This is a genomic window from Kribbella sp. NPDC049227, assembly GCF_043197265.1.
In the GTDB taxonomy this organism is placed as follows: domain Bacteria; phylum Actinomycetota; class Actinomycetes; order Propionibacteriales; family Kribbellaceae; genus Kribbella.
The window spans coordinates 506014-618268 of record NZ_JBICST010000002.1 but is presented as its reverse complement, the minus strand read 5'-3'; the positions used below and the strand labels follow the sequence as shown (position 1 = coordinate 618268).

Genomic DNA, 112255 nt, shown 5'->3' with positions numbered 1-112255 from the left:
CCACACCGTCGGCCCGCCGATCGATCTCGATTCAGCCCGACGTCCACATCAACCTCGGCCCGCTCACCGCCACGGAGCGAACCACCGCCGCGAAGAACTGTGTGGACGAGATGGAGAATCACAACACCGCGACCGAGATCGGGCACGGCCTGAAGGTGATGAGCTGGGGCGGCGGCAAGCCGAGCACGACGATCGCGTTCACCGCGGATCCGGAGGGGCTGCGCTTCGGCTGTGAGGGCACCGGCAAGCAGATGACCCAGGCCCTCGTGGGAGGCGACCCGGCGGTCGCGGCCAGAAACAAGAACGTGATCACCCACCCGGACGCGACCCACCCCGCCGCGCCCGCCGAAGGCCAGGCCTGGTTCTGCTTCGTCGACCTCGACACGAAGCCGGATGTGCTGGCCGGAGAGGGCTGGTACAGCGTCGACGAGCGGGTCGCGAGCATGCGGCAGCGCTGGGTCGTCCGCGGCAGGCCCGGTCCGTGGTACGTCGCCGAGCCCGCCGACGGACTGGTCTTCCTCCGCTCCTGGGACAAGTCGGCGGCGTTGAAGCTCGGCGAAGAGGTCCGGGTCGAGACCCAGGTCCTCGACCACAGCGGCGGGTTGCTCGACGCTCCCGGCTCCATCAAGGGCGGCGGCGGCCTGACCCCCAGCCCCGGCACCACTCGCGTCGACCGCGGCAAGGTCATCCGCCTCAACGCCTCAGGACCAGCTGAACTCGACTTCCGCTAGGTGGTGGAGCTCCAGGGTGCGCCCGGCCCGCCCATGCGGCTGGCATACGGCGTGCCCTGGAGCAGTTCACCGCGATGGACCGGCTTGTCGGTGAAGGACGAGGCGTAGATGGCGGCCGCGAGCTCGAGGGTGTTGCGGGCCTCGGTCAGGGTGACGGGCGTCGGGGCGCCGGAAGTCAGTGCGTCCAGGACGGCGGCGTACTGGGCGGCGTGGCCGCTCGGTACGTCGACGGCATCCGCGGACCAGGCGGTGGCGACCGCGTCCTGGCCGGGCGCCGGGGTCACGGTCCAGTTCTCGTCCTTGTAGCCGTAGAGGTGCTCGAGCTCGACCGTCGCGTTCTCGTAGTCGAAGCGCAGTTGCGAGGTCTGCCGCGCCGACACCAACGAGTTCACGACCGACGCGACAGCGCCGTTCTCGAAGGTCACCAAGGCCATCGAGACGTCCTCGGTCTGCGTCGGCCGCGCCTGCCGGGCCGCCAGAGCCGTCACCTTCTGCCAGGGCCCGAGGATCGACAGCAGCAGATCGAACTGGTGGATCCCGTGCCCCATCGTCGGGCCGCCGCCCTCGACGTCGAACGTCCCGCGCCACGGTACGGCGAAGTACGCGTCGTCGCGGTACCACACGGTGTTGCACAAGGCAACCAACGGCCGGCCGAGGACACCCTCGTCCGCCAGCCGCCGCAGCCGCACCGCGCCGGACCCGAACCGGTGCTGGAAGACACAGGCGACCTGGGCGGACGACTTGGCCTCCGCGTCGATCAACTCGTCGAGCTCGTCAAGCGACAGCGTCGGCGGCTTCTCCATGAAGACGTCGACGCCCGCCGCCAGGCTCTGCACGGCCAGCGGCACGTGCGAGTTGGGCGGCGTACACAGGTGGACGAGGTCGACTCCCCCGACCGCGAGCAACTCGGTCAGGCTCGGATACACCTCGGGGATGTCCCAGGTGGTCGCGAACTCCTTGGCCCGATCCAGGTCGACATCGACGGCCGCGACCAGCTCGGCGCGGTCCGGGTGGGAGGTGACGGCCCTGACGTGGGAGCGGGCGATCCCGCCGGTCCCGACGATCGCGATCCGGTGCTTGCGGTCAGACATAGAGTGCCCTTCAGGAAGCTGGAAAGCCTTTTCCAAAATCCTCGACCGGAATGCACCGATGTACAACCCCAGTCCGCGAGTTGACCGCTTCCGGCCACTCTCCGTGCTCGGCTGACTGCGGGTGCTCAGTTGACTTCGGGCTCAGCAGACCTCGGGTCCTCAGCTGACTTCGGCGTACGCGGCGATCAGCAGGCTGGGGTCGGGGGCCTCGAGGATCGCCGGCCGGGCGAGTGCGTCCAGGACGACGAAGCGGAGCCGGTCGGCCCGGGTCTTCTTGTCGAGCTTCATCGCGTCCTGCAGGTGCGGCCAGGCGTCGGCGCGGTACGTCACCGGCAGCCCGAGCGACTCGAGTATGGCGCGGTGCCGGTCGGCCGTGGCGTCGTCGAGGCGACCGGCGGCTCGGGCCAGCTCGGCGACGAACACCATGCCGATGCTGATCGCGGCGCCGTGCCGCCACTTGTACCGCTCGACGCGCTCGATCGCGTGGCCGAGCGTGTGGCCGTAGTTCAGCGCCTCCCGGCCGATCGCTCCCCCGGCCGTCGTGGTTCGCTCACGCAGATCCGCGCCGACCGTGTCCGCCTTCACCTGGATCGACCGCGCGATGAGCTCCTCGGTCGCGTCGTACGACGGGCTCGCGGCGCCGGCCGGATCCTTCTCCACCAGGTCGAGGATCACCGGGTCCGCGATGAACCCGCACTTCACCACCTCGGCGAGACCACTGACGTAGTCGTTGCGCGGCAGCGTCTCCAGCGCGGCCAGGTCGCACAGCACGCCGGCCGGCTCCCAGAACGCACCGACCAGATTCTTGCCCTCGGCGGTGTTGATGCCGGTCTTGCCGCCCACGGCCGCGTCGACCATGCCGAGCAGGGTGGTGGGGATGTGCACGACCTTCACCCCACGCAGCCAGGTCGCCGCGACGAAGCCGGCCAGGTCGGTCGTCGTCCCGCCACCGATGCTGACGATCGCGTCGGAGCGGGTGAATCCTGCTTGCCCGAGCACCGACCAGCAGTAGGCCAGCACCTCCGCGGTCTTGGCGTCCTCGGCGTCCGGGATCTCGATCGCGTGCGCGGTGTACCCGGAGCCGGTCAGGTCGTCACGGATCGCGTCACCACTGGTCCGCAGCGCACGCGGGTGGATCACCGCGACCCGCTGCACACCCTCGCACAGCAGCCCCGGCAGCTCACCGAGCAGATTGTTGCCGATGACAACGTCGTACGGCGCTGCGGCTTCGACCCGGATCCTGGTCGGCTCAGCGGTCATCCGAGCTGCTCCTGGATCTCGTCGGCGATCTGCTCCGGGGTCTTGTCGTCGGTCTGCACGGTCAGCTTGGCCACCTCGCCGTACAGCGGGCGGCGCGCCTCCATCAGGTTGCGCAACTGGGTGCGGACGTTGCCGAGCAGCAGCGGACGGGCGACGCCGAGGCCGACCCGCTTGGCGGCCTCGCCGACGCTGACGTCCAGGAAGACGACGTTGTGGCCGGCCAGGTCGGCGCGAGTGTCGGCGTCGAGGATCGCACCGCCACCGAGCGACAGCACCTCGCCGTCGTCCTGCAGCGCGGCGACGATCGCGGCCCGCTCGAGCGCCCGGAAGTGCGGCTCGCCCTCGTCGACGAAGATGTCCGAGATCGGCTTGCCCGCGCCGGCCTCGACATCGGTGTCGGTGTCGCGATGGGTGGTCTTCAGCCGCTCGGCGAGCAGCGCGGCGATGGTCGACTTGCCCGAACCAGGCGGGCCGACGAGAACGACAACCGGACTCACTGCTCTGCCCACTCCCGCGGCGTGATGGTCGACGGCAGGCTCGCCAGGTACGACTTGTGGTTGCGCGAGGACTCGGCCACCGAGTCGCCGCCGAACTTCTCCAGCGCGACCTCGGCCAGGACCAGCGCCACCATCGCCTCCGCCACGATGCCTGCAGCCGGTACGGCGCAGACGTCGGAGCGTTGGTGATGCGCGGCCGCGGCCTCACCGGTGCTGGTGTCGATCGTGCGCAATGCCCGCGGAACGGTCGCGATCGGCTTCATCGCGGCCCGCACCCGCAGCGTCTCGCCGGTGCTCATGCCGCCCTCGGTGCCGCCCGAGCGGCCGCTGGTCCGGCGGACCATGCCGTCCTCCGCGACGATCTCGTCGTGGGCCTGCGAACCCGGTGTCCGGGCCAGCTCGAAGCCGTCGCCGAGCTCAACGCCCTTGATCGCCTGGATGCCCATCAGCGCACCGGCCAGCTTGGAGTCCAGCCGGCGGTCCCAGTGCACGTAGCTGCCGAGGCCCGGCGGGAGACCGTCCACGACCACCTCGACCACGCCGCCGAGTGTGTCGCCGGCCTTCTGCGCGGCGTCGATCTCGGCCACCATCGCCTTGCTCGCGTCCGCGTCCAGGCAGCGCACCGGGTCCGCGTCCAGCTTCGCGACATCGTCGTACGCCGGGATCACGCCGTACGGCGCCTTGACGGTGCCGAGCTCGACGACGTGGCTGACGATCGTCACGCCGTACGCCTGCCGGAGGAACCGGGCCGCGACCTCGCCGAGCGCGACCCGGGCGGCGGTCTCGCGGGCGCTGGCCCGCTCGAGCACCGGGCGCGCCTCGTCGAAGCCGTACTTCTGCATGCCGGCCAGGTCCGCGTGACCGGGGCGCGGGCGGGTCAGCGGCGCGTTCCGGGCCAGGTCCGCCAGCGTCTCCGGGTCGACCGGGTCCGGGCTCATCACCTGCTCCCACTTCGGCCACTCGGTGTTGCCGACCTGGATCGCGACCGGGCTGCCCAGGCTCAGACCGTGCCGGAACCCGCCGACGAACGTCACCTCGTCCCGCTCGAACTTCATCCGCGCGCCGCGGCCGTACCCCAGCCGACGACGAGCCAAGGCGTCGGCCACGTCATCAGTCGTGACCTGAACACCAGCGGGAAGACCTTCGAGTACGGCGACGAGCGCTTGTCCGTGCGACTCGCCGGCGGTAAGCCAGCGCAGCATGCCGCAATCCTCCCACGCCCATCCCACTCCCCAGACCCCGGTCTCATCCGCTCAGTCGTCGAACGGATTGAGCACGCGCACGCCCGTTCGCTCGACGTCGCGGACATTGCGCGTGACCAGGGTCCAGTCGTGCACGAGCGCCGTGGCGGCGAGCAGCCCGTCGACCACCGGCAACGGCGAGCCGGCGTTCAGCCGCCCCCAGGTCTCGGCGACGTCCAGCGACACCGGGACGATCCGGTCGCCGTACCCGTTCACCAAGCGCTGCCGCCAGTCCTCGATCGCGGCCGCCTGCTGCGGATCCCGCTCCGCCAACCGCTCGATGCCCTGCTTGATCTCACCGACGACCAGGACGCTCAGGAACAGCTGACTCGAGCGCACCGACCCGAACCAGGTCGACGCCGCGGTGTGCGGCGCCGACCGCCGGAACTCCGACACCACGTTCGTGTCCAGCAGGTAGCTCACTCGAAGTCGACCTCGCGCGCCGATGCCGTCGACCGCTCGATCTCGAGAACACTCAGATCGGGCGCCGAGGCCAGAAAGTCCTTGAAGTCCACGAGTTCCTCCCCACGCATCCGCCGGTAGTCGAGGATGTCCAGCACCACCGCGACCTGCTCGCCGTGCTTGGTCACGAACTGCGGACCGTCCGCCTGGACCGCCCGGATCAACTCACTGAAGTGCTGCTTGGCCTCCTGCAGCTGCCACTGTCCCGCGATCGTCATCGCCATCACCTCGGAAACAGTCTAGACAGACTGGACAGAATCCTCAACTCAGCGGCAGGATGGGGTTTCCTGGGTCAGGCCGTCGCGGACGGAGAGGACGAGGTCGAAGGTTTTGACTACGGGTGAGGTGTCGCAGGAGGTGGAGGTGGTGGCTGCTTGAGCGCCGGCGAGCGCGGCGGCGGTGAGGGCGGTGGTGGCGAGGGCGGCCATGGCCAGGCGCCCGGCGGTGCGGCGGAATGCGGGGGTCATGATGCGCTCCTCGGCGATCGTTGTGTCCTACCAACGACCGTAGGAGCCGCACGGCCGCGGCGAACGGGCCTTGGAACCCGTGTTGGGGGTAGCGCTGACACCACCATCGATAGGGTTCTGGCATGACTCGGGCGGCGGAGGAGACGTGGCGGGCGCGGGTCCGTGGATGCCTGCTGGGCGGGGCGATCGGGGACGCGCTCGGTGGTCCGGTCGAGTTCCAGGACAGCGCGACGATCCTGGCCGAGCACCCGGACGGCGTACGTTCCTTCGTTGCCGGAGGCGACGCCGGCTGGCCGCCGGGGACGATCACCGACGACACCCAGATGACCCTGTTCACCGTCGAGGGACTGATCCGGGCCAGTGTGCGCACCGACCGCGGCCTCGGCTTCACGGTCGCCGTGCTGCACCATGCGTACGACCGCTGGCTCGACACCCAGACCCTGCCCGGACCGAGCGGTGAGCGCGACGGCTGGCTGCAGGCCGAGCAATGGCTCTACGTGCGACGTGCGCCCGGTACGACGTGCCTCAACGCGCTGATGTCGGCCCGCAACGGCCAGCCGAAGATCCCGCAGTTCGGCGACCAGGCCGTCAACGACTCCAAGGGCTGCGGCGGCGTGATGCGAGTCGCGCCGTTCGGTCTGATTCCCGCGATCTACGGCACCCAATGGGTCTTCGACTCCGCCGCGACCGCGGCCGGCTACACCCACGGCCATCCGACCGGCAAGCTCGCATCGGGTGCCCTGGCCGCGATCATCCACGAGGTGTGCAACGGGGCCGACCTCGATGCGGCGCTCGACACCACGATGACGATGCTCGCCCAGCACGAAGGCCACGAAGAGACCAGTAAGGCGCTCGCCGCGGCGCGACGTACCGCGGCCGTCGGCAACCACGGACCGACGATCATCGAACAGCAACTGGGCGGCGGCTGGGTCGCCGAGGAGGCACTGGCCATCGCTGTCTACGCGGCACTCGCCTACCCGGAGCCCGAGCAGTTCCTCGACGCCCTCGCACTCGCGGTGACCCACACCGGCGACAGCGACTCCACCGGCGCGATATGCGGCAACATCCTGGGCGCCCTCCACGGTGAGACGGCCCTGCCCGCAGAGCTCGTCTTCACCGTCGAGGGCCGTTCGGTCATGCTGCAGCTGGCCGACGACTTCGCCCTGGAGTTCATCAGCAATCGCCGCCTGCACGGCGACTACGGACCGGAGACGCCCTGGCGATTCCGCTACCCGGGCTGGTGAGTCAACGCGCTTCGATCGACAGCTTGTGGTGGAACACGTTGCGCGGGTCCCACTTCGCCTTGAGCTGCTGCAGCCGCGGGTAGTTCCCGAGGTAGTACAGGTCGTGCCAGGGCACACCGGACTTGTTGTACGCCGGATCGGCGAGATCCGTGTCCGGGTAGTTGATGTACGACCCGGCGTTGGTGCCGTTCGGCACCGGCACGCCACCGGTGTCGCGGTAGAGGTCGGCGTACAGCTTCCGCACCCAGGCGAGCTGCTTGGCGTCCTCGGCCGGGTCGCTCCACGTCGCGGTCGCCACCATCTTGCACATCACGTTGCGCTGGGCCGTCGCGGTCGCATCGGACGGCACGGTGTTCACCTTCCCGCCGTACGGCACGAACAGCACCGACGAGTCGGGCCCGTTGTACGACGGATCCGTCAGGCCCTTGTACAGCGTGATGAGCTGCGCGTCGGTGAAGCCCTTCCGCAGGTAGCCCGCCTTGTACTTGCCGCGCGTCGGTGCCGGCGTCTCCGCGATCGACCGCTGCATCGTGGTGTGCAGGAAAGGCCCTTCGCCGGCCTCGATGATCTGCGGCTTCGGGTCCACGCCCTCGACCATCGCCGCGTTGAACGCCTTCATCAGTCCCGCGGCGTTCGGCGCCGCCGCGTCGAGCTGCGTCGACAGCAGGAAGTTCCCGGCGGCCGACGTGGTCAGGATGAGCGGGCTGTAGAGCGTCGCGTACGGCGAGTCGGCGGTGTTGTTCTTCTCGTAGAAGTCGAAGAAGTTGCGCAGCGTCCGGACGAATCCGGCCTGTCCGATCGTCTTCCAGTCGTACACGATCAGGCTGGACAGCAGCGCTGCCGGTGCCTTGGGCAACGACTCGGACGGCTCCCGCCCGGACGCACCGTTGCTGCGCATCAAGTAGCGGGTGACGACACCGAAGTTCCCGCCGCCACCGCCGGTGTGCGCCCACCAGAGGTCCTTGTAGGCGTTGTCGCGCGTCGCCACCACGGAGCGGGACCGGCCGTGCGCGTCCACGACCACGACCTCCACGCCGTACAGGTGGTCCACGACGGACCCGTACTTGCGCGACAGCGGCCCGTACCCGCCGCCACTGAAGTGGCCGCCGACCCCGACGCCGAGGCAGCCACCGCCGGGCACGGTCACACCCCAGCCGTAGAACAGTTCCTTGTAGACGGTCTCGAGCGTCGCGCCCGCGCCGATCGAGAAGGCCCGGTAGCGGTTGTCGAACGTGACCTCGTCGTACGTCGACATGTCCAGCAGCACCTCGATGTCGCTGCTGTCCACGAAGTCCTCGAAGCAGTGCCCGCCGCCGCGGACCGCGATCCGCTTGCCGGACCGGACGGCCTCCTGCACAGCGTCGACGGCGTCCTCGGTCGACCGGATCACCCGCGCGTACTCGGGCTTGCCGACGAACCGCCGGTTCGTGCCGCGCTGCACCAGGTCCTGGTACCGCGCGTCGGCCGGCCGGATCTTCTCACCGCTGCCGACGGCACCGCTCGCGACACCACCGGCGGCGGCGGACGCGGTCCCCGGAACGGCGAGTGCGGCGCCGGCGACGGCGGTCCCGGCCAACAGGCCTCGGCGAGTGACTGGCATGTGTTTCCTCCCCAGAGATCGATTGCTTCGACCCTAGAAAGGCGCGCACTGGCACCGCATCAGCCATCTGGCGGACCCGGCGACTCAGCTATCCGACGTACAACCGCTCCAGCGGACCGCCGAGCAGTACGCCGCCCAGCGCGCCAATGAGCATGAACGGCCCGAACGGAACCATCTGCTTGCGCTTCATCCCCCGTGCCACGATCAACACGATCCCGACCAGCGCACCGATGAAGAACCCGCCGTACAACCCGCTGACGAACTCTCCCCAGCCGAGCCAGCCGAGCGCCAGTCCGAGCAGCCCGGACAACCGGACGTCGCCGAATCCGACCCCGCTCGGGAAGACGAACCACAGCACGTAGAACACCACGAACCCGATCACGCCCGCGATCGCGGCCCGGCGCAACGCACCCCAGTCCCCCGACCCGGCCGAGGCACCCACCAGCGCGACGCCGACCGCGGCGTACGTCGGCCAGATGATCGCCGACGGCAGGAACCGCGTCCTAGCGTCGATGTAGCCGAGGACCGCGCCGGAGATCGCGAGCAACAACCAGGCCGGCAACACCGCGGAGGTCCCGAGCATCCACCCGAGCAGCCCACCGGACACGGCCGCCAATGCACCACACCAGTACGCCGCCCGCGGCCCGGCCAGGTCGGCGTACGGAGTCTTGGTATCGCCCTCCTCGAGCAACGGCTCGGGGATCCGGCGCAGCAACCAGGGACCGAGCACGAACGCGGCAGGTCCGCAGAGGACCACACCGGCCCCTGCGGCGAGCAACGCGTTGTCAGCCGGCACGATCCAGGAGCCTAGACGATATCGGTCGGTCGCCCCGGACGGCCTGTGGACGACCGCCGGACCAGCACCCGCGCGACCACCGCCGCACCGCCGCCGATCAGCAGTACGCCGCCCAACAGGACGCCGATCGTGCTCAGCAAACCGTCGTTGCGGGTCACGTACTCGATCCGCTGGAACTCGTCATCGGTCGTCGCCCGGCCGAAGGTGAAGTCGCTGGTGATCTTGCTCGGGTCGCGGTAGGTGACTGTGTACGCCGTCAGGAAGTCGGTCGGCGCCGTCATCGCGTCGTCCTGGACCCGGCCCGCGTACAGCAGCTCCGGCTGCACGCCCGCGTCCGGCAGGGTCGTCGCGTCCACGCGATGCGCCGACGCGACGTACACCGTGACCGTCTGCGCGGTCGACGCGCCCTTGCTCAACCGCATCGGGTAGACGATCCGGTCCGACGCGAACGTCAACCGCAGCGGCGGCGTCGCACCACTCATCGTCTCGCCGTCGGTCCGCGGTGCGAGCTTCACGGCAACGATCTCCCAGTTCTCACTGAGGTACGGCGTCAGGTTCGCCGCCAGCCCAGCCGGTACGACGTACCCGTTCGTGCGCAGCCAGTCGGTCACCGCGGAACCGGTCGATCCGCCGAGCCGCGCGACCTGGAACGGGCCGAGCACCATCTGCTCGCGCACGTTCACCCCGGATCCGGGTGCGGCGGCACCGGCCGTATCGCCCGCGCCCGCCATGATTCCGAGGTCGCGGAACGGCCAGTAGGTCTTGCGGACCACCACCTTCGGCCGGGTCAGGTGGTCCAGGCGGTTGAACAGCGCGGTGTCGCCGAGTTCGACCTTCGCCGCGGCGGGCACCGGCATGATCCAGGCGGCCTTCTTCGACGACCCGTTGATCGCCATCGACAACGTGATCTGCTCGGTGCCGGCGTCGTGCCGGACCAATGCGTTCTCGCCGTACGCACGGGCACGCGACTGGGCGTCGGGCAGGTAGCCGCCGCAGGCGCACGCCCAGGCGGGGGTCACGCCGGCCGCGACGAATCCGGCCGCCAGCATTCCTGCGAGAACCCGCCACAATCTCATGGCGGGAGAGTAGCTAGCCGAGGGTGTAAGCAGTGTGGAAGAAGTTCGCCGGGTCGTATTTCTTCTTGACCGTCTGCAGCCGGGCCAGGCTCGCGCCGTAGTACGTGCTCACGGAGCGGCCTGTCTCGACGTAGTTCACATAGCCACCGGCCGAGTACTTCTGGACCGCGCGATGCCCGTTGCTGACGAAGGTCTGCGCGACCCGCAACTGCGCCGTACTCGGGTGCGCCGCCGTCCCGGAGTACCACTGGATCACGCCGAGCGCGGACCGCCACGGCCAGGACGCGCCACCGGCCGGCTGCTTGGCCGCCTGCCCACCGAGCGGGTCGATGATCGCCGACGCCGGCGTCCTGGCCCGCGCGGCTGCCTTCATCGCACCGAGCAGCGCGGCGATCGTCGCCGCATCCATCGGCCCTTTGAGTACGTCGGACCCGGCGAGGAACCCCGAGCGCGGGCTCGTCGTCCCGCCACCGAGGTACTTGACCGCCTCCAGGTGCGTCTTCACGGTGATCGACCGGACCGTTGCCGTCGACCCGACGAACGACTCGAGCTGTGCCGCGGCGGCCGACGCGTTGCCGGTGGTGGAGATCCCGAGCACGTGGATCGACAGGGTTCCGTTGCTCCGGGCATCGATGTGCAGATTCCCCCAGGAGGTGACCGGCGCGGTCTGGGCGAACCTCTGCCAGCCGCGGACCACAGCCGCCGCCGCCGACTCCGGCCAGGTCAGCCGGAAGAATCCGATCTTGGCGGCCGGGATCGTGGCCATCCGGAACGACGTGACCACCCCGAGGTTCCCGCCACCGCTCCCCCGCAGCGCCCAGAACAGGTCCGGATCGACGGTCGCGCTGACGTTGTGGGTCGTGCCGTCGGCCGTGATCACGACCATCGAGACGATCCGGTCACACGTCAGCCCGAAGGTCCGCGTGTGGATCCCCATCCCGCCACCGAGGGCCAGCCCCGCGACCCCGACGGTCGGACAGGTCCCGGTCGGCAGCGAGCGTCCGTACTTGTCGAGGAACGCGTGCACGTCGTACAGCCGTGCCCCTGCGCCGACGGTGAGAACGCCGTTCGCGTAGCTCATCCCGCGCATGGCGCCGAGGTCGAGCATCAGGCCTTTGCTGATCGTGGACGCACCGACGTACGAGTGGCCGCCGCCCTTCGGGACCAGGGCGAGCCTGTTGTCGCGGGCGAACAGGATCGACTTCTGCACGTCCGTGGCGTTCGCGGCCTTGACCACACCGGCGGGCTGGACGGAGTCCCAGCGCGGGTTGAAGAGTTGGTGCGAGGCGGCGTACCCGGACGACGTGGGAAGGTACACGCGGCCCGTCAGTGAATGGGCGAGGCTGTTCCAGTTCGGGGCGGCCGCGGTCAGGCCGTTCGAGGCGCCGGCAGTGGCGTCCTTGGTGTCGGTGCAGCTGGTCAGCGCGGCGGCAGCGGCGAGAACGCCGCCTGCCTTCAGTACGGTCCGGCGGTCAAGCTGGCTCACGATCGTCGAGCTCCTCACGGGCGGCCGACCTCATGGCCGCCAGTGGTGCGGGCGACCTACCGGTCATCATCTCCACCTGGAGGACCGCCTGATGCACGAGGAGATCAAGGCCGTTCAACAGCTCTGTACCGATCCGGTGCGCCGCGATCGCGAGCTGCGTCGGCCACGGGTGGTACGCCACGTCGAACACCACCGGCGCGACTCCCGCGAAGTGGTAGGCCCACGGATCGACGGCGCCTCCGGGCAGCGTCGAGACGCACAGGTCGAACCCGCCGATCTGCTCGACCTGGGAGAAGTCCGCGACCGAGGTCTTCAGCCCGAGCTCGGCTGCCAGGTCCAGCAGCCGCTCGGCCTTCGAGAGGTCGCGGACGACGAGTGTCACCTCGCTGACCTTCAGTCCGCGCAACGCGGCCAGCGTGGACGCGGCGGTCGCGCCACCGCCGAGCACGACGGCCGAATCCGCGGCGGTGATCCCGTGCTCGGCGAACGCGTTCACCAGCCCGGGGACGTCGGTGTTGTGCGCCGAGCGGGATCCGTCCGGCTCGAACAGCATCGTGTTCGCCGCGCCGATCAGCTCGGCGACCGGGTCGACGGTGTCGACGAGGTCCAGCGCGACGCGCTTCAGCGGCATCGTCAGCGACAGTCCCCGGACGTCGTCCCCGACTGACGCGACGAAGCCGCGCAACTCGTCTTCCCCGACCTCGAAGGCGTCGTACCCCCAGTCCAGGCCGAGTCCGGCGTACGCGGCCCGGTGCATCGCCGGCGACAGCGAGTGCGCGATCGGCGAACCGAGCACCGCACAACGGGTCATCAGCACCGGCCCTTGTGGGCGGCGCACCAGGTCTGCAGCTTCTTCACGTTCTGCAGGTGTTCGTCCGCCGTACTCGCGAACGCGGTCTCGCCCGTGTCCAGGTTGACCAGCGTGAAGTACATCCACGAACCCGCGGCCGGGTTGAGCGCCGCCCGCAGGGTGTCCTTGGTCGGCGAGTTGATCGGCGTCGGCGGCAGCCCCTTCACCTTGTAGGTGTTGTACGGCGAGTCGATGTCGCGCTGCTCGGACGACGTGAACACCCCGCCGTCGCGGCCGACCACGTAGTGGATGGTCGAGTCCATCTGCAGCATCTTCCCGGCCTGCAGCCGGTTGTAGATCACCCGCGCGACCTTGGCGTAGTCCTGCGGCCGATTGGTCTCCGCACCGATGATGCTGGCCACGATGACCGCCTGGTACGGATCCAGCTTCTTGCGCTGCGCGGTCTTCACCAGGTCCAGGGCGGCCGCGTTCTTCGCGTACTGCGCCGTCATCAGCTTGAGGATCGTGTACGCCGTCGCACCCTTCGGGATGTCGTACGTGCCCGGGTAGAGGAAGCCCTCGGGGTTGTTCTTCGCGTACGCCGGCAGGCCGAGCGCGGCGGGCTTGGCCAGCGCTGCCGCGGCGGCGCCGGCCGGCAGCTTGAGCTTCGACTTCTGCAGGATGTCGCTGACCTCGGCCTTGGTCTGGCCGGAGCGGAAGCTGATCCGGGTGATCAGGATCGACTTGGCCGGGTTCAGCATCAGTTCGAGTGCGGCCTTGGCCGACATCTCCTTGCGCAGGGTGTACGTCCCGGCCTGCACCTGACGCGACCGCGGATCGTCGCGGGCGGCCCGCTCGAAGGCGCGGGCACTCTTCACCACGCCCTTCTTCTCCAGCGTGTCCGCGATCGACTGCGAACTCTGGCCCTGGGTGATCTCGACGACCACGGAACCGGTGCCTTCGCCGGTGTAGTCCGGCGCGGCGAACATCTGCTCGAGCGCGTCCTTGCCCTTGCCGAAACCGATCACAGCGCCGGCGACCAGCGAGCCGACGACCAGCAGCGAGATCAGTCCGGCGAAGCAGCCGAACCCGCGCCGGGCGCGGGCCTTGCGGCGGTTCGCCCGGCGCTCGACCCGGCTCTCCGGCCGCAGTCCGAGGCCGGCGCCCAGGTCTTCGCTCTCGTTCAGCTCTTCGTCCAGCGATGGTCTGTTCACAGGGGCCTCCCGGGTGGGTTGCCGGACTCGCGCTCGAGGTCGAGCGCGTGTTGCAGAATCACGACCGCCGCGGCCTGGTCGACCACCGCGCGCCGCTTGGAACCCTTCTTGCCCCGTTCGCGCAGCATCCGCTCGGCCGTCACCGTGGTGAACCGCTCGTCCACCAGCCGCACCTCCGGCCCCGAGTTCCCCTCCCGCACCTTGTCTCGCACCTGTTCCGCCGTCTCCCGGATCTTCACCGCCGCCGGCCCCTCGCCCCCGGACAGGGAGCGGGGCAGACCGACCACGATCTCGAACGCCTCCAGTTGGAGGGCGAGTGCCGCGATCCTATCCAGATCACCGGGACCGCGGCGGACTGTCTCCACCGGAGTGGCCAGGATTCCGTGCGGATCGCTGCTGGCGACGCCGATCCTGACGTCGCCGATATCCAGCGCGAGCCGCACGCCCCGGCGCATCAGCGTGCCCCCGGGTGTGCCGATCGGTCCATCAGGGTCAGCCCGTGACCAGCTGGCCGACGGTGTGTTCCACCGCGCTCAGCGCGTCGTCGGCACCCGCCGGATCGGTGCCGCCACCCTGCGCGACGTCGTCCTTGCCGCCTCCGCGACCACCCAGCTTCTCGGCCGCGACCCGGACCAGGTCCCCCGCCTTCAGCCGCCACTCGCGAGCCGTGTCGTTGAGCGCGATCACCACGCCGGGCTTGCCGTCGTTCACGCTGAGTACCGCGATGACCGCCGGCTTGTCGGCCGGCATCCGGCCGCGCACGTCCAGCGCCAGCTTGCGCAGGTCGCCGCCGTTCACGCCGTCCGGCGCGCGGTGGCCGACGTACTGGACGCCGAAGACGTCCTTCGGGTTCGCGGCGAGCTCGGCGCCGGCGGCCAGGACCTGGCCGGCCCGGACCCGCTCGAGCTCCTTCTCCGCGGCCCGCAGCCGCTCGGACAGGTCCGCCACCTTCGCGGGCAGCTCCTCCGGGCGGGTCTTCAGGTTCTCGCTGAGCAGCCGGATCAGCGCGCGTTCGCGGCCGAGGTAGTGCAGCGCCTCCATGCCGACGAACGCCTCCAGCCGGCGCACACCGGCACCGACCGACGCCTCGCTGGTGATGGTCAGCGCACCGACCTGCGACGAGTGCTTGACGTGCGTGCCACCGCAGAGCTCACGCGACCAGGGCCCGCCGATCTCGACGACGCGGACCGACTCGTCGTACGTCTCGCCGAACAGTGCCAGCGCGCCCCAGTCCCTCGCCTCTGGCAGCGACATGTACTGCGCCGAGACCGGGAGGTCCTGGCGGACGGCGAGGTTCGCGACCTCTTCGATCTCGGACCGGGTGGACTGGTCCAGCGCCGACGACCAGGCGAAGTCGAGCCGCAGGTAGCCGGGCTTGTTGTAGGAACCGCTCTGCAGCGCGTTCGGGCCGAGCACCTGGCGCAGCGCCGCGTGCACGACGTGCGTGCCGGAGTGTGCCTGGCAGGCGGAGACGCGCCACTCGTGGTCGACCTCGGCGTGCACGTCCAGGCCGGGCCGCAGTACTCCCTCGACCACCTCGACCTTGTGCACGATCAGACCCTTGACCGGCCGCTGGACGTCCAGCACTTTCAGCTTCACGCCGTCGGCCACGATCAGGCCCTCGTCGGCGATCTGGCCACCGGACTCGGCATAGAACGGCGTCTTCTCCAGCACGACCTCGACGGTCTCGCCCTGCTCGGCGGCGTCGGAGACGACGCCCTCACGCAGCAGGCCGCGGACCTGGGAGTCGGTGGAGAGCTCCTGGTACCCGGTGAACTCGGTGACGCCCTTCTCACGCAGCTCCCGGTAGCCGGAGGTGTCCGCGTGACCCGCCTTCTTCGCGCGCGCGTCCGCCTTGGCCCGCTCGCGCTGCTCCTTCATCAGGGACTTGAAGCCCTCGGTGTCGACCTGCAGGCCCTGCTCGGCGGCCATCTCGATGGTCAGATCGATCGGGAAGCCGTAGGTGTCGTGCAGCTGGAACGCCTTCGAGCCCTCGAGCTGGTGCGCACCGCCGGCCTTGGTCTCGCGCACGGCGACGTCGAAGATGCTCGTCCCGGCCGTGAGGGTACGGCGGAACGCCTCCTCCTCGGCGTACGCGACCTGGCTGATCCGGCCGAAGTCGGGCTCCAGCTCGGGGTACGACTTCTTCATCTGCTCGAGGCTGACCGGCAGCAGCTCGACCAGGCTCGGGTCCTCGTAGCCGAGCAGGCGCATCGAGCGGATCGCGCGGCGGAGCAGCCGGCGCAGCACGTAGCCGCCCTGCTCGTTGCCGGGGTTCACGCCGTCGCCGATCAGCATCAGCGCGCTGCGGACGTGGTCGGCGACCACCCGGAACCGCACGTCGTCGACGTGGTCGGCGCCGTACTTGCGGCCGCTCAGGTCGGCGGCCCGCTCGATCACCGGGTAGATCTCGTCGATCTCGTACATGTTGTCGACGCCCTGCAGCAGGTACGCGACGCGTTCGAGGCCGAGACCGGTGTCGATGTTCTTCTTCGGCAGCTCGCCGAGGATCTCGTAGCCGTCCTTGCCGCCGCCCTCGCCGCGGATGTTCTGCATGAAGACCAGGTTCCAGAACTCCAGGTAGCGGTCGCCCGCCTCCCAGTCCCGGTCGGCGCCGAACTCCGGGCCGCGGTCGATCAGGATCTCCGAGCACGGGCCGCACGGGCCGGGGATGCCCATCGACCAGAAGTTGTCCTTCATGCCGAGGCGGACGATCCGGTCGTCGGGCAGACCGGCGATCCGCTTCCACAGGTCGATCGCCTCGTCGTCGTCGTAGTACACCGACGCGTACAGGACCGACTCGTCGAAGCCGTAGCCGCCGTCGTTCTGGGACCGGGTGACCAGGTCCCAGGCGTACTCGATCGCCTTCTCCTTGAAGTAGTCGCCGAAGGAGAAGTTGCCGTTCATCTGGAAGAACGTGCCGTGCCGCGTGGTCTTGCCGACCTCGTCGATGTCGAGGGTGCGGACACACTTCTGCACACTGGTCGCCCGCGGGTACGGCGGCGTCTGCTGGCCGACGAAGTACGGGACGAACTGGGCCATGCCGGCCACGTTGAACAGCAGGTTCGGGTCCGGCGACGGCAGTGGCGCACTGGGCACCACGGTGTGGCCCCGGTCCTCGAAGTACTTCAGGAACCGCCGCCTGATCTCACTGGTTTCCATGGGTGTTACCGGTAGTCCTCACGCTGCGTCGTGTCAGTTGGGTTGGGTGCGGTGTCGATGCCCAGCGCGTCACGCAGCTCCGTCTCGCGCTCGGCCATGCCCTCGCGGACCTGGTCGCCGAAGTGCCGGACCGCCGCCGCGAGCTTGGCCGCGGACTCCTGCAGGCCCTCCGGCGCCAGCACCTGGGCCCGCTTCTTCAGCCGGGTCACCGCATAGACACCAACGGCGATGCCGATGATCAACCAGAAGATCCGCTTCACCGGACGTCACCTCGCTTGCGCGCCTTGCGCTCCGCTTTCATCTCTTCCTTCACCCGCCGGGACACGTCCCGGCGCTGGCTCTCGCCCAGGGCGCGGCGCACGCCGTACGTGAACGCGGCCGCCTTCACCAGCGGGCCGCCGGCGGTGGCCGAGAACAGCGACATCAGTGCGGCCGCGTTCGTGGTCACGGTGGTCGCGTTGTCGGTGATGGTGTCGACCTTGGCCAGCTGAGCGTTGGTGGTCGACACGGTGGTGGTCACCTCACCGAGCAGCGGGACGGTCTCGTCGGAGACGCCCTTCACCAGGATCCGGGTCTCGTCGAAGACCTTGCCCAGCTTCAGGATCGGATAGGCCAGCAGGCCCACCAGGATGAGCAGCGCGCAGGCGGCTATCAACCCGGCGACTTCACCGACGCTCATGGAAACGATCCACCTTCCCGTTGCGACCACGTGGACCGCCCGACCTTATCGCGCGGCGTAGTCGCACTCCGCTCCAGGACACCATCCCTCACATCACAGTCGCCCACCAAACCGCGTTGTCCGGGGGGGTCGGTGAGCGTGGGCGCTGTCAGGGGCTCGGCGTCGGGTCCGCCGGGGTGTTGCTCGGCTCCGGCGTACTGGGGCTCGGCTCCGTTGGGGTGGTGCTCGGGTCGGTCGGCGTTGTGCTTGGCTCCGTCGGAGTGGTGCCGGGAGCGGTCGGGGACGGCGTACTCGGGGGGCTTGGTGTGGTCGGCTGGGTCGGTGTGCTCGGCTGGGTCGAGGACGGCTTCGACGGTGCAGGGCTGGCCGGCCGGCCTGGCGGCTGGGTCGAGGAGGGCTTCGTCGGCGCGGGCGACGTCGACCGCGGCGACGCTGATGGTGACCACGGCGGCTTCGGTGCGCTCGGAGTCGCCGCGACCTGCGTCGGGGTGAACCAACCCGCCGCGGGGGTGGCGAGTTTCTCCTTGTGTGCCGTGGGTTGCTGCGTGGGACTCGCCGGCCCGTAGTGCGGCCGGTATCCCGTGAAGTCGCTGTACGGCGACTCGGGCGCCGTCTGCGTCGAGGTGCTCGGCGACGACGCCGCGATCGGCGGTGTGCTGCTGGTCGAGTCGGGTGACTTGAACGGCACGAAGATCAGCAGGCCGGCCAGCACCAGCACGATCGCCGCGAGTCCGGCGATCTTGAGTGCGGGCGGTCTTGCGGTTTTTCGGTGACGGGCGAAGGGAGGGTTGTACTGCCTCAAAACGACGAGCCTTTCACCCCCAGGTCGTCTGGAAGCCTACCGACCTGGTTCATCCGCTTGAGCAGGCCCCCGCCGTACCTCAGTCGAAGCTGACGGTGAGTGTCTGCACGGTTCCTTCGGGTGCCCAGGTGAGGTCCATCGTGCCGGTGTCGCCGCCGGCCCAACGGAACTTCACCGTGTCGCCGTCCGCTCCTTCGAGAGTCATCGTCTCGGTCGGCGGGTTCTCCCGGTACGCCGCGGCGATCGCCGTACGGCCCTCGAACGGTCCGGCCGGGACACCCACGAAGGACATCCGGGCGTCGGCGGCGAAACGCTGGGCGAACGTGTCCCAGTCACCGCTGGTGACGGCGTGGTTGAAGGCGTCCACATGCTCGGTGGTCCGGCTCATTTGCGATCCCTCAGGATCTTGCGGATGTTGGCGACCCGGTCCGCGTACGCCGCTTCGCCGCCACGACGGGTGGGTTTGTAGTAGTCGGTGCCGTCGATCACGTCCGGCGCGTACTGCTGCGGGACGATGCCGCGCGGGTCGTCGTGGGAGTACTGGTACGAACTGCCGTGGCCGATCTTCTTCGCGCCCGCGTAGTGGGCATCGCGCAGATGCGGAGGGACCGGGCCGACCTTCCCCGCCTTCACGTCCGCGATGGCGGCGTCGACGGCCATGATGACCGCGTTGGACTTGGGCGCCAGCGCGAGCGCGACCACTGCCTGGGCGAGGTTGATCCGCGCCTCGGGCATACCGATCAACTGCACCGCGTCGGCCGCGGCCACCGCGACACCGAGCGCGGTCGGGTCACCCATGCCGATGTCCTCACTGGCCGAGATCACCAGCCGGCGCGCGATGAATCGCGGGTCCTCCCCGGCCTCGATCATCCGGGCCAGGTAGTGCATCGCCGCGTCCACATCCGAACCACGAATCGACTTGATCAACGCCGACGCCACGTCGTAGTGCTGATCCCCGGCCCGGTCGTACCGCACCGCGGCCCGATCGACCGCCGTCTCCAGCGTCTTCAGGTCGATGATCTTGGCGTCCTTGGCCCGTGCACCACCGGCGGCAGCTTCCAGGTAGGTCAGCGCCCGGCGCGCATCTCCCCCGGCCATCCGGAGCAGGTGCGCCCGCGAGTCCTCGGCCAACTCGAACTCGGCATTCAGCCCGCGCTCGTCGGTCAGCGCCCGATCCAGCAGTACGGCGATGTCGTCGTCGGTGAGCGACTCGAGGGTGAGAAGCAGCGACCTCGACAACAGCGGGGAGATGACCGAGAAGAACGGGTTCTCCGTGGTCGCGGCGACGAGCGTCACCCAGCGGTTCTCGACACCTGGCAGCAGCGCGTCCTGCTGCGCCTTCGTGAAGCGGTGCACCTCGTCGATGAACAGCACCGTCTCCACCGCACCCGAGGGTTTGGAGAGTTCACGGCGCGCGCCGTCGATCACCTGCCGGACGTCCTTCACGCCCGCCGTGACAGCCGACAGCTCGACGAACTTCCGGTTGGTCTGATGCGACACCACCGCCGCGATCGTCGTCTTGCCTGTGCCCGGAGGACCCCAGAGCAGCAGCGACATTGGCTGGTCACCCTCGACCAGCCGCCTCAGCGGTGACCCTGGCGCCAGCAGGTGCTGCTGCCCCACCAGTTCGTCCAGACTCCGCGGCCGCATCCGCACCGCCAACGGAGCGGCAGTGTGGTCGACGTCGGCGAGGCTGCCACCCCCACGAGCAGGGGCAGGCGCACCTGGCAGATCGAACAGACCGTCACTCACGCCCTGAGCCTAACGAACTGCACCGACACTCGGATCCGTCGAGGTCAGGAGCGCTCCGCCTGGTCCATGTATCGCCGCGGACCGAAGACCAGGTGGATGGTCCCGCTGCGCCGGAGCAGCACGTGGGTCGGGATCTGCAGAGCCACGATGGTGGCCACCGTGATCACCGGCTCCAGCGCCGGCACGACGGACAGCGGCAGCGTGTACGTGAGCACGACCCGGATCACCGCGTCGATGATCGAGAAGATCCCCCAGAGCACCGTGATCCGGCGCCAGGCGAGCCGGAAGCGCGGGTCCTCGTCGTACAGGCGATCCATGATGGCGGCCCGCCTCGGCATGATCGCCCGGGTGAAGGTGTAGCAGAGCGGCTGAGGATGCCTGAGCGACCACAGCGTCACACCTGCGAACGGGAGACTGATCCAGGCTCCGCGCACGAGCAGGACGCGAGCATCCCCACCCAACCACGCCACGACCGCGCTCCCGACCAGACTGAAGATCACCGCCGTGCCCACCAGGTCGGCACGGCGCTGGCGTACGAACGAGGCGATCGAGCTGACCAACGCTGGCACGGTGCTGATCAGCAGCGCGGTCACGTTGCTCACGCCGGCGGCTCGCAGACCGTAGAACAGCGCAACGGGGATCGCGATATCGAGAACGAGGAGCCACGGGCGGCCGGACCGGGAGGACATGACCCGAGACTCGCCCAGGCGGCCACCACCCGGCATCGGGCCGACGGCTGCCCGGACCGAGCCCTTCGGACCACCCCCTAGACCAAAGTCGGAGGTCCAGAGGGGCGACCGCTACTTCTTGCTGTCCTTGGGGTCTTCCTCGTCGTCGGCGTCCCGCAGTTCCTCGGGCAGCTCGTCGTCCTCGGCCTCGTCGTCCGCGTCCCGCAACTCCTCCGGCAGTTCGTCCTCGTCGAACTCCTCCGGAAGGATCTCCTCGGCCTCGGCCACGGACTCGGGCTTGATCGCGTTCCGAAGCCGCCCGAGGATCCGGTCCGCCTCGGTGCCGAACGGGTTGTCGTTGATCAGATACGTCCACGTCGCCGTAGGCCGCGGCACGCCCGACGCCGCCTCGTCCAGCCCCTCCGAGGTGATCTCGGCCGTCTTGAACGTCTCGGCCGCGTCGGTCCACGAGTCCGCGATCAGCGTGTCGAACGACGCGATCGCCGACTTGTTGAACTCGTCGATCGGCTTCAGGTGCACGATGCCGCCGGCCAGCGACCGTAGGTGGATGCCTTCGCGCAGGTCGGCCAGGTACGCCAGGTGGTCGGTCCAGCGCCGGTCCAGGTGGTGCAGCGCGATCCGCCGGGCCGCGTCCTTAACCGTGTCCTCGCCGACCTCTTCGACCAGTTCGTCGTACCGCTCCTTGGCCTTCTCGGCCAGCTCGGTGGCGGCGAGGTCCTCGGTGAGCACCTTCTCGCGGGTGTCGAGCAGGATGGCGCGCTGCTGCCCGGTGAGCCGGTGGTACGACCAGGTGGTCCGGTGCAGCTCCGCATTGGCTCCGTCCGCGACGCGCTGCGCGTGCTCCAGGACGCCGAGCGACTTGCGGTCGGTGAGCCGGCCGGTGTCGTCGGGGTGCGGCCGCAGGCCGGACGAAACGGAGTACCGGGTGACGAGCTCGTCGGCGAGGCTGGCGAAGAACAGCGATCCGCCCGGGTCGCCCTGGCGTCCGGCGCGGCCACGGAGCTGGTCGTCCAGCCGTCGCGACGCGTGCAGGCCGGTGCCGATGACATAGAGGCCGCCGAGCTCGATGGCCTTGTCCTTGTCGTGCGACTCGTCCCGGCCGCCGAGCCGGATGTCGGTTCCGCGACCCGCCATCTGGGTGGACACGGTCACCGTCCCGGGTACGCCGGCCTCGGCGATGATCGCCGCTTCCTCGGCGTCGTTCTTCGCGTTCAGTACGACGTGCGGGATCTCGGCCGCCTCGAGCCGGTCGCTGAGCTGCTCGGACTCCTCCACGCTGTGGGTGCCGATCAGGATCGGCCGGCCGGCCTCGTGGACCTCGGCGATGTGCTCGACCAGCGCCACGTTCTTCTGCTCGACCGTCAGATACAGCCGGTCCGGATCGTCGACCCGGATGTTCGGCTTGTTCGGCGGTACGACGGCCACGTCGACCTCGTAGAACTCCTGCAGCGACTCCCCGACGACAACCGCCGTACCGGTCATGCCGCACAGCGTCTTGTAGCCCTTGACCAGCGCCTGCACGGTGATGCTGTCGAGCACCTCACCGGAGTCGCTGACCGGCACGGCCTCCTTGGCCTCGACCGCGGCCTGCAGACCGTCGGGCCAGCGCTGCAGCTTGGCGATCCGGCCGCGGTTGTTGTTGATCAGGCTGACCTTGCCGTCGCGGACCAGGTAGTCGACGTCCTTGCGCAACAGCACCTCGGCGTGCAGCGCGACGTTGATCTGGGTCAGCCGGTCGAGGTTGTCGTCCTCGTACAGGTTGATTCCCTCGAGCGCAGCCTCGACCTTGTCGGTGCCCTTGTCCGTCAGCGCTACCGTCCGGCCGTCGCCGTCGATCTCGTAGTCGACCCCGGCGCGCAGCGTCCGGACCAACTGGACGACGTCCTCGTCGAGCTCCTCGGTCCGGGTCGCACCGGCCAGCACCAGCGGCACCCGGGCCTCGTCGATCAGCACCGAGTCGGCCTCGTCCACGAGCGCCACGTCCAGCTCGGCCGTGACCCGGTCGGCGACATCGGTCACGAGGCGGTCCCGCAGTACGTCGAACCCGATCTCGCTCACCGGGACGTAGCAGACCTCCGCCTCGTACGCCGTACGCCGTTCGTCCGGCGTGGACGCCTGGCCGATGTGCGACACGGTGACCCCGAGCAGCTCGTACACCGGGCCCATCCACTCGGCGTCGCGGCGGGCCAGGTAGTCGTTCACCGCGAGGATCTGGACCTTGCGGCCGCCGATCGCGTATCCGGCCGCGGCGATCGCACCGGCGAGCGTCTTGCCCTCACCGGTGGCCATCTCCACCACGCGGCCCTGCAGCATCGCCAGCGCGCCGACGACCTGCCCGTCGAACGCCCGCTCACCGATCGCCCGGTTGCCCGCGTCCCGGGCCAGCGCGAGGAACTCGATCTGCTCGTCCTCGTGCAGGCCACCGGTCGTCCGCAGTTCGCCGACCGCCTCGGTGAGCTCCTCGTCGGTCAGAGCCAGGACGGACTCCTCCGCCTCACCAACCAGCTGGGTGAGCCGCTCGTACGGGCCGAGATCGATCGAACCGGGGCGCTGCAGCAGCCGGCGGAAGCGTGACGCGATTTTCAGTGCCATGATGACCGCAACGTACAGCGTCGCGCCGTCGTTCCGTAGCACACCCCCACGTGTCAGCTCCCGGCGCCGTCAGCTACCTGGTTCCCACTCGTACGGCGTGGTGGTCGTGACGCCGTACAGGCCCAGCTTCTGCAGGATCGGGCGGGAGTCCTCGGACGCGTCCACCCGCAGGAACTCGTAGCCGCGGTCCTTCGCCAGCCGCGCCCGGTGCGCGAGGACCGCGCTGTACAGCCCCTGCCGACGCCACTCCGGCAACGTCCCGCCGCCCCAGAGGCTGGCGAACTCGGTGCCCGGATGGAACCGAACCCACGCTGCGGTCAGCGCCGGCCCGTCCGGTCCCTTCAGGGCGTCCTCGACCAGGAACACCGACAACCGATCCGGGAACATCCGCGCCTCGGCCGCGAGCCGCTCCTCGATCCGCTCGAGCCCGTTGTGCCAGAGCGTGTCCATCAGAACCGCGATCCGGTGGTAGTCGCCCGGGCCGTCGGCCTCCCGCAACCGCACCTTCGACGGCAGCGCGGACGGCCGCTGCAGGACCCGGTCGACCTCGCCGAGGATGAGCGTCTCCGGCTCGCCTTTGACGAACCCCGCCCGGGCCAGCCGGTCACCGAGGTCGGCCGGCTCGTCGTACGCGTAGGTCTTCCACTCGAACGGCAGCCCGCGGTCGCGGAAGAATTCCAGCTGGCCGGCGATCACCGTGTCCGGGTCGTCGCCCAGGCCGCGCGGCGTCTCGACGAACCCGGCGCCGTCCGGCCCCTCGACGTACGAGCGGTGCACCAGACCGTCGTGTTCCTGCTTCCAGCCGGGGATCGTGTCGGCGTCCGGCAGGCGGATCCGGCGGTGGAACACGTCGAGCAACTCGTCAGGGGTCATCTGCACATCGTGCCCGATCGACTACCTGAAATCACGAGGCTCGAAAGCCAACCAGTTGGCCACTGGTCTCGTCCAAGTAAGTGTCCTCAAAGGGGGGAACACATCATGAACATCCATCGCATCACTCGCAAGACGATCCTTGCCGCAGTCGCCCTCATGGCGATCCCCGCGGCCGCGATCGCCGCACCCGCCGTCATCAACGCGGCCTCCGCCCCCCGCACCACCTCGGCCGCACCCGTCGCGCTCACCTCCTGCCCGCGCGGCTGGGGATCGTTGCCCGAGGCCAACAGCAGGATGACGCAGGCACCTGTCACCGCCGTCCGCACCGGACGGCACGCCTGCTACGACCGGCTCGTCGTCGACATCCGCGGCCGCGTGGCCGGGTACGACGTCCGCTACGTCCCGAACGTCTACACCGACGGCGAGGGCGCCCTCGTCCCGCTGCGCGGTGGCGCGAAGCTGCAGTTCGTCGTCCGCGCTCCGGCGTACGACGCAGCCGGTCGTCCGACGTACAGCCCGGCCAAGCCGCGCGAGCTGTCCAACGTGGCGGGCTACAGCACGTTGCGCCAGGTCGCGATCGCCGGCAGCTTCGAGGGTCAGACCACGATCGGCGTCGGCGTCCGCGCCAGGCTCCCGTTCCGCGTCTTCACGCTGGCCGGTCCTGGGTCGAGCACCCGAGTCGTGCTCGACGTCGCACACCACTGGTAACAGACCCCCACCCCCAGCGGTCGCCCGGATCCTCCTCCCGGGCGACCGCGTCGCGTTCGGCTACACCAGCACGCGGTTGAGCAGGTCGAAGAAGGCGTTCGCCAGGACCAGTTCGTACGGGTCGCCGAGCAGAGCGGCCAGTTCCGCGATGTCCGACGGGGTCCACGACCACGCGTTGATCCCGCCGGAGATGAACAGCGGACTCGCGCCGTCCCACTGCGCGACCCGGGCGTCCAGTGCGGCCTTGTACTCCCCTGCCTTGCCAGGTGCACCCCACTGCCCGACGATCGGCAGACCGCCCTGACGGACCGCCAGCAGATCGCCGTCCCAGGTCTGCATGATCCCCTTCAGCGGGGTGTACTTCGCGAATCCACTGGCGAGCTCCTCCGAGAGCAGGATCCACTTGTCGTTCTCGCGGCTGCTGTACGAGTACACCAGGTCCATCCCGGTGGTCCGCAGCATCGAGCCGGTCAGCTGCAGGTACTGCGGGAACTGATCTGCCGCCCATGATCCCGGGTAGGTGTAGCCCGCACCCGACGGGCCGCAGACCAGCAGGTCGTTGGCGGTCGCGGTCCGCTGGAAGTGGCTGAACAACCCCGGCCCGGTCTCGGCGAGCAAAGGGCTGATCGTCCAGTTGGCCGGCGCCTCGCCCCGCTTCGGGTCGTCCCACAGGTCGCGCATGTGGCGCTGGCAGTACTGGATGTTGTCGCCCTCGCCGAACGTCAGGGTCAGGTAGACCTTGTTCTTCGGTTTGCTGATCCGCCGCACCGGCCGGACCTTGTCCGAGATCGGCGCGGTGAACCCGGAGTGCACGGTGCCGTTCATGTAGAAGTCCGCGGCGATGACGGGCGAACCACCTTGCGAGGCGAGGTCGACACCGTCCCACTCACCGGCCACGTCGTTGGCGAACCAGCCCATGTACGGCGCGAGCGTCGGCCACTTGGCGAAGTGCTCGATGAGCAGTTCGCCGGTCTCACCGGCCGGTGGCAGCCAGCTCACCAGGGCTTTGGTGGCCACCACGTAGTCGCGGAAGTACGGGAACGGCTCGATGCGGGTGGGCGAGGTATCGGTGGCCGTGACCAGGTACTGGTTCCACATCGTCACGGTCACCACCAGGGACGTCGTACCGGCCGGTGGTTCGAACCGGTAGATGAAGTAGCCACCGCCGTCGCTGAAGCGGTTGGCGTCCCCACCGATCGACGAGTTGACCCCGTCGAACAGGTACGGCTCCTCCTCCGGCGTACCGGGCAGGAAGTGCGCGATCTCGGTGCCGTTCGCCTTGACCGTGACCTCGGAGACCGACGGGCCCCAGCCGTCATCGGTGAACGAGTCCTGGAACCGGACGAACACGGCCTCCTGGCCGAGCTTGGCCGAGACGTCGAGGTCGTAGTTGCCCTTGTTCGACGAGTCCCGGATCTGCTCGGTCTCGCGGGCGATCTCCGTCCACTGGACGTTCTCGACCGGGACCACCCTGGTCGGTGGCAGGCCGGCGAGCAGCTTGTGGGTGACCCGCGGGAACAGGTTGTCGAGCTGCCACCGGTAGGTCTTCACCCGGTCGGCGTCGAACATCCCGCGCAGGTCCTTCACGATCCGCAGCCCGTGCGCCTTGACCTGGTCCGCGTCGGCGACGACGGCATTCTCCAAGCCGGCCAGGGTTGTGGCGACGTTCAGCGAGTCGGGTACGGCGGGGTCGTACACGATCGCACCCCGGACGCGGTTGCGGTACTTGGCGACCAGGTCCAGCGGGTTCTTGTACAGCTTGGTGGGCAGATGCATGTCGGCCAGCCATTTGGCGTCCGGCGTGCTCATGGTGCCCGTGTCGTAAAGGAAGTACAGCTCGGGCTCGGTACGGTTGACGACGCCTTGCAACGTTGTCAGCAATGTCTGGTCACCACCGCTGAGTTTGCTGACGTCGCCGTAATCCAGGTGTTTCGGGCGGCTGAACACCGGCAGCAGCCGAGCGGGGCTGCCGGACGTCGATGAAACCGCAGCCTGTGCGCTGGAAGCGAAGCCCGGAACCAGTCCGAACCCACCCGCCGTCACCGCACCGCTGCCCGCCAGGAACGTTCGTCTCGACACCATCGTGACCACTCCCTGTCGTTGACATCGATGTCAAATCAGCCGGACAGTAGCAACCCGACGACACCGTGTACAGACCTCACCACCAGAATCTGGAATCGTTTCCGAGGGACCGTGGTCTCTCCCACGCGTGCTACCGCGGTCGCTCCTCCGTCGCGCCCGCTACGCGCGCTCCCACCCGCCCCCGGCTCATCGCCGGTACTCACTTGCCGGCTACCGCCGGCACCCTGCGGGCTTACCGCCCGCACCTCGCGGCCTACCGCCCGACCCTGGCGCCCGCCCGACAATCCGACCACCCGTACAAGACGATCGCTCGTCCTCGAGTGTCCCAAGCATCGCATGGCGACGACTGGCATCCGCCCGCCACGGCATTCTCACCACGCAAGCACGACCCCGCAGCCACCTGCACCACTTCGTTCGCCCACTGGTCGGCTGTGATCCCTGGGAAACCAATGGCAGGGGTGAGGTTGCCCAACACGACGAGTCAGGGTTCGGGGGTGATGGGGATGGTGCCGGCGTTTACTGCGGCGGCGAGGCGGTTGTGGTCGCGGGCGTTGATGTCGGCGTAGGTGAGGGCGAAGTCGGCGATGGCGTCGTCGAAGACCTCGGACTTGCCGAGGTAGCCGGCGATGGCGATCTCGTCGCCTCCCCGGCCGTGGGCGCGGGCGAGGGTCCAGCCGCACATCCCGCCGTACACGCCGAGGCCGCCGGGGGTGAGCTTGGCAGGGTCGATCGAGCCTTTCATGTCCCACAGTTGGCGGACGTAGTAGTCGAAGCCCCGCGGTCCGGTCGTCCAGCCCAGGAAGATGTCGGGCAGGGACTGCAGGAGCCGTTGTCCGGCGACCACGCGCCGGCCGTGGTGCGGGAACTCGCTGGCGCCGACGTACGGCTCCAGGACGCTGGCCTCGGCTTGCTTGACCTGCAGGAACAGCACGTCATGGGCGCCCTTGCCGCGGAGTAGTACGACGTAGCAGCGGGTGCCGACGCTACCGACGCCGACAACCTTGCGCGCCATGTCGACGACCTCGAACTGGTCGAACAGCGCTCGGCGGCTGTCGGGGAGACTGTGCCGGTAGCTGTCGACAGCCTCCCGAAGGCCGGAGGCGACTCGGTCTGCGTCTGCCGCGGCGAACAACTGGCGGATCGGGACGAGTAGCGGCGGGTGGCTGGCCAGCTGTACCCCGGTGCCGCTGCGCACGCAGAGCTTGGCGAACGCGCGCAGGTTGTCGTGCGACTTCGCCCTGGCGAACACCTTGTCCAGCCTGGCGCGGGTCAACTTCGGTGCTGTGGTCCCGAACTCCGTTTCGAGACGGCCGATGATGTCGATCAGCTGCGCCGACGACAGGTGCAGGTACCACAGGTCGAGCGTCGCCAGCTCGGCGAACGTCATCATGGCTTCGCGGTACTCGCGGACCGTGTCGCGAGCCGCTTGACGCTGCTGCTTCAGCGTGAAGCCGTTCTGCCGCGCGGCGACCACGACGCTGGTCGCAAGGCGTTTCATGTCCCATTCCCATGGGCCGGGCAGGGTTTCGTCGAAGTCGTTGACGTCGAAGACCAGGTCGCGCTCCGGTGTTCCGAACAACCCGAAGTTGACCAGGTGGGCGTCGCCGCACACCTGGACGGTGATGCCGCTGCTCGGCGTACCGGCCAGGTCGTTCGCCATGATCGCCGGGCCGCCGCGGAAGAACGCGAACGGCGAGGCCAGCATCCTGCCGTAACGCACCGGAACCAGCACCGGATCCCGGGTGGCGGCCTGGGCCTGAAGAATGTCGAGCGGATCCGGTCGATCAGGCGCCGGTTCCCATTCACCGTGCGAACGACGCGACACCCGCCGACGGGCGGCCCGGCCAAAGGCCTTCCGCTCCTGCACTCCGGGAACCGAGGTACCCAGAGCGTCCAGCTCACCCCCACCCATAACTCCACACTGCCACACCCACCGCCACCACGGCAGTGCAGCATTTCTGCCCAAACCGCGCGGCGTACGCGGAGCAGCACGCGGCAGTCCTGGCCGCCAATCGGTGAACGCCTGGTACATCCCGGCTCGGGTCACTATCCGACGGAAACAAACCGGTCGGGCCGGCCGCCTGGGGTGATGGTCACTTCGTGGACCGCGCCGCCCTCCGTGGTCATGCGAATCCGGTCGGGAGCCGTCCACGCGGTCTCGCTGAGTTCGTTGTCCTCGGCGTCGCCGTTGAAGTAGCCGACGCTCCAGCGGCGTTCCAGCGGCGCGTTCCCCTGGTAGACGTAGACGCACCACACCGGGTCAAGAGAGCTGCTCGTCTCGACCACGACCAGCCGGCGGTCGTCGCGGCCGGGCGCCGACTCGGTCTTCACCTTCTCGCCCGAGCCACCGAAGATCGCCCAGACCCAGCTACCGAGAAGCAACGTCGGGATGCCGACGACGAGCAGTACGGCGACCAGGGGCACGCGCAGCGAGGAGTCCTTCAGCCCCACGAGGACCGCTCCAGTCAGCGCGGCCAGCGCGAGCCATGCCAGCACAAGCACGCACTCGCGCAGCCCGAGCACCAGGACGAGCGCACCCTCGCCTCCCGACTCGAGTCCGACCACGATCGCGGCGACGAGCACGACCGCCGTCGTCAGCAGCAGAAGGGCCGACGGTCTGCGATAGCGCGTGAAGTTCATGATGCCCCGATCGATCTGAATCACGCAGACTAATGCTCCCGCGGGGTCGCGACCCGGCGATACAGCAGCCCCAGACGCAGTGGAGTGGGAGAACGACGAGGTCTGCGGTCGACGCGCGCGCAGCACGTGGGGCTGGGCCCGGGTGGCTTACCAGGCTCGGTGGAGGATCTCGGTGGCTTCGGCTTGGCTGAGGCCGGCTCGGTGGGCGGCTCGGGCGAAGACGGTGGCGGCGGCGCGGGTTTCTTCGTCGTCGACTCGGCTGCGGGAGGCGAGGACGAACGTCCCGTTCCGCCCGCGGGTCTCGACCAGACGATCGGCCTCGAGTTCCTTGTACGCCCGCGCCACCGTGTTCACCGCCAGCCCGAGATCCCCCGCCAACTGCCGGACCGTCGGCAAGCGCGTGCCCTGCGCCAGCTGACCGGCCCGGATCAGCCCGTCGATCTGGTCCTTCACCTGTTCGTACGGCGGTTTGGCCGCGCCCGGGTCGACCGTGATGATCATCCGACGACCCGTTGCACTCGTCGTAGGCCGCGGCGGCTGGCGGCTACCGTCCACATCACACACAAGAGCCCCACGGCCACCACGAATAGCACCACGGACAGCGGTTCGGCAAAGGCGGGGGCGTCCGACGGCCACTGGAACGACATCGGGATCGACGCTCCGAGCAGCCAGCTCACCGTGATCATCGCGGAACCGAGATCGCGCAGGGTTGTCGCCCGGAGCGCCTCCTGCCAGCGCAACTCGGCCTCTCGCCCGGACGGCTGGTTGACCCGGAGGGCCGCCCGCTGCAGCAGCACTCCGGTCCCCCACAGCGGTACGGCGGCCAGTCCGCTGCCGATCAGGATCCAGCCGCGCGCAGGATGGTCGTTGCTGCCGAGAACGATGATCCCCAGAGCAATAGCGACCAGCGGCAGCACGATGGCGCCGTAGTGGATCGCGATCTCGACCGGACTCAGGTAGTCACTCAGCCGACGCGGTCGCAGTGCGGCCGTCCGGGGTCCGCCGGTCCGGGACGCGCGGACGGTCCGGTAGCTGAGTCCAAGCGTCGCGATGCCGCCCGCGGCCGCCGCCGCCGCGAGCATCCAGGTCAGCAGCCTGACATCCAGCACCGCACCGGTCTCGAAGCCGAGGCCCAGGCCCAGATAGGCCAGCACGACGATCACACCAGCCGCGAGTACGCCGGCCAGCAGTCCGAGCAGGAGAACCTCCTGGCGACGCAGATACCACTGCAGAGCCGCCTCCACGAGATCGGGCTCGGGCGGCAGACCGCCTCGGCCGACCAGCCGGTTGACCTCGGTCCGCGCCGCCTTCCGGCGCTGCGTCCACATCAGACCTGTGGCCATCACCATCATCGCCACCAGCCACAACACATCCATCTGCATCTCCCTCGAGTCTTTGTACCAAATGTATTGATACAAAGACTCGAGGTCAAGTGAAGTCCGCCGCGGTGTACGGCCTCTGCTCGACCAGGACCAGCCAGTTGCCGGAGTTGTCGCGCAGTACCGCCTCCACGCCGTACGGGCGGTCGGACGGCTCCTGGATGTACTCGACGCCGTTGGCGACCAGCTCGGCGAAGGTCTTGTGACAGTCGTCGGTGGCCATGCCGAACCCGTGCATGGAGCCCTTGGCCATGATCCGGCGGATCGAATCCGCGGACTCGGAGTCCATCGGCGGCCCGGGCAGCATCAGCGCCAGCTCGAGCTCGGGGTGGTCGGCCTGGTGCACCGTGCACCACCGGAAGTCCTCGCTGAGCGTGATGTCGTCGCCCACCACGAACCCGAGCCTGTCGGTGTAGAACGCCTTCGCCTCGTCGATGTCGTTGACGTAGACCGTGACCAAACTGACGTTGGTGATCACTGTTCCTCCTCGTCGTTGGTACGACGGTAGGCCTCGGCAGCCCCGGCGTGCTTCTCCGGAATTGCGGAGTTCAGTCCGAGCATGAACACGAAGCAGCCCGGGATCCGCGCCCCCGGCTGGGTCCGCTGGTACTGCGTCGGCGTCATCCCGACCAGCTCGGTGAACCGCTGCGAGAACGACCCCAGGCTGCTGTACCCGACCAGGCCGCACACCTCGGTCACGGTCAGGTTGGTCGCCCGCAACAGATCGGTGGCCCGCTCGATCCGCCGGCGGGTGACGTACTGCATCGGCGTCTCGCCGTACTCGGCCGCGAAGCACCGCAGGAAGTGGTACTTCGACACGCCTGCGGCGGCCGCCAGCCCAGCCAGGTCGAGCGGCTCGGCATAGTTGCGATCGGCAACATCCCGGGCACGGCGCAGATGCGCCAGCAGCTCCACCGGTACGACGGGCCGCATCGCTCCCCCTTCTTTCGGTGTGGACCGAAGGTTTGGAGACCACCGGCCGATTCGTGAAGCTGGCTTGCATGAGAGTCGGACAAGGCGGGACCGGACCTGGGCCGCACACACCGGACGGCAGTGCAATCGAACTCTACGAGGTCACACCGGCGCACGGTGAGGACCAGCTGATCAACGCCGCGATCGAACCGGGCAGCAGCATCCTCGAGCTCGGCTGCGGCACCGGGCGGATCACCCGGCCGCTGCTCGCCCTCGGGCACCAGGTGGTCGCGGTCGACGAATCACCGGACATGGTCGCGCGCGTCACCGAGACCGAGACGATCTGCTCGACGATCGGCGACCTCCGGCTGGATCGCCACTTCGACGTGGTCCTGATGATGTCCTATCTGATCAACGTCGCCGACGACGAGGAACGCCTGCGTCTGCTGCGCACCTGCGCCCACCACGTCCGCCCCGGCGGTGCCGTTCTGCTCCAGCAACAGATCCCCGGGATGCTCCGTGGTCCCACCGTGATGGTGAACGACCACCGCCGCCTGGTCGTCTCCGACGTCGAGGAACTCCCCGGCGGCCGCCAGGCGGCGACGCTGACCCACACGATCGGCGATCGCGCGTGGTCGCAGCGGATCCTGACCCAGAACCTCAGTGACGACCAGCTGTCAGCCCAGCTGACCGAAGCTGGGCTGACACTGGCCGACTACCTGACCCCCGACAGGAACTGGGTCCGAGCGCGCCGTTAGCCGAGGCCGCCGCCGTTCTCGGCGAGGGCGTCGAACTGCGTGCGGGTCAGCTTGCCGGCGGATGTTGTACTCCAGCCGCGACTCGTGCACCAGCGTGGCCAGGAACGCGGCCTTGCGGTACGGCGTGTTGATGTTCGCGTCCCGCATCGCCCGGCAACTTCACGCCGGTGCCGTAGGTCTCGAAGACGGTCGCGTACGCCGGTGACGCGGCGACCAACGCGGTCGAGCTCAAGCCTCTCGAGTCAGTCCCGGCCGCGCAGGAAGGACTCGACCATCGAGACGTACCGGCTGTGCTCCTCGATGTGCGGCATGTGGCTGGAGTACTCGAACACTTCCCAGCGGACGTCCGGGATCAGCTTCGCGTACGGAATCACGGTGACCGGTGCCGCCTCGTCGTACACCCCTGAGATCACCAGCGTCGGCACGTCGATGTTCGCCAGCCGGTCCACGATGCTCCAGTCACGCAGACTGCCGACCACGTGGAACTCACTCGGCCCGTTCATCGTGTGGTAGACCGTCGGGTCCTCCTCCAGTGCCGCGAACGCCGCGCGCACCTCGGGCGGGTTCGGCACCACCCGGCAGACGTGCCGGTCGTAGAACGTCGTCATCGCGGCCTCGTACTCCGGGGAGTCCGTGGTCCCGGCCTCCTCGTGCGACCGGAGGGTCTGGTCGATCACCGGGGGGAGTCCGGCCCGCAATGAGGCGGCCGCCTCCAGCCACAACGGCATCGACGCCGGCGAGTTCGCGATGACGAGCCGTCTCAGCCCGGCAGGACGCCGTACGGCGTGTTCCGCGGCGAGCATGCCGCCCCACGACTGGCCCAGCAAGTGGTAGTTGTCGGCGATCCCGAGCAGCGCGACCAGGTTCTCCAGCTCGGTCAGAAACAGTTCGACGGTCCAGTACGACGGGTCGGCGTCGGGCAAGTGCGTCGAGTTCCCGCAGCCCAACTGGTCGTAGTGCACGACCGGCCGCGCAGGCCCATCCGGATCCGCAAATGCGGTCAGCGACAGCAGATACTGGTGCGTGGCGCCGGGACCGCCGTGCGCGACGACCAGCGGCGTAACGCCACTGGACAGGTCACCGGTGACGCGGAACCAGGTCTCACCGTCGGCGAACGGGATCCGCCCGTCCAGCGTGGGCGGCAGGATGCGGTAAGACGAGTCGGCGATGCTCATGGTGGTCCTTTCAGTCGGCGAGCCAGCCGCGTACGTGCCGGCGGAGGAAGGCGAGGTCGTCCGGGATGTCGCGCGGTGATCCGGCCCGGTGACCCCACACGCTCGGGATCTCGGCCAGCTCCGCCTTGCGCAACGCGGCCAGCTCCAGCTCGTTGTCCGCCGTCCGGAAGTAGAGATCGGTTGCCGAAGGCATCAGCAGGACCCGGGCGGTGATCGCCGCCAGCGCGGCGTCCAGGTCACTGTCGTACGGTGTGCTGATGTCGGCCGCCAGCCAGGTCAGGGCCTGGGCGTACTGATCGGCCGCGCGTCCCTCCGCGAACTGGTCGACCCAGTCAACCTGCAGGAAGGTGTCCAGGTCGGCGAAGCCGAGGGTCTCGAACAGCCGGGCGCGATAGAAGTCCTGGCTCAGCCCCCAGCCGGCGTACACGTGCGCGAAGGCCCTCTTCGCCGCGACCGGCTCCGCGCCGAACCGCCCGTCGCCGAGGTGTTCCGGCGCCGCCTCCAGGATGCGGAGCAGCCCGGACAAGAAGACCCGGTTGTGCAGCGACGTACGTGCGCTGCCGCACACGACGATCGCCCGCTGGACGAAGTCCGGGTAGAGCGCCGCCCAGTGGTAGGCCTGGCCGGCGCCCATCGAGAACCCGTACACCGTGTGCGCCTGGGTGATGCCGAACGCCTCGGTGAGCAGCCGGTACTGCGCGTGCACGTTGTCCGCCATCGTCACCAGCGAGGGGTAGTCCGGGTCGGTGGACGGGCTCGACGACAACCCGTTGCCGAACATGTCCGGGATCACCACGAACCAGCGCTCCGGGTCGAGCACCCCGTCGGGCCCGATCAGCCAGTCCTGCGTCTCGTGCGTCGCACCGTAGCTGCAGGGATAGACGATCACGTTGTCCCGGCTCGGCGCCAGCGTGCCGTGCGTCTGCCAGGCCAGCCCGGCGTCGCGGATGACGCCGCCGCGTTCCACCGGCAGGTCCCCCAGCGCGAACACCCCGGTCTCCACCGGCCAGGCCATCACACCAGTACTCCGGTCGGCAGCACGGCGTGCACGCCCCAAGTCTGGTTCGCGACCTGAGTGATCCTGAGATCGACGGCGGTGCTGGCAAGGGCCAGGGCGGTGCTCTTGTCCACGTCGAGGATCACCTCCAGCCAGCACACCATCGCGTCCAGCGCGTCGCCCATCGCGACGTCGAGGTCGGGGTCGAGTCCGAAGGTGATCCGTCCCGCCGGGGTTTCCGCGTGGATCGACCGCAGCGGCGGCGGCTCGCGGACCAGGTCCAGCGCCAAGGTGGTGGTCATCGGGCACTCGATAGCGGTCCCGCCGACCTCGCCGTCGCCCTGGGCCGCGTGCCCGTCGCCGAGGCTGAGCATCGCCTCGGCGACGGCGAGCGGCAGGTAGAGCGTCGACCCGGCGACGAGTTCCTTGCAGTCGATGTTGCCGCCACCGACCGCGCGGGGCGGGATGGTCGAGTGCTCGCCGGTGGCCCGCGGAGCAACACCGATCACGCCCAGAAAGGGCGCCAGTTGCCGGCTGAAGCCGGCGTTGCAGGTCCCCGTGCCGGCCTCGGCGTCCAGATCCCACAGCAGCCAGGACGGCGGCTGCCCGGTGATCCCGAGTCGTTCGGTGATCGGGGACTCGAGCGCACCGGCGACGGTCCAGCCCCACGGATCCGGGGTCAGCGACAGGAGCCGCACTGCCAGCAGGTCGCCCGGCCGCGCACCCCGCACCGCGATCGGGCCGGTCAGGCAGTGCCCGCGCGACTCGGCGAACATCGTCGGCTGCTTCTCCCCGGGCGTAGTCTGCGGCTCGAGGTAGCCGGAGGCGTCCAGCGACCGTACGACGAGGGTGTCGCCCGGGTCGACGGTCAGCACCGGTGCACGTTCCGCGGTGAACACGTCGAGCGTCGTCCGCGGGGTGGGGTCGAGTCTGTGGGTGGTGTCGTGGAGGGTCATCCGCTACCTCGCCGGTGTCAGGAGTTCGGTGGTCAGGGGGTGGTGGCAGGCCACCGCGTGCAGGCCGTCGCCGGCGGTGAGCGCCGGTGCTTCCGTGGCGCAGCGCTCGGTGGCCAGTGGACAACGGGTCCGGAAGTGGCAACCGCTCGGCGGATCGATCGCGGACGGCAACTCGCCGCCGAGTCCCACGGACCGCACCGGTCCCGACTGCTCCTGACGTGACTCGGGCTGGTCGGCCTTGGCAGCTGGTGGCAACGGGATCGCCTTGATCAGTCCCGCCGTGTACGGGTGCCGAGGCGCACCGTAGACGTCCTCGCTCGGCCCCAGCTCGACCAGCCGGCCGAGGTACATCACGCCGATCCGGTCGGCCAGGTACTTCAGCAGCGACAGGTCGTGCGAGATCACCACGTACGTCTGGCCGTACCGGTCCTGCAGCGAGCGCATCAGGTTCAGGATCTGCGCCTGGACCGAGACGTCGAGCGCGGACACCGGCTCGTCGGCCACGATCACCCGCGGGCGCAGCGCCAGCGCTCGGGCCATCGCGATCCGCTGCCGCTGCCCACCGGAGAACTCGTGCGGGTAGCGCTGCGCGGCCTCGGGCGGTAGGCCCACCGCGTCCAGCAGTTCGCGCACGGTGTCGCGCCTCTCGCGGCGCGTGCCGACGCCCTGGGCGATCAGTGGTTCCTCGATCAGTCCGGCGACCGTCATCCGCGGGTCCAGGGCGGCCGCGGAGTCCTGGAACATCATCTGCAGGTCCCGCCGGCGACGCCGTCGTACAGCCGGACTCTGAGCGGTCAAGTCGCGGCCGTCGAAGGTGACCGAGCCGCTGCTCGGACGTTCGAGCCCGACCAGCATCCGGCCGATCGTGGTCTTGCCGCAGCCCGACTCCCCCACGATGCCGAGTGTCTCACCGGCCCCGATGCTCAATGTCACCCCGGACACCGCGTGCACCGCCCGCCTGGGCCTGAACGGCCGCTGCGACTTCAGCCCGAACCTCTTGTGCACGTCGAAGAGCTGGACCAGGGTCTCACTCGTCGGCGGCTCGGCTCCGCTCCGCACACGCCGTACCTCCGGCTCGCACCGCGCAGGGGACTCCGCGGTGGGATGGAAACACGCGTGCAGGTGATCGCTGCCAGGTGTCACCTCCACCAGGGCCGGGTCCGTATTGCGGCAATCGTCCTGCGCGAAGGCGCACCGCGGCGCGAAGCGGCACTGCGGTGCGAGGTCCAGCAGTTTCGGCGGTGCTCCGGGGATGGTGGACAACTCTGTGCCGCGGTCCAGCTCCAGCGTCGGCATCGCAGCGAGCAGCGCCTTCGTGTAGCGGTGCCGGGGTGCCTCGAACAACTGCTGGACGCCGGCCTGCTCGACCATCCGGCCGCCGTACATCACCGCCACCCGGTCGGCGTACTCGGCGATCACTCCCATGTCGTGCGTGACCAGCAGCACTCCCATCGACAGCTGCGACTTCAGGTCGTCGATCAGGGTCAGGATCTGCGCCTGGATCGACACGTCGAGCGCAGTGGTCGGTTCGTCGGCGATCAGGAGCTTCGGTTCGCACATCAGGCCGAGCGCGATCATCACCCGCTGCCGCATCCCGCCGGACAGTTGGTGCGGGTAGTCACCCAGCCGTTCCCGTGGCCGTGGCATGCCGACCAGTCCGAGCACCTCGGTGGCCCGCGCGGTCGCCGCCGCGCGGCTGCCGCCGACGTGGATCCGGTACGCCTCGCGGAGCTGGCTGCCGATCGTGCGGACCGGGTTCAGCGAGGTCATCGGGTCCTGGAAGATCATCACCATCCGGCGACCGCGCAACCGGCGCATCGCGGGCTCGTCCAAGCCGGTCAGCTCCTCGCCGTCAAGGCGGACGGACCCGCCGGTGACCGCTCCGCCGGGCGGCAGCAGCCGCAGGATCGACAGGCCGGTCATCGTCTTGCCGCACCCGGACTCCCCGACCAGGCCGAGGGTCTGACCCGCCTCGACGGAGAAGCTCACCCCGTCGACCGGACGGATCCGGCCCTGCCGGGTGTCGATCTCGGTCCGTAGGCCGCTGACCTCGAGCAGGCTCATCTCTCGTCCCTTCCGTCGCGGGTAGCGGACCGCCGGGCGGCGACCAGCCGGAACAGGCGGCCGAACCGCACGCCCTCGCGCGGGTCGAGCACCCGCATCAGGTGGTCACCGGCGAAGTTGGCCAGCAGGATCGTGGCCATGATGGCCAGGCCGGGAAAGGTCGAGAGCCACCAGGCGTCGGCCAGGTTCGTCGCACCGGCGGCCAAGTCGCTCCCCCAGTCGGGTGCCGGCAGCCGGACGCCGAGGCCGAGAAAGCTCAGCGTCGTCGCCGTCAGCACACCCCAGCCGATCGCGCTGCTGCCGAGCACGACCACCTCGGTGAGCAGGTTGGGGATCAGGTGCCGCCAGGACGTGCGGATGGTGGTCGACCCGAAGACACGCGCCGCCTCGACGTACTCCGCCTTGCGTAGGCGGCGGACCGAGGACTCCACCACGCGGGCGAAGCCGGGAGTGAAGGCAATGCCGATGGCGAGCACGATGCTGCGGACGCCGGATCCGGCGGTCGCGATCAGGATCAGGGCGATCAGCAGCACCGGGAGGGCCAGGAACACATCGACCAGACGCATCACCACTGCATTGACCAGCCTCGGAGCGACTCCGCCCAGAACCCCGATGGCGACACCGGCCGCCGTGGCAAGCAGAACCCCGAGCAGGCTGGCCAGCAGCACCGGGCGAGCGCCGTACACGGTGCGGCTGAAGACGTCGCGGCCGAGCAGGTCGGTGCCGAACAGGTGACTCCCGCTGGGGCCTTGCAGGTTCGCGTCGCTGGTGGCAACCGGGCTGACATGCGCCAGCAGGCCGGGTGCGGCCAGGAGGATGCCGACGAGAAGCACCGCCAGCAGCAGCCCGGTACGTCCGATGGTTGCCTTCAGCCCCTTGACGGAGCCGGTGGCGGGCATCGCCGTCCGCCCCGGCCGGACGGCCGGGCTCAGGCTCAGGGGGTCGGTCGTCATCCTCGGGCCTCCTGCCGGGTGCGGGGGTCGATGGCGCCGACGAGCAGGTCGACGCCGAGGTTGATCAGGACGTAGGAGACGCCGATCACCACGACGGCGCCCTGCACGACCGGGATGTTCTTGCTGGTGATCGAGGTGGCCAGGAAGCTGCCGAGCCCGGCGCGGCCGAAGATCACCTCGGTGATCGCGGCACCGGTCAGGATGTTGCCGAACTGCAGGCCGATGGTGGTGACCGCCGGCACCGACGAGTTGCGCAGCACCTGCCGCAGCAGCACGCGCAGGTCGCCGCTGCCCCTGGCCCGGGCCGCCTTCACGTAGTCGCTGCGCAGCTCCTCGATCACCCGGCCGCGGACCAGCCGGGTCAGGATCGCGGCATAGCCCCAGCCGAGCGAGACCGCCGGCAGCACCAGGGCCTTCGCCGTTCCGTCGTCGATCGCGGAGAACCACTGCAGCTTGACGCTGAACACCAGCACCAGCAGCAGGGCCAGGAAGAAGTACGGCACCGCCACCCCGGCGAACGAGATCCAGCGAGCCAGCGTGTCGAGCGCCGAGCCGGGCCGCATCCCCGCGACCAGACCGAGCGGGACTCCGATCACCACCGCCACGAGCATCGACGCCAGCGTCAGGACCAGCGTGCTCGGAGCCCGGGAGAGCAGCTCGAAGGCCACCGAGTTCTGGGTCAGGAACGACGTGCCGAGGTCGCCGCGCAGCAGCTGGCCGGCGAAGGCGGCGTACTGGCGCCACAGCGGGAGGTCGAGCCCGAGCTGTTGGCGCAGCGCGGCGATCTGCTCCGGGGAGGCGTTCGCGCCGTACAGGATCACCTTGGCCGGGTCGCCCGGAACGACGTGCACCAAGATGAACGCGATCAGTGTGATGCCCAGCACGACCGGGACCGCCGCGCCGAGCCGGCGCAGGACGAACAGCGCCATCAGCCGACGGTGGCGCTGTGGAACGCCAGGTAGCCGTTGAGGGTCTGGTGCAGGTTCTTCACCTTCGGCGAGAGCGTGAACGCACCCGCGACATCCCACAGAGGCAGGAACATCGAGTCCTGCATCAGCTTCGTCCCGACCTGCTGGTACAAGTTGTTTCGGGCAGCCTCGGCCGCGGTGGCGTTGGCCCGGGCGATCATCTTGTCGATCGCCGGGTTGTTGTAGTGGGACCAGTTGAAGCCGGACTCGATCGCGTTGGAGTTGACCCAGATGTTGAGCAGGTACGGGTCGGCGCCGTAGTAACCGAACGAGCCGAGGTTGTGCACGCCGGAGTTGAAGCTGGCCTGCGCGGTGGCGAACGGCTGGACCGACGTGGTCGCGCTGAAGCCGACCTTCTGCAGCTCCGAGACGATGAACTGGGTCGGCAGCTCCAGGCCTGCCCCGCTGAACAAGATGATGTCCAGGTTGAGCTTCTGGCCGTTCTTTGTCCGGGTGCCACCGTCATCGACGGACCAGCCGGCCCGGTCGAGCAGCGCTGCCGCCTTGTCCGGGTCGTAGGAGTAGGTCTTGCTCGCCGCCTCGCTGTACCCGGGGGTGATCGGGGTCAGCACATTGTGGGCCGGCTTGTAGACGTCGTACAGCACGCTCTTGACCATCGCGTCCTGGTCGACCGCGGACAGGATCGCCTGCCGGACCAGCGGGTCGTCAGTCGGCGGCTTGGCCACGTTGATCGGCATCCCGAGCGGAGTACCGATCGAGGGCACCACCAGTTGCTGGTACCTGCCGGACTTCTGGGCGGCGGAGATGTTGTTCGGCGGCAGGTTCATGGCGATCTGCAGCTGACCGCTCTGCAGCGCGTTGTAGCGGCCACTGTCGTCGGTGACGATCCGGAAGACCAGCTTGTCGAGCTTGGCCGGCCCGTCGCCGAGCGCCTTCGGTCCCCAGGTGTACTTCGGGTTCTTCAGCAGTGTGAGCTGGCTGCCGGTTTGGTAGCTGTCGAATGTGAACGGCCCGGTGCCGACCGGGTGGTTGCCGAAGCCGGTCGGTCCGTACTTGGCCAGCGCGGCCGGCGACGAGATACCGAAGTTGCCGGCCGCCTGCTGGTGCAGGAATGACGCGTTCGGCTCGGTGAAGACGATCTGCACGGTGTAGTCGTCGAGCACCTTCGTCTCGCGGTACGGCCCGAGCGCCCCCAGCCCGCTCTTGGATTTCGTCCGCGGGTCGACCACGTGGTCGTACGTCGCCTTCACCGCGGCGGCGTTGAACGGGGTACCGTCGTGGAACGTCACGCCCTTGCGCAGCTTGAAGGTGTAGACCGAGGCGTCGGGCGAGATCGTCCAGGACTCGGCCAGGCCCGGGTGGAAATCGCTGCCGCCGTTGCCGTCGGGCAGCCAGTAGACCAGCGGGTCGAACAGCGCGAACGAGATCAGCAGGGTCAGCGCCAGACCGGTGGCTCCGGGGTCGAGCGTGTCGGGCGTGGCGTTGATGCCCATCGTCAGCGTCCCGCCACTGGACGAGACCGCGGCGGTCGTGGTGGCGTCGTCGGCGCTGCAGGCGGACAGCACCGAGGCAAGGCCGACCCCGGCGGCGAGGCCGCCGCCCAGCCCCAGCAGCCGGCGGCGGGAGATCGGACGGCGGACGGCGGTGCCGAAGGCCGCGGTGGTGGAGGCCCCGGCGGTGGAGACCGCGGTGGTGGAGGCCGCGGTGGTGGAGCGATGGGGGTGGTGGTCCATGAGAGGTGCTCCTCGAGGTGACAGGCCAAGCTCTTCCGTATGTTGTATACGGCCTGTGCTACGAGCATATTTCCGATCCGCCACGTGACAGTTTCGTCTCCGGCTGTGGAGCGGTGGCCACCCTGCGCCTGTTTCCTTGAAACACAGGGCTCTACGGCAGGGAAGGCAGCAGAACTTCCGGCCATCGGCCGGGGCCGACAGAGGAATCGGTCCTCGCGAATGGAGACCGTCGAGATCGCCGTCGTATACAGATTGCGGGTGTCGCGGCGGCCTGAGGTGGGCTCAGGCTCGATCGAGCCGGGGCCGCAGTGAACTGCGCACGCTCAGCACGTGGTGGCGGGCGGCCGCCTCGGCGAGGTCGGCGTCACCGGCCTCGATGGCTTCGATCAGGCCGTAATGCTCGGTCCACGCGGCCGGGTTCTGCAGCGGCGCACTCTGCCGGAGCAGCCACTGGCCGCGCTTCACCATCGGGATCGCGATGGCGATCAGGTAGCTGTTGCGGGTCATCTCGAATACCAGCGAGTGCAGCTCGGTGTGCAGGGTCGACAGGGTGTCGAGATCCTGGTCCGGCCCGGAGTCACGGACCATGGCCAGGATTTCCCAGGCCCGTTGCAGCAAAGCGGTTGGCGGCTCCTCGACCGAAGCGGCCAGGCGGGCTCCCAACGGCTCCAGTGCGAGCCGGACATAGAACAGGTCGTCGGCCTGGCGGGCCGACAGCTTCGCCACGAACGCCCCGCGCCGGGCGACCACGTCGAGAAAGCCCTCGGCCTCCAGCACCCGCATCGCCTCCCGGATCGGGTTGCGCGAGACGCCGAGCTGCTGGGCCAGCCGATCCTCGACGAGCCGTTCGCCCGGTTGCAGCGAACCGTCCAGGATCAGCCGGCGCAGTTCCGCCGCGACCACGTCGCGCAGGGGCAGATGGCCGTCTCCGACAAGAACCGGGTTGGAGGTCACCAGGTCGACTGTATACGAACCGCCAAACCGGTTCAGCCGTTACCGCCGCCCGCACTGCCCGGAGCGTCGGACTTGCCCGGCGTGGCGTCGACGCCGGCCTCCTTGCGCTGCGCGGCGGTGATCGGCGCCGGCGCGGCGGTCAGCGGGTCGTACCCTCCGCCGGACTTCGGGAACGCGATCACGTCGCGGATCGACTCGGTGCCGGCCAGCAGCGCGGTGATCCGGTCCCAGCCGAACGCGATCCCGCCGTGCGGCGGCGCGCCGAACTTGAACGCGTCGAGCAGGAAGCCGAACTTCTCCGAGGCCTCCTCGTCGGTCAGGCCCATCACCTTGAAGACCCGCTTCTGCACGTCCTCGCGGTGGATACGGATCGACCCACCACCGATCTCGTTGCCGTTGCAGACGATGTCGTACGCGTACGCCAGCGCCGAGCCCGGGTCGGTGTCGAAGGTCTCCAGCGAGTCCGGCTTCGGCGAGGTGAAGGCGTGGTGGACCGCGGTCCACGCACCCGAACCGACCGCGACGTCACCGGCGGCGGTCGCCTCGTCGGCCGGCTCGAACAGCGGCGCGTCGACGACCCACACGAACGACCAGGTCGACTCGTCGATCAGGCCACCGCGGCGGCCGATCTCCAGCCGGGCCGCGCCGAGCAGTGCCCGCGACGACTTCACCGGACCGGCGGCGAAGAAGATGCAGTCACCCGGCTTCGCGCCGACGTGGTCGGCGATGCCCGCGCGCTCCTCGTCGGACAGGTTCTTGGCCACCGGACCGCCGAGCTCGCCGTCCTGACCGACGAGCACGTACGCCAGACCGCGAGCTCCACGCTGCTTGGCCCAGTCCTGCCAAGCGTCCAGCTGCTTGCGCGGCTGGTCCGCTCCCCCGGGCATCACGACGGCACCGACGTACGGCGCCTGGAACACCCGGAACGGCGTGTTCTTGAAGTACTCCGTGCACTCCACCAGCTCCAGGCCCATCCGCAGATCCGGCTTGTCGCTCCCGAACCGCGCCATCGCCTCGGCGTATGTCATCCGCGGGATCGGCGTCTGGACGTCATACCCGACGAGCTTCCAGAGCGAGGTCAGGACCTCCTCGGACAGCGCGATGATGTCGTCCTGGTCGACGAAGCTCATCTCGATGTCGAGCTGGGTGAACTCCGGCTGCCGGTCGGCGCGGAAGTCCTCGTCGCGGTAGCAGCGGGCGATCTGGAAGTACCGCTCCATCCCGGCCACCATCAGCAGCTGCTTGAACAGCTGCGGCGACTGCGGCAGTGCGTACCAGCTGCCCGGCTGCAGGCGAGCAGGCACCAGGAAGTCGCGGGCGCCTTCCGGCGTGGAGCGGGTGAGCGTCGGCGTCTCGATCTCGACGAAGTCGTGCTTGGCCAAGACCTCACGGGCCGTCTTGTTGACGTCGCTGCGCAGGCGGATCGCCGCACCCGGGCCCTGGCGGCGCAGGTCGAGGTAGCGGTACTTCAGCCGGACCTCTTCGTTCACCGGCGTCGCGTGGTGCTCCTCGACCGGGAACGGCAGCGGCGCGGCCTCGTTCAGCACCTCGACCTCGGTCGTGATGATCTCGATCTCGCCGGTCGGGAGGTTCGGGTTCGCGTTGCCCTCCGGGCGCAGCGCGACCTCGCCGACGATCTTCAGGCAGTACTCCGAGCGCAGGCCGTGCGCGGCGTCCTCGTCGCGGATGACCACCTGCACGGTGCCGGTCGAGTCGCGCAGGTCGATGAACGCCACGCCACCGTGATCGCGTCGCCGCGCCACCCAGCCCGCCAGGATCACGGTCTGCCCGGTGTGCTCGGCGCGCAACGAGCCTGCGGAATGGGTACGGATCACGAGTTCTCCTCCTGCGTTGCAATGCTGGGACGTAGATCTTCGGCCGGGGGGTTCCAGGTGGCGGCATCGGCGGGCACCTGCTCGCCACTGCGGATGTCTTTTACCTCGGGACCGTTCTCGGTGCTGAACCACACGAACGGGATACCCCGCCGGTCCGCGAACCGGATCTGCTTCCCGAACTTCGCCGCGGCCGGCGCCACCTCGACGGGAATCCCCCGGCCGCGCAGCGTCGCCGCGGTCCGCATGGCCTCGGCCCGGTCCTCTTCTGCACTGAGGGCCACGAGAACGGCGGTCGGCGTACTGCGGGTGCCCTTGAGCAGCCCCTGGCTGACCAGCCGGTGCACCAGCCGGGACACGCCGATCGAGATCCCCACACCCGGGTACGTCGTCTTGCCGTCGGATGCGAGGGCGTCGTACCGGCCGCCGCCACCGACTGACCCGAACGACTCCTGGCCGACCAGGTACAGCTCGTAGACCGCGCCGGTGTAGTAGTCCAGGCCACGGGCGATCCGTAGGTCGGCCATCAGCAGGCCGGGCGCGTGGTCGGCGGCCGCGGCCATCACCTGGCTCAGCTGCTCGAGACCCTCGTCCAGCGTCGGGTGCTCGACGCCGAGCGCACGAACCTGATCCGCGAACGAGCTGTCCGTGCTGGAGATGTCGGCCAGCTGCACCGCGAGCCGCGCCTGCTTGTCGGTCGCACCCGCCTCGATCAGCCGCTCGACGACCTTCTCCGGGCCGATCTTGTCGATCTTGTCGACGATCCGCAGCACCGAGGTCACGTCGTCCAGGCCGAGCCCGCGGTAGAAACCCTCGGGAATCTTGCGGTTGTTGACCTTGATCACGAACTCCGGCACCGGCAGGCGGCGCAAAGCGTCCGCGATCACCAGCGGCAGCTCGACCTCGTAGTGGTTCGGCAGCTCGCCGGAGTCGATGATGTCGACGTCCGCCTGGGTGAACTCGCGGTAGCGGCCCTCCTGCGGGCGCTCACCCCGCCAGACCTTCTGGATCTGGTAGCGGCGGAACGGGAAGACCAGCTTGCCGCTGTGCTCCAGCACGTACCGCGCGAACGGCACGGTCAGGTCGAAGTGCAGACCCAGCGCCGCGTCCTCGTCGGCTCCGGCGGCGAGGCGCCGTACGCCGTAGATCTCCTTGTCCGCATCCTCGCCCTGGTTGGACAAACGCTCGACCGGCTCGACCGCGCGGGTCTCGATCGACGCGAAGCCGTGCAGCTCGAACGTCTCCCGGATCACGTCGAGGAACTGCTGCTCGACGATCCGGTCCTGCGGAAGGAATTCGGGGAACCCGCTGAGTGGGGTCACCTTGGTGCTCATGGTTTCGGTATCTCCAGGTCCTGCAGGTAGGGGTTGGTCGCCTTCTCCCGGCCGATCGTGGTCTGGCCACCATGACCCGGCAGGACGACGATCTCGTCGCGCATCGGCAGGATCTTGGTGGCCAACGTATGCAGCATCGCCGGATGGTCGCCCCCAGGCAGATCCGTCCGGCCGATCGACCCGGCGAACAACACGTCACCGGAGAACAGAACCGCGGGCACGTCTTCCGGCCCGTCGTACGGCGTGGTGAACGTGACCGAACCCCGGGTGTGCCCCGGCGTGTGGTCCACGGTGAAGCCGAGGCCGGCCAACTCGAGACTCAGGCCGTCCTTGAGTTCGGAGACGTCGTCAGGCTCGGCGAACTCGTGGTTGCCGCCCAGCAGCATCCGCGCCGTCTCCGGGCTGAGGCCGGCCATCGGATCGGCCAGCAGGTGCCGGTCGTCCGGGTGGATCCAGGCGGTCGCGTCGTACGTCCCGCAGACCGGCAGGACCGAGAACATGTGGTCGATGTGACCGTGTGTGAGCAGGACGGCCACCGGTTTGAGCTTGTTCTCCCGGACCACCTGCTCGACGCCCGCGGCCGCGTCCTGGCCCGGGTCGACGACGATGCATTCCGCGCCCTGGCCGGTGGCGACGACGTAGCAGTTCGTACCCCACGACCCCGCGGGGAACCCGGCGATGAGCACGACTGACCTTCCTGGAACGGTTCGGGACCACCCAAGGCTACCGGTGCGCGGGCGGTGAGTTCGAACCGGATTGTGACGCAACACCGTTGCGTCCGCGACAGGAGTTTGTGATTGTTCAGGGATAAGCGTCGAGAAAGCGCCTCGACGCGCCCGGCCAGGCCTTGTTCGCGCGGTTGGACCAGGGACTGACCAGAATGGGCACGAGCGCAGTACATACCGCCGGAAGGGGCGAGTTGTGGCCGGAGAGAGCTGGGGCCGGGTAGCGGAGGACGGAACGGTCTTCGTACGGACCAAGGACGGTGAACGCGCGGTCGGCCAGTGGCCGGACGCCAACCCAGAGGAGGCCCTCGCCTTCTACACCCGCCGGTACGACGCCTTGGCGTTCGAGGTGGATCTGCTCGAACAGCGGGTCCAGGCGGGCACCGTGTCGCCCGACGACGCGCGCGCCGCGGTGAAGAAGGTGACCAGCTCGATCGAGGAGGCCCAGGCGGTCGGCGATCTCGACGGCCTGCGGACCCGGCTCGAGGCGCTCACCCCACTCGTCGCCCAGCAGCGCGAACGGCGCAAGGCCGAACGGGCCGCGAAGGTCGAGGAAGCCCGCTCCGCCAAGACCAAGATCGCCACCGAGGCCGAGACCATCGCGGCCGGCACCGACTGGCGCCACGGCGTCACCCGCCTGCGCGAACTGCTGGACGAGTGGAAGGCCCTGCCGCGGCTGGACAAGTCCAGCGACGACGAGCTGTGGCACCGGTTCTCTTCCGCGCGGACGACGTACACCCGGCATCGCAAGCAGCACTTCGCCGAGCTGTCCTCCAAGCGTGAGGAGGCGGCGGTGGTGAAGGAGCGGCTCGCGGCCGAGGCGGAGACGCTCGCGGCGTCGACCGAGTGGGGTCCGACGTCGGGCCGCTTCCGCGACCTGATGCGGCAGTGGAAGGCCGCCGGCCCCGCGCCGCGCGAGGTGGACGACAAGCTGTGGGCGCGCTTCCGGGCCGCCCAGGACATGTTCTTCGGTGCCAGGGACGCCATCCAGGCCGAGGAGAACGCCGAGCAGGTCGAGAACCTCCGCGCCAAGGAGGCCCTGCTGGTGGAGATCGAGACGATCGTGCCGGTGGAGGACGCGAAGGCCGCGCGCGAGCAGCTACGCGAGTACCTCGACCGCTGGGACCAGATCGGCAAGGTCCCGCGCGACGCGATGCGCACCGTCGACTCCCGCCTGCGCGCCGTCGAGCAGGCCGTGAAGTCCGCCGAGGACGAGGTCTGGAACCGCAGCAACCCCGAGGCCCGCGCCCGCGCCGAGGCCACCGTCAAGCAACTCCAGTCCCTCATCGCCGACTTGGAGAAGCAGGCCGCCAAGCACGAATCCCAAGGCAACACCCGCAAGGCCACCGAAGCCCGAGAAGCCATAGCCGCCCGCCGAGAATGGCTGACCCAAGCCCAAAACGCCCTAACCGACTTCAGCTGACCCTGTGGATAACTCGACGCACGCCTAAGCGGTTGTCGGTCATCCTGCTGGGATGTTCCAGTACGACGAGCCGTACTACTTCGCGGGCATTCCCTTCACGGCCCGCCAGGTGCCGCGCAAACTCGCCTGGCTGCTGGGCCGCGGCCAGATTCGCCAGCTCCTGAAGGGTGTCTACATCGATGTCCGGGTGCGTGACTCATCCCAGCTTCGGAGCGACGCCCTCCGCTTGGTCGTTCCGCCGGACGCTGTCGTGTGCGGACGAGCTGCCGCATGGCTCCACGGGATCGACACCACTGCACTCGGGGCTGAGGATCTCATCCAGCCTGAGTGGACCCATCAACCGATCACCGAGGTCGTCGAGGTCGACGGCATTCGGGTGACCAGCCCGGCAGCCACCGCACTCGGGCTGGCGATGCGGCTGCCGCGACCGTTTGCCCTGTCCGCGGTGGACGCCATCCTCCGCTCGGGCAAGGCCGACCGCTTGGCCCTTCGGGCCGCCTCGGCCGCGTACGAAGGCCATCGCGGCTATCGGCAGTGCCAGACGATCCTCCGCTACGCGGACCGACGCGCCGCCTCGCCTGGAGAATCCTGGCTTCGGCTCCGACTTCTGGATGCTGGTTTCGGTACGCCCGACCTACAGGTTCGCGTGGATGGGCCCAGCCGGGTCTACCGGCTGGATCTTGGTTATCCGGGGCGGGTGGTGGATGGGCGGCGGTTGGGGTTGGAGTATGACAGCGATCAGTGGCACTCGACGCAGAAGCAGCAGTTGCGCGACGAGACTCGGCGTACTGAGCTGGATGGTCTTGGGTGGCACGTGATCTCGGTGCGGCGGACTGACTTGTGGGGCTCTTATCCGGCGCTCGAGCTCGCTGTCGGCGCCTTCCTGTGCCAGGAACCCAGACTCCCCCGCCGCTGGTAACCGACGCCGGGTGGATCGGCAGGTCAGGCCGGTGGGGACTCCCGGTCTGACCTGCCGATTCCTCTAGGACCTACCGCGCGTTGCGGAGGGTGGCTGCGGACCTCCGGTTGACGCGGCGGTGATAGAGGCACGCCAGGCCCAAGAGAGCGATGGCGCCGACTGTGGAGCGGAGGATGAGGTCGTTGTAGGTATGGGTGGGTGCTGCGGCGGTGGTGTCGTAGCCGCCGGCGAGGCCCTGGTCTGAGTAGTGGGTGCCGGGGAGTTTGTCGGAGTAGCGGGTGGAGACGAGGTCGTTGTAGGCGGCGACGGTGATCGGGGTGGGGCCGATCGACTTGGTGGCGGAGGCGTTCAGAGGTCGGATCTGGGTGCTCGTGAGGGCGTACCAGGCGCCGATCTGCGGCTCGGTGAAGACGAGCGCGCCGCGGGCTGCGGCGAACATGCGGGCTTCCGTGTCGCCGCTCGCTACGTTGACCGCCTGCCAGCTGCCGGTGGCCGGGTCGGGAGCAGTGAAGACAGTCAGCGCCTGACCACCTTTGCTGGCCGGCGTGGCGGCGTACCAGAAGGTCGCCACCGGCGCCGAGGCGTCGCGAACGAACGCGGGGTTGAGCGCGTACACCGCATGCGTGTCCTGCGAGACCGTGGCCGCGGTCTTCGCGGATCCAGCCGAGACCTTGCCGAGCAGGCCGACGGCCGTCGGCGAGTGCGCCGCGGTGGTTGCCTTTGACAACTCACTGCTGGACACCGGCTCGGGACCGGCCGCGCCGGCAGACCCGCCGACGGTCAGCACGAGGCCGAGACCGACGGCCAGTACGGCGCCGAGACGGAGCAGGATGTTCTTCGGGCGGGGCATGTCAGGCTCCGATCCGGTACAGGGAGTGGGTCCAGGTGAACTGGGAGTTGGACCGGTACCAGGTGTACGTCGAGTAGTTGTAGCGCGGGTCGTCCGGCCACGGGTTGTAGTACTCGATCGTGGAATCGGAGGAGTCGTACCCGATGATGTCCATCATGTGTCCGCCGCCCGACGACCAGCCGATGCGCGTCATCACCGGGCGCCCGGCCGCGATCTCGGCGACGAGCGTGCCGAAGCTGAGCGTGGACGAGACGTAGCTCCCGGCGCTGATCCCGATCGACCGGAACGCCCGCTGGTCGTTCGCCAGCGTGGCCTGGTTGTTCGGGCACGTCACGTTCGTGCTGTTGCCGAAGGCCAAGTTGCAGAACTGGTTCTGCGAGTACGACTTCCCGTAGAACGCGGCGATGCTGTTGCCGGTGGCGGCCCAGCACCAGTTCGACTTCTGCTGCGCCTGCCCGGTGACGTCGAGGTAGTAGCTGCCGGGCGCGGCCGAGGCCGGCGGCGCGAGCGGTACCAGCGTGGCCAGGCCGATGATCATTGCCAGAAGCAATGACCAGGTACGGCGGGGGCGGAGCCTGCGCATGGATCCTCCTTCGGTGGGTGGGGAGAGGTCCATCGTCAGGAGCACGCCCGTGCCCGGCAAGAACCGGCGGACCGGCCGGATGCCCACTGTGAACGCGAGGCGGCCGTGAACAGCGCGTGACGAAGTACTGCCGGACAGTGCTGTGAATGTTTACACTGACCGGCGGACCCAAGGAGCATCACCATGATCGAATCGTCGGTGCGGCCTGTGACTCCGGAAACGTCGTTCGCCGAGGCGCTGCGGCAGGCGATCGCGCGCCGTGGCCTGGCCCTGAACCGCATCCGCACGCATCTGGCCGACCGCGGGCTCCACGTCGGCGTCGCGACGCTCAGCACCTGGCAGAGCGGCCGCCGGATCCCGCGCGAGGACTCGCTGGCCGTCATCAGTGCGCTCGAGGAGCTCCTGCGGCTGCCACCCGGCTGGCTCACGGTCCGCATCCCGCCGGCCCGCAGCGAACCGGCCGCCACGACACCGCCGTACGCCGTCGTCGACTACGCCGTGTCCCTCACCCGGCTGCTCGATCGACTTCGTCGCGACGCTCACGGCCGGCTCCGCACCCTCTCCGTGCTCGACGAGATCCACCTCGGTGCGGACCGGAGCGCCCAGCGGAGACGAGTGACTCAGAGCGTTGTCGCCGTGGAGCCGGTGGACCGACTCATCATCGCGCACCAAGGCGAGCCCGGATGCGATGTCGACGAGCTCGCCCTGCACGCGGTGAGCGGCTGCCGGACCGGCCGGGTCGCGCGTGCTCCCGAGGCCGGCGCGATGCTGGCAGAGCTCCTGCTCGATCGCCTTCTCGCCGTCGGCGACACGGCTGTCGTGCACTACGAGATCGAGGACCGGACCGGCCTGCCGTCGGTGGACTACCAACGGTTCAGCGAGTGGGGCGGTGCGCACTACGTGCTCGAGGTGCAGTTCGACCGGGCCGCCCTGCCGGTTCGCGTGAACGAGTTCCGTCGCCGGCACACCAGCGGTCCCGATCTGCTGCGGCGCGATCTGATGCTCACCGCCGACGGCCGCGCGCACGTCGTCGAACCCTCCGCCGATCCTGGCACGGTCGGCATCGCGTGGGAGTGGGACTAGGACCGGAAACCGGCGTGGACGTGGTCGTGGTGGGTCTGGTCGGAGAAGAAGGCGGCGCCGGAGAGTTGGTACGGGCCGCCGACGTTGTAGGAGCCGAGGGACTCGGCGGCGCGCATGTACGACGTGATCAGGGAGCGTGAGGTGCCTGGGGCGACGACCGCGTGGCCGTTGATCTGCCAGGTGTCGAAGGCCCGGCCGCGGGGGTGGTCGCTGGGGCGGTTGGTGCCGAAGACGTTGATCGGATGCCCGGAGCGGATCACGCTGACGCCGATGCGGTAGTTCTTCGCGAGGTCCAGCATCGTGGTGAGCACGCTGTCGTGGACCTGCCCGGAGCGGATATCCGCCTCGGACGCAGGTGGCAGCGTGATCCGCTCACTGGCCAGCACCTTCCGAGCCACCGAGGACAACCGTGAAGACACGGCAAGGCACCAGCACGCTGGCCGACTCGCTCAGGATCCCGCCGTACTGCGCGTCGATCACGTCAACCGCGGCCCGTGGCCGGCCCAGCAACTGCATCACCGCCGCCACCGCCGCCCGCTTGACCTCCGGATGAATCTCTCCCGCACCCGGCACCCACGGGCGCACTGACGGCAACGCGACCGCGGGACGCGGAGTCGCCGAGGCCTTCGGAGGCGGAGTCGTGGCAACAGTCGGCGGTGGAGCCGAGGTCAGCGGCGCAGACGAAGCTGAGATGGTCGGAGACGGGCTCGCAGGACTGCTGCATCCGGCGAGCAACCCAGCGCCGACGATCAGCAGGCTGCGGCGATTCACGAACAGACTCGGCAGTCCGTGTAGTCGCCGAGGAATAATCCATGCTCACGGCAACGAGTGAACGCCGTAGCGGCCGGCTCCGGATCCCACATCCGCGGCAGCTCCACCGGTGCGGCCGGCGGCCGGTAGTCCCGCACCACGTCCTCGTAATCCGCCAGATACTTCTCCGCGTACGGCGGCTCGTACGACAGCATCTCCCACCGGAAGCGCGCCTTCGCCAACCCGATCACCCGCAGCAGGAACTCACGCTCCGCCTCCCAGCCCACGGACGGCCACGGCAACTCGTCCAGGTCGAAGCTCTCGTTGCCCAGCCCGATCCGCGAATTGCACAGCAGCAAGGCGAAGCCGCGCTGGAACTCGGTCTCCGCCAGCTCGCACGCCGCCAGCGCGAGCACGTCCAGGAACACGTCCGAACCACCATTGGACAGCCGCACACGCGGCCCGGCGACCGAACTGCCGAAGGCGTTGCCCACCGCCCCTACTGAGTGACGCGGTAGACGTCGAAGACGCCCTCGACGGACCGGACAGCCTTGAGGACGTGGCCGAGGTGGGTCGGGTCGCCCATCTCGAAGGTGAAGCGGGACTTGGCGATCCGGTCGCGGGTCGTGGTCAGGGCCGCCGACAGGATGTTGACGTGGTAGTCGGACAGCACGCGGGTGATGTCCGACAGCAGCCGCGCCCGGTCCAGCGCCTCGACCTGGATCGCGACCAGGAAGACGGACTGGGCGGTCGGGGCCCACTCGACCTCGACGATCCGCTCCGGCTGGGTCTGCAGGTTCTCGACGTTCGCGCAGTCGGCCCGGTGCACCGAAACGCCGGCGCCGCGGGTGATCCAGCCGATGATCTCGTCGCCCGGAACCGGCGTACAGCAGCGCGCCAGCTTGGACAGGATGTCGGTCGCACCCTTGACGATGACACCAGCATCGCCACGAGCCGTCCGCTTGCGCCGCTCCCGGGTGGCCGGCAGGTGGACGCCCTCGGCCAGGTCCTCGGCCGCGCCCTCCTCACCGCCGTACGTCTCGATCAGGCGGCGTACGACGGCCTGTGCGCTGACGTGACTCTCGCCGACCGCGGCGTACAGGCCAGTGACGTCGGGGTAGCGCAGCGAGTTCGCCACCGCGGTGAGGGTCTCGTGCGACAGCAGACGCTGCAGCGGCAGGCCCTCCTTGCGCAACTGCTTGGCGATCGCGTCCTTGCCGTGCTCGATCGCCTCGTCCCGGCGCTCCTTGGAGAACCAGTGCTTGATCTTGTTCCGCGCCCGCGGGCTCTTGACGAACGACAGCCAGTCGCGGGACGGACCCGCGCCCTGCGCCTTCGAGGTGAAGACCTCGACCACGTCGCCGTTCTCGAGCGTGCTCTCCAGCGGCACCAGGCGGCCGTTCACCCGGGCGCCGATGCAGCGGTGCCCGACCTCGGTGTGGATGGCGTACGCGAAGTCGACCGGCGACGACCCGGTCGGCAGCGACATCACGTCACCGCGCGGGGTGAAGACGTACACCTCGGAGTTGTTGATCTCGAACCGCAGCGAGTCCAGGAACTCCGACGGGTCGGAGGTCTCGCGCTGCCAGTCGACCAACTGCCGGACCCACGGCATCTCGTTGGGCCCGCCGATCTCGGTGCTGGGCGCACCGGCCGCCTCGGGCACCGCCGAGGTCGGGTCCTCCTTGTACTTCCAGTGCGCGGCGATGCCGTACTCGGCCCGCCGGTGCATCGAGAAGGACCGGATCTGCATCTCCACCGGCTTGCCCTGGGGGCCGATCACCGTCGTGTGCAGCGACTGGTACATGTTGAACTTCGGCATCGCGATGTAGTCCTTGAACCGGCCGGGCACCGGGTTCCACCGCGCATGCAGGATGCCGAGCGCGGCGTAACAGTCCCGGACCGACTCGACCAGCACGCGGATGCCGACCAGGTCGTAGATGTCGCCGAACTCGCGGCCGCGGACGATCATCTTCTGGTAGATCGAGTAGTAGTGCTTCGGCCGACCCGTCACGGTCGCCTTCACCTTGGCCGCGCGCAGGTCCTCGTGCACCTGGTCGATCACCGACGCCAGGTACTCGTCCCGCGACGGTGCCCGCTCGGCGACCAGCCGGACGATCTCGTCGTACACCTTCGGGTGCAGGGTCGAGAAGGACAGGTCCTCGAGCTCCCACTTGATCGTGTTCATACCGAGCCGGTGCGCCAGCGGGGCGTAGATCTCGAGCGTCTCGCGGGCCGTGCGCTCCTGCTTCTCCTGCCGCATGAAGCCGAGCGTGCGCATGTTGTGCAGCCGGTCGGCGAGCTTGATCACCAGCACCCGGATGTCCTTGGACATCGCGACCACCATCTTGCGGATGGTCTCGGCCTGCGCCGACTCCCCGTAACGGACCTTGTCCAGCTTGGTGACGCCGTCGACCAGCATGGCGATCTCTTCGCCGAAGTCGCGGGTCAGCTCCTCGACCGTGTACGGCGTGTCCTCGACGGTGTCGTGGAGCAGCGCGGCGCACAGGGTCGGCGCGGTCATACCGAGCTCGGCCAGGATGGTGGCAACGGCGAGCGGATGGGTGATGTACGCGTCACCGCTCTTGCGCATCTGGCCGGTGTGGTACTTCTCCGCGGTCCGGTAGGCGCGCTCGATCATGCCGAGATCGGCCTTCGGGTGGGTCGCCCGGACGACCCGGAACAGCGGCTCGAGCATGGGCGCCCGGTTCGGGTGCCTGGTGCCGCCGAGGCGGGCCAGACGGGCCCGGACGCGCGCTGGAGCGATCCGCGGCGGTTGGGCGGCAGGCGGCACCGGCGCCGGGCGCACCGGTACCGGCGCGCGCGGAGGCTCCTGCGGTGCAACGTTCGGCACCGCTGATGCAATCGCCGGGTCTTCGCCCACGTTGTGTCCCTCCGCCGACAGACCACCAGTCTAGGGGGCGCCGGCCAACGAGACAGAAATACCCTGTGGACAACACGCCGGGTCAACTCCCCGTCGCGGAGAGTTTGCCCGGAATCGGAACTGTCAGACGGTCAGGAGGGCGCGCAACTGCTCCCCCGCCAGGCGCTTGCGGCCCGGGAGGAAGGACAGCTCGAGGAGGACCGCCGTATCGACCACCTCGGCCTCGCAGCGGCGGATCAGCCGCAGGCAGGCCTCGACCGTGCCGCCGGTCGCGAGTACGTCGTCGATCACGAGCACCCGGTCACCCGGCGTGAACGCGTCCTGGTGCACCTCGATGGTCGCCTCGCCGTACTCCAGCGCGTACGACTCCTCGTACGTCGCGCCCGGCAGCTTCCCCTTCTTGCGCACCGGCACGAACCCGGCGCCGAGGGCGAGCGCGACCGGGGCGGCCAGGATGAACCCGCGCGCCTCGATCCCGACCACCTTGTCGACCACCGGGTTCCCGTCGTCGTCACGCCCGAACGCGGCCAGCGCGTCGACCACCTGGGCGAACCCGCTGTGGTCGGCCAGCAGCGGGGTGATGTCCTTGAACACCACCCCCTGCTGCGGGTAGTCCGGGATGTCGCGAATGCCGTCGGCGAGGACCTGCTCCAGCGTCCGCATCGTCACTTGCCGCGCTTCGAGCGCGGCTTGCGCGACGGCTGCGGGCGTCCGGCCGCGGTGGCCTTCATCGGCCGTGGCGCCGGCGTCGGCGCTGTACCAGCCGGGCGGTCCTGCTTGCGCGGCGTGTCCTGTACGGCGGTCCGTGCGGCGACGGCACCGGCACCGGCACCGGCAGTCGCCACGGCAGGAGCCGGCGTACCGGCGGCCGCGGTCTGAGCCCGCTTGGCCATCACCCGGCGGCGCAGCGCCTGCATGCCCGGCTCACGCTCCTTGAAGACCGCGAGCAGCGCCGGAGCGATGAAGATCGACGAGTACGCACCGACCGCGATACCGACGAACAGCGCCAGCGACAGGTCCTTCAGCGGCCCGGTCCCGAGCACGACGGTGCCGACGACCAGGATCGATCCGACCGGCAGCAGCGCCGTGATCGTCGTGTTGATCGACCGGACGACGGTCTGGTTGACGGCCAGGTTGGTGGCGTCGGAGTACGTGTACCGGTTCGACCCGGTGATGCCCCGGGTGTTCTCCCGCACCTTGTCGAACACCACGACCGTGTCGTACAGCGAGTAACCGAGGATGGTCAGTACGCCGATCACCGTGGCCGGGGTGACGTCGAAGCCGATGATCGCGTACAGCCCGACCGTGATCGTCACGTCGTGGATCAGCGCGATGATGGCGGCCATCGAGGCCTTGGGTTCTCGGAAGTACAGCCAGATCACCGCGAACACCAGGACCAGGAACACGATCAGCGCCAGGATCGCCTTGTTCGCGATCTGCTGCCCCCAGGAGGCGCCGATCTGCTGCGAGGTCACCTGGTCGATCGGTATGCCGGCCTCCTTGGCGACCGCGGCGCGGACCTTGGCGATGTCGTCCTGGCCGAGCGGCTTGGTCTGCACCCGCACCGAGCTGTCGCCGATCGTCGTGACGACCGGGTCACCGAGATCCTTGGCGTTGGTCGCCTTCACCGCGTCGGTGAAGTTCTGCACCGTGTCGCCGGTGACCTTGACCTTGGCCTGGTACTCGACACCGCCCTTGAACTCGATTCCGAGCGCCAGGCCGCGGGCGAACAGGCCGGCCAGCGACACGATCACCAGGACCGCGGAGACGCTGAACCAGAGCTTGCGATGACCGATGAAGTCGTAGGAGACGTCACCGCGGTGCAGCTTGGCACCGAGTTGTCCGAGCTTCGACATCAGACCTCCCCTCCGACCGGCTTGCGCGTCGACGGCGTCTTGCGCGGCCGCGCCGTCGGTTTCATCTGCCCGGGCAGCCTTTCCACGCCGAGATGCTCCGGATCCAGGCCGGACAGCTTGTGCCCGTGGCCGAAGAAGTCCGTCCGGGCCAGCAGGGTCACCAGCGGCTTGGTGAACATGAAGACGATCAGCAGGTCGATCAGCGTGGTCAGGCCGAGCGTGAACGCGAACCCCTTCACGCTGCCGATGGCGAGGACGTAGAGGACGACCGCGGCCAGCAGCGAGATCGAGTCGGCCGCGATGATGGTGTGCTTCGCCCGGGCCCAGCCTGTCTCGACCGACGAGCGCAGGCTGCGACCCTCGCGCACTTCGTCGCGGAGACGTTCGAAGTAGATGATGAACGAGTCCGCGGTGATACCGACAGCGACGATCAGCCCCGCGATACCGGCCAGGCTCAGGGTGAACCCGATCGCCTTGCCGAGCAGGATCACGGTGGCGCCGGTCAGGATGCCGGCGATCGCGAGCGACGCCACCACCACGATGCCCAGACCGCGGTAGTACAGGAACGAGAAGATCACGACCAGCGCCAGACCGATCAGACCGGCCCAGATACCGGCGGACAGTTGGTCACCACCGAGCTGCGGCGACACCGTCTCGACCGAGGAGATGTCGAACGACACCGGCAGCGCGCCGTACTTCAGCACGTTCGCCAGGTCGCGGGCCTCGGCCTCGGTGAACGTGCCGGTGATCTGTGCCTGACCGCCGGGGATCGGCTGCGCGACGCTCGGGGCCGAGATGGTCACGCCGTCCAGGACGATCGCGAACTGGTTCTGGCCCTCGCCGCGCTGCGAGATGGCCGTCGTCGCGTCGAGGAACTTGTCGCCGCCCTCGCCGGTGAACTTCAGGTTGACCTGCCACTGGAAGCCGCCTTGCGGGATGCCCGCGGTGGCGTCGGCCAGGTCGGTGCCCTTCATGATCGCGGGACCGAGCAGGTACTTGGTCGTCCGCTGGCGGTCGCAGGAGAACAACGGCTTGTTCGGGTCGTCGGTCTGCGCCGCGATGTCCTTGTCGGTGCACTGGAACGCCGCGAACGCCGCCTGGGTAGCCGCGTCGGGGGTGTACTTCAGCGGGTCACCGTTGGCAGCCGGCGTGGTCGGCGTCGCGGCCGGAGTGCTCGGCTTGGCGGTCGCCGGGGTGCTCGGCTTCGGGGTCGGCGTCGGCGTGGCGTTGCCGAGGGCGCTGCTCCAGGCCCGCCCGTTCGGCGTGTTCGCCGGCGTACTGGGCTTGACCGTGGTGCTCGGCTTCGGCGTCGTGGTCGGCTTCGTACTCGGCTTCGGCGTACCCGTGGGGGTCGGCGCCGGCGCCGGAGCCGGCGCGCCCGCCTGGGCGTCGTACACCATCCGGAAGTAGAGCAGCGCGGTCTGACCGATCTGCTTCACCAGGGCGTCCTGCGTGGCACCCGGGACGGCCACGTTGATGTGGTTCGCCCCGGAGGTGGTGATGTCGGCTTCCGCGACACCCGCACCGTTGACCCGCTGGGAGATGATGTTCTTCGCCTCGTTCAGCTGGTCGGCGGTCACCGAACCACCACCGGCGAGGGAATTGGCCGTCAGCGTGATGGTGGTGCCACCGCGCAGGTCCAAACCGAGCTTGGGCTTCCAGGTCTTGGTGAGCCCCATGATCCCGAACAGCAGGACCACAATGACCCCCAGGACGATCAGTAGCCGCCCGGGGCGGGATGTCGTCGTCGTTGCCACGTCAGTTTCAACCTTTGTGCTTCTGGGCGCGCCACACCATCTTGTGGACGCTGATGACCGCGCCGCACTCCGTCAGGGGCGGTGGATCAGTTCTCGGTGTGCGTCGGCGGGAGCTTCGGCGCGTCCTGCACCTTGTCCGCGGCCTTGTCCTTGCCGGCGTCCGGTACGTCGACGGAGTCCTTCTCGGCCTCGTCGGCGAGGTCCTGACCGGCCGGCTCCTCGATCGTCGCGGCGGGGTCCTCCTCCGGGACCACCCGGCCGACCGCGGCCTTGACCACCTGCACCAGCACGCCCTCGGAGATCTCCAGCGTCACGTACTCGTCGTCGGTCTCCTCGACGATCCCGACCAGGCCGCTGGTCGTGATCACCTTCGTGCCCGGGGTGAGCGCGGCCACCGTCTCGGCCTGGCGCTGGCGCTGCTTGCGCTGGGTGCGGCTCATGAACCAGATCATTCCGACGATCAGGATCAGCGGAAGCAGGAAGGTGAAGGCGGAGCCACCGCCCCCGGAGGAGGCGAGCGGTACGGCGATGAGTTGCATCGGGACTCAGAATCCTTCGTCGTTGGGAGTACGGGCGTCCGGCACGCTCTGCAAGCGCGCAGGTCGCAGCGGAATGACCTTAGGTCAGGCCACCGGGGAGTCTAGCCGTGGGCGGCAACAAGTACCTCATGACACCGGGTCACGTTTGCGTTACTCGACTCGGCCGGAGGACCGATCAACACACAGTATTCAGTCTTCGTCGAAAAGCGTGTCCGCGAACGTCGCGCCCTTCGGGACTTTCAGGCCGATGTGCCGCCAGGCCGCGGGCGTGGCGACGCGACCACGCGGCGTACGGGCCAGATAGCCCGACCGGACCAGGAACGGTTCGGCCACTTCCTCCACAGTCTCACGTTCTTCGCCGACCGCAACAGCCAGCGTGGAAAGTCCCACCGGTCCGCCGCCGAATCGGCGGCACAGGGCGTCCAGGACCGACCGGTCCAGCCGGTCCAGGCCCATCTTGTCCACTTCGTACAGCTCGAGGGCTGCTTTCGACAGCGCGAGCGTGATGATCCCGTCCGCTCGGACCTCTGCGTAGTCGCGCACCCGGCGGAGCAGCCGGTTCGCGATTCGCGGCGTACCGCGGGACCTGGAAGCGATCTCGGCCGCGCCCTCCGGCGTGATGTCCACGTCGAGCAGCGTGGCGGAGCGATTCACGATCTTCTCCAGCTCGGCCGCCTCGTAGAACTCCAAGTGACCGGTGAACCCGAACCGGTCACGCAGCGGCCCCGGCAGCAGCCCGGCCCGCGTGGTCGCGCCGACCAGGGTGAACGGCGGAATCTCCAGCGGAATCGCGGTCGCGCCCGGTCCCTTGCCGACGATCACGTCGACGCGGAAGTCCTCCATCGCCATGTAGAGCAGTTCCTCGGCAGGGCGGGACATCCGGTGGATCTCATCCAGGAACAGGACTTCGCCCTCGCTCAGCCCGGACAGGATCGCGGCCAGGTCACCGGCATGCTGGATCGCCGGCCCGCTCGTGATCCGCAGCGGCGCGGACAGCTCGCTGGCGATGATCATCGCCAGCGTTGTCTTGCCCAACCCGGGCGGTCCGGACAACAGGACGTGATCCGGCGCCCGGTTGCGCCCTCGCGCCGCGTGCAGCACCAGTTCGAGTTGCTCACTGACCCGGCGCTGGCCGCCGAACTCTGCCAGCGTGCGCGGCCGCAGCGCGGACTCGATCTTGCGTTCCTCGAGGTCCACCGCGTCCGCGGACACCAGCGGCCGGACGTTGTCCTCCATCGGTTAAGCCTTCGACAGCACGCGCAGTGCGGCGCGGAGCAGGTCGGGGACGGACGGATTTGGGTTGTCAGCGGCCAGCGGCGACACCGCGGTGACGGCGTCCTCGGCATCACGGGTCGACCAGCCCAGGCCCACCAGACCGGCATGCACCTGGTCCCGCCAAGCTTCCTGAGGCTGCAGCGGGCGGCCGGTCACCGTCTTCGACGGCGCACCGATCTTGTCCTTCAGCTCCAGCACGATCCGCTGCGCACCCTTCTTGCCGATCCCCGGAACCTTCACCAGTACGGCGAGATCCTCGGAGGCGACGGCCTGGCGCAACTGGTCCGGGCTGAGCACCGCGAGTGCGGCCTGCGCCAGCTTCGGCCCGACACCCGACGCCGTCTGCAGCAACTCGAACAGGCTCTTCTCGTCGTCGTCGGCAAACCCGTACAGCGTCAGGGAGTCCTCGCGCACCACCATCGAGGTGGACACCCGCGCCTCCTGCCCCGGACGCAACCCCGCCAGCGTGCCGGGGTGACAGAACACCTGCAGGCCCACTCCCCCGACCTCGATCACGGCACTGTCCACCCCGATTGCCGCCACCGGGCCGCGCACGAACGCGATCATCCCCGACCTCCTTGCACGACCGTGCTCATCTCTTGCTCTCCTGCGCCGCTACCGCCGCACGCAGTCTGGCCACCTGCAGACGCGACTGCGCCTGCGCCATGGCTTCCAGATTCGACCGGCTGGCGGCCGCTTCCTGCAGCTTGCTGGTCACACCGCCACGCCACACCTGACAGATCGCGAGCGCCAACGCGTCGGCGGCATCGGCGGGCGTCGGACGCTCGGCCAGCTTGAGGATCCGCGTGACCATCGTGGTCACCTGCTCCTTGCCGGCCCGCCCCGAACCCGTCACCGCCGCCTTCACCTCACTCGGAGTGTGCAGCGAGACCGGTAGACCACGCCGAGCGGCCACCACCATGGCCACCCCTGAGGCCTGCGCCGTACCCATTACTGTGCGGACATTGTGCTGCGCGAACACCCGCTCGACCGCGACAGCATCCGGCCGGTGCTCGGTGATCCACTGGTCCAGCTCGGCCTCGATCTGCACCAGCCGCCGGGACACGTCCAGCTCGGCCGGTGTCCGGATCACACCGACGGCGACCAGCGCCGGCGGCTTGCCCGGGGTGCCCTCGACGACGCCGAGGCCGCACCGGGTCAATCCCGGGTCGACGCCGAGCACTCGCATGGATCACCTCCGAACGTTTGTTCGACAACCCTAACGGCCGCCCGCGAGGCCCCGGAAATCGACGCGCCGCCCCGCCTCAGAAGAAGTCGAGCATGTACGCCGTGGGCCCGCCGAAGGCCGTGTCGACCGCGGGATCGGCAGTGCTTTGGCCCGTGGCCAATCCCGCCGATCGCAGGGCGTTGAGCGGCGTACCGGCGTACAGAGCGGCCAGTCCGCGGGGGCCGAGGCGCAGTGCGTCACCAGACGGCTGTGCGGACGTGAGACTGCCGGCGCCGTCGGCGACGGACAGGTGCCAGTCGCCTGTGTTCGCCGGCATGTCGGGGTCGTCGATCCGCAGGTCAACCTCCAGTACGGCGCCCGGCGCGAACCCGCGCGCCGCGATCGCGGCCGGGGCGTCGAGCAGCCTGAGCATCCAGCGCGAGACGTTCGCGGTGGAGTCCGCCTCGTGCTCGGCCATCAGGTTGATCGGATCGGTCGGCGGGGTGTACGCGTGCACAGTCCTCGCGATCGACGCACCCGATCCGACCGTCGTCCACAACGCCCGCGTGGTCTCCTCGGACCCGGCGATCAGTTCGTCGACGGACAGGTTCTGCTCGGACCAGTTGTAGACGACGAAACCGTCGTCGGCGACGTACGCGAAGTTTGACTCGTCCTCCAGCCAGGACTCCACCTGGCGGAGCGGCCAGATCAGCGGACCGTTGGACCGGCGGCTCTCATGCACCTTGCTCGCCAGGTCGATGACCAACTGAGCATCTTCCCGGCCGGCCTTCCGCAGCGTCACGCCTTTGCCGCCCAGTGACCGCAGGTCGGACGACTGGAAGGAGAACTTGTAGCGGCCGCCGGCGAACTCGTACCCCAGATGCCGATAGAGCACTGTCGTCGCCGGATAGAGCCCGGACAGCGGACAGCCCAGCTCGGCACTGCGCTGCAGCACCCCGCGCATCAGCATGCTGCCGACTCCGCGGCCGCGGTACTCCGGCGACACCACGACGCCCGCGATGCCGGCCATCGAGACCCGTCGACCACCCCACCACTGCTGGAAGGGCCAGATCCGGGCCGCGGCGACAACCACGTCCCCGTCGGCCACTCCGACGTACCGCCCGTCCTCGATGAACCGCAGCGCATCCTTGCGCCACTCGTCCTTGTCCCCACCCGGTCCGAACGACCTCAGCCGGACCTCCCACACCGAGTCCAGATCAGCCTCGGAAACATCCACCACCCGCAGCGCATCCATCACGCCGCCGACCCTACGTGAGCCCTCGGCGGGCCGCTCGTCATTACTTCCGGTCCGTCACCCACAGATGGATGGTGCCCTCGACAACGACGGTGCCGTCGCGCCGCGTCGCCTGGACCCGCACCGGCACATCCGGGCCCGCCGTCCAGGCACCCGGATCCGTCTCGGCGGAGCAGGTCAGATCGGAGGTGGACTTGGCCAGATACGCGACCTCCATGCCCTTCGGCAGCCAGCGTTTCCCGGCCGGAACGGTCGCCTCGGCCAACGCCCCCATCGCCGCCTCGAGACCGTTGCACACGGCAATCGCATGCACCGTGCCGATGTGGTTCTGCACCGCCCGCCGCTTGGGCAGCACGAGCGCCGCGTAGTTGGGACTCACCTGAACGAACCGCGGCCGAATCGACCGGAAGTACGGCGCCTGCCACGTGAACGCCCGCGAGAACACCCGCTCCCCAGCAGGCAGCACCCGCAACCGCTCCCACATCCTCAACACCCGACTCGCCATCCCGATATGTTACCCACGAGTCACGAGCTGTACCTAAGGACGGGTAGTAGTAGGCGGCCAGTCGGCGCCGCCCGCTCAGCGGACCAAGCCGCAGCTCGGACTGCCGGACTACTACCCGTCCTTAGGTACGGCGCATCTGACGCCTGGGCGGAGGTATTTAGACGATTCAATCCAGGGTGGATAGAGTGGCCGTGACGAGGATCTACGGCCGCGACCGGGGGACGATGGCAACGCCCAGCATCAAAGAGGTCGCGCATCGCGCGGGTGTGTCGGTCGGGACGGTCAGCAACGTACTGAATCGGCCGTGGATCGTCGCTCCCGCGACCAGGCAGCGCGTGCAGGACAGCATCAGCGCGCTGGGGTTCGTGCGCAACGAGGCCGCCCGCCACCTGCGCGCCGGCAAGAGCCGGACAGTGGGCCTGGTCGTGCTCGACGTGGCGAACCCGTTCTTCACCGACCTCGCCGAGGGTGCCGAAGCGCTCGCCTACGAGCACGACACCGTGGTGATGCTCTGCAACAGCAAGACCGATCCGGTCCGCGAAGGTCACCACCTCGACCAGCTCGAGCAGCAGCGTGTGATGGGCATCCTGATCACCCCGTTCGACAGCAACGATCCACGGCTGACGGCGTTGGTCTCGCGCGGTACGCCGGTCGTCCTCGTGGACCGTGCCGCGGATCGCGGGTTCTGCTCGGTGTCGGTCGACGACCAGCTCGGCGGACGGCTCGCCGGGAATCACCTGATCGAGTCCGGGCATCGCCGGATCGCCTTCATCGGTGGGCCTTTCACCATGCAGCAGGTGTCCGACCGGATGGCCGGATTCGCGGCGACGGTCGAGCGGGCCGAGGGCGTCGAGTTGCAGCGGTACGAGGTCGACGTGATGGGCGTCGTGGAGGGCCGCGCGATCGGCGAGAAGATCGCGGCTCTGCCACCGCGGTCCCGTCCGACGGCCGCCTTCCTGGCCAACGATCTGCTCGCGCTCGGCTTCCTGCAGGCGATGTCGGTCGCCGGTCTGCAGGTTCCCCGCGACATGGCGATCGTCGGGTACGACGACATCGACTTCGCCCGGGCGGCCGCGGTACCGCTGTCGTCGGTGCGGCAACCGGCGGAGATGCTGGGGCGGTCCGCGATGGAGTTGCTGCAGGAAGAGGTCGAGGCGGCCGAGCAGCACCGGCATCGGCAGGTGATCTTCCAGCCCGACCTGATCGTCCGCGAATCCAGCGACCACACCCGGCACCGCAGATGAGCGACCAGGTGCTGTACGAGAACCCGCTCGCGTCGGCGGCCGATCTCGACGGCTTCCGGCTCGAGGGCGATGGCGCCGCCTCGTTCCCGCTCGGCCGGCTGCGGCTGGAGAGCACGCGACCACCCGAGGACGGACAGGACGCCAACGTCGTGCTGTGGTGTCCCGAGGACTTCCCGCCGGACATCACCGTGGAGTGGGACTTCTGGCCGGTCCGCGAGCCCGGCCTCTGCATCCTGTTCTTCCACGCGAAGGGGCGCCAGGGCGAGGATCTCTTCGACCTCGCCCCGAGGACCGGCCCGTACGAGCAGTACCACCACGGCGACCTGGACACGTATCACGTCTCGTACTTCCGGCGCCGCTGGCCGGCCGAGCGCGCGTTCCACACCTGCAACCTGCGCAAGAGCTACGGCTTCCACCTCGTCGCGCAGGGCGCCGACCCGATCCCCGGCGTCCTGGACGCCCAAGGTCCTTACAAACTGAGGCTTTCCGTCCATCGCGGCGAGATCACCTTCGCGATCAACGACCTGATCAGCTTCCAGTGGTACGACGACCAGCCGCTGGCCGGCGGCCGGCTCGGCTTCCGCCAGATGGCGCCGCTCATCGGCGAGTACGCGAACCTGCGGATCTCCCGCTCCTGACCGCGACTTCAAGCAGTCGGCACTCCCCTGCCTGACCGTTCTCTGACAAACGCTTTCCCAGCCGTTGACAGTTGAGACGATTCAACCATATGGTCACATCACTTTTCCCCCGAATCACCCTCGTCACTAGGCAGGGATCCGCATGAATCACCCACGTGACAAGGCCTTCCGCCGGCCTGATGGCGGCCCATGATGAGCGCGACCGGTTGGTCGATCCGGCTGTACGAGGTCGCTGACGAGGTCGTCTGGGCGATCAAGTTGAACGCGCTGTGGATCGCCTTCACCCTGCTCGGCGGTGTCGCGCTGGGTATCGGCCCGGCGACGCTCGCAGCATATTCACTGGCCAGACGCAGGTCGTCCGGTGAATCGTTTCATGCACTGCCTGCCTTCCGTACGGCGTTCCGTCGCGAGTTCCGCCGCGGCTGCCTCGTCGTACTCCCGCTGGTCGCGGCCGCGGTGCTGCTGATCGGCAACTACCTGTACTTCGCGTCGCTCGGGACCACGGCGTCGCTCCCCCGGCTGGCCAGCCTCGTAGCCCTGGTCGCGCTCGGTGTGATCGCCGCCTACCTGCTCCCGATGGCCGTGCACTACGACCTCAAGGTCCGCGAGTTGTTGCCCAAGGCATCGTTGGTCGCGCTCGCGCGACCGGCCTCGTCCCTGGTCCTGCTGTTCGTCGCGGTGTCCATCGCCTACGTCTCCAGCCGGTTCCCCGTTCTCGGGATCGTGCTGGCCGGCGGCGGCTGGATCCAGCTCAACACCTGGCTCTGCCTGCGCTTCTTCGCCGAGAACGAGGCGCGCCTGCACCTGAAAGGGAACTCATGACCATCTTCTCCCGACGGCGTCTCGCCGCGGCCATGACAACAGCACTGACAACGGCCCTGCTCGCCTCGGCCTGTTCCGGCGGTGGCGACGACAAGACAAGCCAGGCGGCCAGTGACGAGTTGACGGTGATGGCGCCGCTGTTCGGCACCGCACCCGACCCCAGCGGCGAGCTGCAGCAGGCGGTCGAGAAGCAGATCGGCAAGAAGCTCAAGATCACCTGGGTGCCGAACGCCGAGTACGGCGACAAGTCCAACGTCACGCTGGCCTCGGACAAGATCCCGGACGTGATGGTCGCGAACGAGAAGAGCCCGTCGTTCGTCAAGGCGGCCGAGGCGGGCGCGTTCTGGGACCTGACCGGGAAGCTGGACAAGTACCCGAACCTCAAGCCGGTCGACGAGCAGACCGCCAAGAACTCGATGACCAACGGCAAGACGTACGGCATCTACCGGATCCGGCCGCTGCTGCGTTCGGGCATCGTGATCCGCAAGGACTGGATGGCCAAGCTCGGCCTCAAGGACCCGGAGACCGTCGACGATCTGTACGCGATCGCGAAGGCGTTCACCGAGCGGGACCCGGACGGCAACGGCAAGAAGGACACCTACGGCCTGATCATCCCGAAGTGGCCCGGCAACTACGCCAGCGCCAGCCCGTACGACGTGGTCGAGACGTGGTTCGGCGCACCGAACGGCTGGGGTGAGCGCGACGGCAAACTCGTGCCGGGCTTCGACACCCCGGAGTTCCTGGCCGCCAACCGCTGGCTGCGCAAGTGGGTCACCGAGGGCCTGGTCAACCCGGACTTCGCCACCTTGGACAGCGCGAACTGGAACGACCCGTTCGTGCAGGGCAAGGGCGGCATGATCATCGACGTCAACGTCCGGGCCACCCAGCTTCTCGACCTGTTCAAGGAGAAGAACCCGAAGGACTTCGACAAGGTCACGCTGATCGGCAACCTGAAGCGCTCCGACGGGCAGAAGTTCTCCTACCCGTTCACCGGCTACAACATGGTGATCGCGATCTCGAAGCAGCACATCCGGACCGAGGAACAACTCGACCAGGTGCTGCAGACGCTGGACAAGCTCGAGTCCAAGGAGGGCTCGATCCTGCTCGCCAACGGCATCGAGGGCCGCAACTTCAAGGCCGACGGAAAGTACGCCGTACCGATCAACCAGGACGACCCGAAGGTCAAGGCGATCCAGAACGACGTCGACAAGGCCTTCATCCAGCTCGGGACCCGGGCCGCCGTCGGTGTCAGCGCCTACCAGCCGCTGCCGAGCGACGCGGCCAGCCGGGAGATGCGGGAGCGCTTCGACATCCTGATGAACGAGGACCTGAAGACCGCGGTGTTCAACCCGGCCCTGAGCGTGATCGCGCCGACCGCCGTGTCCAAGGGCCAGACGCTGGACACGATCGTCCCGGACGCCCGGATCAAGTACCTGTCCGGTGCGATCACCGAGGACCAGCTGAAGGCGCAGATCAAGCGCTGGTACGACAGCGGCGGCACGCAGATCGCCAAGGAGGTCAACGACCTCGCCGCCAAGGCCGGCGGCTGACAGATGGCCACCGATCTGGTCCCGAGCCAGGTGGTGCGGCCGTCGGCGGAGGCCACCCCGGAGGCGCCGCGCCGCAAGCGGCGCCGGCCGGTACCGCTGTGGCGGGACCTGCTGCGCTACCGCTGGCTCTACCTGTTGCTGCTGCCCGGTCTGGTGTACTTCGTCGTCTTCAAGTACCTGCCGATGTACGGCCTGACCATCGCGTTCAAGGACTACGTGCCGTTCCTCGGGTACTCCGGCAGTGAGTGGGTCGGCCTCAAGCACTTCCAGGAGTTGTTCACCGGACCGGACTTCGGCCGGTTGATGTTCAACACTCTGCTGCTCGCATTGTTGACAATAGTCTTCGTCTTCCCGGCGCCGATCGTTGTCGCGCTGATGCTGAACGAGTTGCGGATCCGCGTGCTGAAGCGATCCGTGCAGTCGCTGATCTACATTCCGCACTTCCTGTCCTGGACGATCGTCGCGTCGCTGACCTACCTGCTGTTCTCGGTGGACTTCGGCGTGATCGCGAACTGGATCCACGGCCTCATCGGCGGTCAGAAGACCGACTACGTCGCACAGGCCGACTGGTTCCGGCCGCTGATCGTGCTGCAACTGCTGTGGAAGCAGACCGGCTGGGGCACGATCATCTACCTGGCCGCGCTGGCCGGAGTCGACTCGCAGCTGTACGAGGCGGCAAGGGTGGACGGTGCCGGGCGCTGGCGGCAGTTCTGGCACATCACGCTGCCGGCGATCCGGCCGACGATCGTGGTGATGGCGATCCTGACGTCCGGTCACCTGATGGACTCCGGGTTCGAGCAGATCTGGCTGATGACCACGTCGCTGAACCGCGATGTCGCCGACGTCTTCGACACGTTCGTGTACTACATCGGCATCACCCAGGGTTCGTTCAGCTACGCGACCGCCGTCGGCCTGTTCAAGGGCGTGGTCGGGGTCGTCCTGATCTTCGGCTCCAACCTGCTGGCCAAGCGGCTGGGCCAGCGCGGGCTGTTCTGAGGAGACGACATGAAACAACGGGTCCGGTACTACGACTCGGCCGGCAGCCGGGTGTTCGACGTACTGAATGTCGTATTGCTGACCGGTCTGGCGATCGTCACGGTTCTGCCGCTGCTGTACGTCCTGGCGGGGTCGTTCGCGACCGAGTCCGAGATCAGCTCGCGGCCGTTCTTCCTGTGGCCGCACCGGTTCGTCACCGATACGTACCACTACATCTTCTCCACCGACACCTTCGTCCGCGCCTTGCTGACCACGATCGCCGTGACCGCGGTCGGCACGGTGATCCAGCTGGCACTCACCTTGACCATGGCGTATCCGCTGGCCAAGCGATTCCTGCCCGGCCGCGCACTGATGCTGAACCTGGTGATCTTCACGCTGGTGTTCAGCGGCGGCATGATCCCGACGTACCTGGTGGTGCGTGATCTCGGCCTGCTGGACAGCTACTGGGCGCTGATCCTGCCGCTGGCGATCAACCCGTTCTACCTGATCGTGGTGAAGAGCTTCTTCCAGGAGTTGCCCGAGGCGCTGGAGGAAGCGGCCCGGATCGACGGGTGCAACGAGCTGAACGTGTTCCTGCGGATCGTGCTGCCGCTGTCGAAGCCGATCATCGCGACGTTCTCGCTGTTCTACGCGGTCGGCATCTGGAACGACTACATGTCGCCGTTGCTCTACATCGACGACAGCAGGAAATGGACGCTGCAGATGATCGTCCGCCAGCTGACCGCGGCGAACGCGGACTCGGCGAACGTACTGCAGCAGCTGGAGACCGTCACGTTCCCGGAGCAGGGCCTGAAGTTCGCGGTCGTGGTGGTCGCGACGCTGCCGATCCTGTTCTTCTACCCGTTCCTGCAGAAGCACTTCGCCAAAGGCGTCCTGATCGGATCGGTGAAAGAATGACAACACTGCAATGGCTGGAAACTCCTTGCCGGCAAGGCGTTTCCTGGGGTGTCCCGTGGCCGCACGGCACCGTTGCCGAGGGCACACACTTTGCCCTGGCCGACGGTACGCCGGTGCAGAGCTGGACCACCGCGACCTGGCCCGACGGCTCGATCAAGTGGTCGGCCCACGCGATCGGGCCGTCCGAGCACCCGGAATCGTCGTACGAGCTCGTGCCGGGTCAAGAGCCGACAACCCCAGGTACGCCGGTCCAGGTCGAGGAGACTGCGGACGGCGTACGGGTGACGACCGGCGAGGTCACCTGGACGCTCGCCAAACCGCTGCTGATCGCGTCGATTGTCGACAACGACCAGGAGGTCGTGCGCGACGTACGGCTGGTCAGTCTGCGGCAGGACGCACCGGACGAGGACCTGGGCCGCACCCGGGAGCACACCACGGCGACTGTGGACCGCATCACCGTCGAACAGGACGGTCCGGTGCGAGCCGTGGTCAAGCTGGACGGCAAGCACGGCGACTGGCTGCCGTTCTCGGTCCGCCTCTACTTCTACGCCGGTGCGACCGACGTACGCATCGTGCACAGCTTCATCTGGGACGGCGAGCCGGACCGGGACTTCCTGGCCGGGCTGGGTCTCAGTGCGGACGTCGTGATGCGCGACGAGCCGCACAACCGGCACATCCGCCTGGCCGGCCCGTCCGGCTTCCTCACCGAGGCAGTCCGGGGTCTGACCGGTCTGCGCCGCGACCCAGGTGAGGAGGTACGACGTGCACAGGTCGCCGGGCAGGCGGTCGAGGACATCCCGAACCCCGAGGTGTCGGACCGGCTGCACCTGATCCCACAGTGGAACGACTACACGCTCGACCAGAGCAGTGCCGACGGCTTCACCCTGCGCAAGCGCACCGGATCGGAGCACGCCTGGGTAACGATCCCGGCCGGCACCAGGTCACCCGGCTACGGGTACGTCGGTGGTGTCAGCGGCGGACTCGGATTCGGGCTGCGAGACTTCTGGAAGCTGCACCCGACCCGCCTCGACATCCGCAACGCCGCCACGGACCTGGCCACCGCCACAGTCTGGATGTGGTCGCCCAGCGCGCCCGCGATGGACGTGCGCTACTGGCACGACGGCATGGACCAGGACAGCTACGCCGAGCAACTCGAAGGCCTCGAGATCACCTACGAGGACTACGAACCGGGCTTCGGCAATGCGCATGGCGTCGCCAGGACGCACGAGCTGACGCTGCGAGTGCATGACACCACTCCGTCGGCTGACGACCTCGCCGAGCACGTTGCGCTGCTCAACTCGCCCGGCCTACTCGCGGCAGCGCCGGCACGGTTCCTGGAGGCAGGTGTCTTCGGCAGCTGGAGTCTGCCCACCGCCGACGACCAGGACATCGAGGCGCGGCTGAACTTCCTGTTCCAGTACTACGTCGGTCAGCGGGAGCAACGGCGCTGGTACGGGTTCTGGGACTACGGCGACGTCATGCACACCTACGACCGGGATCGGCGCACCTGGCGGTACGACGTCGGCGGCTATGCGTGGGACAACTCGGAGCTGTCGCCGGACCTCTGGCTCTGGTACCAGTTCCTGCGGACCGGCCGGGCGGACGTGTTCCGGTTCGCCGAGGCGATGACCCGACACACCGGTGAGGTCGATGTCTACCACCTCGGCCGGTGGAAGGGCCTCGGCTCACGGCACAACGTGCAGCACTGGGGCTGCAGCTGCAAGCAGGTCCGCATCTCCAGCGCGCTCTACCGGCGCTTCTACTACTACCTGACCGCGGACGAGCGGACCGGTGACCTGATGGACGAGCTGGCGGCGGTCGAGGAGACCCTGCTCGTCGTCGATCCGCAGCGCAAGGTGCGGCCCGACGTCTACTCCCCCGACCCGCATGCGCTCTCGGTCGAACTGGGTGTGGACTGGGGTGCACTCGCTGCGGCATGGCTCACGCGGTGGGAGAGGCACGGCGACGAGCGGGCCCGTGCACGGCTGGTCGGAACGATGGCCGACATCGCAGCGATGCACTATGGCTTCCTCACCGGCAACGGGCGGCTGGACCTGTCCACCGGGCGCTTAGACACCAGCCGGCGCGGCATCGCGGTCTCGCACCTGTCCTCGCTCTTCGGGCTCCCCGAGATCTGTTCGGAGCTCATCGACCTGGACCTCGACGTACCCGGGTTCGAGAAGGCGTGGCTGGACTACTGCCGCCTCTACCTGGCAACACCGGAGGAGCAGACCGCTGAGGTCGGTCACCCGCTCCAAGGCATCTCACTCATCCAGGCACACAGCCGCCTCGCCGCGTACGCCGCCGCCCGCACCGGCGACGCGGAGCTGGCCCGACTGGCCTGGCGCAAGTTCTTCATCGACGAAGGCGACCAGCTCAACCGCAACGCCCTGCAACGCGAGCGGGACTGGACGACGACTCAGGTCGACGGTGCGCTGATGCCGGTCGAGGAGGCCGCCTTCATCAGCACCAACGGCGCATCGCAGTACGCACTCGCAGCGATCCAGAACCTGTCCCTGATCCCCGAACACCGAAACATCCCTGAACACCGAAACGACAGAGGTGGAAAGGCATGGAGGTCTCCCGACGTACAGTCCTAGCAGGCATGGCCGCGGTCCCCGCGGCGTCCCTGCTCGACACCCGCTCCACGGCGGTGGCCGACGTACCAGAAGTGAAGCTCAGCTGGCTGGAAGGCAAGCCGACCACGGCAGCCGTCACGACCTGGGGTACGCCGTGGCCGAAGGGCGCCGTACCTGCGGACCAGTCCTTCGCACTCAAGGCGGCCGACGGCAGCGCCGTACCCCTGCAGAGCTGGCCGACCGCCTACTGGCCCGACGGCTCGCTGAAGTGGAGCGCGCACGCCATCGCAGTCGACGCACCGGCCGAGTCGTACACCCTCGGCCCAGGTACGGCGGCCGCACCGGAGCGACCGGTCACGGTCAAGAACGAGAAGACGTACGTCGATGTCGACACCGGGGTGATCAGGACCCGGATCCGCAAGAGCGGTTCGGAGCTGATCAGTCACATCTGGCGTGGTGACGTGCTGATCGCGCGCAAGGGTCAGCTCGTCAACCTGAAGCAGGACAAGATCGCCGAGGACGAGGAAGGCGGCAGCGTCCGGGAACGCTACGAGAGCGACGTCACGCGCGTCACGGTCGAGCAGTCCGGCCCGGTCCGCGCGGTGGTCCGGATCGAGGGTCGGCACAAGTCGAAGAAGGGCAAGACCTGGCTGCCGTTCTCGGTCCGGCTGTACTTCGTGGCCGGCGCCGAGAACGTCCGGATGGTGCACACGTTCGTGTACGACCGCGACGGGCAGAAGGACTACATCGCGGGTCTCGGGGTGCGTTTCCGGGTGCCGATGCGCGACGCGGCGTACGACCGGCACGTGCGATTCGTCGGTGAGGGTCATGGCATGGTCTCGGAGGCGGTCAAGGGGATCACCGGGTTGCGGCGTGACCCGGGTGCGACCGTCCGCGCGGCCCAGATCGCCGGGACCAAACTGCCCGATCCGGCCACCTGGGACCAGCGGGTGACGACGCGGCTGAAGTGGATCCCCGAGTGGGGTGACTACACGCTGAGCCAGCTGAACGCCGATGGCTTCACGGTGAAGAAGCGGACCAAGCAGGGGTACGGCTGGGTCTCGGTAGACCAAGGTGGGCGCGCGTCGGGACTCGGGTACGTCGGCGGTGTGAGCGGCGGGTTCGCCTTCGGTCTGAGGGATTTCTGGCAGCGCCACCCCACGCAGCTGGACATCCGGGGTGCGTTCACCGAGGAGGCCGAGGTCACGGTGTGGCTGTGGTCGCCGGACGCCGGCGCGATGGACACGCGGTTCTACCACGACGGCATGGGCGAGGACACGTACCCGGAGCAGTTGGACGCCCTCGAGATCACCTACGAGGACTACGAGCCCGCCTTCGGTACGCCGTACGGGATCGCGCGGACCTCCGAGCTCACCTTCTGGGCGCTCGCGGCGACTCCTTCGGCTGCGCGGCTCGGCGACCTGGCCGATCAGGTGCGGACTCCCCCGCAACTGATCAATCCGGTGGACCAGCTCATCGGCACGCGCGTCTTCGGCGGGCTCGTCTCGCCGGTCGACCGGTCGGTGCCGGCGAAGAAGGCCATCGAGGACCACCTGGACTTCCTGTTCGACTTCTATCGCGGCCAGGTCGAGTCCCGGCACTGGTACGGGTTCTGGGACTACGGCGACATCATGCACACGTTCGACGAGGACCGGCTGGTCTGGCGGTACGACGTCGGCGGGTACGCGTGGGACAACTCGGAACTGTCACCGGATCTGTGGCTCTGGTACTCGTTCCTGCGCTCCGGACGGGCCGACATCTTCCGGTTCGCGGAAGCGATGACCCGTCATACCGGCGAGGTCGACGTGTACCACCTCGGGCAGTGGGCCGGTCTGGGGACGCGGCACGGCGTACAGCACTGGGCAGACAGCGCGAAGCAGCAGCGCATCAGTACGGCGATCTACCGGCGGTTCTACTACTACCTCACGGCCGACGAGCGCACCGGTGACCTGCTGTCCGAGCTGGTCGACTCCGACCAGACGTTCCTGGTGCTGGATCCGCTGCGGAAGATCAGGACCGAGCCGTACGAGCCCGACCCGCATGCTCTCGCGATCGGTCTCGGCACGGACTGGAGTGGTCTGGCCGCCGCGTGGCTCACCGAGTGGGAGCGGCAGGGACCGAAGGCGGACGTTGCCCACAGCAAGCTTCTCGGCACGATGGAGACGATCGGTGCGATGCCGAACGGCTTCGTCACCGGTGGCGGTCTGTACGACCTGGACACCGGACGGTTCGCGCCGATCACCCAGAAGACGGTCAGTGTGTCGCACCTCAGCGCGATGTTCGGCCAGGTGGAGATCTGCGCCGAGATCCTCGACCTGGTGGACATGCCGGCGTTCGAGGCGGCCTGGCTGCAGTACTGCCGCCTCTTCAACGCCACCCGGGAGGAGCAGACGGCGGAGTGCGGTGCGTACTTCGGCAACCTGATCCTCCGCCAGGGCCACTCCCGGCTCACCGCGTACGCCGCCGTACGTCTGGATCGGGACGACCTGGCCGCGCGGGCGTGGAAGGAGTTCTACACCGGTGACGGCTACGGGCCGAACCTCCCGTGGGCCTCCGAGGAGGTGAAGTCGACGCTCAACCCGACGCGGGCCGCCAAGTGGGTCTCGACCAACACCACAGCCCTCTACGGCCTGGCCGCCATCCAGACACTCGCCCTCGTCGGCGACCAGATCGTCAACCCGTAACGGCTGGAGGGCGCGGGACCTCCCGCGCCCTCAATCAGCCGTGGGTCAGCCGTGGGTCAGCCGACCTCGGCCATGATTTCGTCGGAGACGTCGAAGTTCGCGTAGACGTTCTGGACGTCGTCGCTGTCCTCGAGCGCGTCGATCAGGCGGAAGATCTTGCCGGCGCCGTCGGCGTCCAGTTCGACCGTCATCGACGGGACGAACTGCACGTCGGCCGAGTCGTAGTCGATGCCCGCGCCCTGCAGCGCGGTCCGGGCCTGGACCAGGTCGGTGGCCTCGGTGACGACCTCCCAGGACTCGCCGAGGTCGTTCACCTCCTCGGCACCGGCCTCGAGCACGGCCTCCATCACGTCGTCCTCGGACAGCGACTTCCCGTCCTGGTCCTTGGCCACGACGATGACGCCCTTGCGGTTGAACATGTAGGCGACCGAGTTCGGGTCGGCGAGCGAGCCGCCGTTCCGCGTCATCGCCGTACGGACATCCGCGGCCGCGCGGTTGCGGTTGTCGGTGAGGCACTCGACCAGCATCGCCACGCCGTTCGGGCCGTAGCCCTCGTACATGATCGTCTGGTACTCCGCGCCGCCGGCCTCGGCCCCGGAACCACGCTTGACCGCGCGGTCGATGTTGTCGTTCGGGACCGAGGACTTCTTCGCCTTCTGGATGGCGTCGTACAGGGTCGGGTTCCCGCCAGGGTCGCCGCCGCCCATCCGGGCGGCCACCTCGATGTTCTTGATCAGCTTCGCGAAGAGCTTGCCGCGCCTCGCGTCGATGACGGCCTTCTTGTGCTTCGTGGTGGCCCACTTGGAGTGGCCTGACATGGCGAACCCAACCCTTCTACCGCTGCTACCTGCTACCGACTCAGAGGCCGCGGACCAGCTCGGCGAAGTAGCCGTGCAGCCTGGCGTCCCCGGTCATCTCCGGATGGAACGACGTGGCCAGCAGCCGATCGTGGCGAACGGCGACGATCCTACCCGCGGCGGGGCCTGAGCTCACCGTCGAGAGTACCTCGACGTCCCGCCCGACTCGCTCCACCCACGGTGCCCGGATGAACACGGCGTGGTACGGCGTGTCGAACGCGGCGAAGGTCAGGTCCGCCTCGAACGAGTCCACCTGCCGCCCGAACGCGTTCCGGCGTACCGTCACGTCGAGTCCGCCGAGGGTCTCCTGACCCTCGATCCCGCCGGTGATCTCGTTCGCGAGCATGATCATCCCGGCGCACGTGCCGAACACCGGCATGCCGTCGGCGATCCGCTTCTGCAGCGGCTCGAACAGCTCGAACGCGCGGGCCAGTTTGTCCATCGTGGTCGACTCGCCGCCCGGCAGAACCAGCGCGTCCACCTGCTCCAGCTCGGACGGGCGCCGTACCGGCCGCGCCTCGACGCCGACCTTGGTCAGCATCGCCAGGTGCTCCCGCACATTCCCCTGCAACGCGAACACACCGATCACGGTCATGGGGCCTCCCGGCCTGGACTGAGGAGTGGAGGGAGCCGTCACAGTGTCACCCTTCGCTTCCAGTCGAGGGTGACCTCGATGCGGCCCTCGTCGAACGTGGCGGGGAGGTCGTGCTCGCGCAGCAGCGTGAGGACGTCCTCCAGGAGCGGCTCGCCAGGGGCGACGTTCGCGGTATCGGGGTGCCAGAGCTTCAGCTCGAGCATGCCGAAGTCGACCGCATGCCAGACGTCGGTGTCGGTGAAGAACACCAGCCCCTTGGGATCCGCGGCGGCCTCGAGCGCCTGCCGGGCGGCGTGGTGGTCCGACGTGTACCGGACCACCACGAGTCCCAGCATCTCGAGCTCGGAGAGTACGGCGTCCAGCCGGTCGGGATCCGTCGCCGACGGCCACTCGGCAGACTCGGCGTTCAGATCCATCACGGCCTCGCCGATCAGCAGCGGCACGAGAGCGGCCGGGTCCATGGACGGTGCGTCCTCCTGGACCGCCTCCGTCAACGCAGCCGTGATCGTGGCGTGGTCGGCATACCCGGACCGCACCAGGACACGGGCGAGACCGCGCAGCTCCCGCGCGGTCCGCTCGTCCACAGACTGCAGGCTGTTGGTCACCAGCCGCGCTCGGCGAGCCGGTGCGGCTGCGGGATCTCGTCGACGTTGATGCCGACCATGGCCTCGCCCAGGCCGCGGGAGACCTTGGCGATCACGTCGGGGTCGTCGTAGAAGGTGGTCGCCTTCACGATCGCCTCGGCGCGCTGGGCCGGGTTGCCGGACTTGAAGATGCCGGAGCCGACGAACACGCCCTCGGCGCCGAGCTGCATCATCATCGCGGCGTCGGCCGGGGTGGCGATGCCACCGGCGGTGAACAGCACCACCGGGAGCTTGCCGGCCTGCGCGACCTCCTTGACCAGCTCGTACGGCGCCTGCAGCTCCTTGGCGGCGACGTACAGCTCGTCCTCCGGGAGGCCCTGCAGCTTGCGGAGCTCCTGCCGGATCTGGCGCATGTGGGTGGTCGCGTTGGACACGTCACCGGTGCCGGCCTCGCCCTTGGAGCGGATCATCGCCGCACCCTCGGTGATCCGGCGCAGCGCCTCGCCCAGGTTGGTCGCACCGCAGACGAACGGCACGGTGAACTGCCACTTGTCGATGTGGTTGGCGTAGTCGGCCGGGGTGAGCACCTCGGACTCGTCGATGTAGTCCACACCGAGGCTCTGCAGCACCTGCGCCTCGACGAAGTGACCGATCCGGGCCTTGGCCATCACCGGGATCGAGACAGCGTTGATGATGCTGTCGATCATGTCCGGGTCGCTCATCCGGGAGACGCCGCCCTGCGCGCGGATGTCGGCCGGGACCCGCTCCAGCGCCATCACCGCGACCGCACCGGCGTCCTCGGCGATCTTGGCCTGCTCGGCGGTGACGACGTCCATGATCACGCCGCCCTTGAGCATCTCGGCCATCCCGCGCTTGACCTTCGCGGTGCCAGTCTCGGGGCCGGTCTGGGGGGTCTGGTTCTCGGTCACTGCGTCCTCCTGCTCGTGGGGCTCCTGCCTCCAGATTAGGGGGCGGCAGGCACCGATCCTCAGTCCACCTCGAATCAAGTGGACTGAGACAGCGCCGCCCCCAGACGGGCCACCACCAGCCGGAGTGTCGCGGGTGGCGCGGTGAACGGAATGCGGATGTGACGCCGGTCCGTGCCTTCCGGCGTGAAGAGGTCTCCGGCCCCCAGCAGCAGCCCGTGCTCCCTTGCCGCCTCCAGCACCCGTCGCGCGCGTACTTCGGTCAGCTCGAGCCAGAGCGTCATACCTCCCGTCGGGGTGGGCCAGGCCACACCGTCGAGCGTCTTCAGACCGGACTCCAGCGCCATCAGGTTGGCCCTCAGCCGGGTACGGCGGCGGCCGATCACTTTGTCGAGCTTCTGGATGATCGCCTGGGCCAGGAGGTCGTCGAGAGCGCTGGGCGACGCCACACTGAGCTGGGCGGCCGTGTTGATGCGTCTGCGGAGCTGCTTGCCGGTCCGGACCCAGCCGACGCGGAGTCCGCCCCACACCGTCTTCGAGAGCGAGCCGACACTCACAGTGCGCGGGTAGCGACTCAGTGGCTCGGCTTGTTCCCCACTGGCCAGCCAGAGCGGTCGCATGGTCTCGTCGCTGATCAACGCGGCGCCGTACCTGCGGGCGATCTCGATGATCGTCGTACGGCGATCCGCCGGGATGCTCAGGCCGGTTGGGTTGTGGTTGTCGGCCTGGAGGTAGATGACCTTGGGGCGGTGCCGCCGGCAGAGGTGGGCGAGTTGGTCGGTGTCCCAGACACCTGCCGGCCAGCCGGCCACGTCGAGGCGGTGCTTGCGGAGCAGGTCGAAGGCGGCGGGGTACGTCGGTGTCTCGGTGATCGCCACGCCCGGTCCGAGGTCCAGTCCGGCCAGTGCGGCGTTCAGTCCGGCGGCTGCGCCCACGGTCAGCGTGAGCTGGTCCGGCTCGGTCGGCACGCCCTCGATCGTGAGCCGCTCCGCCAAGGCTTGGCGCAGTTCCAGCGACCCGCCCGGCGGCGGTCCGTCTCCGCCCATGGCGTGCGGTAGAGCATCCTCGACGACCTGGGCTGCTACTTCCGCCACGTCGTGCGGCGCCGCTGTGGTTGCGAACCGGAGGTCGAGGACGGGCTCGTCGCCCGCCGTGACGGTCGAGGCCGGTGCGATCGGGTCCAGCAGGCGGTCCAGTGGTCGTACGTGGGTGCCGGAGCCTCGCTTGGTCTCGAGTACGCCGTCCGTGCGCAGTTGGTCCAGCGCCCGTACCACGGTCACCCGGCTCACACCGAGTCGATCGGCCAGCACGCGTTCCGACGGGAGCCGCGAGCCGATGGAGAGGTCGCCGCGCTCGATCCGGCGCAGGACCAGCGCCTCGACCTGCTCGGTCTTCGTCCCGTCCGCCGGGTCGAGATCCATCTCCCGCCACATAAGTCCAGTCTGACACCACTGGCCTGACGGCGGTCGCTCCGGTGGCTGGCTGGCGGGTTGTTTCGCCACTGACGCCGTACAACGCGCCAGCCGCCGAACAAGCCACCATCGAACCGTCTTCCGCGCGGACGGCCGGATTGTCGGTGGGGGGTGTGAGGATTGGGAGGTGGACGAGCGGTGGGCGATTGCGCCGGATGAGGGTGGCGGGGCTGTGCTCGTCGCCTTGCATCCGGACGGGCAGCCTGCCGGTCCGGTGCTGCACGAGCCTTCGCTGGCGGGCGCGGTCGGTTCGCGTCCGCAGGTGTCTCGGTGGGTGTGGCGGTCTTCGGCCGAGATCTATCCACGGTTGCTGGCCGGCGGCGTACGGGTGGAGCGCTGCTACGACATCGAGAACAGCGAAGGGTTGTTGCTCGGGCACGCGGGGCGGTTGGGCGAGCCTCGTTCCGCGGCTGCGGCTTGGGGGCGGCTGAGTGGTGGGCCGGTCCCACCGGATCCGCCGCTGCGGGCCGTCGTACCAGGTGAGCAGTCGTCCTTGTTCGAGATCCAGGAGGAGCCGGTCGCGTTCGAGGCGCTGCTCCGGGTGTACGCCGACCAGCTCCGGCGGCATGGGGAGGCGGAGCACCCGGACCGGATGCGGTTGCTCACGGCATCGGAATCGTCGGGGATGCTGGTCGCCGCGGAGATGGACCGGGCGGGGTTGCCCTGGAGCTCGGACGCTCATCGGGCAGTGTTGGCCGAGCTGCTCGGGGATCGGTTCGGCGGGACGGGCGAGCCGCGGCGGCTGACCGAGCTCGCGGACGAGGTGTCGGCGGCGTTCGGGCGCCGGGTCCGTCCGGATCTGCCGGCGGATGTGCTGAAGGCGTTCAAACAGGCCGGGTACCAGCTGAAGTCGACGCGCCGATGGGAGCTGGAGACGATCGATCATCCGGCGGTGGCGCCGCTGGTCGAGTACAAGAAGCTCTATCGGATCTACACGGCGAACGGGTGGTCGTGGCTGCAGGACTGGGTGCACGACGGTCGCTTCCGGCCCGGGTTCGTGCCTGGCGGGACAGTCTCCGGGCGCTGGATCACCAATGGCGGTGGCGGTCTGCAGATCCCCAAGGTGATCCGTCGCGCGGTCGTCGCCGACCCCGGCTGGAGCCTTGTGGTCGCGGACGCGTCCCAGCTCGAGCCGCGCATCCTGGCCGCGATCTCCCGCGACCCGGCGCTGATGGAGGTCTCGAGCGATCCCGGTGATCTGTACAAGGCTGTGTCGGACCAGGCGTTCTCCGGTGACCGCGCCAAGGCGAAGCTCGCCGTACTCGGCGCGATCTATGGCCAGACGTCCGGCGACGGCCTGAAGAACCTGGCCATGCTGCGCCGACGCTTCCCGTTGGCAGTCGCGTACGTCGACGACGCCGCGCGCGCCGGCGAGGAAGGCCGCCTCGTCCGCACCTGGCTCGGCCGCACCTGCCCACCCGCGGGCGCCCCGCTCGACGACGCGATGCTCGAAGGTCCACCCGCCGACGAGCCCCAGACCGACGCCCGCCACGCACGAGCCCGCGGCCGCTTCACCCGCAACTTCGTCGTCCAGGGATCCGCCGCCGACTGGGCCCTCCTGATGCTCGCCGCCCTCCGCCAATCTCTCGCAGACCTCAAGGCAGAACTCGTCTTCTTCCAGCACGACGAGGTCATAGTCCACTGCCCCACCGAAGAGGCCCCCACCGTCGCCGAAGCCATCCAAACCGCCGGCAACCTAGCCGGCACCCTCACCTTCGGCCCCACCCCCGCCCACTTCGCCTTCACCACCGCCACAGTGAAAACGTACGCCGACGCGAAGTAGACCTCACCGGCGCTCGAGAATCAGGTCCACGGCCGAGTCGAGCTCCTGATCAGCCGTCAAGTGCAGGTGAGTTCCGCTCGACACCTCCGCTTGCGCCAGCGTCAGTAGATGCCGCGCCAGCGAGACCAATCCGACCCGATTCGCCACCACCCGGACCTCGGCTCGGTCAACGTCCACACCGATCTCGAAGCCGTCCTCCCATTCGACCCGCAGGCCGCGCTGTACGTCGTACTCAGGAACGCTGATCACCACGTCCATCCGCATCACCACCCCATTCGCCTACGAAGAAGTACTCGACCTGACGCTGGGCCTGGGTGTCCGACAGCCCGACTCCTTCGGTCAGGGACAGCAGGTTGTGAACGCACCGCACGAACGTGTGCAGGCTCCGCCGCAACAGCCGGTCGGCCCCGTCGATCACCACCGCCACCGGCGGCTCGTCACGTGCCGTCAGCAGATCCCACAACCGATCGTTGAAGGCGGCCCAACTCCCCGCACCGAGCGGCGAGAACCCCAACCGCGCACTCAACTCGATGAGCAACGCCTCCTCGAGATCCCCTCCGTCCGGCGCATCCGCCCGCACCACTCGAAACCCCAACTCCTCCAGCCCGCGCAGTGTGGCCTCGAGCTCACGCCTCTCCAACAAGTACGGCTCCGTCGTCAACCAAGGCATGCGCGCAACAACGTCCACCCACTCGACCCACTCCCCCACTCCGTCACCGCCCACGGCGCGCCTCCTCGGCGTCTCAACCTTCAGGAATGACCTCGGCGGAGCCCTTCGCGGGTGACCGCCGGCACGAGGCAACGTACCGAAGAACGGGTAGTAGTCGCCCAGAACCAGGTCAGGCCGACAGGTCAGCGCGGCCGGCTGGACCGGCCGGTCGACTACTACCCGTCCGTCGGTACGGACGTCCGGTGGATGCCACGTCCCAGGTCAGCAGTCGGCAGGTGGTTGAGCGGGCAGGGCGTAGTGGGTGGGGTTGGCGGTTTCGTAGGCGGTTATTTCGGCGATCAGGCCTCGTTCGACTCGGAAGATGTCCAGGCCGAAGAGGGTGTAGCTAGGGGCGTCTGGGGGTTTCAGGTAGGCGGCGAGGGTGGGTTGGCGGTTGACGGTGGTGGGGAGGAAGCGCCAGTGGCCGCGGTAGGCCGGGTCGAGGTTGGGGGCCAGGGAGCGGCGGGCGGCGATGAGGCCTTCGAACCAGAAGGGGTACGGCGGCATGGTGATGCGGACGTCCTCGTGCATCAGCGCGACCAGGGCGTCGGGGTCGCCGGCTTCCCAAGCGGCGACGTACTTGCGGAGGAGGGCTTGTTCGTCGGCGGATGAGGGGGTGGCGGACCACTCGGAGCGGTGTGGGGGCAGGTGGTCGCGGAGGACCGGTCGGGCGCGTTGGAGGGCCGAGTTGACGGCCGCGACGGTCAGGTCGGTGGCGGTTGCGGTCTCGCGAGCGGGCCAGCCGAGGACGTCGCGGAAGATGAGTACGGCGCGTTGCCGCGGTGGCAGCTGCTGGATCGCCACCAAGAACGCCAGCTCGATCGTCTCCCGGCGTACCACCTGGGCGTCCGGCTCCTCGGCACGGTCGAGCAGTACGTCGGGGAACGGCTGCAGCCACGGCAGGTCCTCGCGAGGCGGCAATGCGGTGGCTGGGAACGACGCCGGTTCGAGCTGATACGGGAGGACCCGCTGCGGTCGCCGTACGTCGTCGATGCAGGCGTTGGTCGCGATCCGGTAGAGCCAGGCGCGCAGCGAAGAGCGGCCCTCGAAGTCGTCGCGCCGGCGCCACGCCCGCAGGAACGTCTCCTGGACCATGTCCTCGGCCTCGTCGTACGAGCCGAGCATCCGGTAGCAGTGCACCCGCAGCTCATGCCGGTACTTCTCGAGGTCCTCGAAGTCGGTGCTCACCTGCCGTCCTCCAGCTCGATCGTGCTCGGCATCGGCGCGTGCCCGGCCAGCCGGAACCAGCTCACCAGCCGCCGCCGGCGCAGCTCGCGCGTCGACACCACGATGTCGTTGTGGAAGCGGCGTGCCAACTGGACCCGCCGCATCGCCAGGTTCAGCTCAGCCGTCCACGGCTCCACATCGGTGCCGGTGGCATGGATCGCGCGGGTCAGTGCCGACTCCCGCTGCTCGCGCTCCTCCGGCGACGCGGTCCGGGCACGATGCGCCGCGTCCAGCAGCAACAGGGCCGACGCGGGGTCGAGGATCCCACTGCCGCCCAGCTCCCCGACCAGAGCGGAACGCCGGGCGAGCTCCGTCTCCAGTGACGCCCGGGCGAGATCGACCCGGTGGTGCAGGCGATCCAGCCGCCCGGCCGTCCAGCTCGCGTAGGCGCCGAACAGCAGCAGCACCACGCCGATCGCGAGCAGCGCCCAGGACACCTTCACGAACCTATTCGATCACCCTTACGGAGCGCTGACGGTCGAGGCGAATCCGGTAGTCGCCGCTCCGGCCGCCACTAGCGTCGGGACCATGGCTGACATCGGTGTGATCGGCGGTTCCGGCTTCTACTCGTTCCTGGCCGACGCGAAACCTGTCGAGGTCGACACCCCGTTCGGCGCGCCCAGCGAGCCGCCGGTCGTCGGTGACCTCGACGGTCGCGAGGTGGCGTTCATCCCCCGGCACGGCGCGGACCACCGCTTCCCACCGCATCGCGTCAACTATCGCGCCAATCTCTGGGCGCTGCGGTCGCTCGGCGTCCGCCAGGTCCTCGGGCCGTGCGCGGTCGGCTCCCTCAAACCCGAGCTCACGCCCGGGACGTTCGTCGTCCCAGATCAGTACGTCGACCGCACCTGGGGACGCGCGCACACGGTGTACGACGAGACGCCGGTGGTCCACACGTCGGCCGCTGACCCGTACTGCCCGGTCGGCCGGGCCACGGTGATTGCTACCGGCAACGTCGTACCGGGCGGCACGATGGTGGTGATCAACGGGCCGCGGTTCTCCACGCGCGCGGAGTCTCGGTGGCATGCCGCACAAGGGTGGTCGGTCGTCGGCATGACCGGCGTACCCGAGGCGTCCATCGCACGGGAACTCGCGCTCTGCTACACCTCGATCGCGGTCGTCACCGACCACGATGCGGGTGTGGAGACCGGCACCGGCGTCACGCAGGCCGAGGTCCTCCAGGCCTTCGGGCACAGCATCGAGCGACTCAGGGGTCTCGTCACCGATGTCATCAGTCAGCTGCCGAAGCCGGATGCAGACTGCGGCTGCCAGCATGTGCTCGACGGTACGGCGGCGGAGGATCTCTGGTGAGGGTTCTGCTGACCGGCGGCGCCGGCTTCATCGGCCGGCACGTCCACACCCAACTCGTCGCCGAGGGCCACGAGGTCGTCATTCTCGATTCCTTCCGCCCCGACGTCCACGCACACCAGCCCGCGCCGCAACCCGGGCTGATCGTGGGCGACGTCCGCGATGCCGAGATCGTCCGCGATGCGCTTCACGGCATCGACACCGTCGTCCACCTGGCCGCGAAGGTCGGTCTCGGTGTCGATCTCGACGACCTGGACGACTACGTCTCCAGCAACAGCCTCGGTACGGCGGTCCTCCTCCGCGGACTCGCGCACGCGAAGATCCGGCGCTTCATCTACGCCAGCTCGATGGTCGTGTACGGCGAGGGCCGCTACGACTGCGACGTACACGGCCACGTCGCACCCGGCCCGCGCCGGACCGAGGATCTCGACGCCGGGCGGTTCGAGCCGCCCTGCCCGCGGTGCAGCGCCCAGCTCCGACCCGGTCTCGTCGAGGAGGACGCCGTACTCGATCCGCGGAACGCGTACGCGGCCAGCAAGCTCAACGGGGAACACCTGGCAGCCTCGTGGGCGCGCGAGACAGACGGCCGAGTGAGCGCTCTCCGGTTTCACAACGTCTACGGCCCCGGCATGCCACGGAACACGCCGTACGCCGGAGTCGCGGCGATCTTCCGGTCCGCGCTGGAGCGGGGCGAGGCACCGACGGTCTTCGAGGACGGCCGGCAACGCCGTGACTTCATCCATGTCCACGACATCGCCACCGCCGTCAGCGCCGCCGCAGGAGCGCTCTCCGAGCGATTCACCGCCTACAACGTCGGCAGCGGCACCGTCCACACGATCGGCGACGTAGCCGCCGAACTCGCCCGCGCCTACCACGGGCCGACTCCAGTCACCACCGGCCAATACCGCCTCGGCGACGTCCGCCACATCACCGCGAACTCCGATCGCCTCCGCGACAACCTGGGCTGGAAACCGACCTACGACCTGGCCACAGGCATCAAGGATCTCGTCCGATCCCCCGGAGCAACCTGAGCCGGAGGAACACAGCGCCGGAGGGCGCTGAGGTGGAAGGTTCAGTTGTTGGCTGTGACCGGGGGGAGGTCTATCTGGAAGGCGCAGCCGCCCGCGACGTTCGTGACGCCGATGGTGCCGTCGTGGGACTCAACGACGCCGCGGGCGATGGCCAGGCCCAGGCCGCCGCCGCTCGAGCCAGGTGCGTTGGCGGGCGTCCGTTGCTCGTCGCCGCGCCAGCCGACGTCGAAGACGCGCTCCAGATCGTCGGCGGGAATGCCGCCACATGCGTCGGTCACCGCGAGCCGCACCCGCCCGTCGGGCTCACGGTCCACTGTCAGCGTGACCGTCCCGCCCGGTTCGGTGTGACGGATCGCGTTGCCGACCAGGTTCGTCACCGCTCGGGTCAGCTCGTCCGGATCGCCCTGGACGGCGAGCCGATCGTCACCACCCGGGGTCGAGACCGCCAGCCGTACGCCGGACGCCCGTGCGTGTTCACCGTTCTCCCCCGCCACATCGTCGACGAGCTCGCGCAGACTGACAGCGGACCGCCGCCGAGGTAAGGGCGCGGCGGACAACCGCGACAGCTCGAACAGGTCGTCCACCAGCCCGGTCATCCGGTCGACCGTCGATCGCATCTGCCGCAGCGCTCCCGGCACGTCCTCGACCACGCCGTCCTCGAGTCCCTCCGAGACCGCCCGCAACCCGGTGAGCGGCGTACGAAGATCGTGCGACATGAACGCGACCAGCTCCCGGCGGCTGGACTCGAGCGCACGCTCGCGCTCGTGGGACGCGGCGAGCTTGCGCCGCGTCATCTCCAACTCTTCCGTGAGCGCCGCCAGCTCCGCCGGGACCGCGCCGCTGACCACCGCCGACGGCTCGTACGACGTACCCAGCTGGCGCAGCCGACGGCCGACCTCGCGCGATCCGGTGCTGATCCATTGCCCGAGGAGCACCGACATCCCCAGCCCGAGCAGGGCCGCGAACGCCAGCGTCCACAGCACCACCCACGAGTCGTGCTCGGAGATGAACATCGCCCGCACGCTCTGCAGCACCGCCGCGAGCGCGGCCGCCATCGGCGCCAGCGCCGCCACGATCATCGTGATGCGCAGCGAGCGGCGCCGGAACTGCCACAGGATCGCGCCGCCGATCGCCGCGACCACCAGCGTCCACAGCGTGGTGAGCGCGAGGATCGTGACCATGTCTCGGTTCATTCGGTATCCCCGACGAACCGGTAGCCCGTCCGCGGCACGGTCACCACCAGCCGCGGATCGGACGGATCCGCCTCGAGCTTCTCCCGCAGCCTGCGTACGTGGACGATGACCGTCGAGGAGTCGCCGAAGTCCCAGCCCCACACGCGCCGGAGCAGTTCAGCCTTCGTGTACGCCTTGCCGGCGTGCGACACCAGGAACGCCAGCAGGTCGAACTCGCGATGCGTCAGCGACAGCTCCTTGCCGTCCAGAGACGCGAGCCGGGCAGCCGTATCGATCGTGACCGGGCCTGAGCTCAGCTTCGTCGGGGTCAGATCGAGGCCGGCCAGGCGTTCCTCGCGGCGCAGCATCGCCTGCACCCGCAGCGTGAGCTCGCGCGGGCTGAACGGCTTGACCACGTAGTCGTCCGCGCCGACCTCGAGCCCGACCAGTCGGTCCTCCTCCTCGCCCCGGGCGGACAGCATGATCACCGCGGCCCCGTCGTCCGCCGCGCGCATCCGGCGCAGCACCTCCAGCCCGGACAGTCGGGGCAGCATCACGTCCAGGATGACGACCGAGGGCTTCCACTGCTGCCAGACCTCGACCGCGGCGACACCGTCGGCCACCACCCGGGCGTCGTACCCGGCCTTGGTCAGGTACGCCGAGACGACATTGGACACGGTCGGGTCGTCGTCGACGACGAGTACACGAGTAGCCACGATCAGAGCCTAGATCCTCCGGGCAGGGGCCGTGCGCGGTGCTCCCCGGGTGACACCGGCCGTAAGCGAGCGGTAGCCAGGTCCGGCGCCCCGCGACAGGCGATTGTCCCTACGGTCGAAGAGTGTCAGTCGATCTCATCCTGCCGTGCCTGAACGAGGCGGCGGCGCTGCCCTGGGTGCTCGAACGGCTGCCCGTGGGCGTCCGGGCCGTTGTCGTCGACAACGGTTCCACCGACGGGTCGCCGGAGATCGCCGCGCGCTTCGGCGCGTCGGTGGTCCGGTGCGAGATCCGCGGGTACGGCGCAGCGTGTCATGCCGGTCTGGAAGCGGCCGAGGCCGAGGTGGTGGCGTTCATGGACTCGGACGCATCGCTCGATCCGCGGCAGCTGGGCCGGGTGACGGCGCCTGTTCTTGCGGGCACGGTCGATCTCATGGTGGGACGCCGTAGGGCGCTCTCCCGGCGTTCCTGGCCGTGGCACCTGCGGCTGGCCAACGCCGAGCTGTCCCGGCGGATCCGACGCCGTACCGGCGTGGCGTTGCACGATCTCGGACCGATGCGGGCCGCGCGCCGGTCGGCGTTGCTGGCCCTGGACCTCCGCGATCGGCGATCGGGCTATCCGCTGGAGACCGTGGTCCGCGCCGCCGAGGGCGGCTGGCGGATCGCCGAGGTCGACGTGGACTACCGGCCTCGATCCGGGCGTTCCAAGGTCACCGGTACGCCGCTCGGTGCTGCCCGGGCCCTGCTCGACATGTCGAAGGTGCTGGCCGGATGAACCGCGGGACTCTGATCGTCATCGCGAAGGAGCCGGTGGCGGGCCGGGTCAAGACGCGACTGCAGACCGAGTTCACCGCGCACGAAGCTGCCGCGCTGGCGCGGGCGTCGCTGGTGGACACGCTGAACACGGTCCGTTCGGCGCGCGCGTCCCGCCGTGTCCTTGCGCTCGACGGCGATCCAGGGCCGTGGCTCCCGGACGGGTTCGAGGTGATCGGGCAGCGCGGCGACGGGCTGGACGAGCGGCTTGCCGCGGCCTTCGAGGACGCTTTCGACGGTACGCCGATGCTGCTTGTCGGGATGGACACGCCGCAACTCACGGCAGGCCTGCTGGGTGTCCGTTGGTCCGGGTACGACGCGGTGCTCGGGCTGACCGAGGACGGCGGCTACTGGTGTCTCGGGCTGCGCAGACCGGATGCTCGCGCGCTGATCGGCGTACCGATGTCGACGGATCACACCGGGCGGGATCAGCTGCGGCGGCTGCAGGATCTCGGGCTGCGGGTGTTGTTGCTGCCGACGTTGCGGGACATGGACACGCCTTGGGACGCGTCGGTGATCGCGGCGGCGCATCCGTCGTTGCGGGTGTCGCGGTTGTACCGGCGGTTGCAGCACGCGGCGCATCCAGGGCTGCTGTTCGAACAGGCGTTGGGTGGTACGACGAGGGTGGTTGCCACTGGCATCGATGGGCGGACTGTGCCGTCGTTGTCGGAGCTGGATCGGTGGCGGTCTCCGGCGGATGAGGTGGATCGGCTGGCGTTGAGCCGGTGCGAGGGGCCGGTGCTGGACGTCGGGTGCGGGCCCGGCCGGATTGTGACAGCGCTGGCCGAACGCGGCATCCCCGCTCTTGGGGTCGACATCTCGCCGCAGGCGGTGTCGCTGACCACGTCGCGTGGCGCGGCCGCGCTCCGGCGACCGGTCCAGGACCGGCTTCCGGGTGAGGGGCGCTGGGGCAGCGTGCTGTTGATGGACGGCAACATCGGCATCGGCGGGGACCCAGCCGATCTGCTGCGCCGCTGTGCCGAGTTGGTCCGGCCCGACGGCTTGGTCCTGGTCGAGGTCGATCCCGACGACGATCTGGACGAGACGGCGCCGATCGTCCTGCGCAGTTCCACCGGGCGGCGGTCGACTCCGTTGCCGTGGGCAAGGGTAGGGACTCGCGCCCTGCTCCGGCACGCGCACGCCGTCCACCTCCACCCCACCGAAGACTGGCGCGCCGGCCACCGCGCCTTCCTGACCCTCCGCCCCACCGCCTGATGCCTGAACGGGTGAGGTCGCGGATAGCGGTCCCGAGCAGCAGTGGGGTGGTTGCTGGGGGCTTGGCAGTGGGGGTTGCCATCGGTGTGGTTGTGGCGGCGGGGAGGCAGTGGTGGCCGAACCTGGTGTTGGTGGCGGGGAGCTTGGTGGTTGCGGGGGTGGTGTGGCGGTTCGGACGACGGCTAGGCGTGGTGGCGGTTGTCGTGGTTGCTGGGGTTTGTCAGCTGCCGGGCGTGGTGCATGCGCCGATCACCAGCACGGATGCCTATCGGTACGTGTGGGACGGACGGGTGCAGTTGTCGGGGAGTTCGCCGTACTCGCATGTGCCGTTGGACGACGCGTTGGCGCAACTGAGGGATCCGGTGCTGTTTCCAGGGCTGTCACCGACAGACAGATCGGGAGTGACCGGTCCCCCGCGCCTCCCGAAGGATCCAGCGGCACTCGCCGCACTATCCACCGACGACCCCAGAACGCGGATCAACCGCCCCCGGGTGCCGACCATCTACCCGCCCGTCGCGCAGGCGTACTTCACCGTTGTCGCCTTCGTCACACCGTGGTCCGTGGGCACCCTCGGCCTCCAGATCGCGGCCGCGTTGCTCGCGATCGCGCTGACCTGGCTACTCGCGGTAAGCGATCCTCGCTGGGCCGCGTTGTGGGGTTGGTCACCGATCGTCGCCCTCGAAGCCGGCAACGCCGCGCACATCGACGTCCTCGCCGCGCTCCTGATCACGGCAGCTGTGATGACCGCCGCCCGCCGCCCGAAACTCGCCGGCGTGATCCTCGGCGCGGCCGCCGGCGTCAAACTCCTGCCGCTACTCCTCCTCCCCGCCTTCCGCCGACGCTCCAGCCTCGTTGCCATCGGCACCTTTCTCGCCTGCTACCTCCCGCACCTGCTTGCCGCAGGCACCTTGGTCCTCGGATTCCTGCCCGGCTACCTCACCCAGGAAGGGTTCTCCGACGGCAGCTCCCGATCGGCGAGTCTCGCGCTCCTGCTGCCTCCTGAGGCCCGGCAACTCGTCGCGGCCGCCCTCGCGATCGGCCTCGCCGCCCTGGCCCTCTGGCGCGCCCGCCACGAACCGATCGCGATCACGTGCTGCTGGTTGTACGGCGCCGCACTCCTCGTCGCCACCCCGACGTACCCGTGGTACGGCCTCCCCCTGATCGCCCTCGCGGCCCTGGCCCAGCGCCCCGAATGGCTCGCTGTACCGCTGGCGTCGTACCTGGCCTACGCGAGCTTCGGGCATGAGACCCGGCAGGGCCTGATCCACCTCACCGCGGCGGTCGTCGTCCTCACTGGACTCACGCTGCGTCACAGATCCGTTACACCAAAGCGGTTTGACGGGATCGCGGCGACCAACCAACACTGATCGGCGTGACGAAACGCATCGCCCTCGCAACCTCGGCGGAACACGCCGAGCTACACGCGCATGACCTCCCGCTCGTCGACGCCCTCCGTGCCGCCGGCCTCGACCCGGTCGCGGAGGTCTGGACCGACCCGTCGGTCGACTGGTCCGCCTACGACGGGGTCCTGCTCCGCTCGGTGTGGGACTACCACTTGCGGTACGACGAGTTCACCGAATGGCTCGCGCTCGTCGACAAGGGCGGCGTACCGGTCTTCAACGACAGTGGTCTGGTCCGCTGGAACGGCGACAAGCGCTACCTGCTCGAACTGCGCGAGCGCGGCGTCGCGATCGTGCCGTCGCAGATCGCGGCCGGAGCGTGCCTGCGCGAGGTCGTCGCCGGGCTCGACGGCCAGGAGATCGTGATCAAGCCGACCGTGAGCGCGACCGCCCGCCACACCGTCCGCGGCGTGGCCGGTTCGCCTGAACTCACCCAGGCGATCGACGAACTCCCCGACATCGTGTACCTGGTCCAGCCGTTCCTGCCCGAGATCCAGACCGACGGCGAGTGGTCGCTGATGTTCATCGACGGCGAGTTCACTCACGCCGTCGTGAAGCGCCCGGCGGCCGGCGACTACCGGGTCCAGGAGGAGTACGGCGGCCACGCGACGGTCACCGAGCCGTCGCCGGACATCCTCGAGAACGCGCAGAGGGCACTCGCCACCGCCGGTCCCCGACCGGCCTACGCCCGCGTCGACGGCGTCGTCGTCAACGGCCGCTTCCTCCTGATGGAGCTCGAGCTCATCGAGCCCTACCTGTACCTCCCCCAGTCCCCCGAAGCAACCCACAAACTAGCCGCCACCGTCGCCGCCCGCGTCTAGCTCGCGGCCGCCTCCGGGCGGCCCCGGCGGCGGCCCTCGAGCAGGCTTTCGCCCGCCGCCGTCCCGGTGTACTTCGTCCGGCGAGCCCACTCCCGGCACTCCTCCAGCACCGGGCACGAGGTCAGGCACACGCGACGGGCCTCACGCTGTTCCCAGCGCGACGCGGATTCGTCGTACGCCGGCGCCTTGCCGATACACGCGGCCCGGCTCATCCAGCGGTCGATGGGATCCGCGATCACTGTCAGCGTCGGCCTCATGCGTCGACGGTAGATCCGCCGCCGGCATCGCCGAGCCATGTCTCGAAATATGACCGACTTACTAGACATTTATCGTCAGGGGTATGCCGACGCTCGACGACATCCGCCTGGCCGCGCACCAACTGCGAGGCCGCATCCACCGCACGCCGATGGTCACCTCGACCGCGCTCAACGAGCGCTTCGGCGCCGACCTGGTCCTGAAGGCCGAACTGTTCCAGAAGACGGGCAGCTTCAAGGTCCGCGGACTGCTCACCAAGCTGCTGCGGCTGAGCCCCGAGGAGCGCGAGCGCGGCGTCATCACGGTCTCGGCCGGCAACGCGGCCGGCGCGCTCGCCTGGGCTGCCCGCGACGCCGGCGTACCGGCCACGGTGGTGATGGCGACCACCGCCGTACAGGCCAAGATCGACGCGGCCCGCGGGTACGGCGCCACGGTCGAGCTCGTCGAGGGTGACCTGATGGGTCAGTACGAGCGGATCCGGGACGAGCGGAAGCTCACCGGCGTCCACCCGTTCGATGACGAGGACGTGATCACCGGCCACGGCAGCCTCGGCCTCGAGCTCCTCGAGGACCGCCCGGACCTCGATACGGTCCTGGTCCCGATGGGCGGCGGCGGCCTGATCTCGGGTGTCGCACTGGCGGTCAAGCTGGTCAAGCCGGAGATCCGCGTGATCGGCATCGAGCCCGAGCAGGCTGACGTGGTCAGCCGCAGCCTTGCCGCCGGTGAACCCCAGACGCTCCCGACCGCGCGCTCGATCGCCGACGGCCTCGCCGCGCCGGTCTGCGGCACGCGCAACTTCCCGCTCATCCAGCAGTACGTCGACGAGGTCGTCCGCGTCAGCGAGGACGCGCTGCTCGAGGCGACCCGGCTCGTCATCTCGCGGACCAAGCTCGCGCTGGAGCCCGCTGCCGCGGCGCCGTTCGCCGCACTGATCGAGGGCAGCATCCAGCCGGCCGGGGTCACCGCCAGCGTGGTCAGCGGCGGCAACCTCGACGTCTCGAAGCTGATGCTCTAGTGCCTAGGCGGTGGCCAGCTGACGGGGCGCGGCGTCGGACTTGACGCCGTCGCTCGGATCGTCGACCAGGTCACCTTGACGGACCGGATCGTTCTCCGGCAGCAGGATGTCGCGCGCCACCACGAGCATCAGCCACAGCGTCCCCGCCATCCGCAGGACCACGGCGAACCAGTAGATCCGGTCCGGTACGTCGGGATTCCCCGGCGCCAGGAACTGGGCCAGATGCATCCACACCAGCATCCAGTAGAAGCACTCGCACGCCTGCCAGATCAGCCAGTCCCGCAACCGCGGCCGGGCCAGCGCGACCAGCGGCAGCAGCCAGAGCACGTACTGCGGTGAGTAGACCTTGTTGATCAGCAGGAACGCTGCCACGACCAGGAACGCGAGCTGTGCGAAGCGGGGCGGCCGTGGCGCCATCAGGCCGAGGATCGCGATCGACAGGCACAGCCCGGCGAAGATCACGATGTTCAGCTGGTTGACGTCGGCGACCTCGTGCTTGGCCAGCTTCAGCACGTACCAGATCGATCCGTAGTCGCTCTCGCGCTGGTCGTTGAACGTCCAGAACGACATCCACTCGTTCTTGGCGAGCAGGTAGATCGGCGCGTTCACCAGTGCCCAGGAGACGCCCGTAGCGATCACCGCCTGGAACCACGGCCACAGCTTGCGACCGCGGATACACACGATCAGCAGCGGCCCGAGCAGCAGGAACGGGTAGAACTTCGCCGCCGTCCCCAGCCCGAGCAGCACGCCGAACCAGATCGGTTTGCCGCGCGACCAGGCGAACATCGCCCCGGCCGTGAGCACGACCGCGAACAGGTCCCAGTTGATCGTCGACGTCAGCGCCAGCACCGGCGCGGCGGCGACGTACAGGGCGTTCATCGGCTGGCCGCGGGCCGCACCGGGGCGCGACTCGACGCCGCGCGCGGTGGCGACGGTCAGCCCGACCAGGATCAGGGCGCAGAGGAACAGCATCACGGTGTTCACGACGAAGAACACGCCCGCGGTGGCGCGCTTCTGCTCGACCGTGTGGTCGTTCTTCGGGTCGCCGGTGATCACCCAGGTGATCCGCGCCGCGACCTCCATGAAGCCGCCGGTGAGCACCGGGTACTCCAGGACCGGGTAGTTGCCCGTGTCGAGGAACGGGCGGTTGCCCTCGGCGAACCCGCGCTCCTGGTACAGGAAGCCGATGTCGGAGTAGCACAGCGCCTTGAACGGCCGCCAGCTCTGCCGGTCCCAGCCGGCCTCCATGCAGGGAGCCTTCTGCAGTACGCCGAGCGCGAAGGTGACCGTGCACACCGCGAGCGCGATCCGCAGCGGCGTCCACCAGGACGAGCTGAGCCGGGCGAACCGCCCCGACGGCCCACCGAGCCCCACGGTCAGACCCGCAACGGCAGGGTCGACCTCCGACGGGGTCAGCCGGTCCTGCGGGTCCTGGCTACGTGGTCCGGTCACGGTGGGCATCATCTCCTATCGCTCACCCAAACGACCAGGGAAGGTTACCCACCCCCGACCACCCGGGACCGCACCCGGTCCCCCGCGCGCCGTCAGGCCGTGCTGTGTGTCACCAGCAGCGTTGCGGTCCGGTCCGGATCCTCCCACCAGAACAGATGACCCGCGTCGTCGAACAATTCAACCTTCGCGCCAGGGATCAGGCCGGCCAGCCGTTGGGCGTTCTCCACCGGGATCTCCGCGTCCGCTGTGCCGTGCAGGATCAGGACCGGTACGGCGATCGCACCGAGCCGCTCCGTGGTGTCGTGGGCCTTGGCGGCCTGCCACTGCATCAGCACGACCGGCACGGGAACCCTCACAGCGAGCGCCCGCCGGCGGTAGATCTCCTGCGCGTCCGGCACCGCCGCGGCGTACCGCTGAGACAGGTTCGCCTCGAAGCTGACCCTCAGCCCGCGCTCCACGTCCCGGCTGGCGATCGCGTCCACCATGTCCCGCGAGGTCTCGGCGATGACCCCGCTCGCTCCACCTGCCCAGGTGCAGCCCAACGCGACCGACCGGACCGTGTCCGGGTGGCGCAGTACGAGCTCCTGGGCGACCATGCCGCCGAGTGAGATGCCGAAGACGTGCGCGGAGGACCAGCCCGCCGACGCGATCACGGCGGCCGCATCGTCAGCCAGGTCGGCGACGCTGAACGGCTCGTCCGCCCGGTCGCCGCGTCCGACCCCGCGATGGTCGTACGCGACGATGTCGAACCGGTCCTCCAAGCGGCTGAGCAGCTCGTCGCCCCACAGGGCGTGGTGGCCCGCCATCCCCTGGATCAGCAGCAACGGCTCGCCACGCCCGCGCCGTACGTAGTCCAGCCGACGCCCGCCGACCCCAGTCAGAAAGTCCATCGACGTCAGTCGGCGATGAACTTCCGCAGGATCTCGGTGCCCTGCTCACCCGTCGGCAGCCACTGGCTGTCGGGGACGGAGTCGAGCATGGCCTCGTAGGTGACGAAGACCGTGCCGTTGTAGGCCTTCGCACGCTCCCGCGTCGCCGGCCGATCGGGCCGGCCGTAGACGACTACTCCGTGCTTGATGCGCGCCGCGGCCAGCAGCGGGAGGTCCGCGGTGATGTCGGAGCTCCCGAGCACGGACTTCCAGTCCTCCATCACGACGTGCGTGATGCCGTCGAGGTCGGCCGGGGTCAGCCGGCGACCGACCACCTCGGCCTCGTCGATCTCCCGCACCCAGGCGCTCGGCGCGCCGTCGGCATCCACCGGTCCGATGACCAGCCGCGGACTGACGGTCTCGACGCCGTCCACCGGCCCGAGGAGTTCGTCGTACAGCGCGCGCAGGTTGTCGGCCTGCGCCTCCCACGACATCTCGTGCCGCAACTGCGGAGAGGCGGCGCGCTCGCGGTACGGCGTGGGGTCGGCCAGGACCTTCGACACCTTGGCGGCGAGGTCGGTCGGGTTCTCCGCCTCGAACACCTCGCCGATCCCGGTCTTGCCGACGAACTCTTCCAGCGTCGGCATGTTGCTCGTGACGACCGGCAGCCCCGCGAAGGTGTACTCGAAGACCTTGTTCGGCAGGGCCATCTCGTGCGACGGGTAGCGCAGGATCGGGATCAGCCCGAGGTCCGCGGTGCGCAGGAAGCTGGTCACGTCGTTCGGCGCGACCGGGTTCAGGTAGTGCACCCGGTCCACCACGCCGACCTTCGCCGCGAGCGCCCGCAGTTCGTCGACCGGCTTCATCTCGGTCGTCGGCACGCAGACCACGGCCAGGTGCACGTCCGGCAGCTGAGGCAGCGACGAGATCGCGGTCTCGACGCCGCGCGCACGGGTGATGCCACCGCTGTAGACGATCAGCGGTACGTCGTCGGCCAGCCCGATCGCACTCCGGATGTCAGGTGCATTGTGATCCAGCTCGACCAGCTGCGGGCTGTTGATCACCACACTCGGCTCGCGGTCCAGCTTGTAGCGCGTGTGCAGCGTCCGCGCGATCGCGGGGCTCACCGTGACCACACGGTCGACGGTCCGGATGTAGTCACGCTCGTGCTGCGCCCAGGCTGCCACCAGCCGCGGCGTACGCGGCGGGTACGTCGACAGGCCGGGGACGTACTCGTGAGCGTCGTACACGACCTTCACGGTCCGGCCACGCAGCGCGGCCCGCCCGGCGGCACGAGAGGCCACACCGATGACGTGCATGTCGTGGGCGTGCAGTACGTCGGGCATCAGCCGGTCGAGCACGCTGGCGAAGATCGTCTCGTAGTCGTCGGCCTCGGGGATGACCTTGCGCCAGTTGATCGGCCGCTTCTGCTGGGTCATCCAGAGGTCCCACCGCTGCCAGAACCGGGTCGCCTTGCGGGCCTCGAACTGGGCCGCGCGGTTCAGCAGGCCGGCGCCCTTCCCGGAGAACGACAGCTGCCGGCGCTGGAGCGCCCGGCGGACCGTCCCGGCCTTGAAGGACAGCGGACCGATCGCCCCGGTCTTGCGCTGGGCGACGGCGCGCCCGGACTCCGCCTTCAGATCGGCCAGCCGGGCCGTGACGAGCGCCTTCCGGACCGGCGCCGGCTTGCTGACCATCAGCAGGCGGCGGGCGCGGCGGACCCGGCGGCGCCGGTTCCGGTCGTCGCGCAGCAGGAACTTCCCGGGCAGCCGGATCATCACCACGCCGGCGTCGATCGTGTCGATCTTCAGCTCACCGGACGCCGAGACGCCCAGCAGCGTCACCCGCCGCCCGGCCTGCCCGAGAGCGACGGCTTCCTTCAGGACTCGGGTGTCGTTGGCGATGTCGTTCGCGACGATCATGACGACATGGGGGCCGGCCACGTACTCTCCTTCATGAGACTTCGGCACTGTGGAAACGTGCCGAACGCACAGGAGCGTTGCACAGTTTCACGGACAGCCTAGGGATCGTACCGGAGTCCCAGGGGCTTGCTGTCATTCCCTGACGGGCCGAGGATCCTCCGGCGGCTCGAGGTCCGCGAGCCACGTCGTCAGCAGTTCCTCCAGCTGATCCGCCTGCGCCGGACTGAGAGCGCCGAGCAGTCGCCGCTCGTTGGTCATGTGGGCGGCGAACGCCTTGTCGATCAGCCTCCGGCCGGCGGGAGTCAGCCGTACGACGCGACCGCGGCCATCGGCATCGCTGCGCCGGCGATGGACCAGACCGGCCCCCTCCAGGCGATCGACCCGCTTCGTGACCGCGCCCGTCGTCACCATCGTGTGGAGCGCTATCTCTCCCGGCGCCCGCTCGTACGGCGCTCCCGCCCGCCGCAGCGCCGCGAGGACATCGAACTCCCCCTCGGTCAGGCCGTACTTCGCATAGAGCAGCGTCAGCTCGCCGGTCAGGTGGTTCGCGATCCGGTGCAGCCGGCCGATCACCCCTTGCGGCGCGACATCGAGATCCGGCCGCGCGGCCCGCCACTCCGCCTGGATCCTGGCCACGTGGTCTTGGGGGTGGTCTTCGGTCACGCTGCAGACTATATCTTCCCGGGAAGATATAGTGTCTTCCGTGGAAAATACTTTGCGATGGGTGCTGATCACCGCGATCGCGCCGGTGGCGTGGGGCACGAACTACTTCGTCACGCATGAGTACCTGCCGGCCGGATCCCCCTTGTACGGCGCGGTGTTCCGCGCTCTGCCCGCCGGACTGCTGCTGCTCTGCCTGGCACGCCGCCTCCCCCGCGGTGTCTGGTGGTGGCGGTCGCTGCTGCTCGGCGTCTGCAACATGGGGGCGTTCTTCGCGCTGATCTACCTCGCGTCGCAACTGCTGCCGGTCAGCCTTGCGTCCACGATCATGTCCTCGTCGCCGCTCGCGATGACGCTCTTCGCCTGGGGCCTGCTCTCCGAGCGACCAACGATGCCGGTTCTCGTCGGCGCCGCGGCCGGACTCACGGGCGTCTGCCTGATGCTCGGCGCGGGTACGACGGCTGTCGACGTACGGGGTGTTGTCGCCTCGCTGGCAGCGATGACGATGTCGTCCTGCGGGTACGTGCTGGCCAAGAAATGGGGACGTGCCGACGGGCCGCTGGCGACGACCTCGTGGCAGCTCATCGCGGGCGGTCTGGTGCTGATTCCGTTCGCCGTCGTCTTCGAGGGAGCCCCGCCTGCGCTGGACCTCGCGGCCGTCGGCGGGTTCGCGTACGTCGGCCTGATCGCGACGGCGGTTGCGTTCACGGCGTGGTTCACCGGCCTGCGCCATCTGAGTGCGGCGACGGTCGGGCTGATCGGCCTGCTCAACCCGGTGACCGGCGTACTGCTGGGGCTGACGTTGTCGGGTGAGGCGCTGACGCTTCGCCAGGTGGCGGGGCTGGCGCTGGTTCTGGCGGGGATCACGCTGAGTCGTCCACGACGCGGATCGCGGGTTGAAGTGCGGACGGAGAAACCTTCTAAGGTTTATCGATGAACCTCCTGCGCTGGAGCACGCCCGAGCTGACCCTGACCTTCACGCTCGACGACGGTCCGGTCCGGCTGATCGCCGTCCAAGCCATCGGCGCACCGGCCCACGAGTCCCGAGTGCCTGGGCAGGCGTTGGTGGAGGTTTCGGCGCTGGGGTACGGACGCTCCCCGGGGACGAACCGGCACGTCGACACGATCCTCGGCCGGCGACTGCGGTACGTCGGTCATGACGACGACGGATCCACGTTGCGCATCGTCCAGGAAGACGCCGGGACCGGTCTGCGGATCACCAGTGTGTTCGAGGCGCGAGCCGGCGTACGGGCGTGGTCCGAGGCATCGCTGACCGGGCCGGGTGAGCTCGAACTGACCTTCCTGTCATCGCTGGTCGTCGGTCTGGAGTCGGTCGACGCGGAACTGCACTCGGCCGCCAACGACTGGATGGCCGAGAACCGATGGTCGGTCCAATCACTCCGATCGGGAGGGGTCCCGAAGATCGTCCGCGATCCGCACTACCCGGTCGCGAAGGGCCGGCACGCGGTGACGAGTACCGGCTCGTGGTCGAGTGGTGAGTCGTTGCCGGTCGGCGTTCTGGTCGCCCGCGAGTACGCCCTGGGTTGGCAGATCGAGCACAACGGACCCTGGCACTACGAACTCGGCGAGAACCGGCATGGCGGTTACCTGCTGCTCAGCGGGCCGACCGATCAGGAACACCAGTGGACCGTGCGACTGACCGCCGACGCGCCGTTCACCACTGTGCCTGTCTCCCTTGTCGTCGGAACCGACTCAGAAGGCGCTCTCGGCGCTCTCACCCGGCAGCGGCGCGCGCTGCGGATGCGGCGGCCGGTCGACGACCGGATGCCGGTGATCTTCAACGACTACATGAACACGTTGATGGGCGACCCGACGACGGAGAAACTGCTGCCGCTCATCGACGCCGCGGCCGAGGCGGGTGCGGACTACTTCTGCATCGACGCCGGCTGGTACGCCGAGGGCGACTGGTGGAGCACCGTCGGTGCGTGGCAGCCGTCGACCACCCGCTTCCCGAAAGGGCTGAGCGAGGTGATCGACCGGATCCACGACCGCGGCATGGTGCCCGGTCTGTGGCTGGAGCCGGAGGTGATCGGTGTCGACTCCCCGATCGCCGGCAGCCTGCCCGACGACGCGTTCCTCACCCGGCACGGCGTCCGCGTCGCCGAACACGGTCGCTACCTCCTCGACCTGCGCAGCCCGGTGGCCCGCCAGCACCTCGACGACACCGTCGACCGGTTGGTCAGTGACTTCGGCATCGGCTTCTTCAAGTTCGACAACAACACCATGACCGGTCCGGGCACCGACAAGGGCGGTACGTCGCTCGGCCACGGACTGCTCGAACACAACCGCGCACTGCTGAACTGGCTCGACGATGTCCAAGCTCGGCACCCTGGCCTGCTGATCGAGAACTGCGCGTCCGGCGCGATGCGGATGGACTACGCAATGCTGTCGCGGCTCCACCTGCAGTCGACATCGGACCAGCAACACCCCTTGCTGTACGTCCCGATTGCGGCTGCGGCACCGGCCGCCGTACTTCCCGAACAGGCCGGCCACTGGGCGTATCCGATCACCGGGACCACGCGCGAGGAGTTCACCCTCGCCTTGGCCAACGGCATCCTCGGACGGCTGTATCTGTCCGGTCACCTCAACCAGATGACCGAGTCCGAGCGGGAGCTGGTCCGATCCGCGGTCAGCGCGCACCGCGGCGTGCTCAAGGACCTGCCGAGCCTGCTCCCCCGCTGGCCGCTGGGCCTCCCTGACTGGGATGACGAGTGGATCGCCCTCGGCCTCAGCGACTCCTCCACCACCTATCTGAGTCTCTGGCACCGGACCCCCGGCCCGTCCGAGGTCACGTTCTCCCTTCCGCACGGCACCATCACGCCGGTCTTCCCGACAGACCTCGACGGCTGGACCTACAGCTGGTCAGGAGACTCCCTCACCGTCACCACCACCGTTCCCGAGCCATCCGCGCGCATCATTCGGGTCAGCGCCGTCTGACGGTTTCACGACGTGGAAATTCGAGTGAGTGGCAGGCGAGGCCGGGCCAGGATGGGGAGATGGAGACTTCGGTAGTCGTGGGGTTCGTGGTGGCCGTGTTCCTGGTGAGTGTGGTGCCGGGGCCGGACATGCTGTTCGTGGTCGCGAACGCGGCGGTCGGGGGCCGACGAGCCGGGGTGGTCGCGGCGGCAGGGATGTCGACCGGGCTGGCGGTTCACACCGTCGCTGCGGCGCTGGGGCTCGGTGCGTTGATCCAGGCGGCGCCCCAGGTGCTGAACGGCGTACGGATCGCCGGAGCGGCGTTCCTGCTGTACCTCGCCTATCTGACCTGGCGGGCCAGCCGGCAGCCCGTCGGTGAGCCCGAGGACGTGCCCGACGTGCCCCAGCGGACGCTGCGCAAGACGTATGTGATGGCGACGCTGACGAACCTCGCCAACCCGAAGGTCATCCTGTTCTACCTGGCGTTCGTCCCGCAGTTCATCAGCACGGGCGCGGGCGCCTGGCCGGCGACTGTCCAGTTCCTGGTCCTCGGCGCGATCTTCATCCTGGTCGGCTTCCCGGTCGACGCGTCGGTCGCACTGCTCGCGGGCGGCCTGACCAGCAAGTTCCTCCGCGCCGGCAGCACCGTCCGTCGCCGCCTGGAACGCGTCTGCGCCGGCATCTTCGCCGCCCTGGCCGCCCGCCTCGCCACCGACATCCACTGACAACGTCCGACATCCACTGACAACGTCCGGAGAAGCCGTGGAACTGATCAACCCCGAGGGTCTCCCGGAACCGGAGACCTACAGTCACGTCGCGATCGCCAGTGGGACCAAGCTGGTGTTCGTCGCCGGCCAGGAACCGGAGGACGCCGCCGGGAACCTGGTCGGAGCGGGCGACCTGGAAGCACAGTCCCGGCAGGCGTTCGCCAACCTCGGTCGCGCTCTGGCCGCAGCGGGTGCGCGCCCCGATCAGGTCACCAAGATCACCATCTACCTCGTCGGGTACCGCCGCGAACACCAGGCGGCGGTCGAGGTGGGTCGCTACTCGCTGTTCGGGGAGCACAAACCCACCGACGTACTCGTCGGCATCCAGTCGCTCGCCCACCCCGAGCAGCTCATCGAGGTGGATGCGATCGCGGTGATCTGACCGGGCGCAGGGGGTGGTGCCGGGCGAGGGATCGGGCCAAGCTGGGGGTGAATCGGGGCGGCAACGGGGATCGCCGTCCGACCAGCGGCGACGGAGGTTGTGATGGGAGCGAAGGAGATGTGCGACTCGAGCGGGTGGGCTCGGTGAAGGCGGCGGCCGGCGACCAGGTAGTTGTCGAGAGCAACCACCTGAGCGCTCACCGGCGGGAGGGCCAGATCGTCGAGGTCCACGACCCCGGCGGCGCACCGCCGTACCTGGTGCACTGGTCCGACACCGACACCGAGTCCCTGTTCTTCCCCGGCCCGGACGCACACATCATCCCGGCCGGGTGAACAACCGCACGGTCCGATGCCACGGATTGGACCGCAGACCGGGGTTGAGCAGCGCGGCGGCGACGCAGTACTTGCTGACGTGGATCGGCCGGACCTGAAGCTCGCGCAGGACCCGATCCGCGACTCCCGCACGCCCGGCTGTCTTGCTCTCCACCAGCACGCTGTCCGGCAGCACCGCGATCGACTTCCCCGCGTCGAAGAACCGGAGCCCGACGTCACAGGTCATCCGCGCGTGCTCCACCGGATCGACCAAGGTGCTCCGCCGGTACGTCGTGATGAGCGACGGCCGCAGTCCTTCGTCGACTGCCGTGCCGTACGCCGCCCGCAGCTGCTCACCGAGGAACTCCCGGGCCGGCCCGGTCAGGCGACCCCGGTCCGCCGGTGAGTACGGCATCCGCGACTTGACCGTCTCCGACCGGCTGCTCTTCAGCTTCACCTCGAAGCTGCACTCCCCGCTGTCCAGGTACGACCGGGTGCGCACCTTGTAGCGGTGCCGCCGCCGCTGCACGTGCTGCCGGTACAGCTGGTGCGACGGCGTGTCGAAGTAGACCGACTCGTACCGGAAACTTCGCCGGCCGTCGATCTCCAGTACGGCGAACCGGTCGCGCAGCCTGGCCACCAGTTCCACGAAGGTCCCGATCGGCACCAGGTACTTGCGATCCACGCGGACCTGCAGAGCGGACTCGGCCAGGACCTCGTCGAGAGAGATGGCCGGCAAGCCGGAGAGTGCTCCCGCCATCGCTGCCTGCAAGCGCGGGCTCACGACGCGTACCGCTCGAACCGGCGGACGGTGTTCGTCGCGGGTACGGCGTTGCCCCGGACGCGGAAGCGGACGTCGACGACCGTGGTGTCGGTGACCAGATCCAGATCAAGGACGACGAAGTACCGGATGTCGGCCTGGAGCAACCGCTCGAGCGCGGGACCGATGTCGCGGGTGTCGGGGTAGGCCTGGTCGAGGACGACCCGCTGCCGCCGCGAACGCAGGGTGAGGCGCGGGTGGTCGACGACGTACATGAGTCCGACCAGCAGGAAGCTCAACGCCGGCGCGAGCCAGAACGGACCGGGATGCAGCCCGTTCACCAGACCCATCGCGAGCGCGATGAAGTAGTAGGCGACCTCTTCCTGGGTGATCGAGTCCGAGCGGAGCCGGATGATCGACAGGATGCCGAACAGCCCCAGCCCCAGCCCCATGCCGGCTCCACTGCCGGCCAGCATCGCGGTGACCGCGAGCACCCCGACGTTGAGCGCGACGTACGCGAGCAGCAGGTCCCGGCGGTGGTACCGGCGGAAGTAGGTGCCGTAGGCAAGCAAGGCGATGGCGAGCAGATCGGCGGGGATGGCGATTCCCAGACCGGACATGGATTCCTCCTAGCTGGACGATGGTGGTTCCACCGTCTCGTCCGGCGGTGAGGCTGGTCTGAGGTCCAGGTGAGAGTGCTCTCACGGAAGCAGGCGGTAGCCCATCCCGCGGACCGTCTGGATCCGGTCGGCGCCGAGCTTGCGGCGCAGGTACCGGATGTAGACGTCGACCACGTTCGAGCCCGGGTCGAAGTCGAAACCCCAGACCTGGGACAGCAACTGCTCCCGGGACAGCACCTGGTCGGGATGCCGGCAGAACACCTCGGCCAGCAGGAACTCCCGCGCGGTCAGCTCGACCGACTCTCCGTCGACGAGGGCACGCCGGGTCCGCAGGTCCAGGCTCAGCTCCCCCACCCGCAGGATGGTGGCGTCCGGCGTACCGTCGCCGCCGCGCAGCCGTAACCGCACCCGGGCCAGCAACTCCTCGAAGGCGAAAGGTTTGGCGATGTAGTCGTCCGCACCACCCTCGAGCCCGGCGACCGTGTCACGCACGCTGTCCCGCGCGGTCAGGATCACCACCGGCATCGTCACCCTTGCCTCGCGCAACCGTCGCAGCACGGTGAACCCGTCCACCCGAGGCAGGCCGATGTCCAGGATCAGCAGGTCGTAGCCACCGCTGACCCCTTCCTGGTACGCCGTCTCGCCGTCGGCGACCACCGTCGTGATGAAGCCGTTGCTGCGCAGTCCGCGTTCGACGAACGAGGCGATCCGCTCCTCGTCCTCCGCGATCAGGATCCGGTTCACGGCGTGACCACCGCTCGGTCGGCCGGCACGGTCAGCGGCAGGGTGAGCTCGAAGCGGGCACCGCCCGGGCCGTCGGCCAGCCGGACGTCGCCACCGTGGGCCTGCGCGATCGAACGCACGATCGCCAGCCCGAGTCCGGCACCACCGGTCCGCCGCTGATCGTTGCCGCGGGCAAATCTTTCGAAGATGCGCTCGCGGTCCGACGCCCGGACGCCGGGACCGGAGTCGGCGACCCACAGCAGGACGTGGTCGCCGCTCAGGCGGGAACCCAGCGCGATCCGGTCACCGGTCGTCGTGTGCCGGACCGCGTTCGACACCAGCTGCATCAGCGCCTGGGTCAGCCGCTGGCCGTCGGCGACGATCGTCGCGTCCGCCGTCTCGTCCACCCGCCAGACCCGGTCGGCCAGCGGCCTGGCCTTGGCGATCACCTCGACGACCAGTTCGGTCAGGTTGACCTCGCCGGTTTCGAGGAAGTCCGGTCGCTCGGTCGTCGCCAGCACCAGCAGGTCGTCGACCATCCGGTTCATCCGGGACAGCTCGTCCAGCACCAGCGCCTTGGTCTCGGCCCGGTCGCGCGGGTCGTCACCCATCAGCTCCAGGTGCCCGCGGATCACCGTGATCGGCGTCCGCAGCTCGTGCCCGGCGTTGTCGACGAACTCCCGCTGGGCCACGAACGCGTCCTCCAACCGGTCCAGCATGGTGTTGAACGTGCGGGCCAGTTGCGCCACGTCGTCGTTCCCGACGACCTCGATCCGGCGGCGCAGATCGCTCTCCCCGATCTGCTCGGCGGTTGCCCGCACCTGCCGGATCGGTGCGAGGATCCGGCCGGTGACCAGCCAGCACGCGCCCGCGGCCAGCACCAGGGTGAGCGCACCGATGATGACGAGCGCGCGGGCCGCGTCGATCGACGGCTTCGCGATGATGTCCCGGAACTCGAGCATCACGAGCTGAGCCCGGACCGGCTGACTCCCGATCCGCACCGGCATCACGGCGTACCGGACGCTTCCGGCCGTGCTGTCGGTCCAGCCGTACGTCGGCTCCGTCGCGCCGGCCAGGCTTTGCACGAAGGCCGCATCGGTGTCGAGGCGGGCCGGTGGACTGCCCTGGCTGCGGTGGTACGCGCGGCCGTCGACGATGGTGAACAGTGCCTCCGAGTCGTCCGGAAGGTTGCTCTGCAGCCAGCGATCCAGCAGAGCCTCGGGCCGGTCGAAGGCGGCTGCCTCGCCGGAGCCCGCGAAGGCGCGGAACTTGTTGGCCTCGTGGGTGAGCTCGTCGTCGGCCGCGTCATCCGCGCGGGCCGCGAGCACCTGCCAGGTGAGGAAGACCAGCGCGCACAGGGCAAGCGTGAGCACGCCGAACATCCAGCCGATGATCCGCACCCGGGCACTGACCACCGGCCACGGCCGGAGATCACCCATCGTCGTCGTCCGGGTCGTCCCCCAGATCGTCGTCATCGTCGTCTCCCGCGGTGCGGGCCGGCGCAGGCGACACCTGCTCGGCGCCCTGGCCAGGGGTCACGCTGGGTGGCGGCGCCGTCGGCCGCGGGTTCACGGTCGGCGGCGGCGTCGACGGGCTCGTGGCGGCGGGGACGACGACCGTGTCGCCGAGCTCAGGCTGCGACCGGCCGGCCAGGTACCGCGGCAGCACGAAACCGGCCACCACCAGCACGCCGGCGACAAGCCCGTAGATCAGACGTGGAGACCGCATGCTCACAGCCTGCGATCCCTCCCGGTGAACCGCATGAGCCGAACATTACAGATTTCTCATGCGGAAGCCCGGACCGGCAGAATCGCGGTATGACTCTCCCCACCTCGGACCGTCCTGTCGCGCTCGTCACCGGCGTCGGCCGCACCGTCGGCATCGGCGCGGGCATCGCCCGCCAACTCGCGGCGTCCGGATGGGACATCGCCTTCACCTACTGGACGGCGTACGACGAGCGGATGACGTGGGGCGTGCAGTCGGGCGCGACCGAAGAGATCACCAAGGAACTCACCGGCCTCGGGGCGACGGCGGTCCCGATCGAGGCGGACCTGGCCGATCCGGCGGCTCCCGAGCAGATCTTCACCGCGGCCGAGGAGCGGTTGGGCGGTGTGACCGCCCTGGTGATGTGCCACACCGAGTCGGTCAACTCCGGCATCCTCGACACCACCCTGGAGAGCTTCGACCGGCACTTCGCCGTCAATGCGCGAGCGACCTGGCTGCTGATCCGCGAATACGGCCTGCGGTTCAAGGGCGCGCCGGGCACCGGCCGGATCATCGCGCTGACCAGCGATCACACCGTCGGCAATCTCCCGTACGGCGCGAGCAAGGGCGCGCTGGACCGGATCACCCTGGCCGCGGCCGAGGAACTGGCCCACCTGGGCATCAGCGCGAACGTCGTCAACCCCGGCCCGATCGACACCGGCTGGATGACCGACGAGATCCGCGCGAGCGGCATCCGCCAAACCCCACTCGGCCGGCTCGGTACGCCGCAGGACACAGCCAACCTGGTCGACTTCCTCTGCTCACCGCGCGGGCAGTGGATCAACGGCCAGCTCCTGCTCAGCAACGGCGGCTTCGCCTAGGACCCGCTCAGGCGCCGGTCGCGCCGTCGATCTGTTCGCGAAGGATGTCCGCGTGGCCGCCGTGGCGGGCGTGCTCGCGGATCATGTGCACGTAGACCCAGCGAAGGGATACCTCGCCGAGCCGCTCGTGCGGTACGACGTGATCCAGCGGCAGGTCAGCCGCGATCCGGCGGGACTCGGCGCACGCCTCCTCGAAGGCGGCGATGACCTCGTCGATGGTCACGTCGTCGGCAACCGTCCAGCTCTCCTCGCCGCCGCGTGCGTCACCCGCGATCTCCTCGCGAGGCCGCTGGGCGACGCTGTGCTGGAACCAGTTGCGCTCCACGCCGGCGAGATGGTTCACCAACCCGATCGGCGTCGTCAGCGACGGCACCAGCCGGCGCCGCGCGTCCGCCTCGGACAGGCCGCGGAGCTTGTCGACCGCGACCTGCCGGTGCGCGTCGAGGAACGCCTCGAGCACCTCGCGCTCGCCCGCGGTCCGGGCGAGGTCTTCATCAAACAGATCCACCCGCTGGACTGTAGTCAGGAGCGAGTCCATTTCTGGTTGTCCGCGCCGTTGCACAGCCACACGTCGACCGCCGTACCGTTGCCGGTCCCAGCGCCGGCAGCGTCCAGGCACAGGCCGGGATCGGCCACGCTGGTGACGGTCTGGTCGGCGTTGAGCTCCCAAGCCTGGTTGGTGGCTCCGGTGCAGTTCTCGATGGTGACCGCGCTCCCGGCGGCTGCCCCGGCCGTCATGCACTTGTCGGTGTAGACGGTGAGCTGCTTGTCCGCGGTGTAGTTCCACGACTGGTTGCCGCCGTTGTTGCAGTCCCACAGGTCGAGCGCCGTACCAGGACTGGTCGAGAAGCCCGGTACGTCGACGCACCGGCCGCTGGCGACTCCCCGCAGCGGTGCACCCGGAGGCGCGGGCGGCAGGTCGTTCGTCGGCTCCTTCTTGAGCAGACCCCAGCCCCACCACAGCTGCGCGCGACCACTCTGGCTGTTGACCTCAAGGTCCGCCGGGCCGACCTGCGTGGTCATCGAGTACGAGTCGCCGGTCCGCAGACCGGGCCAGTAGACGATGCCCATCTTGTTCTCGCGCGCGACCTGCGTGAGAGCACCGAGGTACGCGGTATAGACGTTGCCCTCGTGGTTGCCGTAGTTCAGGCCGATCGTCATCGGGGAGCCGGCTTCGTCGATGACGGTGCGCCAGCCGTACGAACCGATCCGGGGCCGCAGGTTCGCGAGCCAGGCGGCCTCGGTCGTGTCGGAGGCCCAGAAGCCGTAGAAATGCAGGGACAGCAGCGTGCCCTCGAGCTCGGGAGCCGCACCGACTCCGGTGACGTTGTCGTTGTAGCCGGTGCCCGAGATGACGAACCGGCCGCGCGGAACGCTGTGGTGCCGCTGGATCCAGGACGAGGTGAGCGACACCCACTCGGGCAGCGAGTAGCCGAACGGCTCGTTCATCGGCTCGAAGTACACCCGCGGGTTCTTGCCGTAGGCCGTGAACACGGTGTCCCACATCGCGTCGAACTTCGCGGGGTCGTCGACCCGGCCGTCCTTGGCGTTGTCGGCCTCCCAGTAGCTCAGGATCACCTTGAAGCCGCTCGCCACGGACGCGTCGATCGCGGCGCGGTACGAGTTCCACCAGGCCGTACCCACGCTCGACGGGTTGATCGGCAGCCGGATCGTGTTGGCCTTCAGTTCGTGGCGGAACTCGCCGACGATGCCGGTCGCCTTCCGGTACGTCGTCTGGTAGTCGTCGGCCGTACTCAGTCCGGACGGGACCACTTCGTCGTCGGCGTAGTTGTCCCGTGGGTCGGCCCAGTTGACCCCGCGGAAGTCGTTCGTCGTCGGCGGCGGTGGTGCCGCGACGGCGGGAACGGTCAGCGCGGTGGTGAGGGTAGCGGCGGCGAACAGGGCGGCGGCGATACGGCGGGCGGTTGATCTCACGCTGCGATGTTCACGTAAACATGGGTCCTCGTCAAGACTTCACGACGAGGTGCAGCTCGAGCCACTTGGCCAGATCCTGCAGCTCGCGATGCACCGCCGTACTCAGTGCCTTGGAGAACGGTGCGTCCTCGTGAACGGCGTCGACCCGGAAGACACCGGCCTTCCGGTCCGAGGTCGCGTCGACCTTCCCGACCAGCCGGTCGCCGTGCAGGATCGGCAGCGCGAAGTAACCCCAGCGGCGCTTGGCGACCGGTTTGTACATCTCCAGCTGGTAGTCGAACTCGAACAGCTCCAGGATTCGCTTGCGGTCGTAGACCAAGCGGTCCAGCGGCGACAGCAACGCCGTCCGTCCGGCGAAGGGCTGATCCAGCAGCTCCGGGTCGACGCGCCATTCACCCCGGACGCCTTCGACCACGGCCGGCTCCCCCGCGACGCCGGCGTCGAGTGCCTCGCCGGCGCACGCCTCACCCTTGACGCGCAGGATGCCGTGCGATCGCAGCCGCTGTCCGTCCCGGATCCGCCGCGCCTCCTCGATCGGGATCGCCGGCTCGTCCGGATACACCCGCGTGGCCAGGTCCCACAGCTTGTCGCGCCCGTCCCGGCCCGCGATCGCGACCTCGCCGCGCTGGAGCATGAACTCCAGCATCTGCGAGACGTTGCGGTTGTTGGTCCAGCCGCTCGATTCCCACGGCACCACACAGGTGTCCGGCAGCTCGCGCATGATCAGCGGACCGTCCTGCCGCAGCCGCTCGAGGATGTCCAGCCGGCAACCCTCGTTGGCCTTCACCCAGTCCCGCCGCTCCTCCTGCCATTCGAGCAGCGGCCCGGTCCCCGGCCACGCCTCCATCTCGGCGCGGAACAGCACGAGACTCTCGCTCGGCCGCGCGAACCCCCGCAACTCCAGCAGCTCCAGCGTCGCGAGCGCCTCAGCCAATTCCGACGGCGAGTACGACGATCCGAGCCGGCTCCACGCCACGAGGTCGGCGTTGGGCGCGACGGCAGCCGTCTGATCGAGCTGCACCACGGTCAGGCCGCGAACCATCTCCATCAGCCCGGCCGGCCGTTCGCGTCCGAGCAGTTGCGCACGCACGGCAAGGCGCCGCGCATCCCGCCGGGACAGCTGATGAACAGTCACGTCCCGAGGCTAATCCACCCCGCGGACACTTCCGGGCGCGCGGAGTTTCGACACTGCCGGGTCCGTCGACAACCCACCGCGCAGGACGTTGGCTTCGTACGCCGTGCGATGCAAACTGGTCTGGTACACGCCCGAGCAGGTGGGGACCTGGTGAGCTCGGAGGCGTGGTTGCAGGGGGGCATCGTGGTGGTTCGTGCGTGGACGTTGGCATGTGTTGCTGTACTCGGCCTGGTCGCGGGGTGTTCGAGTGCGACGGGAGCCGATCAACCGAGTGGGGACACGATCACTCCGTTGGTTCCGCCACCGAGCAATCCAGCTCCACTGCGGGCCGCGGTCGACTGCTCGAAGTCCGTCGTACCGCTGGAGCCGGCGTCGGCGATGGATGGCGTACGGCTGGATACCAGCACGGACGCGACCCAGACGTCGCTGCTGCTCAAGAACACGGGACTCCTGTCGGTCGTGGTCATCCCGGACGAGCGCTGGACCACGCGCCTGATGGTCGCGCGGCACGCCAACCCGACCGATCCGGCTTCGGTGGCCGCGCTGGCCGCGGTGCTCGGCAGCGGGAGTCTCAGCGCGGTGGCCGCGTTGCCGACGGGCTTCCCGGCCAGCCAGGCGGTCATCGTGCCGCCGGGCTGGGCGGTGTGTGCTCTGTCCGATGACGTGCGTGAGCCGGCGAGCGTGCGCTATCTCAGGGACAAGGCGTCCAGTGCGGAGTACTTCGTCGTGAAGGGACTGGCGGACCAGTTGGTCTCGCGGACGAGGACGCCCGGCGCCACGCTGCTGGAGTGCGCGAAGGGCACGTTGCAACTGCTCAAGGAGCGGCCGGACCTAGGAGACATCCAGCTCTACGCTGAGGTGCTCGGCACCGAGTCCGACTGCCGCGCGAGCTACAAGGCCCTGCTCTCCAACGACGAGCGGGCCGCCCAGCGAACCAGCACCACGGTGCTGAACGTGCTGGAACGAACTCCCCAACTGCTGGAGACGACCAGGCTGTTCGCGGCTCTGGCGCGCGGCTGACCCAGGGTCGGCTCCGGGTGCGATCAGGGTCAACTCCAACTGCGCGGCGACCCTGTCTGCCGGACACTGGAGACAGAATCGTTCGCACCCGGAGGAATCAGACCATGATCGGCTTCATCGTTGCCGGACTCATCATCGGCGCGCTCGCCCGACTCTTCACACCCGGCAAGCAGAAGCTCGGCCTGCTCGCCACCCTGCTGCTCGGCCTGGCCGGGTCCGTCATCGGCGGCACGATCGCCAGCATCCTCGGCACCGGCGGCATCTTCGAGCTGAACGTCCTCGGCTTCGTCGTCGCGGTGATCTCCTCGGTCCTGCTGGTCGGCACCGCGGAGTCCCTCTCCGCCCGCCGCAAGCACTCGATCACCCAGCGCTGACTCAACCAGGCCGTCAGTCCGGCTCAGTGGTCGTTGTGCGCGATGGCCGACCGCGGCTCCCGGCCCACCGGCTGGGTCGGCCGCGGTAGCAAGGGCTGACGTTTCTCCAGGGAGCGGGTCACCGGCGAATCCGTCGTCACGGTGATCCGCTCTCCTGCATGGCGCAACGTCATGCTGGCCCCCGGACCGTCATGGACGCTGTAGGTCACGTCGACCGAGTTGATGTCCACCGTCAGCCGGACGCCGCGCCAGCGGATCCTGAACACCAGCCGGGGCAGGCCTTCCGGCAGGGCCGGATCGAAGCACAGCTCGCCGTCCACCTGCCGCAGTCCGCCGAAGCCGGAGACCAGAGCGGTCCACGCACCGGCGAGTGACGCCATGTGCAGGCCGTCGCCGGTGTTGTGGTGCAGGTTCCGCATGTCGATCAGCGCAGCCTCGTACGCGTAGTCGTAGGCCAGGTCCAGATGACCCACCTCCGCCGCCATCACGGCCTGAACGCATGCCGACAACGACGAGTCCCGCACCGTCAGCCGCTCGTAGTAGTCGAAGTTCCGCGCCTTCTCCTCCGGCGTGAACGCGTCGCCGCACCAGAACGTCGCCAGCATCAGGTCGGCCTGCTTGATCACCTGCTTGCGGTACAGCTCGAAGTACGCCGCGTGCAGCAGCAGCGGGTACTTGTCCTTGTATGCCTCGAAGTCCCACTCGGCGTACCCGGTGAAGCCCTCGGACTGCGGATGTACGCCGAGGTCCTCGTCGTACGGCACATGCACGGCGGCCGCCGCGTCGCGCCAGCACGCCTCCTCCTCACTGTCGACCCCGAGCTCACGGGCCTTGGCCGGGTGCTTGACCGCCACCTCGGCCGCCGACCGCAGGTTCCGTGCCGCCATAAGGTTGGTGAAAACGTTGTCGTCGGCAACGGCGCTGTACTCGTCCGGTCCGGTCACACCGGGCAGATGCCACCGGCCGTGCCGGTCGTGATGGCCCAGCGAGATCCACAACCGGGCCGTCTCCACC

113 protein-coding genes (2 of these 113 running past the window's edge) are annotated in these 112255 nt (G+C 69.0%); 34 read left to right on the top strand and 79 right to left on the bottom strand.

Annotated features, from left to right (window positions below; all coding sequences use genetic code 11):
- Positions 1 to 731, top strand: the 3' portion of a protein-coding gene (locus ACGFH6_RS09780) for a hypothetical protein (RefSeq protein ID WP_393382101.1). 229 nt of this gene lie to the left of the window's left edge; 731 of the gene's 960 nt are visible here — the last part of the coding sequence; the start codon falls outside the window, past its left edge; it ends in the stop codon at positions 729 to 731.
- Here ACGFH6_RS09780 and ACGFH6_RS09775 read toward each other — a convergent pair.
- The 7 genes from ACGFH6_RS09775 to ACGFH6_RS09745 form a co-directional block, all read right to left on the bottom strand.
- The gene (locus ACGFH6_RS09775; RefSeq protein WP_393382100.1) at positions 728 to 1822 is read right to left on the bottom strand and encodes a Gfo/Idh/MocA family protein; all 1095 of its coding nucleotides are present in this window, start codon (positions 1820 to 1822) and stop codon (positions 728 to 730) included. The genes ACGFH6_RS09780 and ACGFH6_RS09775 overlap by 4 nt on opposite strands.
- 159 nt (positions 1823 to 1981) lie before the next feature.
- Positions 1982 to 3082, bottom strand: coding sequence for a 3-dehydroquinate synthase (gene aroB / locus ACGFH6_RS09770; protein ID WP_393382098.1), 1101 nt, complete (start codon positions 3080 to 3082; stop codon positions 1982 to 1984).
- The gene (locus ACGFH6_RS09765; RefSeq protein ID WP_393382096.1) at positions 3079 to 3579 is read right to left on the bottom strand and encodes a shikimate kinase; all 501 of its coding nucleotides are present in this window, start codon (positions 3577 to 3579) and stop codon (positions 3079 to 3081) included. Before ACGFH6_RS09765 ends, aroB begins: the two co-directional genes overlap by 4 nt.
- Positions 3576 to 4781: a chorismate synthase gene (aroC, locus tag ACGFH6_RS09760; protein WP_131353596.1), complete on the bottom strand. Its 1206-nt coding sequence runs from the start codon at positions 4779 to 4781 to the stop codon at positions 3576 to 3578. Before aroC ends, ACGFH6_RS09765 begins: the two co-directional genes overlap by 4 nt.
- A 51-nt stretch (positions 4782 to 4832) precedes the next feature.
- Positions 4833 to 5243, bottom strand: coding sequence for a type II toxin-antitoxin system VapC family toxin (locus tag ACGFH6_RS09755; RefSeq protein WP_393382094.1), 411 nt, complete (start codon positions 5241 to 5243; stop codon positions 4833 to 4835).
- Entirely contained in the window at positions 5240 to 5500 is a 261-nt protein-coding gene (locus ACGFH6_RS09750) for a type II toxin-antitoxin system Phd/YefM family antitoxin (RefSeq protein WP_393382092.1), read from the bottom strand. Before ACGFH6_RS09750 ends, ACGFH6_RS09755 begins: the two co-directional genes overlap by 4 nt.
- 48 nt (positions 5501 to 5548) lie before the next feature.
- Entirely contained in the window at positions 5549 to 5749 is a 201-nt protein-coding gene (locus tag ACGFH6_RS09745) for a hypothetical protein (RefSeq protein ID WP_393382091.1), read from the bottom strand.
- A 122-nt stretch (positions 5750 to 5871) separates the two neighbouring features.
- Here ACGFH6_RS09745 and ACGFH6_RS09740 point away from each other — a divergent pair, with 122 nt between their 5' ends.
- Complete coding sequence (locus ACGFH6_RS09740; RefSeq protein WP_393382089.1) at positions 5872 to 6993, top strand: ADP-ribosylglycohydrolase family protein; 1122 nt, start codon at positions 5872 to 5874, stop codon at positions 6991 to 6993.
- Position 6994: 1 nt separating this feature from the next.
- Here the strand turns inward: ACGFH6_RS09740 and ACGFH6_RS09735 are convergent, their stop codons facing one another.
- The 10 genes from ACGFH6_RS09735 to ACGFH6_RS09690 form a co-directional block, all read right to left on the bottom strand.
- Positions 6995 to 8593 (bottom strand): FAD-binding protein, encoded by a 1599-nt coding sequence (locus ACGFH6_RS09735; protein ID WP_393382088.1) that lies wholly within the window; start codon positions 8591 to 8593, stop codon positions 6995 to 6997.
- 88 nt (positions 8594 to 8681) lie between these two features.
- Positions 8682 to 9389: a prepilin peptidase gene (locus tag ACGFH6_RS09730; protein WP_393382086.1), complete on the bottom strand. Its 708-nt coding sequence runs from the start codon at positions 9387 to 9389 to the stop codon at positions 8682 to 8684.
- An 11-nt stretch (positions 9390 to 9400) separates the two neighbouring features.
- On the bottom strand, positions 9401 to 10465 hold the full coding sequence (locus tag ACGFH6_RS09725; protein ID WP_393382084.1) for a DUF2330 domain-containing protein: 1065 nt from the start codon (positions 10463 to 10465) through the stop codon (positions 9401 to 9403).
- 13 nt (positions 10466 to 10478) lie between these two features.
- On the bottom strand, positions 10479 to 11951 hold the full coding sequence (locus ACGFH6_RS09720; RefSeq protein WP_393382083.1) for an FAD-binding oxidoreductase: 1473 nt from the start codon (positions 11949 to 11951) through the stop codon (positions 10479 to 10481).
- Positions 11938 to 12762, bottom strand: coding sequence for a shikimate dehydrogenase (locus tag ACGFH6_RS09715; protein ID WP_393382081.1), 825 nt, complete (start codon positions 12760 to 12762; stop codon positions 11938 to 11940). Before ACGFH6_RS09715 ends, ACGFH6_RS09720 begins: the two co-directional genes overlap by 14 nt.
- Positions 12762 to 13955, bottom strand: a complete 1194-nt coding sequence (gene mltG / locus ACGFH6_RS09710) for an endolytic transglycosylase MltG (protein ID WP_393382079.1) — start codon at positions 13953 to 13955, stop codon at positions 12762 to 12764. The genes ACGFH6_RS09715 and mltG overlap by 1 nt, the downstream gene beginning before the upstream one ends.
- The gene (ruvX, locus tag ACGFH6_RS09705) at positions 13952 to 14410 is read right to left on the bottom strand and encodes a Holliday junction resolvase RuvX (protein WP_393382078.1); all 459 of its coding nucleotides are present in this window, start codon (positions 14408 to 14410) and stop codon (positions 13952 to 13954) included. The genes mltG and ruvX overlap by 4 nt, the downstream gene beginning before the upstream one ends.
- Positions 14411 to 14447: 37 nt before the next feature.
- The gene (alaS, locus tag ACGFH6_RS09700) at positions 14448 to 17117 is read right to left on the bottom strand and encodes an alanine--tRNA ligase (protein WP_393382076.1); all 2670 of its coding nucleotides are present in this window, start codon (positions 17115 to 17117) and stop codon (positions 14448 to 14450) included.
- Between the two features lie 5 nt (positions 17118 to 17122).
- Entirely contained in the window at positions 17123 to 17377 is a 255-nt protein-coding gene (locus ACGFH6_RS09695) for a DUF6167 family protein (protein ID WP_360443894.1), read from the bottom strand.
- Positions 17374 to 17796: a DUF948 domain-containing protein gene (locus tag ACGFH6_RS09690; protein ID WP_131514861.1), complete on the bottom strand. Its 423-nt coding sequence runs from the start codon at positions 17794 to 17796 to the stop codon at positions 17374 to 17376. Before ACGFH6_RS09690 ends, ACGFH6_RS09695 begins: the two co-directional genes overlap by 4 nt.
- A 116-nt stretch (positions 17797 to 17912) precedes the next feature.
- Between ACGFH6_RS09690 and ACGFH6_RS09685 the strand changes: the two genes are divergently transcribed.
- Both ACGFH6_RS09685 and ACGFH6_RS09680 read left to right on the top strand, forming a co-directional pair.
- The gene (locus ACGFH6_RS09685) at positions 17913 to 18362 is read left to right on the top strand and encodes a hypothetical protein (RefSeq protein ID WP_393382075.1); all 450 of its coding nucleotides are present in this window, start codon (positions 17913 to 17915) and stop codon (positions 18360 to 18362) included.
- Between the two features lie 15 nt (positions 18363 to 18377).
- Positions 18378 to 18569, top strand: coding sequence for a hypothetical protein (locus tag ACGFH6_RS09680; protein WP_393382074.1), 192 nt, complete (start codon positions 18378 to 18380; stop codon positions 18567 to 18569).
- A gap of 108 nt (positions 18570 to 18677) precedes the next feature.
- On the opposite strand, the gene ACGFH6_RS09675 is transcribed toward ACGFH6_RS09680, so the two are convergent.
- The 5 genes from ACGFH6_RS09675 to ACGFH6_RS09655 form a co-directional block, all read right to left on the bottom strand.
- Positions 18678 to 18986: a nuclear transport factor 2 family protein gene (locus ACGFH6_RS09675; protein WP_393382073.1), complete on the bottom strand. Its 309-nt coding sequence runs from the start codon at positions 18984 to 18986 to the stop codon at positions 18678 to 18680.
- Positions 18983 to 20350, bottom strand: a complete 1368-nt coding sequence (locus tag ACGFH6_RS09670) for a replication-associated recombination protein A (protein WP_393382071.1) — start codon at positions 20348 to 20350, stop codon at positions 18983 to 18985. The genes ACGFH6_RS09675 and ACGFH6_RS09670 overlap by 4 nt, the downstream gene beginning before the upstream one ends.
- Positions 20351 to 20394: 44 nt before the next feature.
- Positions 20395 to 21039, bottom strand: a complete 645-nt coding sequence (locus tag ACGFH6_RS09665) for a VC0807 family protein (protein ID WP_393382069.1) — start codon at positions 21037 to 21039, stop codon at positions 20395 to 20397.
- Between the two features lie 111 nt (positions 21040 to 21150).
- On the bottom strand, positions 21151 to 23631 hold the full coding sequence (secA2, locus tag ACGFH6_RS09660) for an accessory Sec system translocase SecA2 (protein WP_393382067.1): 2481 nt from the start codon (positions 23629 to 23631) through the stop codon (positions 21151 to 21153).
- A gap of 69 nt (positions 23632 to 23700) precedes the next feature.
- A complete protein-coding gene (locus ACGFH6_RS09655) occupies positions 23701 to 24504 on the bottom strand; it encodes a GNAT family N-acetyltransferase (protein WP_393382066.1) in 804 nt (267 codons plus the stop codon).
- A gap of 105 nt (positions 24505 to 24609) precedes the next feature.
- On the opposite strand from ACGFH6_RS09655, the gene ACGFH6_RS09650 reads away from it, so the two are divergent.
- Positions 24610 to 25212 (top strand): hypothetical protein, encoded by a 603-nt coding sequence (locus ACGFH6_RS09650; RefSeq protein ID WP_393382065.1) that lies wholly within the window; start codon positions 24610 to 24612, stop codon positions 25210 to 25212.
- A gap of 60 nt (positions 25213 to 25272) precedes the next feature.
- On the opposite strand, the gene ACGFH6_RS09645 is transcribed toward ACGFH6_RS09650, so the two are convergent.
- The 7 genes from ACGFH6_RS09645 to ACGFH6_RS09615 all read right to left on the bottom strand — a co-directional run bounded on the left by ACGFH6_RS09645 (position 25273) and on the right by ACGFH6_RS09615 (position 32246).
- The gene (locus ACGFH6_RS09645) at positions 25273 to 27294 is read right to left on the bottom strand and encodes a GxGYxYP domain-containing protein (RefSeq protein ID WP_393382064.1); all 2022 of its coding nucleotides are present in this window, start codon (positions 27292 to 27294) and stop codon (positions 25273 to 25275) included.
- A 481-nt stretch (positions 27295 to 27775) separates the two neighbouring features.
- The gene (locus tag ACGFH6_RS09640) at positions 27776 to 29206 is read right to left on the bottom strand and encodes a DUF2252 domain-containing protein (protein WP_393382062.1); all 1431 of its coding nucleotides are present in this window, start codon (positions 29204 to 29206) and stop codon (positions 27776 to 27778) included.
- A 134-nt stretch (positions 29207 to 29340) separates the two neighbouring features.
- Complete coding sequence (locus tag ACGFH6_RS09635; protein ID WP_393382060.1) at positions 29341 to 29958, bottom strand: hypothetical protein; 618 nt, start codon at positions 29956 to 29958, stop codon at positions 29341 to 29343.
- A gap of 123 nt (positions 29959 to 30081) precedes the next feature.
- Positions 30082 to 30435 (bottom strand): GntR family transcriptional regulator, encoded by a 354-nt coding sequence (locus ACGFH6_RS09630; RefSeq protein ID WP_360443925.1) that lies wholly within the window; start codon positions 30433 to 30435, stop codon positions 30082 to 30084.
- Entirely contained in the window at positions 30432 to 31310 is an 879-nt protein-coding gene (locus ACGFH6_RS09625) for a hypothetical protein (RefSeq protein WP_393382059.1), read from the bottom strand. The genes ACGFH6_RS09630 and ACGFH6_RS09625 overlap by 4 nt, the downstream gene beginning before the upstream one ends.
- 52 nt (positions 31311 to 31362) lie before the next feature.
- The gene (locus ACGFH6_RS09620) at positions 31363 to 31791 is read right to left on the bottom strand and encodes a VOC family protein (protein ID WP_393382057.1); all 429 of its coding nucleotides are present in this window, start codon (positions 31789 to 31791) and stop codon (positions 31363 to 31365) included.
- The gene (locus ACGFH6_RS09615) at positions 31788 to 32246 is read right to left on the bottom strand and encodes a helix-turn-helix transcriptional regulator (RefSeq protein WP_393382056.1); all 459 of its coding nucleotides are present in this window, start codon (positions 32244 to 32246) and stop codon (positions 31788 to 31790) included. Before ACGFH6_RS09615 ends, ACGFH6_RS09620 begins: the two co-directional genes overlap by 4 nt.
- Before the next feature lie 68 nt (positions 32247 to 32314).
- On the opposite strand from ACGFH6_RS09615, the gene ACGFH6_RS09610 reads away from it, so the two are divergent.
- The gene (locus tag ACGFH6_RS09610) at positions 32315 to 32983 is read left to right on the top strand and encodes a class I SAM-dependent methyltransferase (RefSeq protein WP_393382054.1); all 669 of its coding nucleotides are present in this window, start codon (positions 32315 to 32317) and stop codon (positions 32981 to 32983) included.
- Between the two features lie 242 nt (positions 32984 to 33225).
- Here the strand turns inward: ACGFH6_RS09610 and ACGFH6_RS09605 are convergent, their stop codons facing one another.
- From ACGFH6_RS09605 to ACGFH6_RS09555, 11 genes are all read right to left on the bottom strand, one after another.
- A complete protein-coding gene (locus tag ACGFH6_RS09605) occupies positions 33226 to 34158 on the bottom strand; it encodes a proline iminopeptidase-family hydrolase (protein WP_393382053.1) in 933 nt (310 codons plus the stop codon).
- Positions 34159 to 34168: 10 nt separating this feature from the next.
- Positions 34169 to 35173 (bottom strand): alpha/beta fold hydrolase, encoded by a 1005-nt coding sequence (locus ACGFH6_RS09600; RefSeq protein ID WP_393382052.1) that lies wholly within the window; start codon positions 35171 to 35173, stop codon positions 34169 to 34171.
- A complete protein-coding gene (locus ACGFH6_RS09595; protein WP_393382051.1) occupies positions 35173 to 36111 on the bottom strand; it encodes an acetamidase/formamidase family protein in 939 nt (312 codons plus the stop codon). The genes ACGFH6_RS09600 and ACGFH6_RS09595 overlap by 1 nt, the downstream gene beginning before the upstream one ends.
- Positions 36112 to 36114: 3 nt before the next feature.
- Positions 36115 to 38175: a dipeptide ABC transporter ATP-binding protein gene (locus ACGFH6_RS09590; protein ID WP_393382050.1), complete on the bottom strand. Its 2061-nt coding sequence runs from the start codon at positions 38173 to 38175 to the stop codon at positions 36115 to 36117.
- Positions 38172 to 39128, bottom strand: coding sequence for an ABC transporter permease (locus ACGFH6_RS09585; protein ID WP_393382048.1), 957 nt, complete (start codon positions 39126 to 39128; stop codon positions 38172 to 38174). Before ACGFH6_RS09585 ends, ACGFH6_RS09590 begins: the two co-directional genes overlap by 4 nt.
- The gene (locus tag ACGFH6_RS09580; protein ID WP_393382046.1) at positions 39125 to 40057 is read right to left on the bottom strand and encodes an ABC transporter permease; all 933 of its coding nucleotides are present in this window, start codon (positions 40055 to 40057) and stop codon (positions 39125 to 39127) included. Before ACGFH6_RS09580 ends, ACGFH6_RS09585 begins: the two co-directional genes overlap by 4 nt.
- Entirely contained in the window at positions 40057 to 41790 is a 1734-nt protein-coding gene (locus ACGFH6_RS09575; protein WP_393382044.1) for an ABC transporter substrate-binding protein, read from the bottom strand. The genes ACGFH6_RS09580 and ACGFH6_RS09575 overlap by 1 nt, the downstream gene beginning before the upstream one ends.
- A gap of 282 nt (positions 41791 to 42072) precedes the next feature.
- The gene (locus tag ACGFH6_RS09570; RefSeq protein ID WP_360443964.1) at positions 42073 to 42744 is read right to left on the bottom strand and encodes a GntR family transcriptional regulator; all 672 of its coding nucleotides are present in this window, start codon (positions 42742 to 42744) and stop codon (positions 42073 to 42075) included.
- A 32-nt stretch (positions 42745 to 42776) separates the two neighbouring features.
- Entirely contained in the window at positions 42777 to 44579 is a 1803-nt protein-coding gene (gene aspS, locus ACGFH6_RS09565; RefSeq protein WP_393382042.1) for an aspartate--tRNA ligase, read from the bottom strand.
- Positions 44576 to 45910 carry a histidine--tRNA ligase gene (gene hisS, locus ACGFH6_RS09560; protein WP_393382041.1) on the bottom strand — a complete coding sequence of 445 codons (1335 nt, stop codon included), beginning with the start codon at positions 45908 to 45910 and terminating at the stop codon, positions 44576 to 44578. Before hisS ends, aspS begins: the two co-directional genes overlap by 4 nt.
- Positions 45907 to 46596 carry an MBL fold metallo-hydrolase gene (locus ACGFH6_RS09555; RefSeq protein WP_360443973.1) on the bottom strand — a complete coding sequence of 230 codons (690 nt, stop codon included), beginning with the start codon at positions 46594 to 46596 and terminating at the stop codon, positions 45907 to 45909. The genes hisS and ACGFH6_RS09555 overlap by 4 nt, the downstream gene beginning before the upstream one ends.
- A gap of 235 nt (positions 46597 to 46831) precedes the next feature.
- Between ACGFH6_RS09555 and ACGFH6_RS09550 the strand changes: the two genes are divergently transcribed.
- Entirely contained in the window at positions 46832 to 48058 is a 1227-nt protein-coding gene (locus ACGFH6_RS09550) for a DUF349 domain-containing protein (protein WP_393382039.1), read from the top strand.
- Positions 48059 to 48110: 52 nt separating this feature from the next.
- Positions 48111 to 48977, top strand: coding sequence for a hypothetical protein (locus ACGFH6_RS09545; protein WP_393382037.1), 867 nt, complete (start codon positions 48111 to 48113; stop codon positions 48975 to 48977).
- A gap of 70 nt (positions 48978 to 49047) precedes the next feature.
- On the opposite strand, the gene ACGFH6_RS09540 is transcribed toward ACGFH6_RS09545, so the two are convergent.
- Together ACGFH6_RS09540 and ACGFH6_RS09535 are read right to left on the bottom strand one after the other, a co-directional pair.
- The gene (locus tag ACGFH6_RS09540) at positions 49048 to 49827 is read right to left on the bottom strand and encodes a hypothetical protein (protein ID WP_393382035.1); all 780 of its coding nucleotides are present in this window, start codon (positions 49825 to 49827) and stop codon (positions 49048 to 49050) included.
- A 1-nt stretch (position 49828) separates the two neighbouring features.
- Positions 49829 to 50410 carry a papain-like cysteine protease family protein gene (locus tag ACGFH6_RS09535; protein ID WP_393382033.1) on the bottom strand — a complete coding sequence of 194 codons (582 nt, stop codon included), beginning with the start codon at positions 50408 to 50410 and terminating at the stop codon, positions 49829 to 49831.
- Positions 50411 to 50593: 183 nt separating this feature from the next.
- Here ACGFH6_RS09535 and ACGFH6_RS09530 point away from each other — a divergent pair, with 183 nt between their 5' ends.
- The gene (locus ACGFH6_RS09530) at positions 50594 to 51493 is read left to right on the top strand and encodes a hypothetical protein (RefSeq protein ID WP_393382032.1); all 900 of its coding nucleotides are present in this window, start codon (positions 50594 to 50596) and stop codon (positions 51491 to 51493) included.
- Here ACGFH6_RS09530 and ACGFH6_RS09525 read toward each other — a convergent pair.
- Positions 51490 to 51891 (bottom strand): hypothetical protein, encoded by a 402-nt coding sequence (locus ACGFH6_RS09525; protein WP_393382030.1) that lies wholly within the window; start codon positions 51889 to 51891, stop codon positions 51490 to 51492. The genes ACGFH6_RS09530 and ACGFH6_RS09525 overlap by 4 nt on opposite strands.
- 11 nt (positions 51892 to 51902) lie before the next feature.
- Between ACGFH6_RS09525 and ACGFH6_RS09520 the strand changes: the two genes are divergently transcribed.
- Complete coding sequence (locus ACGFH6_RS09520) at positions 51903 to 52046, top strand: hypothetical protein (protein WP_393382028.1); 144 nt, start codon at positions 51903 to 51905, stop codon at positions 52044 to 52046.
- A 214-nt stretch (positions 52047 to 52260) separates the two neighbouring features.
- On the opposite strand, the gene ACGFH6_RS09515 is transcribed toward ACGFH6_RS09520, so the two are convergent.
- The 11 genes from ACGFH6_RS09515 to ACGFH6_RS09465 form a co-directional block, all read right to left on the bottom strand.
- The gene (locus ACGFH6_RS09515) at positions 52261 to 52737 is read right to left on the bottom strand and encodes a hypothetical protein (RefSeq protein ID WP_393382026.1); all 477 of its coding nucleotides are present in this window, start codon (positions 52735 to 52737) and stop codon (positions 52261 to 52263) included.
- Between the two features lie 5 nt (positions 52738 to 52742).
- Positions 52743 to 54941: a RelA/SpoT family protein gene (locus tag ACGFH6_RS09510; protein ID WP_393382025.1), complete on the bottom strand. Its 2199-nt coding sequence runs from the start codon at positions 54939 to 54941 to the stop codon at positions 52743 to 52745.
- Between the two features lie 309 nt (positions 54942 to 55250).
- Positions 55251 to 55790, bottom strand: coding sequence for an adenine phosphoribosyltransferase (locus ACGFH6_RS09505; protein WP_393383018.1), 540 nt, complete (start codon positions 55788 to 55790; stop codon positions 55251 to 55253).
- 2 nt (positions 55791 to 55792) lie between these two features.
- A complete protein-coding gene (gene secF, locus ACGFH6_RS09500; RefSeq protein WP_393382023.1) occupies positions 55793 to 56983 on the bottom strand; it encodes a protein translocase subunit SecF in 1191 nt (396 codons plus the stop codon).
- Complete coding sequence (gene secD, locus ACGFH6_RS09495; RefSeq protein WP_393382021.1) at positions 56983 to 58740, bottom strand: protein translocase subunit SecD; 1758 nt, start codon at positions 58738 to 58740, stop codon at positions 56983 to 56985. The genes secF and secD overlap by 1 nt, the downstream gene beginning before the upstream one ends.
- Positions 58741 to 58826: 86 nt before the next feature.
- Positions 58827 to 59279 (bottom strand): preprotein translocase subunit YajC, encoded by a 453-nt coding sequence (gene yajC / locus ACGFH6_RS09490; RefSeq protein WP_393382020.1) that lies wholly within the window; start codon positions 59277 to 59279, stop codon positions 58827 to 58829.
- Positions 59280 to 59468: 189 nt separating this feature from the next.
- Entirely contained in the window at positions 59469 to 60515 is a 1047-nt protein-coding gene (gene ruvB / locus ACGFH6_RS09485) for a Holliday junction branch migration DNA helicase RuvB (protein WP_393382019.1), read from the bottom strand.
- Positions 60516 to 60518: 3 nt separating this feature from the next.
- Complete coding sequence (ruvA, locus tag ACGFH6_RS09480; protein ID WP_393382017.1) at positions 60519 to 61121, bottom strand: Holliday junction branch migration protein RuvA; 603 nt, start codon at positions 61119 to 61121, stop codon at positions 60519 to 60521.
- A 25-nt stretch (positions 61122 to 61146) separates the two neighbouring features.
- Positions 61147 to 61743 (bottom strand): crossover junction endodeoxyribonuclease RuvC, encoded by a 597-nt coding sequence (gene ruvC / locus ACGFH6_RS09475; protein ID WP_393382016.1) that lies wholly within the window; start codon positions 61741 to 61743, stop codon positions 61147 to 61149.
- 76 nt (positions 61744 to 61819) lie between these two features.
- On the bottom strand, positions 61820 to 62977 hold the full coding sequence (gene eis / locus ACGFH6_RS09470; RefSeq protein ID WP_393383017.1) for an enhanced intracellular survival protein Eis: 1158 nt from the start codon (positions 62975 to 62977) through the stop codon (positions 61820 to 61822).
- 43 nt (positions 62978 to 63020) lie between these two features.
- Entirely contained in the window at positions 63021 to 63482 is a 462-nt protein-coding gene (locus tag ACGFH6_RS09465) for a hotdog fold domain-containing protein (RefSeq protein WP_393382015.1), read from the bottom strand.
- A 185-nt stretch (positions 63483 to 63667) separates the two neighbouring features.
- Here ACGFH6_RS09465 and ACGFH6_RS09460 point away from each other — a divergent pair, with 185 nt between their 5' ends.
- The 8 genes from ACGFH6_RS09460 to ACGFH6_RS09425 all read left to right on the top strand — a co-directional run bounded on the left by ACGFH6_RS09460 (position 63668) and on the right by ACGFH6_RS09425 (position 74892).
- Positions 63668 to 64726 (top strand): LacI family DNA-binding transcriptional regulator, encoded by a 1059-nt coding sequence (locus ACGFH6_RS09460; protein ID WP_393382014.1) that lies wholly within the window; start codon positions 63668 to 63670, stop codon positions 64724 to 64726.
- Complete coding sequence (locus ACGFH6_RS09455) at positions 64723 to 65364, top strand: DUF1961 family protein (RefSeq protein ID WP_393382013.1); 642 nt, start codon at positions 64723 to 64725, stop codon at positions 65362 to 65364. The genes ACGFH6_RS09460 and ACGFH6_RS09455 overlap by 4 nt, the downstream gene beginning before the upstream one ends.
- A gap of 192 nt (positions 65365 to 65556) precedes the next feature.
- Positions 65557 to 66186 carry a YesL family protein gene (locus ACGFH6_RS09450; protein ID WP_393382011.1) on the top strand — a complete coding sequence of 210 codons (630 nt, stop codon included), beginning with the start codon at positions 65557 to 65559 and terminating at the stop codon, positions 66184 to 66186.
- Positions 66183 to 67736: an extracellular solute-binding protein gene (locus tag ACGFH6_RS09445; RefSeq protein ID WP_393382009.1), complete on the top strand. Its 1554-nt coding sequence runs from the start codon at positions 66183 to 66185 to the stop codon at positions 67734 to 67736. The genes ACGFH6_RS09450 and ACGFH6_RS09445 overlap by 4 nt, the downstream gene beginning before the upstream one ends.
- Positions 67737 to 67739: 3 nt before the next feature.
- Complete coding sequence (locus ACGFH6_RS09440; protein ID WP_393382008.1) at positions 67740 to 68732, top strand: ABC transporter permease; 993 nt, start codon at positions 67740 to 67742, stop codon at positions 68730 to 68732.
- Positions 68733 to 68741: 9 nt separating this feature from the next.
- Positions 68742 to 69629 carry a carbohydrate ABC transporter permease gene (locus tag ACGFH6_RS09435; RefSeq protein WP_393382007.1) on the top strand — a complete coding sequence of 296 codons (888 nt, stop codon included), beginning with the start codon at positions 68742 to 68744 and terminating at the stop codon, positions 69627 to 69629.
- Positions 69626 to 72229, top strand: coding sequence for a Tat pathway signal sequence domain protein (locus ACGFH6_RS09430; RefSeq protein ID WP_393382005.1), 2604 nt, complete (start codon positions 69626 to 69628; stop codon positions 72227 to 72229). Before ACGFH6_RS09435 ends, ACGFH6_RS09430 begins: the two co-directional genes overlap by 4 nt.
- A gap of 5 nt (positions 72230 to 72234) precedes the next feature.
- Positions 72235 to 74892, top strand: a complete 2658-nt coding sequence (locus tag ACGFH6_RS09425) for a Tat pathway signal sequence domain protein (RefSeq protein WP_393382003.1) — start codon at positions 72235 to 72237, stop codon at positions 74890 to 74892.
- 56 nt (positions 74893 to 74948) lie between these two features.
- Here the strand turns inward: ACGFH6_RS09425 and ACGFH6_RS09420 are convergent, their stop codons facing one another.
- From ACGFH6_RS09420 to ACGFH6_RS09400, 5 genes are all read right to left on the bottom strand, one after another.
- Positions 74949 to 75710: a YebC/PmpR family DNA-binding transcriptional regulator gene (locus tag ACGFH6_RS09420; protein WP_131353487.1), complete on the bottom strand. Its 762-nt coding sequence runs from the start codon at positions 75708 to 75710 to the stop codon at positions 74949 to 74951.
- A 40-nt stretch (positions 75711 to 75750) separates the two neighbouring features.
- A complete protein-coding gene (pdxT, locus tag ACGFH6_RS09415) occupies positions 75751 to 76344 on the bottom strand; it encodes a pyridoxal 5'-phosphate synthase glutaminase subunit PdxT (protein WP_393382001.1) in 594 nt (197 codons plus the stop codon).
- A 38-nt stretch (positions 76345 to 76382) separates the two neighbouring features.
- On the bottom strand, positions 76383 to 76928 hold the full coding sequence (locus tag ACGFH6_RS09410) for a DUF6891 domain-containing protein (RefSeq protein ID WP_393382000.1): 546 nt from the start codon (positions 76926 to 76928) through the stop codon (positions 76383 to 76385).
- Between the two features lie 17 nt (positions 76929 to 76945).
- Positions 76946 to 77857: a pyridoxal 5'-phosphate synthase lyase subunit PdxS gene (gene pdxS, locus ACGFH6_RS09405; protein ID WP_360444050.1), complete on the bottom strand. Its 912-nt coding sequence runs from the start codon at positions 77855 to 77857 to the stop codon at positions 76946 to 76948.
- A gap of 74 nt (positions 77858 to 77931) precedes the next feature.
- Positions 77932 to 79287 (bottom strand): PLP-dependent aminotransferase family protein, encoded by a 1356-nt coding sequence (locus ACGFH6_RS09400; RefSeq protein WP_393381997.1) that lies wholly within the window; start codon positions 79285 to 79287, stop codon positions 77932 to 77934.
- A gap of 166 nt (positions 79288 to 79453) precedes the next feature.
- Here ACGFH6_RS09400 and ACGFH6_RS09395 point away from each other — a divergent pair, with 166 nt between their 5' ends.
- Entirely contained in the window at positions 79454 to 81109 is a 1656-nt protein-coding gene (locus tag ACGFH6_RS09395) for a bifunctional 3'-5' exonuclease/DNA polymerase (RefSeq protein WP_393381996.1), read from the top strand.
- Between the two features lie 3 nt (positions 81110 to 81112).
- Here ACGFH6_RS09395 and ACGFH6_RS09390 read toward each other — a convergent pair whose 3' ends face one another.
- The 4 genes from ACGFH6_RS09390 to ACGFH6_RS09375 all read right to left on the bottom strand — a co-directional run bounded on the left by ACGFH6_RS09390 (position 81113) and on the right by ACGFH6_RS09375 (position 83488).
- Positions 81113 to 81367: a hypothetical protein gene (locus ACGFH6_RS09390; protein ID WP_393381994.1), complete on the bottom strand. Its 255-nt coding sequence runs from the start codon at positions 81365 to 81367 to the stop codon at positions 81113 to 81115.
- The gene (locus ACGFH6_RS09385; protein ID WP_393381993.1) at positions 81342 to 81833 is read right to left on the bottom strand and encodes a hypothetical protein; all 492 of its coding nucleotides are present in this window, start codon (positions 81831 to 81833) and stop codon (positions 81342 to 81344) included. Before ACGFH6_RS09385 ends, ACGFH6_RS09390 begins: the two co-directional genes overlap by 26 nt.
- 207 nt (positions 81834 to 82040) lie before the next feature.
- A complete protein-coding gene (locus ACGFH6_RS09380) occupies positions 82041 to 83006 on the bottom strand; it encodes an RNA polymerase subunit sigma-70 (RefSeq protein ID WP_393381991.1) in 966 nt (321 codons plus the stop codon).
- Entirely contained in the window at positions 83003 to 83488 is a 486-nt protein-coding gene (locus tag ACGFH6_RS09375; protein WP_393381989.1) for a hypothetical protein, read from the bottom strand. The genes ACGFH6_RS09380 and ACGFH6_RS09375 overlap by 4 nt, the downstream gene beginning before the upstream one ends.
- Positions 83489 to 83573: 85 nt before the next feature.
- Between ACGFH6_RS09375 and ACGFH6_RS09370 the strand changes: the two genes are divergently transcribed.
- Together ACGFH6_RS09370 and ACGFH6_RS09365 are read left to right on the top strand one after the other, a co-directional pair.
- Positions 83574 to 84356: an S-methyl-5'-thioadenosine phosphorylase gene (locus ACGFH6_RS09370; RefSeq protein ID WP_393381987.1), complete on the top strand. Its 783-nt coding sequence runs from the start codon at positions 83574 to 83576 to the stop codon at positions 84354 to 84356.
- A complete protein-coding gene (locus ACGFH6_RS09365; RefSeq protein ID WP_393381986.1) occupies positions 84353 to 85384 on the top strand; it encodes an NAD-dependent epimerase/dehydratase family protein in 1032 nt (343 codons plus the stop codon). The genes ACGFH6_RS09370 and ACGFH6_RS09365 overlap by 4 nt, the downstream gene beginning before the upstream one ends.
- A gap of 41 nt (positions 85385 to 85425) precedes the next feature.
- Here the strand turns inward: ACGFH6_RS09365 and ACGFH6_RS09360 are convergent, their stop codons facing one another.
- Positions 85426 to 86577 carry a sensor histidine kinase gene (locus ACGFH6_RS09360; RefSeq protein WP_393381985.1) on the bottom strand — a complete coding sequence of 384 codons (1152 nt, stop codon included), beginning with the start codon at positions 86575 to 86577 and terminating at the stop codon, positions 85426 to 85428.
- The gene (locus ACGFH6_RS09355; protein WP_393381983.1) at positions 86574 to 87272 is read right to left on the bottom strand and encodes a response regulator transcription factor; all 699 of its coding nucleotides are present in this window, start codon (positions 87270 to 87272) and stop codon (positions 86574 to 86576) included. Before ACGFH6_RS09355 ends, ACGFH6_RS09360 begins: the two co-directional genes overlap by 4 nt.
- 122 nt (positions 87273 to 87394) lie before the next feature.
- Between ACGFH6_RS09355 and ACGFH6_RS09350 the strand changes: the two genes are divergently transcribed.
- The 4 genes from ACGFH6_RS09350 (at position 87395) to ACGFH6_RS09335 (ending at position 91519) form a co-directional block, all read left to right on the top strand.
- A complete protein-coding gene (locus ACGFH6_RS09350; protein WP_393381981.1) occupies positions 87395 to 88045 on the top strand; it encodes a glycosyltransferase family 2 protein in 651 nt (216 codons plus the stop codon).
- A complete protein-coding gene (locus ACGFH6_RS09345) occupies positions 88042 to 89298 on the top strand; it encodes a DUF2064 domain-containing protein (RefSeq protein WP_393381979.1) in 1257 nt (418 codons plus the stop codon). The genes ACGFH6_RS09350 and ACGFH6_RS09345 overlap by 4 nt, the downstream gene beginning before the upstream one ends.
- Positions 89299 to 89429: 131 nt before the next feature.
- Positions 89430 to 90665: a glycosyltransferase 87 family protein gene (locus ACGFH6_RS09340; RefSeq protein WP_393381977.1), complete on the top strand. Its 1236-nt coding sequence runs from the start codon at positions 89430 to 89432 to the stop codon at positions 90663 to 90665.
- Positions 90666 to 90670: 5 nt separating this feature from the next.
- Positions 90671 to 91519 carry a RimK family alpha-L-glutamate ligase gene (locus ACGFH6_RS09335; protein ID WP_393381975.1) on the top strand — a complete coding sequence of 283 codons (849 nt, stop codon included), beginning with the start codon at positions 90671 to 90673 and terminating at the stop codon, positions 91517 to 91519.
- On the opposite strand, the gene ACGFH6_RS09330 is transcribed toward ACGFH6_RS09335, so the two are convergent.
- Positions 91516 to 91776 carry a WhiB family transcriptional regulator gene (locus ACGFH6_RS09330; RefSeq protein WP_393381973.1) on the bottom strand — a complete coding sequence of 87 codons (261 nt, stop codon included), beginning with the start codon at positions 91774 to 91776 and terminating at the stop codon, positions 91516 to 91518. The genes ACGFH6_RS09335 and ACGFH6_RS09330 overlap by 4 nt on opposite strands.
- 83 nt (positions 91777 to 91859) lie before the next feature.
- Here ACGFH6_RS09330 and ACGFH6_RS09325 point away from each other — a divergent pair, with 83 nt between their 5' ends.
- Positions 91860 to 92789 carry a threonine/serine dehydratase gene (locus tag ACGFH6_RS09325; RefSeq protein WP_393381971.1) on the top strand — a complete coding sequence of 310 codons (930 nt, stop codon included), beginning with the start codon at positions 91860 to 91862 and terminating at the stop codon, positions 92787 to 92789.
- Positions 92790 to 92792: 3 nt separating this feature from the next.
- Here ACGFH6_RS09325 and ACGFH6_RS09320 read toward each other — a convergent pair whose 3' ends face one another.
- From ACGFH6_RS09320 to ACGFH6_RS09305, 4 genes are all read right to left on the bottom strand, one after another.
- Positions 92793 to 94250 carry a glycosyltransferase family 87 protein gene (locus ACGFH6_RS09320; RefSeq protein ID WP_393383015.1) on the bottom strand — a complete coding sequence of 486 codons (1458 nt, stop codon included), beginning with the start codon at positions 94248 to 94250 and terminating at the stop codon, positions 92793 to 92795.
- 83 nt (positions 94251 to 94333) lie between these two features.
- Positions 94334 to 95131: an alpha/beta fold hydrolase gene (locus ACGFH6_RS09315; protein WP_393381969.1), complete on the bottom strand. Its 798-nt coding sequence runs from the start codon at positions 95129 to 95131 to the stop codon at positions 94334 to 94336.
- Positions 95132 to 95136: 5 nt separating this feature from the next.
- Complete coding sequence (locus ACGFH6_RS09310) at positions 95137 to 97053, bottom strand: glycosyltransferase family 4 protein (protein WP_393381968.1); 1917 nt, start codon at positions 97051 to 97053, stop codon at positions 95137 to 95139.
- Positions 97054 to 97164: 111 nt separating this feature from the next.
- The gene (locus ACGFH6_RS09305) at positions 97165 to 97695 is read right to left on the bottom strand and encodes a MarR family winged helix-turn-helix transcriptional regulator (protein ID WP_393381966.1); all 531 of its coding nucleotides are present in this window, start codon (positions 97693 to 97695) and stop codon (positions 97165 to 97167) included.
- A gap of 40 nt (positions 97696 to 97735) precedes the next feature.
- On the opposite strand from ACGFH6_RS09305, the gene ACGFH6_RS09300 reads away from it, so the two are divergent.
- The 5 genes from ACGFH6_RS09300 to ACGFH6_RS09280 all read left to right on the top strand — a co-directional run bounded on the left by ACGFH6_RS09300 (position 97736) and on the right by ACGFH6_RS09280 (position 102110).
- Entirely contained in the window at positions 97736 to 98629 is an 894-nt protein-coding gene (locus ACGFH6_RS09300) for a DMT family transporter (RefSeq protein ID WP_393381965.1), read from the top strand.
- On the top strand, positions 98626 to 100650 hold the full coding sequence (locus ACGFH6_RS09295) for a glycoside hydrolase family 36 protein (RefSeq protein ID WP_393381963.1): 2025 nt from the start codon (positions 98626 to 98628) through the stop codon (positions 100648 to 100650). The genes ACGFH6_RS09300 and ACGFH6_RS09295 overlap by 4 nt, the downstream gene beginning before the upstream one ends.
- A 59-nt stretch (positions 100651 to 100709) precedes the next feature.
- A complete protein-coding gene (locus ACGFH6_RS09290; protein ID WP_393381961.1) occupies positions 100710 to 101354 on the top strand; it encodes a LysE family translocator in 645 nt (214 codons plus the stop codon).
- Between the two features lie 37 nt (positions 101355 to 101391).
- Complete coding sequence (locus ACGFH6_RS09285) at positions 101392 to 101778, top strand: RidA family protein (RefSeq protein ID WP_393381960.1); 387 nt, start codon at positions 101392 to 101394, stop codon at positions 101776 to 101778.
- 119 nt (positions 101779 to 101897) lie between these two features.
- Entirely contained in the window at positions 101898 to 102110 is a 213-nt protein-coding gene (locus ACGFH6_RS09280) for a DUF1918 domain-containing protein (protein ID WP_393381958.1), read from the top strand.
- Here the strand turns inward: ACGFH6_RS09280 and ACGFH6_RS09275 are convergent.
- From ACGFH6_RS09275 to ACGFH6_RS09255, 5 genes are all read right to left on the bottom strand, one after another.
- Entirely contained in the window at positions 102094 to 102849 is a 756-nt protein-coding gene (locus tag ACGFH6_RS09275) for a polyphosphate polymerase domain-containing protein (RefSeq protein ID WP_393381956.1), read from the bottom strand. The two genes, ACGFH6_RS09280 and ACGFH6_RS09275, sit on opposite strands and share 17 nt — an antisense overlap.
- A gap of 20 nt (positions 102850 to 102869) precedes the next feature.
- The gene (locus tag ACGFH6_RS09270; protein ID WP_393381955.1) at positions 102870 to 103469 is read right to left on the bottom strand and encodes a DUF4956 domain-containing protein; all 600 of its coding nucleotides are present in this window, start codon (positions 103467 to 103469) and stop codon (positions 102870 to 102872) included.
- An 81-nt stretch (positions 103470 to 103550) separates the two neighbouring features.
- Complete coding sequence (locus ACGFH6_RS09265) at positions 103551 to 104213, bottom strand: response regulator transcription factor (RefSeq protein WP_393381953.1); 663 nt, start codon at positions 104211 to 104213, stop codon at positions 103551 to 103553.
- On the bottom strand, positions 104210 to 105667 hold the full coding sequence (locus ACGFH6_RS09260; protein ID WP_393381951.1) for a sensor histidine kinase: 1458 nt from the start codon (positions 105665 to 105667) through the stop codon (positions 104210 to 104212). Before ACGFH6_RS09260 ends, ACGFH6_RS09265 begins: the two co-directional genes overlap by 4 nt.
- Positions 105624 to 105920 carry a hypothetical protein gene (locus ACGFH6_RS09255; protein WP_393381950.1) on the bottom strand — a complete coding sequence of 99 codons (297 nt, stop codon included), beginning with the start codon at positions 105918 to 105920 and terminating at the stop codon, positions 105624 to 105626. The genes ACGFH6_RS09260 and ACGFH6_RS09255 overlap by 44 nt, the downstream gene beginning before the upstream one ends.
- Before the next feature lie 89 nt (positions 105921 to 106009).
- Between ACGFH6_RS09255 and ACGFH6_RS09250 the strand changes: the two genes are divergently transcribed.
- Positions 106010 to 106777: an SDR family oxidoreductase gene (locus ACGFH6_RS09250; protein WP_393381948.1), complete on the top strand. Its 768-nt coding sequence runs from the start codon at positions 106010 to 106012 to the stop codon at positions 106775 to 106777.
- Positions 106778 to 106784: 7 nt separating this feature from the next.
- Here ACGFH6_RS09250 and ACGFH6_RS09245 read toward each other — a convergent pair whose 3' ends face one another.
- The 3 genes from ACGFH6_RS09245 to ACGFH6_RS09235 are packed head-to-tail and all read right to left on the bottom strand — an operon-like array spanning position 106785 to position 109847.
- Positions 106785 to 107285 (bottom strand): DinB family protein, encoded by a 501-nt coding sequence (locus tag ACGFH6_RS09245; protein ID WP_393381946.1) that lies wholly within the window; start codon positions 107283 to 107285, stop codon positions 106785 to 106787.
- Positions 107286 to 107299: 14 nt separating this feature from the next.
- A complete protein-coding gene (locus ACGFH6_RS09240) occupies positions 107300 to 108712 on the bottom strand; it encodes a ricin-type beta-trefoil lectin domain protein (RefSeq protein ID WP_393381945.1) in 1413 nt (470 codons plus the stop codon).
- A 31-nt stretch (positions 108713 to 108743) separates the two neighbouring features.
- Positions 108744 to 109847: a DNA glycosylase AlkZ-like family protein gene (locus ACGFH6_RS09235; protein WP_393381943.1), complete on the bottom strand. Its 1104-nt coding sequence runs from the start codon at positions 109845 to 109847 to the stop codon at positions 108744 to 108746.
- 291 nt (positions 109848 to 110138) lie between these two features.
- On the opposite strand from ACGFH6_RS09235, the gene ACGFH6_RS09230 reads away from it, so the two are divergent.
- Both ACGFH6_RS09230 and ACGFH6_RS09225 read left to right on the top strand, forming a co-directional pair.
- Positions 110139 to 110867 carry a hypothetical protein gene (locus ACGFH6_RS09230; RefSeq protein ID WP_393381941.1) on the top strand — a complete coding sequence of 243 codons (729 nt, stop codon included), beginning with the start codon at positions 110139 to 110141 and terminating at the stop codon, positions 110865 to 110867.
- Positions 110868 to 110971: 104 nt separating this feature from the next.
- Complete coding sequence (locus ACGFH6_RS09225; RefSeq protein ID WP_393381939.1) at positions 110972 to 111241, top strand: GlsB/YeaQ/YmgE family stress response membrane protein; 270 nt, start codon at positions 110972 to 110974, stop codon at positions 111239 to 111241.
- Between the two features lie 23 nt (positions 111242 to 111264).
- Here the strand turns inward: ACGFH6_RS09225 and ACGFH6_RS09220 are convergent, their stop codons facing one another.
- Positions 111265 to 112255, bottom strand: partial view of a glycoside hydrolase family 65 protein gene (locus ACGFH6_RS09220; protein WP_393381937.1) — the final stretch only. It continues 1376 nt past the right edge of the window; 991 of the gene's 2367 nt are visible here — the last part of the coding sequence; its start codon lies off the right edge, out of view; its stop codon occupies positions 111265 to 111267.

Excerpts from the sequence above, each read along its gene's own strand:
- ACGFH6_RS09595 (WP_393382051.1), bottom strand. The coding sequence starts at position 36,111 with ATGACCCTCCACGACACCACCCACAGACTCGACCCCACCCCGCGGACG.
- ACGFH6_RS09750 (WP_393382092.1), bottom strand. The coding sequence starts at position 5,500 with ATGACGATCGCGGGACAGTGGCAGCTGCAGGAGGCCAAGCAGCACTTC.
- ACGFH6_RS09270 (WP_393381955.1), bottom strand. The coding sequence starts at position 103,469 with ATGTCCGGTCTGGGAATCGCCATCCCCGCCGATCTGCTCGCCATCGCC.
- ACGFH6_RS09425 (WP_393382003.1), top strand. The coding sequence starts at position 72,235 with ATGGCCGCGGTCCCCGCGGCGTCCCTGCTCGACACCCGCTCCACGGCG.
- ACGFH6_RS09370 (WP_393381987.1), top strand. The coding sequence starts at position 83,574 with ATGGCTGACATCGGTGTGATCGGCGGTTCCGGCTTCTACTCGTTCCTG.
- ACGFH6_RS09580 (WP_393382046.1), bottom strand. The coding sequence starts at position 40,057 with ATGGCGCTGTTCGTCCTGCGCCGGCTCGGCGCGGCGGTCCCGGTCGTG.
- ACGFH6_RS09605 (WP_393382053.1), bottom strand. The coding sequence starts at position 34,158 with ATGAGCATCGCCGACTCGTCTTACCGCATCCTGCCGCCCACGCTGGAC.
- ACGFH6_RS09420 (WP_131353487.1), bottom strand. The coding sequence starts at position 75,710 with ATGTCAGGCCACTCCAAGTGGGCCACCACGAAGCACAAGAAGGCCGTC.
- aroC (WP_131353596.1), bottom strand. The coding sequence starts at position 4,781 with ATGCTGCGCTGGCTTACCGCCGGCGAGTCGCACGGACAAGCGCTCGTC.
- ACGFH6_RS09535 (WP_393382033.1), bottom strand. The coding sequence starts at position 50,410 with ATGCGCAGGCTCCGCCCCCGCCGTACCTGGTCATTGCTTCTGGCAATG.
- ACGFH6_RS09505 (WP_393383018.1), bottom strand. The coding sequence starts at position 55,790 with ATGCGGACGCTGGAGCAGGTCCTCGCCGACGGCATTCGCGACATCCCG.
- ACGFH6_RS09400 (WP_393381997.1), bottom strand. The coding sequence starts at position 79,287 with ATGTGGCGGGAGATGGATCTCGACCCGGCGGACGGGACGAAGACCGAG.
- ACGFH6_RS09740 (WP_393382089.1), top strand. The coding sequence starts at position 5,872 with ATGACTCGGGCGGCGGAGGAGACGTGGCGGGCGCGGGTCCGTGGATGC.
- ACGFH6_RS09665 (WP_393382069.1), bottom strand. The coding sequence starts at position 21,039 with ATGTCCTCCCGGTCCGGCCGCCCGTGGCTCCTCGTTCTCGATATCGCG.
- ACGFH6_RS09255 (WP_393381950.1), bottom strand. The coding sequence starts at position 105,920 with ATGCGGTCTCCACGTCTGATCTACGGGCTTGTCGCCGGCGTGCTGGTG.
- ruvX (WP_393382078.1), bottom strand. The coding sequence starts at position 14,410 with ATGCGCCGGGGCGTGCGGCTCGCGCTGGATATCGGCGACGTCAGGATC.
- ACGFH6_RS09640 (WP_393382062.1), bottom strand. The coding sequence starts at position 29,206 with ATGGGTGGGGGTGAGCTGGACGCTCTGGGTACCTCGGTTCCCGGAGTG.
- ACGFH6_RS09260 (WP_393381951.1), bottom strand. The coding sequence starts at position 105,667 with ATGACGACGATCTGGGGGACGACCCGGACGACGACGATGGGTGATCTC.
- ACGFH6_RS09545 (WP_393382037.1), top strand. The coding sequence starts at position 48,111 with ATGTTCCAGTACGACGAGCCGTACTACTTCGCGGGCATTCCCTTCACG.
- ACGFH6_RS09625 (WP_393382059.1), bottom strand. The coding sequence starts at position 31,310 with ATGGATGTGTTGTGGCTGGTGGCGATGATGGTGATGGCCACAGGTCTG.
- ruvB (WP_393382019.1), bottom strand. The coding sequence starts at position 60,515 with ATGGAGGACAACGTCCGGCCGCTGGTGTCCGCGGACGCGGTGGACCTC.
- secA2 (WP_393382067.1), bottom strand. The coding sequence starts at position 23,631 with ATGGCACTGAAAATCGCGTCACGCTTCCGCCGGCTGCTGCAGCGCCCC.
- ACGFH6_RS09360 (WP_393381985.1), bottom strand. The coding sequence starts at position 86,577 with ATGAACCGAGACATGGTCACGATCCTCGCGCTCACCACGCTGTGGACG.
- yajC (WP_393382020.1), bottom strand. The coding sequence starts at position 59,279 with ATGCAACTCATCGCCGTACCGCTCGCCTCCTCCGGGGGCGGTGGCTCC.
- ACGFH6_RS09290 (WP_393381961.1), top strand. The coding sequence starts at position 100,710 with ATGGAGACTTCGGTAGTCGTGGGGTTCGTGGTGGCCGTGTTCCTGGTG.
- ACGFH6_RS09430 (WP_393382005.1), top strand. The coding sequence starts at position 69,626 with ATGACAACACTGCAATGGCTGGAAACTCCTTGCCGGCAAGGCGTTTCC.
- ACGFH6_RS09650 (WP_393382065.1), top strand. The coding sequence starts at position 24,610 with ATGAACATCCATCGCATCACTCGCAAGACGATCCTTGCCGCAGTCGCC.
- ACGFH6_RS09675 (WP_393382073.1), bottom strand. The coding sequence starts at position 18,986 with ATGAGCCGGACCACCGAGCATGTGGACGCCTTCAACCACGCCGTCACC.
- ACGFH6_RS09455 (WP_393382013.1), top strand. The coding sequence starts at position 64,723 with ATGAGCGACCAGGTGCTGTACGAGAACCCGCTCGCGTCGGCGGCCGAT.
- ACGFH6_RS09225 (WP_393381939.1), top strand. The coding sequence starts at position 110,972 with ATGATCGGCTTCATCGTTGCCGGACTCATCATCGGCGCGCTCGCCCGA.
- ACGFH6_RS09655 (WP_393382066.1), bottom strand. The coding sequence starts at position 24,504 with ATGACCCCTGACGAGTTGCTCGACGTGTTCCACCGCCGGATCCGCCTG.
- ACGFH6_RS09715 (WP_393382081.1), bottom strand. The coding sequence starts at position 12,762 with ATGACCCGTTGTGCGGTGCTCGGTTCGCCGATCGCGCACTCGCTGTCG.
- ACGFH6_RS09435 (WP_393382007.1), top strand. The coding sequence starts at position 68,742 with ATGAAACAACGGGTCCGGTACTACGACTCGGCCGGCAGCCGGGTGTTC.
- ruvC (WP_393382016.1), bottom strand. The coding sequence starts at position 61,743 with ATGCGAGTGCTCGGCGTCGACCCGGGATTGACCCGGTGCGGCCTCGGC.
- ACGFH6_RS09585 (WP_393382048.1), bottom strand. The coding sequence starts at position 39,128 with ATGACGACCGACCCCCTGAGCCTGAGCCCGGCCGTCCGGCCGGGGCGG.
- ACGFH6_RS09250 (WP_393381948.1), top strand. The coding sequence starts at position 106,010 with ATGACTCTCCCCACCTCGGACCGTCCTGTCGCGCTCGTCACCGGCGTC.
- ACGFH6_RS09345 (WP_393381979.1), top strand. The coding sequence starts at position 88,042 with ATGAACCGCGGGACTCTGATCGTCATCGCGAAGGAGCCGGTGGCGGGC.
- ACGFH6_RS09445 (WP_393382009.1), top strand. The coding sequence starts at position 66,183 with ATGACCATCTTCTCCCGACGGCGTCTCGCCGCGGCCATGACAACAGCA.
- ACGFH6_RS09735 (WP_393382088.1), bottom strand. The coding sequence starts at position 8,593 with ATGCCAGTCACTCGCCGAGGCCTGTTGGCCGGGACCGCCGTCGCCGGC.
- pdxT (WP_393382001.1), bottom strand. The coding sequence starts at position 76,344 with ATGACCGTGATCGGTGTGTTCGCGTTGCAGGGGAATGTGCGGGAGCAC.
- aroB (WP_393382098.1), bottom strand. The coding sequence starts at position 3,082 with ATGACCGCTGAGCCGACCAGGATCCGGGTCGAAGCCGCAGCGCCGTAC.
- ACGFH6_RS09510 (WP_393382025.1), bottom strand. The coding sequence starts at position 54,941 with ATGCTCGAGCCGCTGTTCCGGGTCGTCCGGGCGACCCACCCGAAGGCC.
- secF (WP_393382023.1), bottom strand. The coding sequence starts at position 56,983 with ATGTCGAAGCTCGGACAACTCGGTGCCAAGCTGCACCGCGGTGACGTC.
- ACGFH6_RS09690 (WP_131514861.1), bottom strand. The coding sequence starts at position 17,796 with ATGAGCGTCGGTGAAGTCGCCGGGTTGATAGCCGCCTGCGCGCTGCTC.
- ruvA (WP_393382017.1), bottom strand. The coding sequence starts at position 61,121 with ATGATCGCGTTCGTGCGCGGCCCGGTGGCGGCAATCGGGGTGGACAGT.
- hisS (WP_393382041.1), bottom strand. The coding sequence starts at position 45,910 with ATGAGCACCAAGGTGACCCCACTCAGCGGGTTCCCCGAATTCCTTCCG.
- alaS (WP_393382076.1), bottom strand. The coding sequence starts at position 17,117 with ATGGAAACCAGTGAGATCAGGCGGCGGTTCCTGAAGTACTTCGAGGAC.
- ACGFH6_RS09540 (WP_393382035.1), bottom strand. The coding sequence starts at position 49,827 with ATGCCCCGCCCGAAGAACATCCTGCTCCGTCTCGGCGCCGTACTGGCC.
- ACGFH6_RS09590 (WP_393382050.1), bottom strand. The coding sequence starts at position 38,175 with ATGAGCCTGCTCGAGGTCAGCGGCCTACGGACCGAGATCGACACCCGG.
- ACGFH6_RS09575 (WP_393382044.1), bottom strand. The coding sequence starts at position 41,790 with ATGGACCACCACCCCCATCGCTCCACCACCGCGGCCTCCACCACCGCG.
- ACGFH6_RS09450 (WP_393382011.1), top strand. The coding sequence starts at position 65,557 with ATGAGCGCGACCGGTTGGTCGATCCGGCTGTACGAGGTCGCTGACGAG.
- ACGFH6_RS09330 (WP_393381973.1), bottom strand. The coding sequence starts at position 91,776 with ATGAGGCCGACGCTGACAGTGATCGCGGATCCCATCGACCGCTGGATG.
- ACGFH6_RS09610 (WP_393382054.1), top strand. The coding sequence starts at position 32,315 with ATGAGAGTCGGACAAGGCGGGACCGGACCTGGGCCGCACACACCGGAC.
- eis (WP_393383017.1), bottom strand. The coding sequence starts at position 62,977 with ATGGATGCGCTGCGGGTGGTGGATGTTTCCGAGGCTGATCTGGACTCG.
- ACGFH6_RS09440 (WP_393382008.1), top strand. The coding sequence starts at position 67,740 with ATGGCCACCGATCTGGTCCCGAGCCAGGTGGTGCGGCCGTCGGCGGAG.
- ACGFH6_RS09600 (WP_393382052.1), bottom strand. The coding sequence starts at position 35,173 with ATGGCCTGGCCGGTGGAGACCGGGGTGTTCGCGCTGGGGGACCTGCCG.
- ACGFH6_RS09615 (WP_393382056.1), bottom strand. The coding sequence starts at position 32,246 with ATGCGGCCCGTCGTACCGGTGGAGCTGCTGGCGCATCTGCGCCGTGCC.
- ACGFH6_RS09315 (WP_393381969.1), bottom strand. The coding sequence starts at position 95,131 with ATGGACTTTCTGACTGGGGTCGGCGGGCGTCGGCTGGACTACGTACGG.
- ACGFH6_RS09645 (WP_393382064.1), bottom strand. The coding sequence starts at position 27,294 with ATGGTGTCGAGACGAACGTTCCTGGCGGGCAGCGGTGCGGTGACGGCG.
- ACGFH6_RS09630 (WP_360443925.1), bottom strand. The coding sequence starts at position 30,435 with ATGATCATCACGGTCGACCCGGGCGCGGCCAAACCGCCGTACGAACAG.
- ACGFH6_RS09295 (WP_393381963.1), top strand. The coding sequence starts at position 98,626 with ATGAACCTCCTGCGCTGGAGCACGCCCGAGCTGACCCTGACCTTCACG.
- ACGFH6_RS09775 (WP_393382100.1), bottom strand. The coding sequence starts at position 1,822 with ATGTCTGACCGCAAGCACCGGATCGCGATCGTCGGGACCGGCGGGATC.
- ACGFH6_RS09745 (WP_393382091.1), bottom strand. The coding sequence starts at position 5,749 with ATGACCCCCGCATTCCGCCGCACCGCCGGGCGCCTGGCCATGGCCGCC.
- ACGFH6_RS09390 (WP_393381994.1), bottom strand. The coding sequence starts at position 81,367 with ATGGACGTGGTGATCAGCGTTCCTGAGTACGACGTACAGCGCGGCCTG.
- ACGFH6_RS09725 (WP_393382084.1), bottom strand. The coding sequence starts at position 10,465 with ATGAGATTGTGGCGGGTTCTCGCAGGAATGCTGGCGGCCGGATTCGTC.
- ACGFH6_RS09320 (WP_393383015.1), bottom strand. The coding sequence starts at position 94,250 with ATGCCCACCGTGACCGGACCACGTAGCCAGGACCCGCAGGACCGGCTG.
- ACGFH6_RS09325 (WP_393381971.1), top strand. The coding sequence starts at position 91,860 with ATGCCGACGCTCGACGACATCCGCCTGGCCGCGCACCAACTGCGAGGC.
- ACGFH6_RS09465 (WP_393382015.1), bottom strand. The coding sequence starts at position 63,482 with ATGGCGAGTCGGGTGTTGAGGATGTGGGAGCGGTTGCGGGTGCTGCCT.
- ACGFH6_RS09530 (WP_393382032.1), top strand. The coding sequence starts at position 50,594 with ATGATCGAATCGTCGGTGCGGCCTGTGACTCCGGAAACGTCGTTCGCC.
- ACGFH6_RS09275 (WP_393381956.1), bottom strand. The coding sequence starts at position 102,849 with ATGGCGGGAGCACTCTCCGGCTTGCCGGCCATCTCTCTCGACGAGGTC.